Origin of the sequence: Sphingomonas sp., assembly GCF_039594485.1 — a bacterium.
Lineage (GTDB): Bacteria > Pseudomonadota > Alphaproteobacteria > Sphingomonadales > Sphingomonadaceae > Sphingomonas.
This window is the reverse complement of the sequence record NZ_JBCNNI010000018.1, coordinates 1-84,323: the sequence shown is the minus strand read 5'-3', so window position 1 is coordinate 84,323 and position 84,323 is coordinate 1. Positions and strand designations below refer to the sequence as shown.

The 84,323-nt window shown below is 67.5% G+C and carries 89 protein-coding genes and 1 tRNA gene; 49 read left to right on the top strand and 41 right to left on the bottom strand.

All coding sequences use genetic code 11. The annotated features are described in order from the left end of the window. A partial coding sequence (locus ABDV78_RS11000) for an aspartate kinase (RefSeq protein ID WP_343527458.1) occupies nucleotides 1–721 on the bottom strand: 721 nt, incomplete at its 3' end. Between the two features lie 54 nt (nucleotides 722–775). Here ABDV78_RS11000 and ubiG point away from each other — a divergent pair. The 3 genes from ubiG (at nucleotide 776) to ABDV78_RS10985 (ending at nucleotide 3,752) form a co-directional block, all read left to right on the top strand. Further along, entirely contained in the window at nucleotides 776–1,513 is a 738-nt protein-coding gene (gene ubiG / locus ABDV78_RS10995; protein ID WP_343527457.1) for a bifunctional 2-polyprenyl-6-hydroxyphenol methylase/3-demethylubiquinol 3-O-methyltransferase UbiG, read from the top strand. Between the two features lie 74 nt (nucleotides 1,514–1,587). After that, on the top strand, nucleotides 1,588–3,018 hold the full coding sequence (locus ABDV78_RS10990) for a hypothetical protein (RefSeq protein WP_343527456.1): 1,431 nt from the start codon (nucleotides 1,588–1,590) through the stop codon (nucleotides 3,016–3,018). Then, nucleotides 3,015–3,752, top strand: a complete 738-nt coding sequence (locus tag ABDV78_RS10985; protein WP_343527455.1) for a polysaccharide deacetylase family protein — start codon at nucleotides 3,015–3,017, stop codon at nucleotides 3,750–3,752. Before ABDV78_RS10990 ends, ABDV78_RS10985 begins: the two co-directional genes overlap by 4 nt. A 27-nt stretch (nucleotides 3,753–3,779) precedes the next feature. On the opposite strand, the gene ABDV78_RS10980 is transcribed toward ABDV78_RS10985, so the two are convergent. From ABDV78_RS10980 to ABDV78_RS10970, 3 genes are read right to left on the bottom strand one after another with little or no spacing between them, the layout of a single operon-like run. After that, the gene (locus ABDV78_RS10980) at nucleotides 3,780–4,964 is read right to left on the bottom strand and encodes a glycosyltransferase (protein WP_343527454.1); all 1,185 of its coding nucleotides are present in this window, start codon (nucleotides 4,962–4,964) and stop codon (nucleotides 3,780–3,782) included. 10 nt (nucleotides 4,965–4,974) lie between these two features. Beyond that, entirely contained in the window at nucleotides 4,975–5,517 is a 543-nt protein-coding gene (locus ABDV78_RS10975) for a DUF2141 domain-containing protein (protein ID WP_343527453.1), read from the bottom strand. Continuing rightward, the gene (locus ABDV78_RS10970; RefSeq protein WP_343527452.1) at nucleotides 5,514–6,449 is read right to left on the bottom strand and encodes a hypothetical protein; all 936 of its coding nucleotides are present in this window, start codon (nucleotides 6,447–6,449) and stop codon (nucleotides 5,514–5,516) included. The genes ABDV78_RS10975 and ABDV78_RS10970 overlap by 4 nt, the downstream gene beginning before the upstream one ends. A 209-nt stretch (nucleotides 6,450–6,658) precedes the next feature. Between ABDV78_RS10970 and ABDV78_RS10965 the strand changes: the two genes are divergently transcribed. Beyond that, entirely contained in the window at nucleotides 6,659–7,834 is a 1,176-nt protein-coding gene (locus tag ABDV78_RS10965) for a glycosyltransferase (protein ID WP_343527451.1), read from the top strand. On the opposite strand, the gene ABDV78_RS10960 is transcribed toward ABDV78_RS10965, so the two are convergent. From ABDV78_RS10960 to pyrE, 5 genes are all read right to left on the bottom strand, one after another. Continuing rightward, nucleotides 7,763–8,848, bottom strand: coding sequence for an AI-2E family transporter (locus ABDV78_RS10960; protein WP_343527450.1), 1,086 nt, complete (start codon nucleotides 8,846–8,848; stop codon nucleotides 7,763–7,765). The two genes, ABDV78_RS10965 and ABDV78_RS10960, sit on opposite strands and share 72 nt — an antisense overlap. After that, the gene (gene lepB, locus ABDV78_RS10955; RefSeq protein ID WP_343527449.1) at nucleotides 8,845–9,813 is read right to left on the bottom strand and encodes a signal peptidase I; all 969 of its coding nucleotides are present in this window, start codon (nucleotides 9,811–9,813) and stop codon (nucleotides 8,845–8,847) included. The genes ABDV78_RS10960 and lepB overlap by 4 nt, the downstream gene beginning before the upstream one ends. Next, nucleotides 9,810–10,220 (bottom strand): holo-ACP synthase, encoded by a 411-nt coding sequence (acpS, locus tag ABDV78_RS10950; RefSeq protein WP_343527448.1) that lies wholly within the window; start codon nucleotides 10,218–10,220, stop codon nucleotides 9,810–9,812. The genes lepB and acpS overlap by 4 nt, the downstream gene beginning before the upstream one ends. Nucleotides 10,221–10,344: 124 nt before the next feature. Further along, the gene (locus ABDV78_RS10945) at nucleotides 10,345–11,073 is read right to left on the bottom strand and encodes a pyridoxine 5'-phosphate synthase (RefSeq protein ID WP_343527447.1); all 729 of its coding nucleotides are present in this window, start codon (nucleotides 11,071–11,073) and stop codon (nucleotides 10,345–10,347) included. Continuing rightward, entirely contained in the window at nucleotides 11,070–11,654 is a 585-nt protein-coding gene (gene pyrE / locus ABDV78_RS10940) for an orotate phosphoribosyltransferase (protein ID WP_343527446.1), read from the bottom strand. Before pyrE ends, ABDV78_RS10945 begins: the two co-directional genes overlap by 4 nt. A 241-nt stretch (nucleotides 11,655–11,895) precedes the next feature. Between pyrE and coxB the strand changes: the two genes are divergently transcribed. The 13 genes from coxB (at nucleotide 11,896) to ABDV78_RS10875 (ending at nucleotide 25,229) form a co-directional block, all read left to right on the top strand. Then, on the top strand, nucleotides 11,896–13,023 hold the full coding sequence (gene coxB / locus ABDV78_RS10935; protein ID WP_343527445.1) for a cytochrome c oxidase subunit II: 1,128 nt from the start codon (nucleotides 11,896–11,898) through the stop codon (nucleotides 13,021–13,023). 3 nt (nucleotides 13,024–13,026) lie between these two features. Further along, nucleotides 13,027–14,700, top strand: coding sequence for a cytochrome c oxidase subunit I (gene ctaD, locus ABDV78_RS10930; protein WP_343527444.1), 1,674 nt, complete (start codon nucleotides 13,027–13,029; stop codon nucleotides 14,698–14,700). A gap of 199 nt (nucleotides 14,701–14,899) precedes the next feature. Then, nucleotides 14,900–16,699 (top strand): DUF1800 domain-containing protein, encoded by a 1,800-nt coding sequence (locus tag ABDV78_RS10925; RefSeq protein WP_343527443.1) that lies wholly within the window; start codon nucleotides 14,900–14,902, stop codon nucleotides 16,697–16,699. Further along, a complete protein-coding gene (locus ABDV78_RS10920; RefSeq protein ID WP_343527442.1) occupies nucleotides 16,699–18,087 on the top strand; it encodes a DUF1501 domain-containing protein in 1,389 nt (462 codons plus the stop codon). The genes ABDV78_RS10925 and ABDV78_RS10920 overlap by 1 nt, the downstream gene beginning before the upstream one ends. Before the next feature lie 162 nt (nucleotides 18,088–18,249). Then, nucleotides 18,250–19,311, top strand: a complete 1,062-nt coding sequence (locus ABDV78_RS10915; RefSeq protein ID WP_343527441.1) for an NAD(P)-dependent alcohol dehydrogenase — start codon at nucleotides 18,250–18,252, stop codon at nucleotides 19,309–19,311. 90 nt (nucleotides 19,312–19,401) lie between these two features. After that, complete coding sequence (locus ABDV78_RS10910; RefSeq protein ID WP_343527440.1) at nucleotides 19,402–20,301, top strand: heme o synthase; 900 nt, start codon at nucleotides 19,402–19,404, stop codon at nucleotides 20,299–20,301. Further along, complete coding sequence (locus ABDV78_RS10905; protein WP_257575300.1) at nucleotides 20,298–20,432, top strand: hypothetical protein; 135 nt, start codon at nucleotides 20,298–20,300, stop codon at nucleotides 20,430–20,432. Before ABDV78_RS10910 ends, ABDV78_RS10905 begins: the two co-directional genes overlap by 4 nt. Next, nucleotides 20,432–20,971, top strand: a complete 540-nt coding sequence (locus tag ABDV78_RS10900) for a cytochrome c oxidase assembly protein (protein WP_343527439.1) — start codon at nucleotides 20,432–20,434, stop codon at nucleotides 20,969–20,971. The genes ABDV78_RS10905 and ABDV78_RS10900 overlap by 1 nt, the downstream gene beginning before the upstream one ends. Before the next feature lie 38 nt (nucleotides 20,972–21,009). Beyond that, nucleotides 21,010–21,921 (top strand): cytochrome c oxidase subunit 3, encoded by a 912-nt coding sequence (locus ABDV78_RS10895; protein ID WP_343527438.1) that lies wholly within the window; start codon nucleotides 21,010–21,012, stop codon nucleotides 21,919–21,921. Continuing rightward, entirely contained in the window at nucleotides 21,914–22,330 is a 417-nt protein-coding gene (locus ABDV78_RS10890; RefSeq protein ID WP_343527437.1) for a DUF983 domain-containing protein, read from the top strand. Before ABDV78_RS10895 ends, ABDV78_RS10890 begins: the two co-directional genes overlap by 8 nt. Beyond that, nucleotides 22,327–22,947 carry an SURF1 family cytochrome oxidase biogenesis protein gene (locus ABDV78_RS10885; protein WP_343527436.1) on the top strand — a complete coding sequence of 207 codons (621 nt, stop codon included), beginning with the start codon at nucleotides 22,327–22,329 and terminating at the stop codon, nucleotides 22,945–22,947. The genes ABDV78_RS10890 and ABDV78_RS10885 overlap by 4 nt, the downstream gene beginning before the upstream one ends. 13 nt (nucleotides 22,948–22,960) lie before the next feature. Continuing rightward, entirely contained in the window at nucleotides 22,961–24,349 is a 1,389-nt protein-coding gene (thrC, locus tag ABDV78_RS10880; RefSeq protein WP_343527435.1) for a threonine synthase, read from the top strand. A 10-nt stretch (nucleotides 24,350–24,359) separates the two neighbouring features. Further along, nucleotides 24,360–25,229, top strand: coding sequence for a class I SAM-dependent methyltransferase (locus tag ABDV78_RS10875; protein WP_343527434.1), 870 nt, complete (start codon nucleotides 24,360–24,362; stop codon nucleotides 25,227–25,229). Nucleotides 25,230–25,267: 38 nt separating this feature from the next. Here ABDV78_RS10875 and ABDV78_RS10870 read toward each other — a convergent pair whose 3' ends face one another. From ABDV78_RS10870 to ABDV78_RS10855, 4 genes are read right to left on the bottom strand one after another with little or no spacing between them, the layout of a single operon-like run. Then, complete coding sequence (locus tag ABDV78_RS10870) at nucleotides 25,268–26,020, bottom strand: methyltransferase (protein WP_343527433.1); 753 nt, start codon at nucleotides 26,018–26,020, stop codon at nucleotides 25,268–25,270. A gap of 14 nt (nucleotides 26,021–26,034) precedes the next feature. Beyond that, a complete protein-coding gene (locus ABDV78_RS10865) occupies nucleotides 26,035–26,673 on the bottom strand; it encodes a heme exporter protein CcmB (RefSeq protein WP_343527432.1) in 639 nt (212 codons plus the stop codon). Beyond that, complete coding sequence (gene ccmA, locus ABDV78_RS10860; RefSeq protein WP_343527431.1) at nucleotides 26,670–27,260, bottom strand: heme ABC exporter ATP-binding protein CcmA; 591 nt, start codon at nucleotides 27,258–27,260, stop codon at nucleotides 26,670–26,672. The genes ABDV78_RS10865 and ccmA overlap by 4 nt, the downstream gene beginning before the upstream one ends. Beyond that, the gene (locus tag ABDV78_RS10855; RefSeq protein ID WP_343527430.1) at nucleotides 27,257–27,676 is read right to left on the bottom strand and encodes a metallopeptidase family protein; all 420 of its coding nucleotides are present in this window, start codon (nucleotides 27,674–27,676) and stop codon (nucleotides 27,257–27,259) included. The genes ccmA and ABDV78_RS10855 overlap by 4 nt, the downstream gene beginning before the upstream one ends. On the opposite strand from ABDV78_RS10855, the gene ABDV78_RS10850 reads away from it, so the two are divergent. Then, the gene (locus ABDV78_RS10850; protein ID WP_343527429.1) at nucleotides 27,646–28,023 is read left to right on the top strand and encodes a 4a-hydroxytetrahydrobiopterin dehydratase; all 378 of its coding nucleotides are present in this window, start codon (nucleotides 27,646–27,648) and stop codon (nucleotides 28,021–28,023) included. The genes ABDV78_RS10855 and ABDV78_RS10850 overlap by 31 nt on opposite strands. A gap of 57 nt (nucleotides 28,024–28,080) precedes the next feature. Here ABDV78_RS10850 and ABDV78_RS10845 read toward each other — a convergent pair whose 3' ends face one another. Further along, nucleotides 28,081–29,097 carry a fumarylacetoacetate hydrolase family protein gene (locus ABDV78_RS10845; RefSeq protein WP_343527428.1) on the bottom strand — a complete coding sequence of 339 codons (1,017 nt, stop codon included), beginning with the start codon at nucleotides 29,095–29,097 and terminating at the stop codon, nucleotides 28,081–28,083. Nucleotides 29,098–29,377: 280 nt separating this feature from the next. On the opposite strand from ABDV78_RS10845, the gene ABDV78_RS10840 reads away from it, so the two are divergent. Both ABDV78_RS10840 and ABDV78_RS10835 read left to right on the top strand, forming a co-directional pair. After that, nucleotides 29,378–30,751 (top strand): DEAD/DEAH box helicase, encoded by a 1,374-nt coding sequence (locus ABDV78_RS10840; protein ID WP_343527427.1) that lies wholly within the window; start codon nucleotides 29,378–29,380, stop codon nucleotides 30,749–30,751. A 114-nt stretch (nucleotides 30,752–30,865) separates the two neighbouring features. Next, the gene (locus ABDV78_RS10835) at nucleotides 30,866–31,132 is read left to right on the top strand and encodes a hypothetical protein (protein ID WP_343527426.1); all 267 of its coding nucleotides are present in this window, start codon (nucleotides 30,866–30,868) and stop codon (nucleotides 31,130–31,132) included. 36 nt (nucleotides 31,133–31,168) lie between these two features. Here the strand turns inward: ABDV78_RS10835 and ABDV78_RS10830 are convergent, their stop codons facing one another. After that, nucleotides 31,169–33,154, bottom strand: coding sequence for a potassium transporter Kup (locus tag ABDV78_RS10830; protein WP_343527425.1), 1,986 nt, complete (start codon nucleotides 33,152–33,154; stop codon nucleotides 31,169–31,171). Between the two features lie 125 nt (nucleotides 33,155–33,279). Here ABDV78_RS10830 and pdeM point away from each other — a divergent pair, with 125 nt between their 5' ends. After that, nucleotides 33,280–33,942 carry a ligase-associated DNA damage response endonuclease PdeM gene (pdeM, locus tag ABDV78_RS10825; RefSeq protein ID WP_343527424.1) on the top strand — a complete coding sequence of 221 codons (663 nt, stop codon included), beginning with the start codon at nucleotides 33,280–33,282 and terminating at the stop codon, nucleotides 33,940–33,942. Nucleotides 33,943–33,945: 3 nt separating this feature from the next. On the opposite strand, the gene msrA is transcribed toward pdeM, so the two are convergent. The 3 genes from msrA to pabB all read right to left on the bottom strand — a co-directional run bounded on the left by msrA (nucleotide 33,946) and on the right by pabB (nucleotide 38,069). Next, nucleotides 33,946–34,620, bottom strand: a complete 675-nt coding sequence (gene msrA / locus ABDV78_RS10820; RefSeq protein ID WP_343527423.1) for a peptide-methionine (S)-S-oxide reductase MsrA — start codon at nucleotides 34,618–34,620, stop codon at nucleotides 33,946–33,948. A 447-nt stretch (nucleotides 34,621–35,067) separates the two neighbouring features. Beyond that, nucleotides 35,068–36,267: a pyridoxal phosphate-dependent aminotransferase gene (locus ABDV78_RS10815; protein WP_343527422.1), complete on the bottom strand. Its 1,200-nt coding sequence runs from the start codon at nucleotides 36,265–36,267 to the stop codon at nucleotides 35,068–35,070. Between the two features lie 38 nt (nucleotides 36,268–36,305). Next, entirely contained in the window at nucleotides 36,306–38,069 is a 1,764-nt protein-coding gene (pabB, locus tag ABDV78_RS10810) for an aminodeoxychorismate synthase component I (protein ID WP_343527421.1), read from the bottom strand. 82 nt (nucleotides 38,070–38,151) lie between these two features. Here pabB and ABDV78_RS10805 point away from each other — a divergent pair, with 82 nt between their 5' ends. Further along, a complete protein-coding gene (locus ABDV78_RS10805; RefSeq protein WP_343527420.1) occupies nucleotides 38,152–38,826 on the top strand; it encodes an MBL fold metallo-hydrolase in 675 nt (224 codons plus the stop codon). A gap of 48 nt (nucleotides 38,827–38,874) precedes the next feature. Here the strand turns inward: ABDV78_RS10805 and ABDV78_RS10800 are convergent, their stop codons facing one another. Together ABDV78_RS10800 and ABDV78_RS10795 are read right to left on the bottom strand one after the other, a co-directional pair. Further along, a complete protein-coding gene (locus ABDV78_RS10800; RefSeq protein ID WP_343527419.1) occupies nucleotides 38,875–40,503 on the bottom strand; it encodes a M28 family metallopeptidase in 1,629 nt (542 codons plus the stop codon). Then, nucleotides 40,503–40,937: an MAPEG family protein gene (locus ABDV78_RS10795; RefSeq protein ID WP_343527463.1), complete on the bottom strand. Its 435-nt coding sequence runs from the start codon at nucleotides 40,935–40,937 to the stop codon at nucleotides 40,503–40,505. Before ABDV78_RS10795 ends, ABDV78_RS10800 begins: the two co-directional genes overlap by 1 nt. Before the next feature lie 205 nt (nucleotides 40,938–41,142). Here ABDV78_RS10795 and rpmF point away from each other — a divergent pair, with 205 nt between their 5' ends. From rpmF to ABDV78_RS10770, 5 genes are all read left to right on the top strand, one after another. Then, on the top strand, nucleotides 41,143–41,322 hold the full coding sequence (gene rpmF, locus ABDV78_RS10790; RefSeq protein WP_042488281.1) for a 50S ribosomal protein L32: 180 nt from the start codon (nucleotides 41,143–41,145) through the stop codon (nucleotides 41,320–41,322). A gap of 42 nt (nucleotides 41,323–41,364) precedes the next feature. Further along, complete coding sequence (gene plsX, locus ABDV78_RS10785; RefSeq protein WP_343527418.1) at nucleotides 41,365–42,393, top strand: phosphate acyltransferase PlsX; 1,029 nt, start codon at nucleotides 41,365–41,367, stop codon at nucleotides 42,391–42,393. Beyond that, the gene (locus ABDV78_RS10780) at nucleotides 42,390–43,358 is read left to right on the top strand and encodes a beta-ketoacyl-ACP synthase III (RefSeq protein ID WP_343527417.1); all 969 of its coding nucleotides are present in this window, start codon (nucleotides 42,390–42,392) and stop codon (nucleotides 43,356–43,358) included. The genes plsX and ABDV78_RS10780 overlap by 4 nt, the downstream gene beginning before the upstream one ends. Nucleotides 43,359–43,448: 90 nt before the next feature. Continuing rightward, nucleotides 43,449–43,748, top strand: a complete 300-nt coding sequence (locus ABDV78_RS10775) for an integration host factor subunit alpha (protein WP_343527416.1) — start codon at nucleotides 43,449–43,451, stop codon at nucleotides 43,746–43,748. Next, entirely contained in the window at nucleotides 43,732–44,100 is a 369-nt protein-coding gene (locus tag ABDV78_RS10770) for a MerR family transcriptional regulator (RefSeq protein ID WP_343527415.1), read from the top strand. The genes ABDV78_RS10775 and ABDV78_RS10770 overlap by 17 nt, the downstream gene beginning before the upstream one ends. Nucleotides 44,101–44,182: 82 nt before the next feature. Here ABDV78_RS10770 and ABDV78_RS10765 read toward each other — a convergent pair whose 3' ends face one another. The 6 genes from ABDV78_RS10765 to ABDV78_RS10740 all read right to left on the bottom strand — a co-directional run bounded on the left by ABDV78_RS10765 (nucleotide 44,183) and on the right by ABDV78_RS10740 (nucleotide 52,226). Then, nucleotides 44,183–44,725 (bottom strand): hypothetical protein, encoded by a 543-nt coding sequence (locus ABDV78_RS10765; RefSeq protein ID WP_343527414.1) that lies wholly within the window; start codon nucleotides 44,723–44,725, stop codon nucleotides 44,183–44,185. Nucleotides 44,726–44,774: 49 nt separating this feature from the next. After that, nucleotides 44,775–46,301 carry a peptide chain release factor 3 gene (locus ABDV78_RS10760; RefSeq protein WP_343527413.1) on the bottom strand — a complete coding sequence of 509 codons (1,527 nt, stop codon included), beginning with the start codon at nucleotides 46,299–46,301 and terminating at the stop codon, nucleotides 44,775–44,777. Between the two features lie 132 nt (nucleotides 46,302–46,433). Continuing rightward, nucleotides 46,434–47,315 carry an aldose 1-epimerase family protein gene (locus ABDV78_RS10755; protein WP_343527412.1) on the bottom strand — a complete coding sequence of 294 codons (882 nt, stop codon included), beginning with the start codon at nucleotides 47,313–47,315 and terminating at the stop codon, nucleotides 46,434–46,436. Further along, nucleotides 47,308–49,671 (bottom strand): phenylalanine--tRNA ligase subunit beta, encoded by a 2,364-nt coding sequence (gene pheT, locus ABDV78_RS10750; RefSeq protein WP_343527411.1) that lies wholly within the window; start codon nucleotides 49,669–49,671, stop codon nucleotides 47,308–47,310. Before pheT ends, ABDV78_RS10755 begins: the two co-directional genes overlap by 8 nt. Beyond that, nucleotides 49,668–50,744, bottom strand: coding sequence for a phenylalanine--tRNA ligase subunit alpha (pheS, locus tag ABDV78_RS10745; protein WP_343527462.1), 1,077 nt, complete (start codon nucleotides 50,742–50,744; stop codon nucleotides 49,668–49,670). The genes pheT and pheS overlap by 4 nt, the downstream gene beginning before the upstream one ends. Nucleotides 50,745–51,014: 270 nt before the next feature. Continuing rightward, nucleotides 51,015–52,226 carry an LL-diaminopimelate aminotransferase gene (locus ABDV78_RS10740; protein ID WP_343527410.1) on the bottom strand — a complete coding sequence of 404 codons (1,212 nt, stop codon included), beginning with the start codon at nucleotides 52,224–52,226 and terminating at the stop codon, nucleotides 51,015–51,017. Nucleotides 52,227–52,344: 118 nt separating this feature from the next. Between ABDV78_RS10740 and phaC the strand changes: the two genes are divergently transcribed. The 9 genes from phaC (at nucleotide 52,345) to ABDV78_RS10695 (ending at nucleotide 59,678) form a co-directional block, all read left to right on the top strand. Further along, on the top strand, nucleotides 52,345–54,060 hold the full coding sequence (gene phaC / locus ABDV78_RS10735; RefSeq protein ID WP_343527409.1) for a class I poly(R)-hydroxyalkanoic acid synthase: 1,716 nt from the start codon (nucleotides 52,345–52,347) through the stop codon (nucleotides 54,058–54,060). Between the two features lie 84 nt (nucleotides 54,061–54,144). Further along, nucleotides 54,145–55,083, top strand: a complete 939-nt coding sequence (gene phaP / locus ABDV78_RS10730; RefSeq protein ID WP_343527408.1) for a TIGR01841 family phasin — start codon at nucleotides 54,145–54,147, stop codon at nucleotides 55,081–55,083. Between the two features lie 163 nt (nucleotides 55,084–55,246). Beyond that, nucleotides 55,247–55,594 (top strand): hypothetical protein, encoded by a 348-nt coding sequence (locus tag ABDV78_RS10725; RefSeq protein ID WP_343527407.1) that lies wholly within the window; start codon nucleotides 55,247–55,249, stop codon nucleotides 55,592–55,594. 14 nt (nucleotides 55,595–55,608) lie between these two features. Continuing rightward, the gene (ribD, locus tag ABDV78_RS10720; RefSeq protein ID WP_343527461.1) at nucleotides 55,609–56,550 is read left to right on the top strand and encodes a bifunctional diaminohydroxyphosphoribosylaminopyrimidine deaminase/5-amino-6-(5-phosphoribosylamino)uracil reductase RibD; all 942 of its coding nucleotides are present in this window, start codon (nucleotides 55,609–55,611) and stop codon (nucleotides 56,548–56,550) included. A 1-nt stretch (nucleotide 56,551) separates the two neighbouring features. Continuing rightward, nucleotides 56,552–57,154, top strand: coding sequence for a riboflavin synthase (locus ABDV78_RS10715; protein ID WP_343527406.1), 603 nt, complete (start codon nucleotides 56,552–56,554; stop codon nucleotides 57,152–57,154). Next, entirely contained in the window at nucleotides 57,144–58,295 is a 1,152-nt protein-coding gene (gene ribB, locus ABDV78_RS10710; protein ID WP_343527405.1) for a 3,4-dihydroxy-2-butanone-4-phosphate synthase, read from the top strand. The genes ABDV78_RS10715 and ribB overlap by 11 nt, the downstream gene beginning before the upstream one ends. Then, nucleotides 58,295–58,714 (top strand): 6,7-dimethyl-8-ribityllumazine synthase, encoded by a 420-nt coding sequence (gene ribH, locus ABDV78_RS10705; RefSeq protein ID WP_343527404.1) that lies wholly within the window; start codon nucleotides 58,295–58,297, stop codon nucleotides 58,712–58,714. The genes ribB and ribH overlap by 1 nt, the downstream gene beginning before the upstream one ends. After that, a complete protein-coding gene (locus ABDV78_RS10700) occupies nucleotides 58,711–59,259 on the top strand; it encodes a GNAT family N-acetyltransferase (protein WP_343527403.1) in 549 nt (182 codons plus the stop codon). Before ribH ends, ABDV78_RS10700 begins: the two co-directional genes overlap by 4 nt. Next, a complete protein-coding gene (locus ABDV78_RS10695; RefSeq protein ID WP_343527402.1) occupies nucleotides 59,256–59,678 on the top strand; it encodes a hypothetical protein in 423 nt (140 codons plus the stop codon). Before ABDV78_RS10700 ends, ABDV78_RS10695 begins: the two co-directional genes overlap by 4 nt. A 123-nt stretch (nucleotides 59,679–59,801) precedes the next feature. On the opposite strand, the gene ABDV78_RS10690 is transcribed toward ABDV78_RS10695, so the two are convergent. Further along, on the bottom strand, nucleotides 59,802–60,896 hold the full coding sequence (locus tag ABDV78_RS10690; RefSeq protein WP_343527401.1) for an alkene reductase: 1,095 nt from the start codon (nucleotides 60,894–60,896) through the stop codon (nucleotides 59,802–59,804). 66 nt (nucleotides 60,897–60,962) lie between these two features. Between ABDV78_RS10690 and ABDV78_RS10685 the strand changes: the two genes are divergently transcribed. The 6 genes from ABDV78_RS10685 to ABDV78_RS10660 all read left to right on the top strand — a co-directional run bounded on the left by ABDV78_RS10685 (nucleotide 60,963) and on the right by ABDV78_RS10660 (nucleotide 67,109). Further along, nucleotides 60,963–61,958, top strand: a complete 996-nt coding sequence (locus ABDV78_RS10685) for a DMT family transporter (protein ID WP_343527400.1) — start codon at nucleotides 60,963–60,965, stop codon at nucleotides 61,956–61,958. Further along, entirely contained in the window at nucleotides 61,955–62,632 is a 678-nt protein-coding gene (locus ABDV78_RS10680; protein WP_343527399.1) for a COQ9 family protein, read from the top strand. Before ABDV78_RS10685 ends, ABDV78_RS10680 begins: the two co-directional genes overlap by 4 nt. A gap of 108 nt (nucleotides 62,633–62,740) precedes the next feature. Then, the gene (locus ABDV78_RS10675) at nucleotides 62,741–62,986 is read left to right on the top strand and encodes a FeoA family protein (protein ID WP_343527460.1); all 246 of its coding nucleotides are present in this window, start codon (nucleotides 62,741–62,743) and stop codon (nucleotides 62,984–62,986) included. A 16-nt stretch (nucleotides 62,987–63,002) separates the two neighbouring features. Further along, on the top strand, nucleotides 63,003–64,862 hold the full coding sequence (locus ABDV78_RS10670; RefSeq protein ID WP_343527398.1) for a ferrous iron transporter B: 1,860 nt from the start codon (nucleotides 63,003–63,005) through the stop codon (nucleotides 64,860–64,862). A 20-nt stretch (nucleotides 64,863–64,882) separates the two neighbouring features. After that, the gene (gene ssb / locus ABDV78_RS10665) at nucleotides 64,883–65,473 is read left to right on the top strand and encodes a single-stranded DNA-binding protein (RefSeq protein ID WP_343527397.1); all 591 of its coding nucleotides are present in this window, start codon (nucleotides 64,883–64,885) and stop codon (nucleotides 65,471–65,473) included. Between the two features lie 28 nt (nucleotides 65,474–65,501). Continuing rightward, complete coding sequence (locus tag ABDV78_RS10660) at nucleotides 65,502–67,109, top strand: PAS domain-containing protein (RefSeq protein ID WP_343527396.1); 1,608 nt, start codon at nucleotides 65,502–65,504, stop codon at nucleotides 67,107–67,109. A 63-nt stretch (nucleotides 67,110–67,172) separates the two neighbouring features. On the opposite strand, the gene ABDV78_RS10655 is transcribed toward ABDV78_RS10660, so the two are convergent. From ABDV78_RS10655 to ABDV78_RS10645, 3 genes are all read right to left on the bottom strand, one after another. Then, on the bottom strand, nucleotides 67,173–67,595 hold the full coding sequence (locus ABDV78_RS10655; RefSeq protein ID WP_343527395.1) for a response regulator: 423 nt from the start codon (nucleotides 67,593–67,595) through the stop codon (nucleotides 67,173–67,175). A 72-nt stretch (nucleotides 67,596–67,667) separates the two neighbouring features. Beyond that, entirely contained in the window at nucleotides 67,668–68,264 is a 597-nt protein-coding gene (gene metW, locus ABDV78_RS10650; RefSeq protein WP_343527394.1) for a methionine biosynthesis protein MetW, read from the bottom strand. Continuing rightward, nucleotides 68,261–69,421, bottom strand: coding sequence for a homoserine O-acetyltransferase (locus ABDV78_RS10645; RefSeq protein WP_343527393.1), 1,161 nt, complete (start codon nucleotides 69,419–69,421; stop codon nucleotides 68,261–68,263). The genes metW and ABDV78_RS10645 overlap by 4 nt, the downstream gene beginning before the upstream one ends. A gap of 64 nt (nucleotides 69,422–69,485) precedes the next feature. On the opposite strand from ABDV78_RS10645, the gene hisC reads away from it, so the two are divergent. Together hisC and ABDV78_RS10635 are read left to right on the top strand one after the other, a co-directional pair. Next, nucleotides 69,486–70,619 carry a histidinol-phosphate transaminase gene (gene hisC, locus ABDV78_RS10640; protein ID WP_343527392.1) on the top strand — a complete coding sequence of 378 codons (1,134 nt, stop codon included), beginning with the start codon at nucleotides 69,486–69,488 and terminating at the stop codon, nucleotides 70,617–70,619. Continuing rightward, nucleotides 70,619–71,530, top strand: a complete 912-nt coding sequence (locus ABDV78_RS10635) for a prephenate/arogenate dehydrogenase family protein (protein ID WP_343527391.1) — start codon at nucleotides 70,619–70,621, stop codon at nucleotides 71,528–71,530. Before hisC ends, ABDV78_RS10635 begins: the two co-directional genes overlap by 1 nt. 26 nt (nucleotides 71,531–71,556) lie before the next feature. On the opposite strand, the gene ABDV78_RS10630 is transcribed toward ABDV78_RS10635, so the two are convergent. Genes ABDV78_RS10630 through ftsE form a run of 4 tightly spaced genes read right to left on the bottom strand, consistent with a single transcriptional unit; the run spans nucleotide 71,557 to nucleotide 74,469 of the window. Continuing rightward, complete coding sequence (locus ABDV78_RS10630; protein WP_343527390.1) at nucleotides 71,557–72,279, bottom strand: lysophospholipid acyltransferase family protein; 723 nt, start codon at nucleotides 72,277–72,279, stop codon at nucleotides 71,557–71,559. Further along, entirely contained in the window at nucleotides 72,276–72,812 is a 537-nt protein-coding gene (locus ABDV78_RS10625) for a YdcF family protein (protein ID WP_343527459.1), read from the bottom strand. The genes ABDV78_RS10630 and ABDV78_RS10625 overlap by 4 nt, the downstream gene beginning before the upstream one ends. Next, nucleotides 72,809–73,708 carry an FtsX-like permease family protein gene (locus ABDV78_RS10620; protein WP_343527389.1) on the bottom strand — a complete coding sequence of 300 codons (900 nt, stop codon included), beginning with the start codon at nucleotides 73,706–73,708 and terminating at the stop codon, nucleotides 72,809–72,811. The genes ABDV78_RS10625 and ABDV78_RS10620 overlap by 4 nt, the downstream gene beginning before the upstream one ends. Then, entirely contained in the window at nucleotides 73,705–74,469 is a 765-nt protein-coding gene (ftsE, locus tag ABDV78_RS10615; protein ID WP_343527388.1) for a cell division ATP-binding protein FtsE, read from the bottom strand. Before ftsE ends, ABDV78_RS10620 begins: the two co-directional genes overlap by 4 nt. A gap of 143 nt (nucleotides 74,470–74,612) precedes the next feature. Between ftsE and ABDV78_RS10610 the strand changes: the two genes are divergently transcribed. Continuing rightward, entirely contained in the window at nucleotides 74,613–75,362 is a 750-nt protein-coding gene (locus ABDV78_RS10610) for a zinc-ribbon domain-containing protein (protein ID WP_343527387.1), read from the top strand. Here the strand turns inward: ABDV78_RS10610 and ABDV78_RS10605 are convergent, their stop codons facing one another. After that, a complete protein-coding gene (locus tag ABDV78_RS10605; RefSeq protein WP_343527386.1) occupies nucleotides 75,363–76,721 on the bottom strand; it encodes an MATE family efflux transporter in 1,359 nt (452 codons plus the stop codon). Nucleotides 76,722–76,858: 137 nt separating this feature from the next. Here ABDV78_RS10605 and ABDV78_RS10600 point away from each other — a divergent pair. Then, nucleotides 76,859–76,945, top strand: a tRNA-Leu gene (locus ABDV78_RS10600). A gap of 148 nt (nucleotides 76,946–77,093) precedes the next feature. Here ABDV78_RS10600 and ABDV78_RS10595 read toward each other — a convergent pair. Further along, entirely contained in the window at nucleotides 77,094–77,702 is a 609-nt protein-coding gene (locus ABDV78_RS10595; protein ID WP_343527385.1) for a PilZ domain-containing protein, read from the bottom strand. A gap of 203 nt (nucleotides 77,703–77,905) precedes the next feature. Here ABDV78_RS10595 and ABDV78_RS10590 point away from each other — a divergent pair, with 203 nt between their 5' ends. Beyond that, entirely contained in the window at nucleotides 77,906–80,104 is a 2,199-nt protein-coding gene (locus ABDV78_RS10590; protein ID WP_343527384.1) for a PBP1A family penicillin-binding protein, read from the top strand. Here the strand turns inward: ABDV78_RS10590 and ABDV78_RS10585 are convergent. The 3 genes from ABDV78_RS10585 to ABDV78_RS10575 are packed head-to-tail and all read right to left on the bottom strand — an operon-like array spanning nucleotide 80,080 to nucleotide 81,777. Beyond that, the gene (locus ABDV78_RS10585) at nucleotides 80,080–80,748 is read right to left on the bottom strand and encodes a SprT family zinc-dependent metalloprotease (protein ID WP_343527383.1); all 669 of its coding nucleotides are present in this window, start codon (nucleotides 80,746–80,748) and stop codon (nucleotides 80,080–80,082) included. The two genes, ABDV78_RS10590 and ABDV78_RS10585, sit on opposite strands and share 25 nt — an antisense overlap. Continuing rightward, on the bottom strand, nucleotides 80,745–81,173 hold the full coding sequence (locus tag ABDV78_RS10580) for a YcgN family cysteine cluster protein (protein WP_343527382.1): 429 nt from the start codon (nucleotides 81,171–81,173) through the stop codon (nucleotides 80,745–80,747). Before ABDV78_RS10580 ends, ABDV78_RS10585 begins: the two co-directional genes overlap by 4 nt. 13 nt (nucleotides 81,174–81,186) lie before the next feature. Next, the gene (locus ABDV78_RS10575) at nucleotides 81,187–81,777 is read right to left on the bottom strand and encodes an SCO family protein (RefSeq protein ID WP_343527381.1); all 591 of its coding nucleotides are present in this window, start codon (nucleotides 81,775–81,777) and stop codon (nucleotides 81,187–81,189) included. 69 nt (nucleotides 81,778–81,846) lie between these two features. Between ABDV78_RS10575 and ABDV78_RS10570 the strand changes: the two genes are divergently transcribed. Then, nucleotides 81,847–82,458 (top strand): ankyrin repeat domain-containing protein, encoded by a 612-nt coding sequence (locus ABDV78_RS10570; RefSeq protein WP_343527380.1) that lies wholly within the window; start codon nucleotides 81,847–81,849, stop codon nucleotides 82,456–82,458. A gap of 33 nt (nucleotides 82,459–82,491) precedes the next feature. Here ABDV78_RS10570 and ABDV78_RS10565 read toward each other — a convergent pair whose 3' ends face one another. Then, nucleotides 82,492–82,896 carry a DUF1489 domain-containing protein gene (locus tag ABDV78_RS10565; protein WP_343527379.1) on the bottom strand — a complete coding sequence of 135 codons (405 nt, stop codon included), beginning with the start codon at nucleotides 82,894–82,896 and terminating at the stop codon, nucleotides 82,492–82,494. 285 nt (nucleotides 82,897–83,181) lie between these two features. On the opposite strand from ABDV78_RS10565, the gene ABDV78_RS10560 reads away from it, so the two are divergent. Beyond that, the gene (locus ABDV78_RS10560; RefSeq protein ID WP_343527378.1) at nucleotides 83,182–83,844 is read left to right on the top strand and encodes a Crp/Fnr family transcriptional regulator; all 663 of its coding nucleotides are present in this window, start codon (nucleotides 83,182–83,184) and stop codon (nucleotides 83,842–83,844) included. Nucleotides 83,845–83,931: 87 nt separating this feature from the next. Here the strand turns inward: ABDV78_RS10560 and rplT are convergent, their stop codons facing one another. Next, the gene (gene rplT / locus ABDV78_RS10555) at nucleotides 83,932–84,297 is read right to left on the bottom strand and encodes a 50S ribosomal protein L20 (RefSeq protein ID WP_343527377.1); all 366 of its coding nucleotides are present in this window, start codon (nucleotides 84,295–84,297) and stop codon (nucleotides 83,932–83,934) included. Nucleotides 84,298–84,323 lie beyond the last annotated feature (26 nt).

Here is an 84,323-nt window from a genome sequence, read left to right as displayed (position 1 = left end):
GTCCGTCTTCGTCCCGTGCGTCGTCGAACGAGCTGAGCACCCGCACGCGCACCTGTTCCTTCATCGCCAGACCCACCGAGCGGGTCTGGAGCACCTTGGCGCCGACGCTGGCGAGTTCCAGCATCTCCTCATAGGTGACCTTAGAGAGTTTGCGCGCGCGGGGCACGATGCGCGGGTCGGTCGTGTAGACGCCGTCGACATCGGTATAGATGTCGCACCGCTCCGCCTTCATCGCCGCCGCGACCGCAACCGCGCTGGTGTCCGATCCGCCGCGTCCCAGCGTCGTCACCCGGTTGCCCTCGGCCACGCCCTGGAAGCCGGGGATCACTGCGACCACGCCCGCCGCCAGGCTCTCGTCGAGCGCGGTGGTGTCGATCTCGCCGATACGCGCCTTGGCAAAGGCGGTGTCGGTATGGATAGGCAACTGCCAGCCCAGCCACGAGCGGGCGGGGACGCCCATCGCCTGGAGCGTGATCGCCAGCAGCCCGCTGGTGATCTGTTCGCCCGCCGAGACGACAACGTCATATTCCTGGGGATCGTAAAGCGACGAGGCCTCGCGACAGAAACCGACCAGCCGGTCGGTCTCGCCCGCCATCGCGGAGACGACGACCGCGACCTGATGCCCAGCCTCCACCTCGCGTTTGACCCGCGCCGCCACGTTGCGGATGCGCTCGATTCCGGCCATCGAGGTGCCGCCGAACTTCATCACGATACGGGCCATGCGGTTTTTGCCAATCTCCTTGGGGTAAAACGGCGGCCCTGATAGGTAGCCGCCATGACGAACGCAAGCCATTTGAACGATTCTACCATTATTGGGGCCGAAGCCGCACATTTCGGAAAGATGGCTGCCGATTGGTGGGACCCCAAGGGGTCGAGCGCGATGCTGCACCGCCTGAATCCGCCGCGACTCACCTATATCCGCGAGCAGATCGACCTGCATTGGGATGCCGATGGACAGGGCTTCACCCCGCTCAAGGGCAAGCGCGCGCTCGACGTAGGCTGCGGCGCGGGGCTGCTGTGCGAACCGCTGGCCCGATTGGGGGCCGAGGTGACGGGACTGGACGCCGCGCCGGAGAATGTCGCGGTCGCCGCCGCCCATGCCGCCCAGTCGGGGCTGGAGATCCGCTATCGCGCGGGCAGCGTCGAGGGGCTGGCGGGGGAGCGTTTCGACCTCGTCACCTCGCTGGAGGTGATCGAGCATGTCGCCGATCCGGCGCGATTCGTGCGCGGGCTGGCCGATGCGCTGGCGGACGACGGGCTGATGATCCTGTCGACGCCCAATCGCACGCCGCTGTCCAGGCTCGCCCTCATCACGCTGGCGGAGGGAACGGGCGCGATCCCCAAGGGCACGCATGACTGGTCCAAATTCCTGACGCCGGACGAACTGTCCGCGCTGCTCACGGACGCCGGATTGAAGGTCCGCGACATACGGGGCCTGAGCTTCTCCCCGACCAAGGGCTTCATGGTCGGCGACTCGACCGCGCTCGACTATTTCGTGACCGCGACGCGCTGACGAGTCCGCCTTTCTCGCCTCCCCTGAATGGGGAGGGGCTCACTCGGAACGACCCCATGCCATCAGTTTACCCGATGTCGATCGACCGTCCCGCGCCAGGGTCACGGCTCATCCTGATTCTCCTCGCCGTCGCGATCCTCGCCCGGGCGCTGACCTTCGGCAATCCGGTGGTCCATGTGGACGAGGAGTTCTACTTCTTCACCGGCCATGCGATGTGGCAGGGCGCATGGCCGTTCGTCGATGTGTGGGATCGCAAGCCGATCGGGCTGTTCCTGCTCTATGCCGTCCCTGCCGCATTCGGCTTTCCGGCGGGCATATGGGCCTATCAGGCGATGGCGCTGGCCAGTGTCGTCGCGACCGGATGGCTGATCGCGCGCATGGCCCAGCGGCTGGGATGGGCCTCGGGCGCGACGGCGGCGGGGATCGCCTATATCCTCTGGCTGAACCTGCTCGGTGGGCAAGGCGGGCAGGCGCCGGTCTTCTACAATCTGCTGATGATGGGGGCGGCGTGGCTGATCCTCGAATCGGACCGGCGGCGGGCGCGCAGCATGGGCCTCGCCGCGATGGCGCTGGTCGGGGTGGTGCTCCAGATCAAATATTCGGCGGTGTTCGAGGGGATGGTGTTCGGCGTCTGGCTGCTCGGCAGCGAGTGGCGGCGGAGCCGGTCGCCGGTCGCGCTGATCCTGTACGGGGCGGGCCTGGTCGTCGTGTCGCTGATCCCGACCGCGCTGGCGGCCGGAGTCTATGCCGCGATCGGCCAGTGGGACGCGTTCCTCTACGCCAATTTCCTGTCGATCTTTCATCGCAACCCCGATCCGCTGCCCGAACTGGCGGGCAATCTGGGGCAGATGATCCTGATCCTCTCGCCGATCGTCACGCTAGCGGTGCTGGGTCTCAAGCGGACAGGACGGGAGGCTCCCGAGCGGGCCTTCCTCGCCGTCTGGCTGGGGGGGGCGATCATCGGGGTCTCGCTGTTCCGGCCCTGGTTCGACCATTACGGGCTACCGATCCTTCTCCCCGCCTGCATCGCGGCGGCGGCGATGCTGGGACGCGAGGGTTGGCGACGGCGCTATAGCCCGGCGCTGCTGCTGGTCGTCGCGCTGGCAGGACAGATCGTGCTGCTTTCCCTGCGCCATGAGCGGGGCGACGGGGCCGAGTTCGCCGCGCTGTCCCAGGCGGTCGGCAGGGGGCCGGGTTGCCTCTATGTCTATTCGGGCAGCACCATGCTCTATGTCGCGACCCAGCGTTGCACCCTGTCGCGCTATATCGTGCCCGCCCATCTCAGCCGCGCGCGCGAAGCCGGCGCCACCGGCGTCGACCAGGATGCCGAGATCACCCGCATCCTGGCGCAGCGGCCCGCCGTCGTCGTGATGCGCCCGCCCTATAATGGCGAGCGGCCCGCCGCCCATGCGCGCATCATGGCGGCCATGGCGGATGGCTATCGCCTGACCGCGAAACTGCCGATGGGCAATGAGATGATCAGCGTCTATAAATCCGCACGATGAAACGCCTTCTCGCCTCGATCCATGACGTGTCCCCCCGGTTCGAGGGGGCGGTCGATGCGCTGTTCGACCGGCTGTCTGGGCATCTTGGCGGGCCGCGCCTGGCGATGCTGGTCATCCCCGACCATTGGAACAGCGCGCCGATCTCGGCCGGAACGCCTTTTGCCACGCGCCTGCGCGACTGGGCGGACATGGGGATCGAGATGTTCGTCCATGGCTGGTCGCACAAGGACGATATGGTCCACACCGACCCGAAGACCGCGCTGAAGGCCAGGCATATGACGGCAGGCGAAGGCGAGTTCGTCGGCCTGGACCGCGCCGAGGCCCTGCGCCGTATGCGGCGCGGCACCGCGCTGATCGAGGATATCATCGGCCGCCGCGCGACCGGCTTCATCGCGCCCGCCTGGCTCTATTCGGACGAGGCGCGGGCGGCGCTGGGCGAGGCGGGCTTCGGGCTGGCGGAGGATCATTTCCGCGTCTGGACCCCGACCGACGGCAAGATCATCGCGCGCGGCCCGGTCGTCACCTGGGCCAGCCGTTCGCGCGGGCGGCAGTTGAGCTCGCTCGCCGCCGCCGCCGTGCTGCGTCACGGCCTGCGCCCGACTTCGGTGGCGCGCGTCGCGGTGCATCCGGGCGACAATGGCGTGCCCGCACTGCTCGACAGCATCGACAAGACCTATGCGCGGCTGGCAAAGACTCACACGCCCTCGCGTTACGCGGATCTGCTGGCCGCCTGACGTCCCGGCGGGCCGTCGCGTGTCGGATCAGGCCGCCGCCCGCTTGACCGCCCCGCCGTCGATCAGCGCCTGATAGCGCGCGACCAGCGCCTCGGCATGATCGCGGTCGCTGAACACCTTGCCCGCCGCGATCCGCGCGGCGTTGCGCAGCATCCGCTGGTCGCGTGACAGCAGCCGCTCGATCGCCTCGGCACAGGCCGCCCCGTCGCGCGCGCGGAAGGTCTCGGCGAAGAGCGGGTGCGCGACCTCGGCACAACCGCCATAATCCGGCACCACCAACGGCAGGCCCGAGGCCAGCGCCTCGGAAGCGACCAGCCCGAACGTCTCGGTCTCGCATCCGTGCACCAGCGCGTCGCAGCTCGCCATGATGCGGGCCAGGCGCGGACGGTCATAGACCGGGCGGAACAGGCGAATATGGGGGCTGCCCGCGATCCGCTTCTCCAGCGTCCGGCTGGCGATGCCGCCGCCGATCAGGATCAGGCCGATCGGCCGGGTGGCCGCGACCCGCTCGACCGCGTCGATGACCATCGGCCAGCGTTTTTCGGGGTGATGACGCCCCAGCCCCAGCAGCAGATGCGCGTCCTCGGGCAGCGCGCACTGCGCCAGCAGCGCGGCGCGCAGCCGTTCGTCGCGGTGGTCGGGCGAAAAGAAATGCCGCTCGATGCCCAGCGGAATCCCCTCGTCCACCCGCACCCCGCGCTTGCCCAGCCGCTTGACCAGCGCCGGGCCGTTGGACAGCACCAGGTCGTAATGGTCGAGGAAGCGGTTCATGTAGCGGCTGTACCAGCTGAACCAGTCCTCCACCCGCTCCTGCGCGACGATGCCGTCCAGCCAGCGGACCGGATAGGTGCCGACATTGTCGTTGTGCATGAAGAACACCTTCTTCGCCCGCCCCTGCCAGCTGGCGACGAACCAGGCGGGCTTGGCGGGCGAGGACACCTCGACGATGTCGGGGTCCAGCTCGTCGAGCAGGCGGCATACTGGCGCCGCGTCCCAGAACATGCCGTAATTGGTGTCCAGGATCAGGCGCGGCGCCTTGATATAGATGATCCTGCCGCCGCCTGGGCGTTCCTCGACCCGGTCCTCGGTGCCCGGCGCAAGGACGATCAACTCATGGCCCATCTCGGCCAGGATCGCCATCTTGCGGTCGATATAGGTCCGCACGCCCCCACCCGTGGGGGAGTAGAACTCATTGACGTCGACGATGCGCATCGGCTTCCTCTCAGTCCGCGTCGACCGGGCCGAAACCGCCCAGCCCCCGCAGATATTGGGCGCGAATCGTGACAGTCGCCACCCCGTTGGGCACGTCGATCAGCGCGGAGGAGAGCGGCGGCTTGCGACGGCCCAGCCTGGTATTGGCCGGGAAGCCCGCGCCATCGCTCCAGAAATTGAACTTGTTCTTGCCGTCGCGGTCATGGGTGAAGAGCAGCGCATAGCGACCCGGACGCGGCACGCGGATGCACATCTCCACCCGGTTGCCGCCGGTGGGCGTCGGCACCTGGACACGGCGGAACGTCTTGCCCGCGCGCACCAGCACGCCGTCGTCCTGAAGGAAATCCTCCTCATTGGCGGGATAGAGTTCCAGCTTCAGATTGCCCTTGCGGTCCTTCAGCCCCTCGATCCGCGCCAGGATTGCAGGGCCGCCGCTCGTGCAGGCCGCCGCGTCGCTGCCCAGGATCTGCGCGCCCGCGACCTGCGGCGTCGCGACGATGCCCAGCATCGCCGCCGCCAGAACACCCGTCCGTTTCGTCATCATCCGGGTCATGCCCGTATTCTCCGCACCAAAGCCGCCACACCGAACGCTGCGATCAGCACGACATGGACCAACAGGGTCAGCGCCGCGGTGAACGCGATCAGCTCGCTCAATTCCTGATCCTGCCCGATCAACAGGATCGCAAAATTGGCGAAAAGAAGGTCTTTGTTCGGCACCAGCGGCAAGCGCGAGACCAGCAGCCGCGCCGCCGACAGGAACAGCCACATGCCCAGCGACACCTCGGGCATCCCGTAATGCCAGGCCAGCGCGACCAGGAACGAATTGGCCAACAGGCGCACACAATGGACCGTGAAGATCCACCAGAGCGTGCGCCGGTCGAGCGAGAAGACCCGCCGCGAAAAGATCAGGAAGGGCAGCGAGGTCGCCATGACGATCGCGATCGATCCCCAGACCAGCCGCAATTGCTCATGGGTCAGCAACTCGCGCCCGACCGGCAAGGCCAGCCCGATCATCAACAGCGTGATCGCATTGCCCGCGATCGCCGACAGGATGCCGACATCCTTCACCGCGCCGAAGGGGGCCGCGACCATCTTCGCATGCGCGCGGGCCCAGGCGTAGAAATAGGCCTCGCCCGAATAGCTGAACGCCACTTCATTGGCGATCCGCTTGCGGATCAGCGCGGCCAGCCCGCTGATGGGAATACCCCACAGGCGACGGAAGATGATGTAATCGCCGATCGGCAGCGCCATGTAGAGCGCGACGAACACGACGTAGAAAAGCGGGTTGGCCGGCACCGAGTGGCTGAGGCCCACCAGGCCCCGACCGAGGAGTTCATGGCCCAGCCCGACCACCATGGCGAGCGTCAGCAGCCCGCCGATGATGGCGGGCCAGCGCCGCTTGACGGTTTCCAGCGGCTCGAGCGCGGCCATGTCGCGCGCCACCGGTGCGCCCGTCGTGGCCGGTATCGCCTGTTGCGGGGTCATGGGATCTTTTTCTTCATTCTGCACGTTCGGGAGATTCCTCGGCGGCGAACGCCGGCGGCGCCCGCTAACCTCAACACTGCTTTCTCGCACCTGAATAAGAATTCATCTCTGTCCCGTGATTGTGTCCACCTTAGGGCTGATACTGACATAATTGAGCGACAAGCCTCGATTAGCGGTTCATTCGATCCTTTCGTCAGCCCTGGGAGCCTATGCCTGCCGATCATATCCTGACTTACGCGCTGGCCATGCGCGGCGGCGTCGAAGCCGCCCTGGGCCGGATGCTGCAGGGCTGGCTCGACCGGGGACGGCGCGTCACCCTGATCCTCGGCGAGGAGAGCGGCCAGTTCCAGGGCGGCGTGCCGCGCGGTGTGGATATGGTGACGCTGGGCCATCAACGCTATGGCGGGCTGTGCACCGCGCTGCCCGGACTGATCGCGCGGGCGCGGCCCGATGTCCTGTTCTGCCCCGGCAACCACTATACCGCGATGGCGGCGTGGACCCGGCTGAGGCTGGGGGGCGCCTGTCCGCCGATCGTTGCCAAAATGTCCAATGCGGTCGATCGCGGCGATCAGGCCGCGATGCTCGCCTGGGGCCAGCGGCGCTGGCTGGCGGGGCATCGGACCTTTCTCGACGCCCTGGTCGCGATGACCCCGGCGACCGCGCGCGCCGCGCAGGATGCGACCGGCCTGTCGGTCGCGGTCATTCCCAACCCGCCCACCGCACTGCCGGGCAAGACCGGCGACCGGCCCCGTTCCTCCGGCCGTCGCATCCTGGGCGTCGGGCGGCTGGAGCCGCAAAAGCGCTGGGACCGGCTGATCACCGCGATGACCAAGCTGCCCGAGGATATCGGGCTGACCATCCTGGGCGAGGGCAGCCTGCGCCCCGCGCTGACCGCGCAGATCGCGGCATTGGGGCTGACGGACCGGGTGTCGCTCCCCGGCCATAGCGCCAATGCCCCCGCCGCCATGGCGGCCGCGCATGTGCTGGCGCTGACCTCCGATTATGAAGGGGTGCCGGGGGTGCTGCGCGAGGCGCTGGCGGTCGGTACGCCCGTCGTCACCACCGATTCGAGCCCGGCGGTGCACGAGATCGTGTCCGACCCGAAGTTCGGCACCATCATCGCCCGCGAGGATGTCGGGGCGCTGGCGACGGCGCTGCGCCACTGGCTCGATCCCGTCGCGCCGCGCCCCGATCCCGTGCCGCAGCCGGGACAGGATTCGGCCGATCGGTATCTGGCGCTGTTCGATTCGATCGTCGTTGCCCGGGCGCGCCGGGAAGCGGGGGTGGCGGGCCCCCGCGAACCCACGCTGGATTCAGCCGCAATCGGCCTCGGCGCGCGCGCTGTCGCCATCGCGCGCCGCCTCACGCTCCGACCGGCGCTGTAGCGCGGACTTGGCCATCGCGGTCATCGGGTCGGCAAGGGCCAGCCCGAGGATACCGAACAGCGCGCTCGCCATGATCTGGGTCGACAGGGTCAGCGCGGGCGGCAGGTCGACGGTGCGCTTGGCCACCATCGGCACCACGACGTAACCATCGAAGGTCTGCACGATCAGATAGGTGCCGATCGCCCAGAAACCCGCATCGCTTCCCGCCGAAAAGCCGACCGCGATCATCAGCGTGCCGGTGATGATCGCCCCGATATTGGGAATGAAGGCCAGGATCCCGGCGATGATCCCCAGCAGCAGCGCCATCGGCACCCCGCCGATCATCAGCGCGATCCCGGTCAGCACGCCCTCCACCGCCATGCCGAGCAGCCGCCCGGCGAGCAGCCGGCGCAGCGTGTCCATGACGCGGCCTTGCGTGATCGCGAATTCGGCCCGGGCGGCGCGCGGCACGATCCATTGCAACCCGCGCGCATAGCCTTCCGGGTCCATCGCCAGGAACAGGCCGATGACGAGGATCATGAACAGCGACGTCACCGCGCCCACGGCGGTCCCGACCCAGGAGGTCAGCTTCCCGATCGAACCCATGGATTGTTTCAGCAACCCGTTGATGTCCGACGTCTTGGGCATCAGCCCCTGTTCGGCCAGCCAGCCGGTCAGCCGCCCCGCCTGGGTCTCCAGGGTCGCGCGAAGCTGCGTCACCTGCTGCGTCACCTCCACCCCGGTCAGGTAGAAGGTGCCGAGCAGGAACGCCGCCACCGCCAGCACGACGATCAGCAGACGCCAGCCGCGCCCGATCGGCAGCACCCGCCCGAGCAGCCGCACCCCGCCATCGAGCAGCGTCGCGAAAACCAGCCCGGCAAAGATCACCAGCAGCGGCTGGACCAGCAACACCGCCACCGCCATCCCTGCGATCAGGCCCAGCCAGATCGCCGCGCGGGTCAGCTCTCGCCGGACGAACCCCTCGCGAAACTCGATCGGCGCGGGATCGTCGGTCAGCGGGGCGGGATCGCTCATGATCCGGGCTTCACGGTCGTCGGGTGGAGCGACGTGCCCGCCCGGCCGGAGCGGAGCGACCCCCACCAGGTCAGCGGGTTCAGCGTCGCGTCGCCGTCCAGGCTGAACGTCACGAACTCGGCGCGGCCGCCGATATTCTCATAGGGCACCGCCCCGCCCAGCCCCAGTTCGGCCAGCGAGAATCGGCTGTCGGCCGAACGGTCGCGATTGTCGCCCATCAGGAAGACATGATTCGCCGGAATGGTGATCGGCCGGTAATTGTCGCCCGGGCTCCAGCCCAGCTCGACCGTGTCATAGCGACGGTTGTTGGGCAGCGTCTCGGTCACGATCGGCAGGTGGCAGACCCACTGACCGCCGGGCAGGCGCACCTTCGCCTCCTCGCCATAGTCGGAGGCCTTGCACGGGCTGTTGGTGTCGACCGGAATGTCGACATAATGGAGCGGCCCGCGCCGCACCGGCTTTCCGTTCAGGATGACGACGCCGTCGCGCACTTCCAGCCGGTCGCCCGGCAGGCCGATGACGCGCTTGATATAGTCGTTATGGGTGCCGGGCGGGGTTACGATCACCACATCGCCTCGCGTCGGCAGCGATCCGAACAGGCGGCCGTGGATGAAGGGCAACTGCGCGCTCCAGCTATCGGTCGGCTGGCGCAGGACCAGCGACTTGAAGATCGCGATCGGGTTCGGAATGGTCGGCGAGACATAGGACCAGCCATAGGCGAACTTGCTCACGACCAGCCGGTCGCCGACCTGAAGGCCCGGCAGCATCGATTCGGAGGGGATATAGAAGGGCTTGGCGATGAAGCTGTGAAAGCCCAGCACGATCAGCAGCAGCCAGAACAGCCCCTTGACCTCGGCCCACCAGTCGGTGCCCTTCTTCTTGGCGGGTGGCGTGGATTCCAGCGGCTGGGCCGCCGGCTGATCCGCGGGCGATCCCTGGTTCGTGTCCAACACCGCGTCCTTCATGCGGAAACTTCCGGTAACGCCTCGATCACGACAAAGGCCTGGGCCCAGGGGTGATCATCGGTCATGGTCAAATGGATATGGGCGACGTGGCCCGGCGGGGTCATCGCGTCAAGTCGTTCACGCGCGCCGCCGGTCAGCATCAGCGTCGGCGCACCGCCTGGTTTGTTGACGACCCCGATGTCGCGCATGAACACGCCCTGCGCAAAGCCGGTGCCGACCGCCTTGGAAAAGGCCTCCTTGGCGGCGAAACGCTTGGCATAGGTGCCCGCCCGGGTGAAGGGGCGCCTGGCCGCCTTGGCCTGCTCCACCTCGGTAAAGCACCGCGCCTCGAACCGGCCGCCATGCCGGTCGAGCGCGGCCTGGATCCGCTCGATATTGCAGAGGTCGGAGCCCAGGCCGATGATCACAGGCGTTCCCCCCAGACAAGGCGAGATGTCTGACGGAGGGGCGTCACGGCCAGCGGGCATCCCCCTCCACCGCGGCGATACCGTGGTCCCCCTCCCCTCGCAGGAGAGGAAGGAAGGAAGCCCGTCACCGCGCCACGTCCATCGCGGCGCGCATCTTTCGCACAACGTCGGGCAAGCCGACGAACACCGCATCGGCGATCAGGAAATGACCGATGTTCAGTTCGCGCACCTGCGGGATCGCCGCGATCGGGGCGACATTGTCATAGGTCAGGCCATGGCCGGCATGAACCTCGATCCCGTTCTTGGCGGCGAGCGCGGCGGCGTCGGACAGGCGGCGCAGTTCCTCGGTCCGGGCGGGGCCGTCCAGTTCGGCATAGCGGCCGGTATGCAGTTCGACCACCGGCGCGCCCAGGTGCAGCGCCGCCTCGATCTGGCGGGGATCGGGTTCGATGAACAGCGAGACGCGGATGCCCGCCGCGCCCAGCTTCGCGACCATGGGGGCCAGCCATTCGCGCTGCCCGGCGGCGTCGAGCCCGCCCTCGGTCGTCCGCTCCTCGCGCTTTTCGGGCACGATGCAGGCGGCATGGGGACGATGCTTCAGCGCGATGGCGAGCATCTCCTCGGTCGCGGCCATCTCCAGGTTGAGCGGTACGGTCAGTTCCGCCGACAGCCGCGCGATATCCTCGTCGGTGATGTGCCGCCGGTCCTCGCGCAGATGCGCGGTGATGCCGTCCGCCCCCGCTTCCGCCGCGACCAGCGCAGCGCGCACCGGATCGGGATAGCCCGACCCGCGCGCGTTCCGCACGGTCGCGACATGGTCGATATTGACCCCCAGCCGCAGGTGATCGGTCATGCCGCCGCGCGGCTCCCCGGCTTGATCGCGGGGATCGCCGCCAGTTCGGGCGGCAGATCATCGGGGCTGTAGGTCGGCACGTCGAGCCGGATCAGCGGGAAGAAGGGCACACCCAGATCGGCCGTCCCGTTGGAGCGATCGACCAGCGACGCCGCCGCGATCGTCTCGCCCCCCTCGCGCGCGATGGCCGCGATCGCCTCCCGGCTGGACAGCCCGGTGGTGACCACATCCTCCATCATCAGCACTTTCTGACCTGCATCGAGCCGGAAGCCGCGACGCAGGTGGAAGGTTCCCTCGGGCCGTTCGAGGAACATGCCCGGCACGCCCAGCGCCCGCGCCATTTCATGGCCGACGATGACGCCGCCCATGGCGGGGGCGACGACCGCGCTGATCTGCGCCCGGATTTCGGCGGGAATCGTGGCCGCCACCGCCTCGCACAGCCGCGCGGCGCGGCGCGGGTCCATCAGCACGCGCGCGCATTGCAGATAGCGCGGGCTGCGCAGGCCGGAGGAGAGGATGAAATGCCCCTCGAGCAACGCCTCGGCGGCGCGGAACTCGGCGAGGACGTCTTCATCGGTCATGCGGGGCAACTCCGGCAGGTCATGAGGGTGATGACCCGGCCTCATAGGATCGCCCCCGCCCGCACGCAATCGCGCATAAGACAGCTATGGGTTGAGGGGGCGCGGTCCCGTGCTATAGTCCGGCCAACAAGAACGACATGACGCCCCGTCCGTAATCCGTCGGACCACCGACGGACAGACGAGGGAGATGGGAGACGAGAGCGGGATGAGCGAGGTCAAGCGCATGTCCGGACCCCGGAGGATGAGGATGCCGAAACGGATGAAGGCGATGGCGATCGCCGCCGGATTGGGCTGCGCCGCGCTGTCGGGAGTCGCGCTGGCGACTCCGGCCGCTCCCCCCGCCCCTCAAGCCGCCGCACCCGCCACCACCGCCCCGGCCAGTCCGCTGCTGGCGCAGGATGGTGCGCCGGCCACGACGATCGATCCCAAGGTCGGCCTGCCGATCGATGGCCGGATAGGGCTCCAGCCGCAGGTGACGCGGAACGGCGAATTCGCGCACTGGATGCACAACGGCGTGCTGATGCCGGTCATCACCGCGATCTGCGTTCTTGTCCTGCTGCTCCTCGCCTGGGTGGTGTTCCGCTATCGCCGCGCGGCCAATCCGGTGCCGTCCAAGACCAGTCACAACACGCTAGTCGAGGTGTTGTGGACGCTGGGGCCGGTGGTCGTCCTGGTCCTGATCGCCATCCCCTCGATCGGCCTGCTCCAGGCGCAGTTCAAGCCCGCGCCCGCCGGGGCCGTGACGCTGAAGGCGATCGGCAACCAATGGTACTGGACCTATCAGTACCCGGATCATGGCGGGATCGAGATCACCGCCAACATGTTGAAGGAAAAGGATCAGGTTTCGCCAGGTGAGCGCGCCCGCACCGATGCCGACGGCCCGCGCCTGCTGGCGGTGGACAATCGCATCGTCCTGCCCGTCGGCGTGCCGATCCGCCTGATCACCACCTCCAACGACGTCATCCATAGCTGGGCGATCCCGGCCTTCTGGATGAAGCTGGACGCGGTGCCCGGTCGGTTGAACGAGACGAGCTTCACCATCGAGAAGCCGGGCCTGTATTTCGGGCAATGCTCCGAACTGTGCGGCGCGCGCCATGCCTTCATGCCGATCGCGGTGCAGGCGGTGCCCCCGGCGCAGTTCGCCGCCTGGGTCGCGGCCAAGGGCGGCAAGATGCCGGGTTCGGTCGCCCCCTCCTCCTCGGTCATCCCGCAGCCGGGAGCCGAAGGATCCGCGTCCGAGGCGGCGCAGGCCAATGCCGCGGAGGCCGTCACCGGCCCCGCCGACAATCAGGCCGTCCCCGCCGCCACCACCCCCTCCGCGCAGGGCGCCACCGGCAATCCGGCGGGCCCCGGCAACGCTGGACAATAAGCCATGACCGACACCGCACTTCACCCCGGATCGGCTTTTGTCGGTCATGAGGATCACCACCATGCGCACCATGACGCCGATCACAAGCCCGGCTTCTTTGCGCGCTGGTTCCTGTCGACCAACCACAAGGACATCGGCACCCTCTATCTGATCTTCGCGATCGTCGCAGGCATCATCGGCGGCGCGATCTCAGGCCTGATGCGCGCCGAACTGCGTGAGCCGGGCATCCAGTATCTGGGTATCTGGGCGGGGATGCTGCACGGCGGGGCGCAGAGCCTCGACCAGTCGCTGCATCTGTGGAACGTCCTCATCACCGCGCACGGCCTGATCATGGTGTTCTTCATGGTCATGCCCGCGATGATCGGCGGGTTCGGCAACTGGTTCGTGCCGATCATGATCGGCGCGCCCGACATGGCGTTCCCGCGCATGAACAACGTGTCCTTCTGGCTGCTGATCCCGGCCTTCACGCTGTTGCTCGCCTCGCCCTTTTTCGGGGCGGGCGCGGGCGTCGGCTGGACGGCCTATGCCCCGCTATCGACCTTTGGCGAGCCGGGGCCGAGCGTCGACATGGCCATCCTGGCGCTCCATCTGGCGGGTGCGTCGTCGATCCTGGGGGCGATCAACTTCATCACCACCATCTTTAACATGCGCGCGCCGGGCATGACGCTGCACAAGATGCCGCTGTTCGTCTGGTCGGTGCTGGTCACCGCCTTCCTGCTGCTGTTCTCGCTGCCGGTGCTGGCCGCCGCGATCACCATGTTGCTGACCGATCGCAACTTCGGCACGACTTTCTTCGATCCGGCGGGCGGCGGCGACCCGATCCTGTACCAGCATCTCTTCTGGTTCTTCGGCCACCCCGAAGTCTACATCATGATCCTGCCGGGCTTCGGCATCGTCAGCCAGATCATCGCGACGTTCAGCCGCAAGCCCGTCTTCGGCTATCTGGGCATGGCCTATGCCATGGTCGCGATCGGTGTGGTCGGCTTCGTCGTGTGGGCGCACCACATGTTCGCCACCGGCCTGAGCGTGAACACCAAGATGTATTTCACCGCCGCGACGATGATCATCGCGGTGCCGACCGGCATCAAGATCTTCTCCTGGATCGCGACGATGTGGGGCGGCTCGCTCAGCTTCAAGACGCCGATGGTATGGGCGATCGGCTTCATCTTCATGTTCACGGTCGGCGGCGTGACGGGCGTGGTGCTGGCCAATGGCGGTATCGACGATTACATGCACGACACCTATTATGTCGTCGCGCACTTCCATTACGTCCTGTCGCTGGGCGCGGTGTTCGCACTCTTTGCGGGCTTCTATTACTGGTTCCCCAAGATGTCGGGGAAGATGTATAGCGAGCTTCTGGGCCAGCTCCATTTCTGGGTATTCTTCGTCGGCGTGAACCTGTTGTTCTTCCCGATGCACTTCCTGGGCCTGCAGGGGATGCCGCGCCGCTATCCCGATTACCCGGACGCGTTCGAGATGTGGAACCGGGTGGCCACCCATGGCTATGAGATCATGGCACTGGGGATGCTGATCTTCTTCATCAACCTGATCTGGTCGCTGGCGGCGGGCAAGCCCGCGGGCGACAATCCATGGGGCGAAGGCGCGACGACGCTGGAATGGACGCTGTCCAGCCCACCCCCCTATCACCAGTTCGAGACGCTGCCGCGTATCGACTGATCGGATCGACCCCCGTCGATCGTCAGGGCTCCGAAGCTGGCTTCGGAGCCCCTTTTTGTTACACAACGGCAACAATATGGCCGGAACGGCCAAATGCCTCGCAGATGCGATGAAGCGCGAAGGCCTTCACCTTTTGTTAGCCACATTCGCCCCATGACATGGAGGCCGCAAAAGGGCGGCGACAAGCGGGATTGCGACGATGGGGCGGGACGAGCGCGTGATGGCGCGATCGGTGGTGGCGGCTGCCTGCGCGACGGAGCCGTCGATGGTCAGGGGCCAGACGGGGCACGGATCGGCCAATGCCACGCATCCCGATCCCGATATGACTGGCCATGGACCGGCACGTGCCGCGGGCATCGGGGCCGCGATGGCACCGCTTTTCGCGCTGGCCGCCTGTGGGGACGGCGGCGGCGGTGGCAAGGCCACATCCGGCGGGGGCGGCGGCTCCTCGGAATCCGCCCCGACCACGCCGATCGTGGTCGTCACGCCCGCGCCCACCACCACCGAGGCCAGCCGCTTCCTGGCGCAGGCGACGATGGGCGCGACCCGCACCGATATCGATACCGTCGTCTCGCGCGGCTATGATGGCTGGCTGACCGACCAGTTCGCCATGGCCCGGGCGATCAGCCATTGGGACTGGTTGACCGCCAACGGCTATGACGCCGCCGCGAACCGCAACACGCTGGCCGGGCTCGACGCGACGCTCTGGCGGCAGATGATCGTCGAACCCGATCAGCTTCGCCAGCGTATCGGCATGGCGCTGCTCGACATCCTGGTCGTGGGTGTCGACGGCCTGACCGACCAATGGCGCGCGTTCGAAATCGGCGCCTATATCGACGTCCTGCTCGACAATGCGTTCGGCAATTATCGCGACCTGCTCGGCGCGATCACGACCAATTACGCGATGGGCAGCTATCTGAGCTTCCTCAACAACCGCAAGGCGAACGCCAGCACAGGATCGGAGCCCGACGAGAATTACGCGCGCGAGCTGATCCAGTTGTTCACATTGGGGCTGTACCAGCTGAACATGGACGGCACGCCCAAGACAAGCGGCGGGCAGCCGGTCGAAACCTATCAACAGGCCGACGTGTCGGGGCTGGCCCGCGTCATGACCGGCCTGTCCCCCGCCTCGACCGACACCTCGACGCCCGCGCGCTATCGCATGCCGCTGGTGATGAACGCCGCGTTGAACGAGACGGGGGCAGCAAGCTTCCTGGGGACCACCGTGACCGGCGGGGGCATGGCGGGGATCAAGGCGGCGCTGGACGCCATCTTCGCCCATCCCAACGTACCGCCCTTCATCTCCCGGCAGTTGATCCAGCGCCTGGTGAGCAGCAACCCGTCGCCCGCCTATGTCAATCGCGTCGCCACCAAGTTCGCCGACAACGGCCAGGGCGTGCGCGGCGACATGAAGGCGGTGATCCGCGCGATCCTGCTCGACAGCGAGGCCCGCAACATCCCCACCGGCACGGACTCGGGCAAGCTGCGCGAGCCGGTGCTGCGGCTGACCGGCTGGGCGCGCGCATTCGGCGTCACCTCGCCCTCCAACGCCTGGGCGATCGGCGACACGAGCAATGCGTCGAACCGGCTGGGCCAGGCCAAGGGGCACAGCCCGTCGGTCTTCAACTTCTATCGGCCGGGCTATAGTCCGCCCGGCACCGCGCTCGCCAGCCAGGGGCTCGTCGCCCCGGAATTCCAGATCACCAACGAACAGAGCGTCATCGGCTATGTGAACTTCATGTACGGGCTGATCGCGAACGGGATCGGCGACGTGAAGGCCGATTACACCGCGATCCTGACCAAGGCCGCCGACACCCAGGCGCTGGTCGACGAGGTCAACCTCGTCCTCGCCGCCGGGCAATTGTCCAGCGCCACCCAGGCCGCGATCCGCAGTGCGGTGGACAGCGTGTCGGCGACCGCGACGAACGGCCCGATCAACCGGGTCGGCATCGCCATCCTGCTGGCCATGGCCTCCCCCGATTACCTGAACCTGCGGTGATGAGCATGACCCAAGACCAATCCCGTCGCGCGTTCCTCAAGCGCAGCACGCTGCTCGGCCTGGCCGGGACCGCCGCCCCGTTCGTCACCAGCCTTGCCGCGATCGGCGAGGCGGCGGCGGCCACCGCGTCAGACTATAAGGCGATGGTCTGCGTGTTCCTGCATGGCGGCAACGACTATGCCAACACGCTGGTCCCCTATGATGAAAGCAGCTTCGCCGCCTATACCGCCGCGCGCGCCAATATCGGCTATCAGCGCGACGCGCTGGCCGCATCGGTGCTGCGTCCCGCCGAGGCGCTGCCGGGCGGGCGCGTCTATGCCCTGTCGCCGTCGATGCCGGAGATGAACCAGTTGTTCGCGGCGGGCAAGATGGCCGTGGCGCTGAACCTGGGTACGCTGGTCGAACCGACGACCAAGGCACAGTATAACAACCACAGCGTCCGCCTTCCCCCGAAACTGTTCAGCCACAATGACCAGCAGAGCTTCTTCCAGGCGTCGAGCCCGGAGGGTGCGACCAGCGGCTGGGGCGGGCGGATCGGCGACGTGTTCCAGAGCGGCAACGGCACCGCCGCGCTGACCTGCATCAACACCAGCGGCAATGCGGTCTATCTGACCGGGCGGACCGCGATCCAATATTCGGTGGGCACGGGCGGCCCGGTCCCGCTGATCAACAACAGCCGGACGCTTTACGGATCCTCCTCCGCGCTCGACACGCTGCGCAGCCTGATGACGACCGAATCGCGCTTTGCAATGGCGAGCGAACATGCCCGCATCACCAAGCGCGCGCTCGACATCCAGGCCCAGCTCAGCGGCGCGCTCGCCGGGGCGCCCGCGACCAATTTCCCGCTGTTTCCATCGAACAACATCCTGGCCGACCAGTTGAAGATGGTCGCGCGCATGATCTCGATCAGCCAGACCCTGGGATTGAAGCGGCAGGTGTTCTTCGTGTCGATGGGCGGGTTCGACCTGCACGACAATCTGGTCGCCCAGCATCCCGGCCTTCTCGCCAAGATATCCTCGGCGCTGAAGGCCTTTTACGACACCACCGTCGCGATGGGGGTCGCCAACCAGGTCACCAGCTTCACCGCCTCGGACTTCGGGCGGACGTTGCAGTCGAACGATGACGGCTCGGATCATGGCTGGGGCGGCATGCACTTCATCGTCGGCGGCGCGGTGCGCGGGCAGCGCTTCTATGGCAAGGCCCCGGTGGTCGGTAACGGGACCAGTGACGATGTCGGCCAGGGCCGGTTGATACCGACCATGTCGGTCGACCAATATGCCGCAACGCTGGCCGGCTGGTTCGGCATCGACGCGAACGGCCTGCGCACTGTCCTGCCCAATATCGGCAATTACGATGCCTCGACCTGGAATCAGGGCTTTATGGGATGATTCCCGCCAAGTAATGTTACAACATATTGAACTTTGGCAATAATCCGATCATCGGCAATCGGAAAAACTTGTCCTGACTGCCGTCTGGCACAGCGGATCGGGGGGACCCATCTGGACGCCGCGATCGTTCGGTCGCGCCCGTGATTTCCCAAAGGAGCTTCCATGCCCACTCCCGCCAAGGGTTATGCCGCCCAGTCGGCCGAGACCCCGCTCGCGCCCTTTTCGTTCGAGCGGCGCGATCCGCAGGGCGACGATGTCGCGATCGATATTCTCTATTGCGGCGTCTGCCATTCCGACCTGCACACCGCGCGCGGCGAGTGGGATGGTACGCTCTATCCGTGTGTCCCCGGCCATGAGATCGTCGGCCGCGTGACCGCCATCGGCGATGCGGTCACCCGCTATCAGGTCGGCGATCTGGTCGGTGTCGGCTGCATGGTCGACAGTTGCGGCCACTGCCCCTCCTGCCATGATGGCGAGGAGCAATATTGCGAGACGACCGGTTTCGTCGGCACCTATAACGGCCCCGACCCCGTGCTCGGCGGCCACACCTTTGGCGGCTATTCGGACCATATCGTGGTCAAGGAAGGCTTCGTCCTCAAGATCAACCATGACGAGGGCGATCTGGCCGCCGTCGCGCCGCTGCTCTGCGCAGGCATCACCACCTATTCGCCGCTGCGCCATTGGAAGGTCGGTCCTGGCCAGAAGGTCGGCATCGTCGGCCTGGGCGGCCTGGGCCATATGGGGGTGAAGATCGCCGCCGCGATGGGCGCGGAGGTCCATGTCTTCTCGACCTCGCCCAACAAGGCGGAGGATGCCAAACGGCTCGGCGCCAAGAGCCTGATCGTGTCGAAGGATGCGGATCAGATGGCCGAACATGCGAACAGCTTCGACTTCATCCTGAATACGGTCGCCGCGCCGCATGACCTCGACGCGTTCCTGATGCTCCTGAAGCGCGACGGGACGATGACGCTGGTCGGCGTGCCCGATTCGCCGCACCCGTCGCCCTCGGTCGGCAACCTCGTCTTCCGCCGCCGGTCGCTGGCCGGCTCGCTGATCGGGGGCATAGCGGAGACGCAGGAGATGCTCGACTTCTGCCACAGCCATGGCCTGACCGCCGATATCGAGATGATTGCGATGGACGAGGTCAACACCGCCTATGACCGGATGCAGAAGAGCGATGTGAAATATCGCTTCGTCATCGACATGGCGACGCTGAAGGGTTGAGCCGCTCCTATTCCTCCCCCGCAAGGGGGAGGAAATTAGATGGGGTTGAATTTGCCCCCCTCCCCGCCAATCCCTATATGCGGGGCTCCCATGTCCAGCATTCCCTCCTCCGTCTTCGTTCCCGCCGACTGGCGCGACTTCCTCGCCCTGACCAAGCCGCGGGTGATGACGCTGGTGGTGTTCACGGGATTGTGCGGGATGCTGGCCGCGCCGGTCGGCATCGATCCGGTCATCGGCTTCACCGCGATCCTGTGCATCGCGCTGGGCGCGGGCGCGGCGGGGGCGCTCAACCAATGGTATGAGGCGGACCTCGACGCGCTGATGAAGCGCACCGCCAAGCGCCCGCTGCCCGCGGGCCGGATGACCCGCGAGTCGGCGCTGCATTTCGGCGTCGGCCTCGCCTGTTTCTCGGTCCTTCTGATGGGGCTGGCGGTCAACTATGTCGCCGCCGCCATCCTGACCGTTTCGATCCTGTTCTATGTGCTGATCTATACGGTCTGGCTGAAGCGTCGAACGCCGCAGAATATCGTGATCGGCGGCGCGGCGGGCGCCTTTCCGCCGCTGATCGGCTGGGCGGCGGCGACGGGGCAGATCGCGCTGCTCCCCTTCCTGCTGTTCAGCCTGGTCTTTTTGTGGACGCCGCCGCATTTCTGGGCGCTCGCGCTGTTCGTGAAGACCGATTACGCCAATGCGGGGGTGCCGATGCTGCCCGTCGTCGCGGGCGAGCGGGTGACGCGCGCCCAGATCGGGCTCTATACCATCCCCATGGCGATCGCCGCCGTTGCGCCCTGGCCACTGGGGCTGACGGGGGCGATCTATGGCATCATCGCCAGTGCGGGCACTGCGCTGTTCGGGCTCTATGCCGCCATCGTCTCCTTTCGGCATACCCGGCCCGACGATGCGATGAAGCCCGAGAAGCGGCTGTTCAAATATTCGATCCTGTATCTTTTCCTTCTCTTCGGCGCGCTGGTGGTGGATCGTTGGGCATGACACCCGATGATTCGAACCGGATTCGCGCCAAGCAGCGCGCCCGCGCCACCGCGATGGCGCTTCTGCTCGGCTTCCTGGTGGTGCTGATCTTCTTCATCACCCTGTCGAAGATCCGGTCGGGGATGCACTGATGCGGCTCACGCGCCAGGCCAGGACGGTGGCGTTCGCGCTGTTCGGCGTGGTGTTCATGACCGGCCTCGCCTTTGCCAGCGTGCCGCTCTACCGCATGTTCTGCCAGGTGACGGGCTATCAGGGCACGACGCAGCGCGGGGCGGCCGCGCCGGGCAGCGTCCACAAGCAGATCCGCGTCGATTTCGACGCCAATGTCTCGTCGCGGCTGGCCTGGACCTTCAAGCCCGAGAACCCGTACGAGACGGTCGATATCGGCGCGCGCGACATGGTGTTCTTCACCGCGACCAACAATGCGAAGGTGCCGGTCACCGGCACCGCGACCTTCAACGTGACGCCGGACCAGGCGGGCCGCTATTTCACCAAGATCCAGTGTTTCTGCTTCACCCAGCAGACGCTGCAACCCGGTGAGACGGCGCGGATGCCGGTGATCTTCTTCATCGACCCCAAGATCCTGAACGACCCCGACGCGCGCGACATCGAGACCATCACCCTGTCCTACACATTTTACCCGGTGGATTCGGCGAAGAAAGCGGGTTAGCCTGTCCCCAAAATAGCAAAAACTTGAGGGACGGGATCATGGCTGGCGCGAAGAACCACGACTATCATATCCTGCCGCCGAGCCCCTGGCCGCTGGCCAGTTCGATGTCGGCGCTGCTGATGGCCTCGGGCGCGATCATGTGGATGCATAGCGTCCAGGGCGGCGGCTGGGCGTTCCTGGCGGGCCTCGCGGCGGTGCTGTTCTGCATGGGAAGCTGGTGGGCCGATGTGGTGCGCGAGGCGCATCACGGCGACCATACCCCCGTCGTCCAGCTTCATTTCCGATACGGCATGATCCTGTTCATCGCGTCGGAGGTGATGTTCTTCGTCGGCTGGTTCTGGGCCTTTTTCGACTTTGCGCTGTTCCCGACCGCGATGAGCGTCGTCGACGGACAGGTGGAGCGCGCGGCCGAGGGCGCCGCCGCCATCGCCGCGACCTGGCCGCCCAAGGGGCTGGAGGTGATCGACGCCTTCAAGCTGCCGCTGCTCAACACGCTGATCCTGCTGACCAGCGGCACCACCGTCACCTGGGCGCACCATGCCCTGATCCACAACCAGCGCGGCGGCGAGAAGCGCGGGCTGTGGGGCGCGCTGGGCGTTGGCGACCGGGACGGGGTGCTGAAGGGCCTGTGGCTGACGGTCGTGCTCGGCCTGATCTTCAGCTCGATCCAGGCCTATGAATATGTCCACGCGCCCTTCCCCTTCAAGGGGATCAACTATGGCGCGTCCTTCTTCATGGCGACCGGCTTCCACGGCTTCCACGTCATTGTCGGCACCATCTTCCTGATCGTCTGCCTGATCCGCGCCTATCGCGGCGACTTCACCCCGCGCCAGCATTTCGGGTTCGAGGCGGCGGCCTGGTACTGGCATTTCGTCGACGTGGTGTGGCTGTTCCTGTTCGTCACCATCTATGTCTGGGGTGGCTGGGGCGCGCCGGTTCATAGTGGCTGAACCGACGACACCCACGATCGCGCCCACCATCGCGCAGGCGGCATTTCGGGGGCTGTGTCCGCGTTGCGGCCAGCCCCATTTGTTTGCCGGGCCGCTCCTGTCGAAGCACATGGCGACCTTTGCCGATCGCTGTGCGGCGTGCGGGTTGGACTTCACCCGGTTCAACGTCGGTGACGGCCCGGCGGCGTTCCTGACGCTGATCCTGGGCACGGTCATCACCATCGCGGCGATCATCGTCGAACTGACGCTGCATCCGCCGCTCTGGCTGCATATGCTGATCTGGCTGCCGCTGACGGCGGTGGGCGTGGTCTATAGCTTGCGCGTCGCCAAGGGCGCGCTGATGGCGGCCGAGTATCGCAACGAAGCGCGCGAGGGGGCGATCGCGCGTCCCGAGGACGAGGACGCTTGAGGCGCACGCCCATCCTGCCCACGCTGATCGTCGGCCTGGCGGTGGCGGCGATGATCGCTCTGGGTCTGTGGCAGTTGCTCGACCGCCTGCCGCGCAAGGAAGCCTATCTGGCGCAGCTCGCCGCCAATCCGGCCCGACCGGCCATCGCCTTTCCGCTCTTCCCCGACGACCATCTGCTCTTCCGCCGCACGGTCGCCGAATGCCCGCCGCCGGTCACGATCCGGCGCGCAGGGGCAGGCGCGGCGGGGTTCCGGCTGATCGCCACCTGTACGGTCCCGAGAGGCGCGATGCAGGTGCAACTGGGCACGACGCATGACCCGCGCGCCGAAAGCGACTGGCCGGGTGGTCGCGTCACCGGCTATGTCTCCCATGCGCCCGACAGCCGCTCGCTGATCGAGTCGGCCTTCGATCACCGGCCCCAGGCCATGCTGCTGGTCGCCGACACGCCCGCCGCCGGGCTGGAGGCCAATCCCAGGCCCGATATCGGCGGCGTGCCCAATAACCACCTGGCCTATGCCATCCAATGGTTCCTGTTCGCCGCCATTGCCGCAATTATCTATGCTTTGGCGGTCGTTCGGCGCAATCGAATGGTTGTGGTGAGGGACACAGGCCGTTAAGCCCCGGCGCATCATGCGCTATCTCAGTACCCGTGGCTCCGCTCCCGTCCTCGATTTCCAGGGCGCGACCCTGGCCGGTCTCGCCAGCGATGGCGGGCTCTATGTTCCCGAAGCCTGGCCGACCCTGACCCCCGAGGAGATCGAAGCGCTGGCGGGCCTGTCCTATGCGCAGACCGCCGCGCGGATCATGGCGCCGTTCGTCGGCGGCAGCCTGAGCGCGGAGGAACTGCAGGGGCTGTGCGATGCCGCCTATGGCCGCTTCTCGCACGCCGCGGTGACGCCGCTGGTGCAGCTCGACCATGACCAGTGGCTGCTGGAGCTGTTCCATGGTCCCACGCTCGCCTTCAAGGACGTGGCGCTCCAGATGCTGGGGCTGTTGTTCGAGCGGTTCCTGCGCGGGACCGACACGCGCCTCACCATCGTCGGCGCGACCAGCGGCGACACCGGATCGGCGGCGATCGACGCGGTGGCGGGGCGCGCCAATATCGACATCTTCATGCTCCACCCGGCGGGCCGCGTGACCGAGATCCAGCGCCGCCAGATGACCACGGTCCTCGCCCCCAATGTCCACAACATCGCGGTCGAGGGCAATTTCGACGACGCGCAAGCACTGGTGAAGGCGATGTTCAACGACCGCGCCTTTGCCGATCGTCACACCCTGTCGGCGGTCAACTCGATCAACTGGGCGCGGTTGATGGCGCAGGTCGTCTATTATTTCTATGCCGCCGTCCGGTTGGGCGCGCCGGGGAAGCGCATCGCCTTCTCGGTGCCGACCGGCAATTTCGGCGACGTGTTCGCCGGCTATGTCGCGGCGCGCATGGGCCTGCCCGTCGCGCGGCTGATCGTCGCGACCAACGTCAACGACATCCTCCACCGCGCTTTGTCGTCGGGCGATTATTCCAAGGGCGAGGTCCAGGCGACCGCGACCCCTTCGATGGACATCCAGGTCAGCTCCAATTTCGAGCGGCTGCTGTTCGATGCGAATGGCCGCGACGGCGCGGCGCTGGCGGCGCAGATGAAGGGGTTCGAGGGCACGGGCGCGATGCGGCTGACCAATGCGCAGAGCCAGAATATCGCCCCGCTCTTCACCAGCGCGCGCGTCGATGCCGACGACATGAGCCGTGCGATGCGCTGGGCCGCCGATGAAGCGGGGCAGATCCTCGACCCGCACACCGCCATCGCGCTCTCCGCCGCCAGGGCGAGCGACGTGGCCGTCCCGGTCGTCACCCTCGCCACCGCACACCCGGCCAAGTTCACCGACGCGGTCGAGCGCGCGACCGGCACCCGGCCTGCGCTGCCCCCCCGCGTCGGCGACCTGTTCGAGCGCGAGGAACGCTTCACCACCCTGCCCGCCACCTTTGACGCGGTGACGGCCTTTATCGACGGGCATGGTTTGCGCTAACGCGCTTTCCATGAAACTCGATACGTTGATCGGCGAGCCCTGGGCGGATTACGGGCTGGTCGATTCCGGCCATGGCCGCAAGCTGGAACGCTATGGCCGGTTCCGCTTCATCCGCCCCGAACCACAGGCGATGTGGGCCCCCGCGAGCGATGACTGGCGCGCGGCGGCCGAGTTCGTCCCCGGTTCGGACGAGGATGGCGGCGGCCGCTGGAACTATGCCGAGCCGGTCCCGCGCGAGGGCTGGCCGCTCAAGTGGAACGAGGTCCGCTTCACCGCGCAGACCACGCCCTTCCGCCATCTGGGCTTCTTCCCCGACATGGCCCCCGTCTGGGGCTGGATGCGCGAGCAGGTCGACGGGATGGTCGAGCCGGAGTGCATGAACCTGTTCGGCTATACCGGCGTCGGCACGCTGGCGATGGCGAGCATGGGGGCCAAGATGGTCCATGTCGACGCCTCCAAGAAATCGGTCGAGGCGGCGCGCGGCAATGCGATGCTGTCGGGGCTGGGCGATGCGCCGGTTCGCTGGATCATCGACGATGCCGCCAAGTTCGTCGCGCGCGAGGTGCGGCGCGGACGGCGCTATGACGGGATCCTGCTCGACCCGCCCAAATATGGGCGCGGCCCGGAGGGCGAGGTGTGGCGGCTGGAGGAGGATCTGCCCGGCCTGATCGCCAATTGCCGCCAGTTGCTCGACGGCGATTCGCGCTTCCTGTTCCTGACCGTCTATGCGGTGCGCATGTCGGCGCTGGCGATCGGCGAGATGATGCGCCAGGTCATGGCCGACCTGCCCGGCAAGGTCGAATGCGGCGAACTGGGCGTGCGCGAGGAAGCGCGCGGGCTGGTCCTGCCCACCGCCATCTGGGCGCGGTGGAGCCGGTAGGGCCGTTGCAGCGCTGGTCCAGCCTTGCTGGACCAGATTCAGGGCGAAACCACCTCGATCAGCGCGGCCTCATAGGTCGCCACCGCCCCGTCCGCCTCGAACCGCCGCGCGATCCTTCGCATCGCGCCGGGCGGGATCGGGCGATGGCCTTCTCGCGGCGTGCCCGCCCCGATCGCGCGCAATGCACGCATGAAATCCGCCGCCGAGCCGTGCCGCTGTTCGAACCGCCGGGTCGTCACCTTTAGTCCGGGCAGCGCCATCGTCGCCAGCGCCGGGGCGGTCGGATAGGCCGGGCTTCCGGCCGCGACCCCCTCCGCCGCGTGCGCCGCGTGCCACGACGCGAATGTTCCATCGACCAGCGTCGTCACCAGCATCCGCCCACCCGGCACAAGCAAGGCGGCCAGCCGCCGCAACCCGCTTTCGAGATCGCCGAACCACTGCACCGCCAGGCTGCTGACGATGACGTCGAAGGGCGCTTCACCCGTCAGTTCGGGATACTCGCCATCCATCACCCGTCCCCGCACGCCCGGCCGCCCCGCCATGCCCCGTTCCAGCATCGCGGGGGCGATATCCGTCATCAGCCAGTCGGGACGGTCCAGCCGGGGCAGCGTCGCGCCGGTCAGGAACCCCGTTCCGCATCCCACCTCCAGAACGCGGGCGCGGCGCGGCGCGGCGCCGACGATCGCCTCGGCCAGCCAGTCGGCCACCGCCCGCTGGATCACGGCATGGTGATCATAGGCCACCGCCGCGTCAAAGGCGCGCGCGATCCGGGGCAAGGCCTGGTTCTTCACCACCACCGCCTGTTTCAGTCACGCACCGAACGGATCGCCGCCGCCGAAAGCCAGGGCGATCCCGCCACCAGCATCAACGACACCGCCGCCAGCAGCTTGAGCGCCCCCACATCCTCGCCCCCCGCTCCGAAGATCAACAGCGGCAAGGCGAGCGGCAACAGCAGCAGCCCTGCGATCCCGCCGGCCCCGCGCAGCCCCGCCGTCAGCGACGCCGTCGCCACCGCCAGCGCGGCAAGTCCCGGCGTGCCCAGCAACAGCGCCAACTCGACGCGCCCCAGGGCCATGGCATCGAGCCCGAACAGCCCCCCGGCCAGCAGGGCGGCGAGCAGCAACGGCGGCGCGAAGGCCAGCCAATGCGCCGCGATCCGCAAGGCCATCACCAGCGGCAGCGAGAGGCCATGGACCCGGATCTGGTCAAACCATCCCGATTCGGAATCGGGGGCCACCAGCCTTTCGACGGGCAGCAACGCCGCGAGCAGCGCCGCGACCCAGATCGCGCCGGGCCCGATCCGCGCCAGCATCGCCCGGTCGGGTCCGATGGCGAAGGGGAACAGCACCACCGCGAGCAGGAAAAAGCCGCAGACCAGCGCCGCCCCGCTCCCGGCATAGCCCCGCCGCACGTCGCGCGCGATCAGCGTCAGCGCCGCGCTCATGCCGGAACCAGCGTGTCGAGCGCCATGGCCCGGGCTCCGGGCAGGGCCAGCATCTGGTGCGTCGCCAGCATCACCGCGCCGCCGCCCGCGCGGTGACGGGCCATCGCCTGTTCCAGTATCGCCAGACCGGCGGCATCCAGGCCATTGCCCGGTTCGTCGAGCAGCCAGAGCGCCGCCCCTGACGCCAGCACGCGCGCCAGCGCGGCGCGCCGCCGCTGGCCGGTGGACAGCAGCCGCACCGGAATGCCCGCCAGCGCCGCCAGGCCGACCTGCGCCAGCGCCGCGGCGACCCGCGCCCGGGCATCGCCCCGGCCGTCCAGCTCCGCCCAGAAAAGCAGCGCCCTGGCGAGGCCTTGATCGGTGTCCAGCGCCACGTCCTCGGCCATCAGGGCGATGCCTCCGTGATGCTCCACCCGCCCCTCGAACGGCGGGACCAGCCCGGCGGCGAGGCGCAACAGGCTGGACTTGCCGATGCCGTTGGGGCCGGTGACGATCGCCGCTTCCCCCGCCGCCAGCGTCAGCGACAGACCCGCGAACAACAGCCGCCCGCCCCGCGCACAGGCCACATCGGACAGCGACAGGATCATGGGGCGGACCCGTCCACCGCGTCTTCCAAGCCATGCATGTCATCGTCGGACAGGCCGAAATGATGACCGATCTCATGGATCGTCACATGCACCACCAGATCGTCGAGCCGCACCCCCGTCTCGATCCATTCGTCCAGGATGGCGCGCCGATACAGATGGATGCGATCGGGGAGCTGGCCCGAATCCATCGCGCTTTTCTCCCCCACCGGGCGGCCATGATACAGGCCGGTCAGGTCGAGCGGATGCGCGATGCCCAGCGCGGCCAATGTCTCGTCATCGGCAAATTCCTCGACGATCAGCACCACATCGCCCAGATGCGCGGCGAACGCGGCGGGCAGGCGCGCGATCGCGGCCCGCGCGATCCGTTCGATCACCTCGGCGCCTGGTGGCTCGCCGATCCCGTCTTGCCCGCTCATGCGGGTCGTCATACCGCTGTGCCTGCCGAAAGAACAAGAGAAGCAAGGGGACAGCGATGGTGGAGCGGCTGAACGATCTGGACCGGGACGAGGCGCTCGACGGTCTGCCCGAATGGGACTGGGACGAGGCGCGCGATGCGATCAGCCGCCGCTTCGTCTTCGCCGATTTCAACGAAGCGTTCGGCTTCATGACCCGCGTCGCCCTGCTGGCCGAAAAGGCAGACCACCATCCCGAATGGTCCAATGTGTGGAACCGGGTCGATATCATGCTGACCACCCATGACGCGGGCGGCCTGTCGGCGCGCGACATCGACATGGCCGAGGCGATCGACGCGCTGGTGGGATGACCACCGAATCTTCCTCGCCCCAGGCATGGCTTTTGGGCGCCTGGGGCGAGGACGGGATTACGCCACCGTCTGTTCGATCGCCCCGAAAATGGGATGGTGGCGATCATCCTCCATCCAGATCCGCACCGTGTCGCCCTTCTTGAGGAAGGGCGTCGAGGCGGCTCCGTCGCGGATCGTCTCGATCATCCGCAGCTCGGCGATGCAGCTATAGCCCACACCACCCTCGGCGACAGGCTTGCCCGGCCCGCCATCGGCATCGCGGTTGGACACAGTCCCCGACCCGATGATCGTCCCGGCCCCCAGCGCGCGGGTCTTCGCCGCATGGGCGATCAGCGTGCCGAAGTCGAAGGTCATATCCTCCCCCGCCGAAGCGCGGCCAAAGGGTCGCCCGTTCAGATCGACCTTGAGCACCCGGTGCAGCTTGCCGTCGCGCCACCACTCGCCCAGCGATTCGGGCGTGACGAAGACCGGGGAAAAGGCCGAGGCGGGCTTGGACTGGAAAAAGCCGAATCCCTTGGCCAGTTCGCCCGGGATCAGCCCGCGCAGCGACACGTCGTTGGTCAGCCCGACCAGTCGGATCGCCGCCAGCGCCTCCTCACGGCTCGCCCCCATGGCCACGTCGCCGGTCACGACGACGACCTCGCCCTCCAGGTCGCAGCCCCAGTCTTCGTCCGCCAGCGGGATCGGATCGCGCGGCGCCAGAAACCCGTCCGAGCCGCCCTGATACATCAGCGGATCATGCCAGAAGCTCTCGGGCAGTTCGGCACCCCGCGCCTGCCGCACGAGCGCGACGTGGTTCACATAGGCCGATCCGTCCGCCCATTGATAGGCACGCGGCAGGGGCGATGCGGCGTCATGCTCGTGAAAGCGCTCACGCGGAATGGCTTCATGGTCGAGGTCGGTCGCCAGATTGGCCAGCGCGGGCGCCACGGCGTCCCAGTCATCCAGCGCGGCCTGCAAGGTCGGCGCGATATGCCCGGCATCGGCATACCAGGCCAGATCGTTCGATACGACGACCAGCTTGCCGTCGCGCCCTTTTCCGGGACCGGCACCCTTGAGACTGGCGAGTTTCATGCAGGACTCCTCTTCGCAATTTGGTATCGGATGTAACCATCCGTCCCCGGTTGTCACGCCCGGTCGCACATGATCCTGCCCGAAACTTGACTTTTGACAAGGCGGGGCGCACATGAGGGGCCGTCGAAGGCGTCCACATGCAGCGTGAACGGACCCGAAAAGGTCCCGGCTCCGCCCCGACCCTGTCTCCAGGCTTCCCTTGTCACGCGGGGCGTCATCAACCCCGGCGCCGCTCCTCGCGGCCCACCGTGACCCGTGCGCCATGATCGAAAGCAATTCCATGTCCTTTTCCGAACTCGGCCTCGCCGAGCCGCTCGTCCGCGCGCTCGAAGCCAAGGGCTATTCCGAACCCACCCCGATCCAGCGCGATTCGATCCCGACGCTGCTGGAAGGCCGCGACCTGCTGGGCATCGCGCAGACCGGCACCGGCAAGACCGCCGCATTCGTGCTTCCGTCGATCCAACGTCTGGTCGAGGCGAACAAGCGCGTCCTACCGACCCATTGCCGCATGCTGGTGCTCGCCCCGACGCGCGAACTGGCCAGCCAGATCGCCGAGAATGCGCGCGGCTATGCCAAATTCTCCAAGCTCGCGGTCGCGACCGTCTTCGGCGGCACCAGCATCAACAAGAACCGTCAGGACCTGTCGCGCGGCGTCGACATCCTGGTCGCGACGCCCGGCCGGTTGATCGATCTGGTCGAGCAGGGCTTCCTGAACCTGTCGATGATCGAGATCCTGGTGCTGGACGAGGCCGACCAGATGCTCGACCTGGGCTTCATCCATGCGCTGCGCCGGATCGTGAAGATGCTGCCGCGCAAGCGCCAGACCCTGTTCTTCTCGGCCACCATGCCCGCCGCGATCCGCGATCTGGCCGACAAGTTCCTCGACAATCCCGCGACCGTCACGGTCACCCCGGTCGCCACCACCGCCGAGCGTGTCGACCAGTCGGTGACCTTCGTGACGCAACAGGAAAAGCAGGCGCTGCTGACCATCCTGCTCGCCGATCCCGCGATCGAGCTGGCACTGGTCTTCACCCGCACCAAGCATGGCGCGGACCGCGTCGTGAAGCTGCTGGCCGGCAACGGCATCGCCGCCAACGCGATCCATGGCAACAAGAGCCAGGGCCAGCGCGAACGGGCGCTGGGCGAGTTCCGCTCGGGCCAGACCCGCGTGCTGGTGGCGACCGACATCGCCGCGCGCGGCATCGACATTCCGGGCGTCAGCCACGTCTTCAACTTCGAGCTGCCCAATGTCGCCGAACAATATGTCCACCGCATCGGCCGGACCGCGCGGGCGGGCCGTTCGGGCCTGGCCATCGCCTTCTGCGCCGAGGACGAGCGTCCTTACCTGAAGGATATCGAGAAGCTGACGCGGCAGAAGATCCAGGTCGTGCCGCTGCCCGCCGACTTCGTGAAGCGCGCCGAGACCATCAAGTCGCAGCGGGTCAAGGCGATCGGCGCCGATCCCGCACCGCGTGTCGACCGGCCGCGTGATCCGGCGCGCCCGCGTGCGACCCATCATCCGCGCGCGACCGACGCACGGGCGCCGCAGGGTCGCCAGCCGCGTCGCCGGAGCGGCGGCGGTGGCCGCGGCCGTGGCGGCCAGGGTCGTCCCGCGGGCGGCGGCGGCGGTGCCGGTCGCGGCGCACAGGGCTGACGCACGACAAAGGCCGTCCCTCGCAAAAGCGATGGACGGCCTTTCCATGTCTGAACCCCAACCCTCTCCCGATGCGTTGACCCCGTAACGATCCACGCATCAGGAGAGTTTGCCATGGATATTGCCCATACTCCCGCCGCCGAACGCATCGCGCGTGTGCTGTGCGGACAGCGGCTGAGCGCCAATGCCGGCGGCGATTCGGAATCCGCCGCGCGTCTGGTCGACGATCATTGGCGCGAGCATATGGCGGATGCGCTGGCGGTCCTGCGGACGCTGCGCGAACCCGATGGGGCGATGGCCGATGCGGGCGATCCCGCCATCTGGGAAAAGATGGTGCTGGTCGCGGTCGAGGCCGCCAAGCCGCCCAAGGTCGTATTGTGACCAGGCCCTGATCCTCCCCGACAGGGGAGGATGTGGTCAGACCGTCACCTGCTCGCCCAGTTCGACCACCTTGCCCGGCGGAATCCGCAGGAAGTCGGTCGGGTCGCTGGCATTGCGTTGCAGGAACATGAACACGCGGTCCTGCCAGGGGGGCATGCCCTTTTCCGCTTCGGGTTTCAGGGTATTGCGGCCGATGAAGAAACTGGTCTTCATCGGGTCCAGCCCCCGGCCGTTCGTCTCCACCCCCAGATCGCGTGGCAGGTCGCGCGGCACGTCGGGGGTTTCCATGAAGCCATAGGTCAGGACGACGGTAGCGAAATTGTCGTCCAGCCGTTCGACATGCGCACGCTTTTCGGGCGGCACCACGGGGCGATCGGCGGTGCGGATCGTGACGATCAGATTCTGCGCATGCAGGATCTTGTTATGCTTCAGATTGTGGAGCAGTGCGCCGGGTGCCGAGGCGGGATTGGCGGTCAGGAACACCGCCGTCCCCGCCACCCGCTCGGGCGGACGCTTGGCGAGTGCGGCGGCAAGATCGGCGAGCGGGATCGCCTGACGCTTCTCGAACGCCGAGACGATGCCGCGCCCGCGCACCCAGGTATGGATGATCAGGCCTACGCACGCCCCGACCAGCAGCGGCACCCAGCCACCCTCGATCACGCGCAGGATATTGGCGCCGAAGAAGACCAGGTCGAGCGCGAGGAATGGCAGGATCGCCGCCAGCGCCAGCGCGCGCGACCAGCCCCAGCGATGCCGCACCACCAGATAGGCTAGACAGGTGGTGACCACCATCGTCCCCGTCACCGCGATGCCATAGGCGGCGGCCATCGCCGAGGAGGTCTTGAACTGCACGACCAGAACCAGCACCCCGGCCAGCAACAGCCAGTTGATCGCGGGGAGATAAATCTGCCCCTGGAAATCGGCCGAGGTCTGGCGGACGCGCAGGCGCGGCAGGAGGCCGAGCTGGATCGCCTGCTGGGTCAGCGAGAAGGCGCCCGTGATCACCGCCTGCGCCGCGATCACGGTGGCAAGGCCCGCGAGCACGATCAGCGCGGGGCGCAAGGGCTCTGGCGCCATCAGGAAGAACCAGTCCTGATTGGTGAAGGGCGCGCCCCGCGCCGTGGCCTTCTCCAGTGCGGACAGGGCGAAGGCCCCCTGCCCCAGATAGTTGAGCGCCAGCGCCGGGAGCACCAGCGAGAACCAGCCGATGCGGATCGGCAACCGCCCGAAATGCCCCATATCGGCGGTCAGCGCCTCTGCCCCGGTGACGGTCAGGAACACCGCGCCCAGCACGAACAGCCCGACAATGCCGTGGCTGGCCAGGAAGCTGACCCCGTAACCCGGCCAGATCACCCGCGCGATCGAGGGTTCGTCGGCGATATGCCACAGCCCCAGCCCGCCGATGACGAGGAACCACAGAATACAGATCGGGCCGAACAGCTTCGACACCTGCGCGGTCCCGCGCGACTGGATGAAGAACAGCGCGACGAGGATGACGATGGTGCAGAGGCGGATGACATTCTCGTCGAAGATCGGCGCGGCGGCGGGAATGGTGTGCAATCCCTCCATCGCCGACAGCACCGACAAGGCGGGCGTGATGATCGCATCACCATAGAAGAGCGACGCCCCCGCCGCCCCCAGGACCAGCGCGATACGCGGCCGGAACCCGCCGGACCGTCGGGCCAGCGCGGCCAGCGCCAGCACGCCGCCCTCGCCCTGATTGTCGGCGCGCATCAGGAAGACGACATATTTGATCGTCACCACCAGGATCAGCGACCAGAGCGCCAGGCTCAGCACGCCCAGGATCTCACCCGGATCGATACCGTCGCCCGCCGTCTGGGTCAGCGCCTCGCGAAAGGCATAAAGCGGGCTGGTGCCGATATCGCCGAAGACGACCCCGATCGCGCCGATGGTCAGCGCGGCAAGCGCGGGATGGGCCGATCCGCCGCGGTGCGCATGGTCCCCGGATGTCGATGCGGATTCGGTCTGGATCGCCACGATGTCGGTCGCTTTCGCCGTCATGTCCGCCGGAACCCCCTGTACCAAAAGGACGGCGCGCTTTACGCCTATCCACCCCGGAAGCAAGGGCTTTCCAACACCCTTTGCAAACGCTTGATATTGCAGAGCGTCAAGCGCATGGAATGGAAATGGTTCCCTTTTCGTTCGGCGGCCACGACTTCACGGCCTTGTCCGCAGGCGCGCTGTTCTGGCCCGCGCGGGCCGCATTGCTGGTCGCGGACCTGCATCTGGAAAAGGCGAGCTGGTATGCCGGCGGCGGACAGATGCTGCCGCCCTATGACTCGCTGGCGACGCTGACCGAGCTGACCGCGCTGGTCGCCGCCACCGGCGCGCAAGAGGTCTGGTGCCTGGGGGACAGCTTTCACGATGCGGAAGGGTGCGACCGGCTGCTGCCCGACGCCCGCGCCATGCTGCTGGCGCTGACGGGCCGGACGCGCTGGACCTGGATCACCGGCAATCATGATCCCGTGCTGCGCGATCGCTGCGGCGGAATGGTCACGCAGGAAGCGGCGGTCGACGGGCTGGTCCTGCGGCATGAGGCCGATCCGGCGGAAACGCGACCCGAACTGTCGGGGCATTTCCATCCCAAGCTGCGGGTGCGGGTACGCGGCAAGATGGTGGCGCGGCGCTGTTTCGTCGCGACCCGCGCCAAGCTGGTTCTGCCCGCCTTCGGTGCGCTCACCGGGGGGCTGGATGTCGATCATCCCGCGCTGATCCAGGCGGTCGGACGCTCTGCCGAGGCGCTGGTGCCGGTGCGCGACCGGATGCTGCGCTTTCCGGTCGCGGCCTGAGCCTTATCCGGCGCGCGCCAGATCGGGAAAGCCCGCGCGAAAGCCCGCGACCTTGGGCTTGTCCCACCGCATGATATAGGGGTGCGCGGGGTTGCGGTCGTAGAAATTCTGATGCTCCGCCTCGGCCGGGAAGAAGCCGCCCCGTTCGATTCGCGTCGTGATCGGCCGCACAAAGACATGGGCGCGGGTCAGTTGCGCGATATAGTCGCGTGCCACCCGCGACTGATCAGGCGACTGGGCGAAGATCGCGGAGCGATAGCTGGGACCGCGATCGGGGCCTTGGCCGCCGACCTGGGTCGGATCATGCGCGATCGCGAAATAGATGCGGAGCAGCGTGGCGTAGGACACCCGTGACGGGTCGTAGACGATCCGCACCGCCTCGGCATGACCGGTCCGCTCGGTCGAGACGGCGGCGTAGTTGGCGTCCTCGCGCCGTCCACCGGCATAACCCGCCGTGACCGAGCGCACGCCCTTCACCCGCTCGAACACCGCCTCCATGCCCCAGAAACAGCCACCCGCGAGGACCGCGATCTGGGGGCGCGGCGCGGCGGGAAGGTCGACGGCAGCCTTGGGCAGCGGCACCGCGCGCTCGGCCTCGGCCGCCTGGGGGAGGGAAGACAGGGCGACCGCTCCGAACGCGATCGCGCCAAGGGCGAGGCAGAGGGTGTTGCGCATCACCCGGATATGGGGTGGGTCGTAAGGCTCGGCTAGAGGCTGACGTCGATGCCGGACGAGGGGTTGTCGCCCTTAGCGAACCGCCTCAACCGGGGCCGAGGCATAACGGCTCGGCGCTTCGGCAGGGTGCAGAACCACGAGACCCAAGGCGCCCAGCACAAATCCGCCGGCGAACTGCCATACGAAGCTGGACTTGAGGAGGGCACGCATTCGTCTTCACCTGTCTAAAACGGGTCGCCCCCGAATGGGCGGCGATCTTCCGGGCGTCCTCTGATCGATCGACGCCGTTCCGACAATGACATTTATAGAAACACAGCATTAACGGCACGTGACCGTGTCGTTCACGCCACAGTTAAGCCATATTGGCCGTTCGCGGGACCCGACAAAAAAAGCCAGCCGCTCCAGCCACTTGACCGGAACGACTGGCCCAAGGGGCATATGCCCTGAAAATTATTTCAGCGCGGCGCAGGCCGTCTGGATGCGGGTGCACGCCTCGCGCAGCAGCGCATCAGAGGTCGCATAGCTGATTCGCATCGCGGGCGAGAGGCCGAACGCCGCGCCCTGCACCGCCGCGACCTTCGCATCGTCGAGCAGATAGCCGACAAACGCCTCGTCGCTGTCGATCAGGCGGCCCGAGGGCGTGGTCTTGCCGATCAGCGGCGCAAAGGACGGATAGACGTAGAAGGCGCCCTCCGGCGTCGGGCAGGTCATGCCCTCGATCTCGTTGAGCATCGCGACGACCATGTCGCGACGCCCCTGGAACGCGGTGTTGCGTTCGGCAAGGAAGCTCTGGTCGCCGTTCAGCGCCGCCGTCGCCGCCGCCTGCGCGATCGAGCAGGGGTTGGAGGTCGACTGCGACTGCAACTTGGCCATCGCCTTGATCAGCCAGGCCGCGCCGCCCGCATAGCCGATGCGCCAGCCGGTCATCGCATAGGCCTTGGAACAGCCATTGACGGTCAGCGTGCGCTCGTACAGCTCGGGGCAGACCTGCGCGATCGTGGCGAAGCGGAAACCGTCATAGACGATATGCTCGTACATATCGTCGGCGAAGACCCAGACATGCGGGTGCTTGAGGATGACGTCACCCAGCGCCTTCAGCTCGTCGGCGGTATAGCCCGCACCCGTCGGGTTGGACGGCGAGTTCAGGATGACCCACTTGGTCTTCGGCGTGATCGCCGCGTCGAGCGCTTCGGGCGTCAGCTTATAGCCCTGTTCCGGCCCGGCCTTCACGATCACCGGCACGCCGCCCGCGAACTGGACGACGTCTGGATAGCTGACCCAATAGGGCGCGGGGATCACCACCTCGTCGCCCGCATCGATCGTCGCGACCATGGCGTTGAACAGGGTGTGCTTGCCGCCGACATTCACGCTGATCTGATCGGCCTTGTAGGTCAGGCCGTTGTCGCGCGCGAACTTCGCCGCGATCGCGGCCTTCAGCTCGGCCGTGCCGTCGACATTGGTATATTTGGTCTTGCCGTCGCGGATCGCCTGGATGGCGGCCTCCTTGACGAAATCGGGCGTGTCGAAATCGGGTTCGCCCGCACCCAGGCCGATCACGTCGACACCGGCGCGCTTCAGCTCCAGCACGCGGCTGGTGATGGCGAGCGTGGGGGATGGGCTGATACGACCGAGCGCGGCGGAGGGCTGCATAAAACGGAACCTTTGCGACAGGGATTTGCGGCTGCGCCTTAGCCCGCCATCCCCTCATCCGCAACCATCCGTGCACGAAACAATCCGCGAAGCGCGTTGCCGAGCAAGAATCCGTCCTGGATGTCGGTACGGCACACCCGGCCCTCGACCGCACGGCCCGTCTCGATCAGGTGCGCGCGCAGCACGCCGGGCAGCAGCCCCTGCGCCAGCGGCGGGGTGACCAGCATGTCGCCGCGCTCGACGAACAGCGAGGTGAAGCTGCCTTCGGTCAGGCTGCCGTCGGGCGCCTCGAACACCACCTCCGGCGTGCCGGCGGCGATCCGCGCCGCATCGTAAAAGCCGCGCGCGCTGGTCTTGTGACGCAGGCGCAGGTCCTGGGGCGAGACGGGCAGCGGCACGACCTGCACCGGCACGACGCCATCGAAGGGCGCGGGGCCGGGTCCGACCTCGATCGCCAGGGCGCCGCCGCGTGCCAGCAGCATCCGTACACGCCGCGGCTCCCGCAGGCGGAAGGTCGCCGCCTGCAACTCGTTGCGCGCATCATGCCGGTTGAAGACGAAGCCCAGCGCCGCCGCACTCGCCTTCATCCGGGCAAGATGGGCCTCCAGATGCTGGATGCCCTCGACGGGATCGAAGGCCATGGTCTCGATCAGGTCGAAATCGCTCACGGCCCCGGTCAGGAAGGCGGCCTTGGCAAGGCATTCGTCCCACTCGTCCGCCGCGACCGAATCCGCGACGATCCCCGATCCCAGCCCCAGCACGGCCCGGTCGCGGCCACTCGGCAAGGTCAGCGTGCGGATCGCGACGTTGAACATCGCGTCGCCATTCGCATCCAGCCGCCCGATCGCCCCGGTATAGAGGCCGCGCGGCGAATCCTCGATCTCGCCGATCGCCTGCATCGCACGGATCTTGGGCGCGCCGGTGATCGAGCCGCAGGGGAAGAGCGCGGCCAGCACATCCACCGCATCATATCGCTCGGCCAGGTCGGCGGTGACGGTCGACACCATCTGGTGCACGGTCGGATAGGGCTCGACGGCGAACAGCTCGGGCACCGCGACACTGCCCGGCCGGGCGACGCGCGACAGGTCGTTGCGCATCAGGTCGACGATCATCAGATTCTCGGCGCGCTGCTTGGGATCCTCGCGCAGCGCCTGCGCCACCCGCGCATCGGTGGCGGGATCGCCGTGGCGCCGCGCGGTGCCCTTCATCGGCCGGGCGGTCAGGCGGCCATCCTCCAGCGCGAAGAACAATTCCGGCGACAGCGACAGGATCGTCGCCTCCCCGGTTTCGACCACCGCGCCCCACCCGGCGCGCGACCGCGCGCGAAGCCCCGCATAAAGCGCCAGCGGATCGCCCGAAACCGGCACCTCGGCCCGGAAGGTCAGATTGACCTGATAGAGATCGCCCGCCGCGATCAGCGCCTGGGCCTGGGCGAACTGCTCGGCATGGCGCGCCGGGCCACCCTCCGGCACCAGCGCGCCGACACAGGCCCCGGCCGGGTCGGGCAGCAGCGCGAGGGGGTCGACCGTGTCATAGCCCTGGAACAGGCCGAACCACAGCAGCGGCCCTTCGGGGGTCCGCACGGGCACGCCGGGCTCGAACGCCGCCCCCGCCTCATAGGCGAGGAAGCCGACCGCGTGCAGCCCGCGCGCCCGCGCCTGGCGCAGCGTCGACAGCGCGGATGCGACCTCGCCATGGGCATGGGCCGTCACGATCTCGACCGGCCGCGTATAGAGACGCGCCGCCGCGCCGCCGACGCGGGCATCGTCTAGCAGGACAAAGGGAGGCGTGGGGCGCGGCATGGACCATGATCCATGCACGGCGCGCGGGGACACATGCAAGTATCGATTGGCCGACACCGTCCCAGCCCCTATCTTCGGACGCATGACCGACCCGACCCAGAACCCGCCCCTCCGCGCCGCGATCGTCCCCGTCACCCCGCTCCAGCAGAATTGCTCGATCGTCTGGTGCACCGCGACGATGAAGGCGGCGGTGGTCGATCCCGGCGGGGACCTGCCGCGCATCCACGACGCGATCGCCAAGACCGGGGTGACGGTGGAGAAGATCCTGCTCACCCACGGTCATATCGACCATGCGGGCGGGGCCCGGGCCTTGTCGGACGCGCTCGGCGTGCCCGTCGAAGGACCGCAGGAGGAGGATCGCTTCTGGCTCGCGCGGCTGGTCGAGGACGGACAGGCCTATGGCATCCCCGCCCAGGTGCTGGAGCCGACGCGCTGGCTGAACGACGGCGACACGGTGACGATCGGCGACCTGACGCTCGATGTGTACGAGACGCCGGGCCATACGCGCGGGCATGTCATCTTCCACCATGCGCCGTCACGCTTCGCGCTGGTCGGCGACGTGCTGTTCCAGGGTTCGATCGGACGGACGGACCTGGCCGGGGGGGATCATGAGCAACTGATCCGCACGATCGTCGAGAAGCTCTGGCCGCTGGGCAACGACACCGCGTTCATTCCGGGTCATGGCCAGCCCAGCACCTTCGGCCATGAGCGTCAGAGCAATGCCTTCGTGGCGGATCGGGTGCTGGGATTGGTTTGAGAGTCGGGTTGGCCCTCGACAGCGCGGTCGAAGGCCAAGGGGGACGCGTTACCGCCGCTCCCCCGCCGTCTCGGCCCGAATCGCCTTGAATTCCGAACCCGCGCGCCATTCCGGCCAGTCGCGCCCATCGGCCAGATCGCGTCCGATCCGGTAGAACAATCCGACATCGGCCGCCGCACCGCGCAGATCCCAGCGCGCATCCCAGGCATCGCAGGTCTGGTGATAGCAGCGCATATAATCCTCCAGCCATGTCTGACCCGCCGGGCGTCCCCCCGCGACCAGATCGGGCGCACCGCTGATCGCCATCAGCAGCAGCGTCGGCACGCCGCGGCGCGCGACCGAGAAATGGTCGGCACGGTAGAACAGGCCACGCTCGGGCAGCGCCTCGGGTGTCACCACCCGCCCCTGCGTCGCCGCGGCGGCACGGAGGCGATCCTCCAGATCATTCTGCCCGTCGCCGACCAGCATGACATCCTTCGCCGGTCCCGCCGTCTGAAGGATATCCAGCGTCAGGTTGGCGACCGTCTTGGCCAGCGGATAGACCGGATTGACCGCATAGGTCTCCGACCCCAGCAGCCCCCGCTCCTCGCCGGTCCACAGCGCGAAGACCAGGCTGCGGTCGGTGCGTGGCGCGGCCTTGAAGGCGCGCGCGAGTTCCAGCACGCCCGCCACGCCCAGCCCGTCGTCATTGGCCCCCGGGCGGATCACCCGGCCCTGCGCATCCGCCGCGCCCTTGCCATAGGCATCCCAATGCGCGCCGAACATCACGACCTCGTCGGGACGCGTCTTGCCGGACAGTTTCGCCAGGACGTTGCGGCTTTCCGCGCGCACCGTGGTCACGGGCAGGTCGGCGGAGAAATCCTGGCCCTTCAGTTCCACGGGACGGAAATCCGCCCGCCGCGCAAGCGCGCGCTGCTGCGCCAGGTCCAGTCCGGCGGCGGCGAACAGCCGGGTCGCCGACTCGCCCGACAGCCAGCCCTGTAGCAGCACGCGCGAGGTCGGATCGCTGCGGACGATGTCGTAATTCTCACCCGCCGGCGCGGTGACCGTCGCCCAGCCATAGCCCGCGCCCGGCGTGTCATGCACGATCAGCGCGCCGACCGCGCCCTGCCGCGCGGCCTCCTCATATTTGTAGGTCCAGCGGCCATAATAGGTCATGCGCCGATCGCCGAACTTGCCCTTGGCATCGTCGCCCGCGACCGCCTCGAAATCGGGATCGTTGACCAGGAAGACCGCGATCTTGCCCTTCAGGTCGACGCCCTTGAAATCGTCCCAGCCGCGCTCGGGCGCATGGACGCCATAACCGACAAAGACCATCGGCACGTCCTGGATCGCCACCCGGTCGACGGGGCGGACGGTCGAGACATAGACGCCCTGCCCCTGCACCAGCGGCAGCGCGCCGGCGCGCATCGTCCCCTGGCCGATCTGGGTGCGGATCAACGGCACGGCTTGCGTCCACTGCCCGTTCGGCCCGCCGGGCTGGAGCCCCATGGCCTTGAACTGCGCGACCAGCCAGTCGACCGTCTTCGTCTCGCCGGGGGTTCCGGGCGCGCGCCCCTCAAAGGCATCGGAAGCCAGCACCTTTACATCCGCCGACATCCGTGCGGGCGAAATGGGGTCCGGCGCGGCGGCGGTCAGTGCGACGGCGGCGAGGCCGATCAGGGGCAAACGAATCATCACTGGTCGATCCTTATGATAGTGGGCCCGGTCACGGGCGCGGCATTGGCGACATAGACGATCCCGAGCGCCCAGCCCGCCAGCAACGCGGTGATCGCCCAGGTGCCGATCGCGCCCCCGGCCCGCCCGATATTGGGTGCCGGCCGCGCCATGCCCCAGCCATGGCCGATCCGCGCCAGGATGAACGCCACGCCCAGCACCCACAGCCAGAAGCGCGCGCCGCCCGACAGTTCGACCAACCCCATCAGGATCAGGACGAAGGGCGCATATTCGACGAAATTGGCCTGGGCCCGCATGCCTGCGGCGAGTCGCGAATCGCCACCATCGCCGAGCATCACCTTGCCACGAAGCCGCCCGACCACGATTCGCAGGGCGAGCCACAAATTGACGATCGCGGCCGCCGCCGCGATGCTGAGCGTAACCGGCAGGACCATAAGTGCCGTCATTCCCGTAAATTGCACGATGTCGGGGAGTGCCATCTCGCGGCCGCGCTTGCAACATCGGCAAAACTCGCTATAGGCGCGGGGCTTCGCGATGCGTCCGGCTGGGTGCTCACGCGGCCGGGTCCTTCGATCCGGGCGCGCAATGGGTGCTGACCGTGGCGTATCCACCCATTGTTCGAATTGATAAGGTGCCGCAATGGCCGTCCCCAAGAGAAAGACTTCGCCCTCCAAGCGCGGCATGCGCCGTGGCCACGACTCGCTCACGGTCGCTGCGTTCCAGGAATGCCCGAACTGCGGCGAACTGAAGCGCCCGCACAATCTGTGCACTGCTTGCGGCCATTATAACGGCCGTGAGGTCGTGTCGGTCGAGGGCTGATCCCTCTACCTTACCAGATTGAACGACCGTTAGAGGACACGCATGGCCGATAACGCCTGGATCGCCGTCGATGCGATGGGCGGCGACGACGGGCTGGCCGTGATGCTCGCCGGCGTCGCCAGAGCGCGTCGCCGCTTCGAGGGCATGCGCTTCTTCCTGGTCGGCGACGAGGTGAAGATCGCGGAGGGACTCTTGTCCCATCCCAATCTTTCCGCCGCGTCTGAAATCGTCCACGCGCCCGAGATCGTCGGTTCGAGCGAAAAGCCGAGCCAGGCGATCCGACGCGCGCGCACGACATCGATGGGCATCGCCATCGATCTGGTGAAGCGCGGCCGCGCCGCCGCCGCCGTCTCGTCGGGCAATACCGGCGCGCTGATGGCGATGGCCAAGCTGAGCCTGCGCACCCTGCCCGGCATCGACCGGCCCGCACTGGCCGCGCCCCTGCCGACGCTGGGCGACAATGACGTCGTCATGCTCGACCTGGGCGCGAACACCGAATGCGACGCGCGCAACCTCGTCCAGTTCGCGGTGATGGGCGCGGCCTATGCCCGCACGCTGCTCGAACTCGACAATCCGCGCGTCGCGCTTCTGAACATCGGGTCCGAGGATCAGAAGGGCACCGACGAGATTCGCGATGCCGCCGCGGTCCTGCGCGGGCAGAATCACCTGCCGCTCAACTTCACCGGCTTCGTCGAGGGCAATCAGATCGCCCGGGGCCATGTCGATGTGATCGTTTGCGACGGTTTCGCGGGCAATATCGCGCTCAAGACCGCCGAGGGGACCGCCCGCTTCGTCGGCGACCTGCTGAAGCGCGCCTTCCGCTCCTCGGTGCGGTCGAAGGTCGGTTTCCTGATCTCGCGCCCCGCGACCGAGCTGCTGCGCGATCACCTGGACCCGAACAACCATAATGGCGCGGTCTTCCTTGGCCTGAACGGGCTGGTGGTCAAAAGCCATGGCAGCGCCAACGAACTGGGCGTCGCCACCGCGATCGGCAACGCGGCCAAGATGGTGCGCGCCGACCTGACCCGGCGGATCGCCGAGGATCTCCTGAATTTCGAGGCAGCGGCATGATTCGATCGATCGTCACCGGTACGGGCTCGGCCCTTCCAACCCGGCGGGTGTCGAACGAGGAACTGGCGCAAGAGGTGGACACCTCCGACGCGTGGATCGTCGAGCGGACCGGCATCCGCTTCCGCCATATCGCAGGCCCCGAAGAGACGACCGCGACGCTGGCCGCCGACGCCGCCAAGGCCGCGATTGCCGCCGCCGGCCTGTCGGCACAGGATATCGACCTGATCGTGCTGGCGACCGCAACGCCGGACCAGACCTTTCCCGCGACCGCGACCAAGGTTCAGGCGATGCTGGGCATCAACGACTGCGTCGCGTTCGACGTGGCGGCGGTCTGTTCGGGCTTCCTCTATGCCGTGCAGGTGGCGGACGCGATGCTGCGTTCGGGCGTGCAGCGGCGGGCGCTGGTGATCGGCGCGGAGACCTTCAGCCGTATCCTCGACTGGGAGGACCGCGCCACCTGCGTCCTGTTCGGCGACGGGGCGGGCGCGATCGTGCTGGAAGCACGCGAGAGCGAGCAGGCCGATGGTCGTGGCATCCTGGCGACCAAGCTTCATGCCGATGGCCGTCACAACGGCCTTCTCTATGTCGATGGCGGTCCGTCGACGACGGGCACGGTCGGCAAGTTGCGGATGAAGGGGCGCGAAGTGTTCCGCCATGCCGTCGTCAACCTCGCCCAGGTCATGGAAGAAGCTCTGGGCCTGGCGGATCTGACCGCTGCGGATGTCGACTGGGTCGTGCCGCATCAGGCCAATGCCCGCATCCTGGACGCCACGGCGCGGAAATTGAACCTGGCCGCCGAGAAGGTGATCGTCACGGTCGACCAGCATGCGAACACGTCGGCGGCCTCGGTTCCGCTGGCGCTCGACACGGCGGTGCGCGACGGACGCATCCGTACGAACGACCTGATCGTCCTGGAAGCGATGGGCGGCGGCTTCACCTGGGGCGCCGCGGTCATCCGATTTTAAGCAATCGATTGAGATTAACCAAGATAAATCCCTTTCGGACCCATAATCGGGTGTGATACCTGATCCCCTCACACCATTGGGGGGATGGCCATGAGGAATGCTGGAACTTTGACACGGGCGGATCTCGCCGAATCGCTCCACCAGGAGGTCGGCCTGTCGCGGTCCGATTCGGCAGAGGTCGTCGAGCAGATCCTCGTCGAGATGTGCGACGCGCTGTCTCGCGGGGAAAATGTCAAGATTTCAGGATTCGGTACCTTCGTGCTGCGCGACAAGGGAGAGCGGATCGGCCGCAATCCGAAGACCGGCGTGGAGGTGCCCATCGCACCCCGCCGTGTCCTGACCTTCCGCGCCAGCCAGATGATGCGCGATCGCATTGTCGCCGCGGGATAGACCGACACGCCCGTCGGACGGTGGAAAGACCGATGGTGCCCTGCGCACCATCGGCGAGGCTTCGCGTGAAACGGGGGTGGCGCAGCATGTCCTGCGCTATTGGGAAGGCCGTTTCCCGCAGCTTCGTCCGGTGCAACGCGCCGGCAATCGCCGCTATTACCGCCCGGAAGACCTGGCGCTGATCCGTCGGATCGACGGACTGCTCAACCAGCAGGGCTATACCGTGCGCGGAGTTCAGCAGTTTCTCGAAGGCGAGACGCGCAAGAAGGACGATCCCGCAACCATGCTGCGCCAAATCCGCGATTCGCTGGCCGAGGGGCTGGCGTGGGACGATCGGGCAGCCGGGCGGTAGGAGATTTCTCCGGGAATGGGGCCTCGCCTCGGTCCAGACACCGTGCAGGCTGCGCGGAAAGCACGCAGCGACCTGCACCGGATCAGGCGGGGAGCACCACCCCGCCCTGTTCACCCAGCAGCAGATCCCGGCAGGCCCGGTTATAGGCATGCGCCCGCCACCAGAACCAGCCGCCATTGCCGACGCCCCAGGCCGCCACGCCCAGCGCGGCCCAGGGCACCGCGCGCGCCACACGTCCGCCGCGCGCCGCGACCCGTCCGGCCGCCAGTCCGCCCTTGCCGATCTTGCGCGCGGTCTTGGCCAGCCGCCCGGCGGCACGCGCCTGCGACAGCAGCCCCGATCCGCCGCGCAGGTCGCCCAGGATCGCGGCCGGGCCGACAAAGCCCTTGAGCTTGCCGACGATCTCCTGCGCCTCGATCGCCATGCCGGGTTCCAGCTGGCGCCGCTGCGCCCCCGTCAGGCCGTAAGCATCGGCGATCGCATCGATCGTGTCCGCCAGGCTTTCGGTGCCGATGGTCAGCGCCTTGGCCCCGGCCTTCAGCGCGCGGCGGCGGATCAGCTTTTCATTGGCCTCGAAGGTCGCTTCGATCGCGGTGCGGTCCATGGTGGGTCCCTGTTCGTTCATCGTCGTTGAAGCCGCGAAACGGCCTTCCGGTTCCGCCCCCGGGACCGGATCAGCGCTCGCGCGTGGCGAGGAAGCGAACCTTGGGGTAGCGATCGGCGACATAGCCGACTTCCCAGGCGCTCTTGGCGAGGAAGACGGGATTGTCGTCGCGGTCCTTGGCCATGGCCGAGCGGTTCAGGTCCATGAAGGCCTTGAGGTCCGCCGGATCGTCCGCCGTGATCCAGCGCGCGGTGTCGAACGGCGCGGGCTCCAGCCCCGCCGCCACCTTATATTCCGCATCGAGCCGCGACAGCAGCACGTCGAGCTGGAGCTGCCCGACCACACCGATGATCCAGTTCGACCCGATCTCGGGATAGAAGACCTGGGTCACCCCCTCCTCGGCCATGTCGTCCAGCGCCTTGCGAAGCTGCTTGGTCTTGGTCGGGTCTTTCAGCGCGACGCGGCGCAGGATTTCGGGCGCGAAATTGGGCAGGCCGGTGAAACGGACATCCGCCCGCTCGGACAGCGTGTCCCCCACCCGCAAAGTGCCATGATTGGGGATGCCGATGATGTCGCCCGGAAACGCCTCGTCCGCGACTTCGCGATTCTGCGCGAAGAACAGGATGGGCGAGTGGACCGCGATCGGCTTTCCGTGCCCCGTCGGGGTCAGCTTCATGCCGCGCTTGAAGGTGCCCGAGCACAGTCGCATGAACGCGATCCGGTCGCGGTGCTGCGGGTCCATGTTCGCCTGCACCTTGAACACGAAGCCGGTGACTTCCTTGTTATCGGGCGACACCGGGGCGGGCTCGGCCGGCTGCGGCCGGGGCGGCGGCGCATGGCGGCTGAGCGCGTCGATCAGTTCGGCGACGCCGAAATCCTTCAGCGCCGATCCGAAATAGACCGGCGTCAGATCGCCGTTGCGATAGGCCTCGCCATCGAACGCGGCATAGCCGGCCTGCGCCAGTTCCACCTCTTCGGCGACCTCGGGCGGAAGGGTCGGCGCATCATCCACCTTGCCCAGAAAGGCGCGGCTGTCGCCCTCGGGACGGCTGACCTTGCCGGTGGTCAGGTCGAGAATGCCCTCGAACAGCCCGCCCATGCCGACCGGCCAGCTCATCGGCGCGACGTCGAGCGCCAATATGTCGGCGATCTCGTCGAGCAGCTCGAAGGGCGGACGGCCCTCACGATCGACCTTGTTGACGAAGGTGATGATCGGCACCGAGCGCAAACGGCACACCTCGAACAATTTCCGCGTCTGCGCCTCGATACCGCGCGCCGCGTCGATGACCATCACCGCCGAGTCGACTGCGGTCAGGGTGCGATAGGTGTCTTCGGAAAAGTCCTCGTGGCCCGGCGTGTCGAGCAGGTTGAAGGTCACACCGTCCTTCTCGAACGTCATGACCGACGACGTGACCGAGATGCCGCGCTGCTGCTCGATCTTCATCCAGTCGGAACGCGCACGCCGGTTTGCCCCGCGCGCCTTGACCTCGCCCGCCAGATGGATCGCGCCGCCGAAATAGAGCAGCTTTTCGGTCAGCGTCGTCTTGCCGGCGTCAGGGTGCGAGATGATCGCGAAGGTACGGCGGGGGGAAGTCATGGGCGGCTCTGTCAGATAAGGAGCGGGCATCGATCGGCCCGCAATGCTTGCGCCTGTTACAGCAAATTGTGGCACAAGACAGGCCCTGCTTCGCCTGATCTCCCCTCCCCTGAAGGGGAGGGGCTAGAAAGCTTACCCCGCCAGAGTCACCGTCATCTGCATGACCTTCTCGCCGCCGACCGGCACGACGAAGACGCCGGGCTTGTCGACGAACTCACCGTCGAATCCCTCGGGGTCGGCGATGCCGTGCCAGGGCTCGACACAGACATAGGCCGCGCCAGGCTTGGTCCAGATGCCGAGCTTGTCGGTATCCGGGAAGGCGATCCGCAATTGCGGCGCGCCGTCCGCGCCATAGCTCAGCGAATCGCTCTGGACGGGATCCCAGACCAATGCATCGTCGGTGAACAGATCGTCCGCCAGATGCAGAACGCGGCCGTCCAGCGGGCTGTCGCGGCGATCCTCGGCGATCAGGCCATCGGGCGTGATCCTGCGCAGCCGGGCCGGCTCTTCCCGCTCGAAGACGATCCGGTGGTCGGCCCGCGCTTGGCCATAAGGCAGCGGCCAGGCGAAGGCGGGGTGGAAGCCGAAACTGGCGGGCATCGCCACCTCGCCCCGGTTGAGGATGCGAACCTCGGTCACCAGCGTCGCCGCCTCCAGCCGGAACTCCGCCTCCAACCGGAAGGCAAAGGGGTAGGAGGTCCGCGTCTCCTCGCTGTCACCCAGCGAGAAGACGGCCCGGCTCGGCTCCTGCGTCACCAGCTCGAACATCGAATGGCGGGCGAAACCGTGCTTGGCCATCGGATAATGCTGGCCGTTCAGGCGGATGCCGTCGCGGGTCACGCCGATCACCGGGAAGAGCAAGGGGGCACGGCCGGTCCAGAAAGCCGGGTCCGCATTCGTCATCAGCTCGCGGCCGTCGGCGTCCTGCAACGACGACAGCTCCGCACCGAACGGATTGATCGCCGCCGACAGATGGTCATTGGCGATGCGGACCCAGTTTTCCTCGTTAGCCACGCAGCTGCGCTCCTTGCTTGGCGGCCGCCGCGACGATCTTGTCGGCGATGGCCTTGAGTTCCTCCTCGGTGAAGCTCTTCTGCTGGGGTTGCAGCAGAACCTCGACCGCGACCGACTTGTGCCCCTCGGGCACGCCCTGTCCGGCGAACACGTCGAAGACGCGCGCGGCGGTGATCGCCGCCTTGTCCGCGCCGCGCACCGCACGGATCAGCGAGTCGGCGGCGAGATCGGCGGGGACGAGGAAGGCGAAATCGCGCTTCACCGACTGCAAGGCGGGCGGGCTATAGGCGGGTCGCATGAAGCCGGTCGCGCGCTTCGGCGGGATCGCATCGAGGTAGATTTCCACCCCCGCCACCGCGCCATCGATGTCGAACGCCTTCAACACCGAGGGGTGGACCATGCCGAACGCCGCCAGCACCGTCTTCGGCCCCAGTCGCAGCGTGCCCGACTGGCCGGGATGCCAGGCGTCGCCCGCCTCGCCCATCACCTGCAAGTTATCCACAGGGGCCCCTGCCTGCGCGAGCAGCGCGATCGCTTCCGCCTTGGCGTCATAGGCGTCGAAGCCTTGCGCCTTGCCCGAGCGCCAGTTGCGGGGCGTCTTGTCGCCCGCCAGCACCACGCCCAAAGTCGGCCGTTCGGCCTCTTCCAGATAGCGGCGGCCGATTTCGAACAGGCGGACACTGGTCGCGCCGCGCTTGATGTTGCGCTCGGTCGCGGCGAGCAGGCCGGGGAGGAGCGAGGGCCGCATGACCTTCAGGTCTTCGCTGATCGGGTTGGCGAGGATGAAGGCCCCGCCACCGAAGGGCGCGGCCTGCACCTCGCTGATGAAGCTCCACGTCACCGCTTCGTCCAGCCCGCGTGCGGCGGCGGCGCGACGAGCGCGGCGCTCCAGCTTCTGCTGCGGGGTGGCGGTGGGACGCGCGACGCCGGGGGTGCGGGGCAGCGCGACCGGGGGAACATGATCGATCCCCTCGATGCGGATGACTTCCTCGACCAGATCGGCGGGGCCGTCAATGTCGCGGCGCCAGCTCGGCGCAGTGACCTGCCAGTCGGCGGTGACAGTGAAGCCCAGCGACTCGAGGATCGCCTTCTGCCGCACGGGTTCGACGGCGAGGCCGCCGAGCGTTTCCGCCAGATTCGGGTCATAGGCAATGGTCTTGCCCACGACCGGCGGCTGGCCCGCGCGCGTCACGCTGCTCGCCTTGCCTCCGCAGATGTGCAGGACCAGCGAGGTCGCGATGGCGAGGCCATCATCCAGGAACGCCGGGTCCACCCCGCGCTCGAACCGCTGGCGCGCGTCGGAGGTCAGGCCCAGCTTCTGCCCGGTCCGCGCGATCGCCTCGGGCGCGAAATAGGCGCATTCGATGATGACGTCGGTGGTCGTCTCCGACACGCCCGAATGCTCGCCGCCCATGATACCGCCAATGTCGTGGACGCCCGCATCGTCGGCGATGACGGTCATCCCTTCGGAAAGGGTATAGGTCTTGCCGTTGAGCGCCTCGACCGTCTCGCCGTCGCTAGCCTTGCGCGCGACCAGACCGCCCGACAGCTTGGCCTTGTCATAGACGTGCAGCGGGCGACCGAGATCGACCGTCATGTAATTGGTGATATCGACCAGCGCCGAGATCGGCTTCTGCCCGATCGCGGTCAGCCGCTGGCGCATCCATTCGGGGGCCTCGCCATTGGTCAGGCCCGACACCGCTTGCGCGTAGAAGGCGGGGCAGCCCTCGGCGTCCTCGATGCGGACGTCGGGACCGGGACCTTCGCCCGGAACTTGCGGAACGGTCGGCGCGATCAGCATGCCAAGACCTGCGGCGGCAAGGTCGCGCGCGATGCCATGCACGCCCATGCAATCCTGCCGGTTGGGCGTGATCGACACGTCGATGACCGGATCGTTCAGGCCCGCATAATCGGGGAAGGACGTGCCCACCACCGCATCCTCGGGCAGTTCGATGATGCCGTCATGGCCCTCGCCGATCTGCAACTCGCGCGCCGAGCACATCATGCCGTTCGATTCGACGCCGCGGATCGCCGCAACCTTCAGCGTCACGTCAAGCCCGGGGACATAGGCCCCCGGCGCACCGAACACACCGACCAGCCCTGCGCGCGCATTGGGCGCGCCGCACACGACCTGCATCGGGCCGTCGCCCGCATCGACCGACAGCACCTGAAGTTTGTCGGCCTGCGGATGCCGCTCCGCCGACAGGATGCGCGCGACGCGGAAGGACGACAGCGCCTCGCCCGGATTGTGCACGCCCTCGACCTCCAGGCCGATACGGGTCAGCCCCTCGACGATGGCGTCGAGCGAGGCGTCGGTGTCCAGATGGCTCTTGAGCCAGCCCAGGGTGAACTTCATGCGCCGACTCCTCCCGACAGCGTGGGTACGTCGAGGCTCGCGAACCCGTAATGCTTCAACCAGCGGATATCGCCGTCGAAAAAGGCGCGCAGATCGTCCATCCCGTATTTCAGCATGGCGAGGCGATCGATGCCGCAGCCGAAGGCGAAGCCCTGCCACTCGTTCGGGTCGAGCCCGCACGCCTCGATGACCTTGGGATGGACCATGCCGGAGCCCAGCACTTCCATCCAGCCGCCGCCGGACCCGCCGATGACGCGCTTGCCCTTCTCGATGGTGTAGCCGACATCGACCTCGGCCGAGGGTTCGGTGAAGGGGAAATAGCTGGGGCGCAGGCGCAGGACGATGTCGTCACGCTCGAAAAAGGCCTTGAGGAAGGTTTCCAGCGTCCATTTCAGGTGGCCGAGCGTGATCCCCTTGTCGATCACCAGCCCTTCGACCTGATGGAACATCGGCGTGTGGGTCGCGTCCGAGTCGGAGCGATAGGTGCGGCCCGGCGCGATGATGCGGATCGGCGGCTTCTGGTCGAGCATGGTGCGGATCTGCACCGGCGAGGTGTGGGTGCGCAGCACGCGGCGCACCGTGCGTTCGTCGCCGCCCGCCTCGACACCCGCCAGATAGAAGGTGTCGTGCATCGCGCGCGCCGGATGCGTCTCCGGGATGTTGAGCGCGGTGAAATTGTGCCAGTCCGTCTCGACCTCCGGGCCTGTTGCGACCGCGAAGCCGAGGTCGGCGAAGATCTCGGCCAGTTCGTCCATCACCTGGGAAACCGGATGGACCGTGCCGAAGCGCCCCCCCTCCACCGGCAGGGTCATATCCAGCCGCTCGGACGACAGCCGCGCGTCGAGCGCTGCCTGTTCCAGCGTGGCCCTGGCGCTTGCCAGCGCCTCGGTAACGGTTTCGCGCAGGGAATGGATACGCGGCCCTTCGACCTGACGTTCCTCGGGGCTCATCTTGCCCAGCGTTTTGAGCAGTTGGGTAATCCGCCCCTGCTTGCCCAGCGCGTCGACGCGGACCGCCTCCAGCGCATCCAGCGCGGGCGCATCCGCAATCGCGGCGAGCAGATGCTCACGCATTTGATCGAGTTCGTTGCTCACTCTTCACTCCGTCGGCCCATTCGGCCGCGCTGACGGGGCACGCTCGGCCCGTTTGCGATATCGCGCCCGCCGTAGCGGCTGGGGGCGGCCGGGATCAATCCTTCCTGATGCATCGCATGCATTCGATCGGAGGACCGTCTTCGGATCTGGCACCGGGTCCGGCCCGTCGGACCGGAAGCCGGCTCATTTCCCCTTCGCCAGGCCGCGCCCGATCCGACGGGCGTCGACCTGGCAAAGAGGCGGGAGGAATCACACCGCCTTGGCCGATCCCGGGGTGTTGACGCCCATCGACTGGAGATAGCGCTTGATGTTGCGCGCCGCCTGGCGGAGCCGCTGTTCGTTCTCGACCAGCGCGATGCGGACAAAGCCTTCGCCATTCTCGCCGTAACCGACGCCGGGAGCCACTGCGACCTTGGCCTCGGTCAGGAGTTGCTTGGAAAACTCCAGGCTTCCCAGATGCGCCAGCGCCGGCGGCAGCGGCGCCCAGGCGAACATCGAGGCGCGGGGGGACGGAATATCCCACCCCGCCCGGCCGAAGCTCTCGACCAGCACGTCGCGGCGCTTGTGGTAAAGCTGGCGGTTCTTCTCGACGATATCCTGCGGCCCGTTCAGCGCGGCACAGGCCGCCGCCTGGATCGGCGTGAAGGCGCCGTAATCCAGATACGACTTCACCCGCGTCATCGCCGCGATCAGCTTCCGGTTGCCGACCGCGAAGCCGATCCGCCAGCCCGCCATCGAATAGGTCTTGGACAGCGAGGTGAACTCGACCGCGACATCCTTGCCGCCCTTGACCTGAAGGATCGAAGGGGTCGGATTGCCGTCATAATAAAGCTCGGAATAGGCCAGGTCGCTCAGCACCCACAGCTCATGCTTCTTCGCGAAGGCGACGAGTCGCTCGTAAAAGGCCAGGTCCACCGTCTCGGCGGTCGGGTTGGACGGATAATTGACCACCAGCACCGAGGGGCGCGGCACGGTGAAGTGCATCGCGCGTTCCAGGCTCTCGAAATAGGCCTCGTCCGGCGTGGTCGGCACCGCGCGGATCGTCGCGCCCGCGATGATGAAGCCGAAGGTGTGGATCGGATAGGAGGGGTTGGGCGCGAGGATCACGTCGCCCGGCGCGGTGATCGCGGTGGCGAGGCTGGCGAGCCCTTCCTTCGACCCCATGGTCACGACGACCTCGGTTTCGGGATCGAGATCGACACCGAAGCGGCGGCCATAATAATTGGCCTGGGCACGGCGCAGGCCCGGTATTCCCTTGGACTGGGAATAACCGTGCGCGTCGGGCTTCTTGGCCACCTCGACCAGCTTGTCGAGCACATGATCGGGGGGCGGCAGGTCGGGATTGCCCATGCCCAGATCGATGATGTCCTCGCCGCCCGCGCGCGCCGCCGCCCGCATCGCATTGACTTCGGCGATGACATAGGGCGGCAGGCGCTTGATGCGGTAGAACTCTTCGGACATGGGTCCCTCGGTTGATAAATGGGACCCGATGCTTAGCGCCTTTCGTTGAACAACGCGACCCGACATGACGGCGCAATATCCTGACGCTAGGATGGGCCCAGACGAACGAGAGGATGCGATGACGGCCGCCCCCGCGACAGCCCCTGCCCTTCCCACGCTGGAAGAGTTGCAACACTGGACCTGGGTGATGGGTCGGGCGCAGCAGATGATGATGGAGGCCGCGCTGTCCCCCCCGCCCGAGGGCGTGCCGGTGGTGCCGGGTTTCAACGATCCGGCGACCGTCGAGCGGGTCCGCGACTTCTGGTCCGACTCGATGGCGCTGTGGCAACGCTTCGTCGATCCGGTCGCCGAGCCGAGCCAGCCCCCCAGGCCCGACCGCCGTTTCAAGGCGGAGCAGTGGCAGTCGCCGCTCTTCGACTGGATCCGGCAGAGCTATCAGGTGATCTCCGACCATATGCTGCGCGGGGTCGACGCGCTGGAGGGGATGGACCCCCGGCAGAAGGAACAGATCCGCTTCGCCGCCCAGGGCTTTGTCGATGCGATGAGCCCGGCCAACTTCCCCGCGACCAATCCCGAGGTCCTTGACAAGATCGTCGAGACGCGCGGCGAGAATCTGCTGAAGGGCCTGCAGAACATGCTCGCCGACCTGGGGCGCGGGCAGCTGACGCACAGCGACTCGACCGCGTTCGAGGTCGGGCGCAATCTCGCCGCGACGCCGGGCAAGGTGGTCAAGCGCACCGACCTGTACGAGTTGATCCACTATACCCCGACCACCGAACAGGTGGCGGCGGTGCCGGTCGTGATCTTCCCGCCCTGGATCAACCGCTTCTACATCCTCGACCTCGCGCCCGAGAAAAGCCTGATCAAATGGCTGGTCGACCAGGGGTTCAGCGTCTTCATGGTGTCGTGGAAGTCCGCCGACGCCACGATGAAGGATGTGATCTGGGACGATTACGTCACGGCGCAGGTGGATGCGATCGATACGGTGCGCGGGCTTCTCGCGGTCGAGGCGGTGCACAGCGTCGGCTATTGCGTGGCGGGCACCACGCTGGCCGCGACGCTGGCCTATCTCGCGGCCAGGGGCGAGGCGGACAAGGTCGCCAGCGCCACCTTCTTCACCGCACAGGTCGATTTCTCCAAGGCGGGCGAGCTGCTCCACTTCGTCGATGACGAGCAACTGGCGCTGATCGGCACGCTGTCGCCCGAGGGGTATCTCGACGGTCGCTATCTGGCGGCGACGTTCAACCTGCTGCGCGGACGCGACCTGATCTGGAATTACGTCACCAACAACTATCTGCTGGGGCGCGACTATATGCCGTTCGACCTGCTCCACTGGAACGGCGACGTCACCAACCTGCCCGCCAAATGGCATCTGAGCTATCTGACCGATCTCTACCGCGACAATCTGTTGATGAAGCCGGGGGCGATGGCGGTCGCGGACGTGCCGCTCGACCTGACCAGGGTGGCGACGCCCGCCTATGTCCAGGCGGGGCGCGAGGATCATATCGCGCCGCCCGAAAGCGTGTGGAAGATCACCGAGGCCTTTGCCGGCCCCTTGCGCTTCGTGCTCGCCGGATCCGGGCATATCGCGGGCGTGGTCAATCCGCCCGCATCGGGCAAATATCAATATTGGACCAATGACGCCCCCGCCGCGACGCTGGCCGAGTTCGTCGCAGGCGCCAGCGAGACGAAGGGAAGCTGGTGGCCCGACTGGGCGGCATGGCTGCACAACCACGACTCCGCCACGGTGGAGGCGGCGGGTGCGCGGATACCCGGCCAGGGCAGCCTCCCCGCGCTCGACGAAGCGCCCGGACGCTACGTCAAGCTGCGTTGAACCGGCTTTGCTGCATTGCACAATAGACTTGATTTCCATCACGCGAATCGCTATTGTGCAGCGCAACAAATCGGGAGAGCGCTCTTGGATCCGAAGAAGCAGACCGTTCCTGTCGGCAAGGCAGCGGCCAAGCCACGACGCGCGACCAAATCCGCTACCGCCAAGACCTTGCCCGGCCTTCCCTCCGATCCCAAGCCTGCTCCGCAGCCGGTGCCCGCTTCGGTGGTCGCCAAGGCCGATCCGGCTCCGTCGGTCGGCGCGAGCCGGCCCCTTGATCCGCCCGAGGCCAAGCCCGTGCCGGTCGCCGAAAAGCCCGTCGCCCCGGCGGCCAAGGCGGCAGACCCCGCTCCGGCCCCCAAGGTCGAAGCGCCCAAGGCAAAGCCCGTCGCCGCGACACCGGCCCCAGCGGTGAAGCCCGAGGCGCCCGAACCAAAGGCCCTGGAACCCAAGGCCGTCAAAGCGGCAAAGCCCGCCCCGGCCCCCAAGCCCGCCCAGGCCCCCAAGCCCGCGGTGCCTGCCGCAACGCTTTCTTCCCCGACCGCCGCGGTTTCGGCGGACTCAAAGCCCAAGGACATTATCATGGAAGCCACGAGCACCATCGAGAACGCGACCGCCAAGGCCCAGGCCTTTTTCGGCGACGCCCAGGCCCGCACCCAGGCCGCCATGGAAAAGAGCAGCAAGCTGTTCGAAGACCTGATCGCCTTCAACAAGGACAATCTGGAAGCGGTCGTCGAATCGTCGAAGATCGCCGCCAAGGGCGCCGAGTCGCTGGGCCAGGGCGCGGCGGACTATGCCAAGCGCTCGTTCGAGACCGCGACCCAGACGCTGCAGACCCTGTCGTCGGTCAAGTCGCCGACCGAGTTCCTGAAGCTCCAGTCGGACTTCGCCCGCTCGGCCTTCGACTCGATGGTCAGCGAAACCTCGCGTTCGACCGAAACCGTGATCAAGCTGGCCGGCGAGATCGCCCAGCCGCTGAGCAACCGCTTCGCGGTCGCCGCCGAGAAGATCAAGACCGTCGCGTAACGCGCACGCGGTCTCCTTCGCGGATCAGGGAAAGGGCGGTCGCGATGCGGCCGCCCTTTTTCATGCGCCGCCCCAACCATCCTTCCGGCGGGGAAGGATCAGAGTTCGCCGCCGTCCGCATCCCCACTGGCGTCCGACGCCCCCAAGCCCTATCTTCTCCCCCATGTCGTTTTTCGGACGCTTCTCGCCCGTGCGTGCAATTCGCGACCTGCGAATCTTCCTGTCGCACAGGCACCCCTATGAACTGGTGTTCCTGATGATCGCGATCGGGATCACCGGGTTCTTCATCTATGCCTTTGCCCGCGACGATTATGTGCCGGTGCCGTACAAGCCCGACATCGTCTATGTCGAACAATGGCCCGCCGACCGGACCGATGTGCAGATCCGGGCGCAGCAGAAGATCGATTATGTGAAGAAGAAGGAACGGCTGGCCGAGGAAAAGGCCGCCAAGGACCAGCGCCAGGCCGAATTCAAGAAGGTCGATGATGCGCTGACCAAGTGGGGCCTCTGACCGATCACCGCTGGATGGGTGTCGCGCTGGGGCTGGCAGGCCGCGGCGTCGGGCGGACTGCGCCCAATCCCAATGTCGGCTGCATGCTGGTGCGAGACGGCCGTGTGGTCGGACGCGGCTGGACGCAACCGGGCGGTCGTCCCCATGCCGAGGCGATGGCGCTCGCGGAAGCGGGCGAAGGCGCGCGCGGCGCCACCGCCTATGTCACGCTGGAGCCTTGCGCGCATGTCTCGACCCGCGGTCCGGCCTGTACCGACCTGCTGATCGCGGCCGGGGTCGCGCGCATCGTCGCCGCGATGGGCGACCCCGATCCCCGCACCAATGGCGAGGGCTTCGCGCGCGCGCGCGCCGCCGGGATTGCGGTCACGACCGGCGTACGGGAAACGGAGGCGGGTGCGATGATCGCGGGCTTCCTGACCCGCCGCGCCAAGGGCCGCCCCTTCGTCACGCTGAAGCTCGCCAGCTCGCTGGATGGAAAGATCGCCCGCCCCGATGGGGAAAGCCGCTGGATCACTGGCCCCCAGGCGCGCGCCCATACCCATCTGGAACGCAGCCGCCATGAGGCGATTCTGATCGGGCGCGGCACGCTGGAAGCCGATTCGCCCCGACTCGATGTCCGCCTGCCGGGCCTTGAATCGCGCAGCCCCCGCCGCATCCTGCTGTCCCACACGGCCGAGCCGGGTTGGCAGACGATCTCCTCCCCCCATGCCATCGCCGAACTGGCGGGCGTAGACCGGCTGATGGTCGAGGGCGGGGCACAGACCGCCTCCGCCTTCCTCGCCGGTGATCTGGTCGACCGGCTGCTTCTCTACCGCGCGCCCATCCTGATCGGCGAGGGGCGCGCGGCATTGGGCGATATCGGGCTTATGCGGCTGGCCGAGGCGCATGGCCGCTGGCGGTTCACCGACTCGCGGATGCTTGGCAGCGACCGGTTGGAGGTCTACGAGCGCGACTGATATGTTTACCGGGATCGTCACCGACATCGGCTCCGTCACCGCCGTCGAGGCGCGCGGCGACACGCGAGTCGTCATCGCCACCGCCTATGATATGGCGACCATCGACCTGGGCGCGTCGATCGCCTGTTCGGGCGTCTGCCTGACCGTCGTCGAAAAGGGCCCCGACTGGTTCGCGGTCGATGTATCCGCCGAGACGATCGGGCGCACCGCCGACCAGTGGACCAGCGGCCAGCGCCTGAACCTCGAACGCGCGATGAAGCTGGGCGACGAACTGGGCGGGCATATCGTCACCGGCCATGTCGATGGCGTCGGCACCGTGGTCTTGGTCGCGGAGGAAGGCGGATCGCACCGCGTCTTCGTGACCGTGCCCACCGACCTTGCCCCCTTCATGGCGACCAAGGGTTCGGTGACGGTCGACGGCGTCTCGCTGACCGTCAACAGCGTCGAGGATCGCCCCGACGGAACGGTCATCGGCCTGAACATCATCCCCCACACCGCCGCCGTCACCACATTGGGCGGCATTGCACAGGGCCAGCGCGTCAATATCGAGATCGACGTGCTCGCCCGGTACCTCCAACGCATGGAACATTATCGTGGCCGCTAATCCCGACGCGCTTTCCGGTCTGCGGCGCGGTTTCCTGTCCAGCCCCGAAGAAATCATCGACGAGGCGCGCAACGGCCGCATGTTCATCCTGGTCGATGACGAGGACCGGGAGAATGAGGGCGACCTCGTCATCCCCGCACAGATGGCGACGCCGGAGAAGGTCAACTTCATGGCGCGGCACGGGCGCGGGCTGATCTGCCTCGCCATGACGCGCGAGCGGGTCGATACGCTCGGCCTGCCGCTGATGAGCCCGAAGAACGGGACGCGGCACGAAACCGCCTTCACCATCTCGATCGAGGCGCGCGAGGGCGTGACCACCGGCATCTCCGCCGCCGACCGCGCGCGGACCATCGCGGTGGCGATCGACGCCGCGCAAGGTCCCGACTCGCTGGTGACGCCGGGCCATGTCTTCCCGCTGGTCGCGCGCGACGGCGGCGTCCTGGTCCGCGCCGGCCATACCGAGGCGGCGGTCGACGTCGCCCGCCTCGCCGGGCTCAACCCCTCGGGCGTGATCTGCGAGATCATGAACGAGGACGGGACGATGGCGCGGATGGACGACCTCGTCTCCTTCGCGCAGCTCCACAATCTCAAGATCGGCACGATCCGCGACCTGATCGCCTATCGCCGCCGCTACGACCATCTGGTCGAATTGCAGTCGGAAGCCAATTTCGAGAGCGAATGGGGCGGCACCTGGACCGCGCGCGCCTATCGCAACAAGGCGACCGGGACCGAGCAGGTCGCGCTGGTCAAGGGCAAGCTCGACACCGACCGGCCGGTGCTGGTGCGGATGCACGCGCTGTCGCCCTTTGCCGATGTGTTCGGCGAAGCGGGGTCGCGTGGCCATCTGCTCGCCAAGTCGATGCAGATGATCGCGGACGAAGGATCGGGCGTCATCGTCGTCATCAACCGCCCGCGCACCGACGCCTTCACTACCGCCGTCCGGCTGAAGGCGGGCGAGGAGGTGCGGATCGATATGGAGGAACTGCGCGATTACGGCGTCGGCGCGATGATCCTGGCCGAAATGGGCGTGCAGGACATGGTGCTGCTGACCAACACCCATCACACGCTGATCGGGCTCGACGGCTATGGCCTGTCGATCGTCGGCGAACGTCGTATCGCAAATTTTGAGGGAGACGCCTGATGGCGCATGTGTTGATCGTCGAGGCGCGCTTCTACGAGCATCTGAACGACCTGCTCCTGTCGGGCGCGCGCACCGCGATCGAGGAGGCGGGCCATAGCCATGAGACGATCACCGTCCCCGGCGCGCTGGAGATTCCCGGCGCGGTGGCGATGGCGGCGGACACCGGCCGTTACGACGCCTTCGTCGCCATCGGCGTGGTGATCCGCGGCGAAACCTATCATTTCGAGATCGTCTCGAACGAGAGCGCGCGCGGACTGATGGCGCTGACCATGGACGGTCTGCCCATCGGCAACGGCATCATCACCACCGAGAACGAGGCGCAGGCGCTGACCCGCGCCAAGCCGACCGAGAAGGACAAGGGTGGCGAGGCGGCCAAGGCGGCGCTCGCCATGCTGGCGCTGAAAGGTCGGTTCGGGTGACATCGCCCGTCCTCCAGACCGAGCGGCTGACCTTAAGGCTCCCCTCGGCGGAGGATTTCGAGGCCTGGGCGGCCTTTCATGCCGAGGAGGATACGATGCGCTTCCTGGGCGGGGTCCAGGCGCGCGGGGCGGCGTGGCGCTCCCTGTGCACCATGGTCGGCGCGTGGAGCGTGCGCGGCTTCGCCATGTTCTCGGTGATCGAGCGCGACACCGGCCGCTGGGTCGGGCGGATCGGGCCGTGGCAGCCCGAAGGCTGGCCGGGGCGCGAAGTGGCCTGGGGCGTGGCGCGCGAATTCGCCGGGCGCAGCTATGCGCACGAGGCGGCGGTCGCGGCGATCGACTATGCGGTCGATGTGCTGGGCTGGGACCATGTGATCCACACCATCGACCCGGACAATGCGGGCTCGATCCGGCTGGCGAAACGACTGGGCGCGGCGAATGAGGGGCCGGTCCGCCTGCCCGCGCCGCTCGAAAGTTTCCGTGTCGACGCCTGGGGGCAGAGTGCCGACCAGTGGCGCGCGCGGCGGGGCACCGCCACCACATGACCGACATGCCGCCCACCCGCTTTCGCGTCGTGGAGCGCGGGCGGCGGCTGGAGGTGATCGATACCCAGGCGGATAAGTCGGTGCCTGTACGACGGGCCGAGCCGCCGCGTCCGGTCAGTGGCAATATGCCACGGCTCAAGCTGCCGGAGAAAATGCGCTTCGATGGCGGCGGTTCTTGGGCGACCGACCGTTTTTACGATGCAAAAGGGCCGCGCACCCTCACCTTGGACGCCGGTGCGATGCAGAAGCTGCGTTATGCCGGGGCGGGATTGGTCGCGCTGGTGATCATATGGGCGCTGCTGGCGGCGAACGTGCCCGCCCTGTGGGGCGCGCCGCTGCTGCTGATCAATCCCAAGGTGCGCCAGACGATGCGCAGTCAGATGACGCGCTTCATCGACGGGTTGGACGCCAAGCAATAGCCCGTACCTCCGTTCACGCTGAACGGAGGTGGGATGGGCTGAGCTGTCCTTTAGCCACCACCACGGCGGCGGCCGAGGTGGCGAGGGCGGCAGGAGTCCGCCCCCGCCCCCGTCCCCGCATCGTCACGCCGCGCGGGTCTGCTCGTCAAGCGTGGGGTAGTCGATATAGCCCTCCGGCCCCTGGCTGTACCAGGTCTTCATGTCGCTCGGGGTCAGCGGGGCACCGGTGCGCAGCCGCTCGGGCAGATCGGGATTGGCCAGGAAGGTCCGGCCGAACGCGATCGCATCCGCCACGCCCGAATCAAGCGCCGCCTGCGCCTTTTCCCGGCTGTCGAAATCGCTGTTGAGGACCAGCGGGCCCTTGAAAACTTCCCGAATCCGCGGCGACAGCTTGGGCACATCGGTGCTGCCATAGGTGCCGTCCGGCCCGATCTCGCGCAGTTCCAGGAAGGCGATGCCGAGGTCCGACAGCATCTTCGCGGCAGGCACGAAGACCGAGGCCGGATCGCTGTCGTCCACGCCCTGGCTGTCGCCATTGGGCGACAGGCGGACGCCGACGCGATCCTTGCCGGCCACCGATATCACCCGCTCGGTGATCTCGCGGAGCAGGCGGATGCGATTCTCGGGGCTGCCGCCATATTCATCCTCGCGGAAATTGGCGTTGTCGCGCAGGAACTCGTCGATCAGATAGCCATTGGCGGCATGAATCTGCACCCCGTCGAACCCGGCGGCCAGCGCATTGCGGGTGGCACGCTCATAATCGTCGAGCAGACGCGGGATTTCCGACAGTTCGAGCGGCCGCGCCGTCTCGAAATCCTGCTTGCCCTCGAAGGTATGCGCCTGCCCCTCGGTGCGGGTGGCGGAGGAGGACACCGGCTGCACCCCGGTGATCGAGCTGTGCACCTGACGCCCCATGTGCCAGAGCTGCGCGACGATCCGGCCGCCCGCCTTGTGCACGGCGTCGGTCACCGGCTTCCAGTGCGCGACCTGTTCGTCGGTCCACAGCCCCGGCGCATAGGGCCAGCCCAGCCCTTCGCGGCTGATGCCGGTGGCTTCCGAGATGATAAGCCCCGCACTCGCGCGCTGGGCATAATATTGTGCCATGATCGGCGTCGGCACCGCGTCGCGCGTCGCCCGCGCGCGAGTGAGCGGGGCCATGAGGATACGGTTGGGGGCATGAATGGCGCCAAGTTCGATGGGATCGAAGAGCGTGGGCATCAAAATGGAATCCTTGCAGTGGCCTTTCTGGCCTGACGCAACGCAGATAGGACGTTAAGGGAGCCCATGCCCGTGTCCCCGCCCCCAAGAAAAAGTGAGTTGTCTGAAAGAGATCGTCTTTCGGACCGGACCGGAACCAATGCCACGCCGCCGCTGGCCTTCGCGGCGGTCATCCTGGCCAATGTCGCCCTGGCCTTCGGGCCGCTCCTGGTGCGGATGGCCGATACCGGGCCGGTCGCCTCGGCCTTCTGGCGGATCACGCTGGCCGCGCCCGTGCTGGTGCTGGTCGCCTTGGTCGCGCCCGCCCGTCCCCGGATGCCGGACAAGCGACAGATGGGGTTGTGGGCGCTGCTGCTGGTCGGCGGCGTCGCCTTTGCGGGCGATCTCGGCGCCTGGCATCTTGGCATCCGCCAGACGACGATGGCCAATGCCACGCTGTTCGGAAATTCGGCGACCTTCATCTTCCCGCTCTATGGCTTCCTCGTCGCGCGAAGCTGGCCTTCACGGATGCAGGGGATCGCGCTGATCCTGGCGGCGGTCGGGGCCGGGCTGTTGATGGGGCGCAGCTATCAGGTCGATCCGCGCCATCTGGTCGGCGATCTGCTCTGCGTGCTCGCGGGGGTGCTCTACGCGGTCTATTTCATCCTGATGTCGCGGGTGCGCTTCGCCATGCCGCCCATCCCGGCGCTCGCCTGGTCGACCCTGGCCAGCATCGTGCCGCTGCTCCTCTTCGCCGCGGCGCTGGGCGAGCGGGTGTGGCCGGACCATTGGGCTCCGCTCATCCTGCTCGCGCTGGGGAGCCAGATCATCGGCCAGGGGTTGATGATGTACGCGCTGGGACTGCTCAGTCCGCTGATCGTCGGCATTGCCTTGCTGGTGCAGCCGATGGTGGCGACCGCAATCGGCTGGCTGGTCTATGGCGAGACGCTGGCACCGCCCGACTGGGTGGGGGTGGCGATGGTCGCCGTCGCGCTGGTCCTGGTGCGACGCGGATCGCCCCAGCGGGCTACCCAGCCGGTTGCCAATCCAGACGACATGGACGACGAGAGACGCATCAAATGACCGAGGCTGCTGCCATGACCGATGTTCAGGACCTGACGCTCGACGAGGTGCGCGTGGCGCTGGCCGAAGGAATCGCATCCAATGCCGCGTTCGACGGCTGGGGCGATGCCGCACGCGACATGGCGGCGGACGCGATCGGCATCGACCGCGACATTGCGCGACTCGCCTTCAAGGACGGCCCCGTCGCGATGATCGACGCCTGGTTCGCGCGGATCGATCAGGCGATGGTCCAGGCGGTTCCCGTGGAACGCGCCGCCGCCATGAAGATCCGCCAGCGCATCACCGCGCTGGTCGAGGCGCGGCTGGCCGCGGTCGCCCCCAATCGCGAGGCGCTGCGCCGCGCGCTGACCATCCTGGCGATGCCACAGAATGCCGCGAGCGGGGCGCGACTCGGCTGGCGGACGGTCGATACGATCTGGGCGCAGGCGGGCGACACCGCGACCGACTATAATCACTATACCAAGCGCGCGACGCTGTTCGCGGTCTATGGCTCGACCATCGCGGTGTTCCTCAATGACGAGAGCGAGGATCATGCCGATACCCGCGCTTTCCTCGCGCGGCGGATCGACGGGATCATGCGGTTCGAGACGTGGAAGGCCGGCATGGTCAAGCGGGGCGAGACTATGCCCAGCCTGTCGCGCTTTATCGGGCGGCTGCGCTATCCGGCGGTGTGATCGGGATTGGCAGGGCGTGTGTCGGGCACGCTCCGCCAATCCTCTCATCCATTTCACCAGCAGGTAATTGATAATCACTCGCACCGGCGTTATGTATCCGCCATGGCGATGCTGAGCAGTCTCGAAACCCTTCCCCGTCGGCAACCGGCGACCGTGGCCGCGATCGACTGGACTCAGCTGGCTCTGCCCGAGGCGCGACGTCTGCGCGAACTGGGGTTCGATGAAGGCGTGGGCGTCGAGGTGCTGCACCGCGCGACGCTGGGCGGCGGGCCGATCGCCTGCCGGATCGGCCGGATGACCGTGGCGCTGCGTCGCCGGGTCGCCGCTTCGATCCGTGTCGCGCTGGACGCTTGAGGCCCGGCCGGACATAATGAACGCCGCACCGCTGGTTGCACTCGTCGGCAATCCCAATGCCGGCAAAAGTGCCCTGTTCAACGCGCTCACCGGCGCGCGTCAGAAGGTTGGCAATTATCCCGGCGTCACGGTCGAGCGCCATTCGGGCCGACTCGTGCTCGAGGATGGCCGCCCGGTCGAGCTGGTCGACCTGCCCGGTGCCTATAGCCTGGACCCCGGCAGCCTGGACGAACAGGTCACGCGCAACGTCGTGATGGGATCGCAGTCGGGCGAGCGCCGCCCCGATGCGTTGGTCGTCGTGCTCGACGCCGCCAATCTCGACAATCACCTGCGCTTCGCGCTGCAACTGATCGCGCTCGGCCTGCCGGTCGTGGTCGCGCTCAACATGGTCGACCTGGCCGAACGCGACGGGCTGACGCTCGACGCCGATATCCTGTCGCGCGAGCTGGGGGTGACGGTCATCCCCACCGTGGCGGTGCGCCGTCGCGGCCTCGACGCGCTGAAGGCCGAGGTCGACCGGCTGGTCACGCAGGAGCGCGCGCATCCCGTCGCGACCGCCGACCGGATCGACGACATCGTCACGCTGCAACGCCGTGCGCGCCAGATCGCCGCGGCCGCAACCGTGGCCGAGACGCCCACCCGCCGCTGGACGCACATGCTCGACTCGGTCGCGCTGCACCCCATTGTCGGGCCGATCCTGCTGGTCGCGCTGCTCTTCATCATGTTCCAGGCGGTCTTCGCCTGGTCCGAGACGCCCGTCAGCTGGATCGAGCAGGGCTTTGTCTGGCTGGAGGCACAGGTCGGCGCCGCCTTGCCGGAAGGCTGGGTCCGCAGCCTGATCACCGACGGCCTGATCGCCGGAGTCGGCGCAGTCATCGTCTTCCTGCCGCTGATCCTGATCCTGTTCCTGTTCATCCTGGTCCTCGAGGCGACGGGCTATATGGTTCGTGCGGCCTTCCTGATGGACCGGTTGATGGCGCAGGTCGGGCTGTCGGGCCGCGCCTTCATCCCACTCCTGTCCTCCTTCGCCTGCGCGGTGCCGGGCATCATGGCGACGCGGACGATCGATGACGAAAAGGACCGGCTGACCACCATCCTGATCGCGCCGCTGATGACCTGCTCGGCGCGGCTCCCGGTCTATACCATCATCATCGGCGCCTTCATCCCGGACCGGCAGGTGCTGCCGTTCGTCGGGCTCCAGGGGCTGGTGCTGCTCGGCCTCTATCTGATGGGCATCGTCGGTGCGTTCGTCGCCGCGCTGCTGCTGCGGCGGACGGTCACCAAGGGCGCGTCGTCGGGCTTCATGATGGAAATGCCCAAATATCAATGGCCGCAAGTCCGCGACGTGCTGCTGGGCCTGTGGAGCCGCGCGCTGATCTTCCTGAAGCGCGCGGGCACCACCATCGCGCTGACCACCGTGATCCTGTGGGCGCTGCTGTCCTTCCCCAAGCCGCCGGAGGGGTCGGGCATCTCGCCGGTCGATTATTCGATCGCCGGGCGCATCGCCAACGGGATCGAGGTCGTCGTCCGCCCGATCGGCTTCAACCGCGATATCGCGCTGGCCCTCGTCCCCGCCATGGCGGCGCGCGAGGTGGCGGTGGCCGCCATCGGCACCGTCTATGCCATCGACGATACCGAGCATGAGGGCGGGCAAAAGGCGATGACCGACAAGCTGAAGCGCAACTGGTCGATACCCACCGCGCTCGCCTTCCTGATGTGGTTCGTCTTCGCGCCGCAGTGCATTTCCACCATCGCGGTCACCCGACGCGAAACCAATGGCTGGAAATGGCCCGCCTTCATGGTGGCGTACTTGTTCATCACGGCCTATGTGATGGCAGGCATCACATATTGGCTGGCCGTTTTCGCCGGCCTTTAGAACACATACGGGACTGATACATGGCGGGCAGCGTCAACAAGGTGATTCTCGTCGGCAATCTGGGACGCGATCCCGAGAGCCGCTCCTTCCAGAATGGCGGCAAGGTGGTCGAGCTGCGCATCGCCACGTCCGAATCGTGGAAGGACCGCAACAGCGGCGAGCGCAAGGAAAAGACCGAGTGGCATACGGTCAAGATCTTCAACGAAGGCCTCGCCAATGTCGCCGAACGTTTCCTGCGCAAGGGCTCGAAGGTCTATATCGAGGGCGCGCTGACCACCCGCAAGTGGCAGGACCAGCAGGGCAATGATCGTTACTCGACCGAAGTGACGCTGCAGGGCTTCAACTCGGTGCTGACCATGCTCGACGGCCCCGGCGGCGGTCAGGGCGGCGGCGGTAGCCGTGGTGGCGGCGATTTTGGCGGCGGCGATGATTTCGGCGGCGGCGACTTTGGTGGCGGGTCGAGCGGGTTCGGCGGTGGTTCGGCGGGCGGCGGCTTTGGCGGCGGCAACCGCGGCGGTTCTTCGTCTTCGGGCGGGAACAGCGGCAATCGTGGCGGGTTCGGACAGGGCGGCGGGTTCGCCGACGACCTGGATGACGACGTACCCTTCTGATCGGGAGGATTTTTCCCAAGGGGTGGAGATGACGAACACGCTGGATGACGATGCGACGACCTGTCACAGCGCGAGTGTAGCGGAAACCCCTGCCCCCTCGTCCGTGACCGAGGAGCAACGCGCCGCCATCATCCGTGCCTATGACCTGGTGGGATATCGCGACAGCGGCGAACTGGACGATCTCGCCGCCTTCGCCGCCGAGCTTTGCGATACCCCGGTCGCGCTGGTCAGCGTGGTCGAGGAGGAAAGCCAGCAATTCCTGGCCACGGTCGGCGTCGATGTGGACCGGACGCCCCGCGACACCTCGTTCTGCGCGCATGTGATGGTCGGCCGGGACGAGACGATGATCGTCCCCGACGCCAGTGCCGATCCCCGCTTCGCCGATTTCTCGCTGGTGACGGGGCCGCCCCATATCCGCTTCTATGCCGGGGCGCGCCTGTTGTCGCGCGAGGGGGTTCCGCTCGGCGCGATCTGCGTCATCTCGCCTGAACCGCGTCCCGACGGGCTGACCCCGTTCCAGCGCCGCGGGCTGGAGGTGCTGGCCACCGCCGTCATGGGCCGGTTGCAGGATCGCCGCGCCCGGCTGGAGCATCGGCAGACGGTCGAGCGGTCCGAGGCGCGCGTCGCCGACAGCGAGCAGCGGTTCCGCACCCTGGCCGACACCATGCCGCAAATGGTCTGGTCGACCCAGCCTGACGGCTATCACGATTATTACAATGCCCGCTGGTATGAATTCACCGGCATGCCCGACGGATCGACCGATGGCCAGGCGTGGAACGGCATGTTCCATGTCGACGACCAGGAACGGGCCTGGGCGCGCTGGCGCCACAGCCTGGCGACCGGCGAGCCCTATCAGATCGAATATCGGCTGCGTCACCGCGACGGCGTGTATCGCTGGGTGCTGGGGCGCGCGCTGCCGATCCGGGATGCCGAGGGGCGGATCACCCGCTGGTTCGGCACCTGCACCGACATCCATGAGCAGAAGCTGGCGCTGGAAGAGCGCGAGATCGTCAGCCAGGAACTGAGCCACCGGATCAAGAACATCTTCGCGGTGATCTCCGGCCTGATCGCCTTTGCCGCGCGCAGCCATCCGGGCTTTGCCGCGATCGCCAGCGATCTGCGCGACCGGATCACCGCGCTGGGCCGCGCGCACGACTTCGTGCGTCCGCACAGCCCGCAATCGCAACCCAAGGCGCGGCAGGATTCGCTCCACGGCCTGCTGAACGATCTGTTCGAGCCCTATCGCGCCGACGACGCACCCCGCATCCGCCTGTCGGGGGACGATGTTCCGGTCGACGACCGCTCGGCGACGCCGCTGGCCCTGCTGTTCCATGAACTGGCGACCAACGCCGCCAAATATGGCGCGCTGTCGGTCATGACCGGCGCGGTCGAACTGGCGATCCGGCACCAGGGCGACATGGTCCAGCTCTGCTGGTGCGAGGAAGGCGGCCCGGCGCTGACGTCACCACCGGACCATGCCGGGTTTGGATCGCAACTGGTCGAATTGTCGGCGGTCCGCCAATTGGGCGGCCAGGTCAGCCGCGACTGGAAGCCGGAGGGGCTGGTCGTCACGATCGATGTGCCGCTGACCTCCTTCAGCCGCGCGCCCGGACTGGGTTCCGGTGCCGGAGCCTAACGCTGATACAAAAACGCCACCGGCCTTGCGGCCCGGTGGCGATCTTTCGGCGGTGCGCGAGGATCAGCTCGACATGCCCAGCGGGATGACGCCCTCACGCGCATCGCCCAACGCGCCATTGGCCGTCACGCCGTTGATCTCCGCGCCGGTCGCCAGCGCCGCCGCCGCCAGGATGGCATGCTCGCTGAATGGCTTGCGGATATAGCCGAGCGCCTGGATGTCGGCGGCGATCTGCGCGGGGTTGGCGGTGACGAAGACGATCTTCACCCCGTAATCCGCAGCAATACGGCGCGCGATCTCGGGGCCGGTCGGACCATCGCGAAGATTGACGTCGACAAAGGCAAAGGAGCAACCGGGAGCAGTTTCGATGGCGGTGCGGCTATCTGCCGCTATGCCCGCTACGGTGTAGCCAGCATCGGTCAGAATGCGCTCCAGATCGAGGGCCACGAATATCTCGTCTTCCACGATCAGGGCGGTTTGGCTCATGTCAAATTCCCGTCACTTTGCGCATGAACAATCTTGATACAGATAAAGTTCCACAAATTTTTCATAATGCTGTTAACGCCGTAAAAGGAAGACAGCATGCTCCGCGCGGAAGTTGGCGGCGGCCGCACTGGTGGGACGACCGCCGGACAGGAACCAGCTCCCCTCGACGGTGATCCGCCGCTCCCGGACGAAGGCGCGGAAGTCGTCGATCGTCACATGGTGGATGTTGGGCGTGTCATACCATTGTTCGGGAAGCAGCCCGGTCACCGGCATCCGCCCGCCCCACAGCAGCGACAGACGCACCCGCCAATGCGCGAAATTCGGAAAGGAGACGAAGGCGCGACCGCCGATGCGCAGCAGATGGTCGAGCACCCGGTCGGGCGCACGCGCAGTCTGCAACGTCTGGCTGAGGATCGCATAGTCGAAGCCCTTGTCGGGATAGCCCGCCAGGTCGGTATCGGCATCGCCCTGCACCACCGCCAGCCCGCGTGCGACCGCGGCGGCGACATTGGCGGGATCGATCTCCAGCCCGCGCGCATCGACCCCCGCTTCGTCACGCAACGCCGCCATCAACTGTCCGTCGCCGCATCCGACATCGAGGATGCGCGCGCCGCGCGCGACATGCGCGGCGATGATCGCCAGATCGGGGCGCAGGCGGGTGTCGCTCATGGCTCGGCCTTCAGGAAGCCGTCGATCACGCGGTTCATCTCGGGCGCCTCCAGCAGGAAGGCGTCATGGCCGTAAGGACTGGACAGCTCGACGAAGCTCGCCGCCGCCCCCGCCGCATTCAGCGCCTGCACCACGGTACGCGACTCGGAAGTGGGATAGAGCCAGTCGGTGTCGAAGCTGACCAGGCAGAAGCGCGTCCTGGTGCCCCGGAAGGCATTGGCGAGCAGCCCGCCATGCTCCTCGGCCAGATCGAAATAATCGAGCGCGCGGGTGATGTAGAGATAGGAATTGGCGTCGAAGCGGTCGACGAAGCTCAAACCCTGGTGCCGCAAATAGCTTTCGACCTGGAAATCCGCGTCGAAGCCGAAGCTCTTGGCGCCGTCCGGCCGATCGGGCCGCGCCTGGAGCCGACGCCCGAATTTCTCGGTCAGCCCCGCCTCGGACAGATAGGTGATGTGCGCCGCCATCCGCGCCACCGCCAGCCCGGCGGCGGGGGGATCGTTCGACTCGTAATAGGCACCGCCGCGCCATTTGGGGTCGGCCATGATCGCCTGCCGCCCGACCTCGTGAAAGGCGATGTTCTGCGCCGAATGCCGCGCGGTGGAGGCGACCATGACGCAGGCGCGGACGCGTTCCGGGAAGGTCGCGGCCCAGCTGATCGCCTGCATCCCCCCCATCGATCCGCCGACGATCGCCTTCAACTGTCCGACGCCCAGATGGTCGAGCAGCATCGCCTGCGCGCGCACCATGTCGCGGATGGTGATGACCGGGAACCGCATCCCCCAGGGCTCGCCCGTGGAAGGATCGATCGTCGCAGGGCCGGACGATCCCATGCAGCTCCCGATGACGTTCGAGCAGATGATGAAATGCCGCGTCGGGTCGATCGGCTTGCCCTCGCCCACCAGACGCGTCCACCAACCCGGCTTGCCGGTGCGTGGATGGGGCGAGGCGACATGCTGGTCGCCGGTCAGCGCGTGGCAGATCAGGATCGCGTTGGAGCCGTCCGCGTTCAGCGCGCCATAGGTCTCATAGCCGATCTCGACCGGCGACAGCAGGCCGCCGCCGTCCAGCCGCAATGGCCCGGGGAGTACGACATGCCGCGACAGACCGAAACGCTGGTCGTCGCTGGGGGGAGAGGCGAAAACGGAAGCGGCCATGGAGCGATATCCGCTAGGCCGCGATGCTTGGCAACGCAAGGGCGAGGCCGCTATGGCGGGTCGCATGACCGACCTTCAAGCTCCCGAACCGATCTCCTGGGTCAAGGCCATCGCGCCCTATGTTCCCGGCCGCGCGACGACCGATGACGGGCGCAAGGTCGTCAAACTCTCGTCCAACGAGAATCCGCTGGGCACCAGCGAGAAGGCGCGCGCCGCCTTCGCCGCCGCCGCGAACCATCTGGAGCGCTACCCGGATGCGAGCGCGACCGCATTGCGCGAGGCGATCGGGGCAGTGCACGGGCTCGATCCGGCGCGGATCATCTACGGCACCGGATCGGACGAGATCCTGCACCTTGCGGCGGGCGCGTTCGCCGGGCCGGGGGACGAGATCATCCACGTCCGCTACGGTTTCTCGGTCTATGAGATCGCGACCCGGCGGGTCGGCGCGGAGCCGGTGGTGGTCGCCGACCATGACTATGCCACCGATGTCGACGCGATCCTGGCGGCGGTGACGGACCGGACCAGGGTGGTCTTCGTCGCCAATCCCAACAATCCGACCGGCACCTATGCGGGGGCCCGCGAGATCGCGCGGCTGCACGCCGGATTGCCACGCCATGTCCTGCTGGTCCTCGACCAGGCCTATGCCGAATATCTGGGCGAGGGCGAGGATGATGGCGGGCTGGCGCTGGCCGGGTCGGCGCCCAACGTGCTGGTGTCGCGCACCTTCTCCAAGATCCACGGCCTGGCCGCCGAGCGGATCGGCTGGGGCTATGCCGCGGCGCCGATCATCGACGCGCTGCACCGCATCCGCGCGCCGTTCAACGTGACCATCGCCGGGCAGAACGCCGCGATCGAAGCGATCCGCGACCGTGATTTCGTGGCGGCGTCGCGAACGCACAATGCGACATGGCTGGCCTGGTTCGAGGCGCAGATCGCCGCGCTCGGCAATGCGGGGCTGCGCTGCGTGCCGTCCAAGGCCAATTTCTCGCTGGTCCTGTTCGAGGGCAAGCTGACCGCCGAGCGCGCCTATCATGGGCTGATGGATGCCGGCTTTATCGTCCGCTGGCTCCCCGGACAGGGACTGGGCCATGCCCTTCGCATCACCATCGGCACGGAGGATGAGATCAAGGGCGTCGTCGCCGCGCTCCGCGCGATGGTGGATCAGGTGGCCGTGGATCAGGTGGACAGGGCCAACTGATGCTGCCCTTCGCCCGGATCACCATCATCGGGCTCGGCCTGATCGGTTCGTCCATCGCGCGTGCGGTGCGCGCGACGATGCCCACGGTACGGCTAACCGGCTATGACGCCGATCCCGGCGTGCGCGAGACGGCACGGCGGATCGACCTGTGCGACGATGTCGCCGACAGCGCGGGCGCGGCGGTGATCGATGCCGATCTGGTGATGCTGTGCGTGCCCGTCGGCGCCATGGCGGCGGTCGCGGCCGCCTTCGCCGACGACCTGCCGGCCGACGCGATCGTCAGCGATGTCGGCGGGTCGAAGGGCAGCGTGATTGCGGCGCTGCGCTCCGTCCTGCCCGACGCCATCCTGGTGCCGGGCCATCCGGTGGCAGGGACGGAGAATAGCGGCCCGGAAAGCGGCTTTGCGACCTTGTTCCGGGGCCGCTGGTGCATCCTCACCCCGGAGGAAAGCTGCGCCGAGGCCCCGGTCGCCCGGCTGCGGGCCTTCTGGGAGGCGCTGGGCGCGAATGTCGAGTTGATGACGCCGCGCCATCACGACCTCGTCCTGGCGGTGACCAGCCATGTGCCGCATCTGATCGCCTATTCGATCGTGGGTACCGCTTCGGACCTGGAGGATGTGACGCAAAGCGAGGTCATCAAATTCTCCGCGGGCGGTTTCCGCGACTTCACGCGAATCGCCGCCTCCGACCCGACGATGTGGCGTGACGTCTTCCTCAACAATCGCGAAGCGGTGCTGGAGATCCTGCAACGCCTGACGGAGGATGTGACGATGCTCCAGCGCGCGATCCGCTGGGGCGACGGCGACGCCTTGTTCGACCTGTTCAGCCGCACCCGCGCCATCCGCCGCTCGATCATCGACCAGGGCCAGGACGATGCCCGCGAGGATTTCGGCCGGCGCCACGCGGAATAGGTCCAACCCTGGAGGTGGCCTCTTCGTCAGGCCTGACTGCCCGCCACCTCCGCGGACCGGACAGGACGGGATTCCAGCGCATTGATCGCCGCGTGCACCCGCGCCTCGGCCTCGGCGCGTGGCAGGCCAGGCGGGATCGTCTCGCCGAAGCGCAGCGTCACCACCCCCGGTCGCTTCAGCCCCTTTCTCGGCCAGACCCGCCCCGAATCGGTGGCGACCGGCACCACCGGCAGGTTCAGCATCCGGTAGAGCCCGGCGAATCCGGGTTTCAACGGCGGCGTCTCGCCCGGCTTCACGCGCGTCCCCTCGGGAAAGATCATGATCGCCCGCCCCTCGCCCACCGCGACCTTCGCGTCGCGCATCATGCCGCGCATCGCGCGGGCGGAGGCGTTGCGGTCGACGACGATCGCGCCATATTTGCGCACCGCCCAGCCCCAGAGCGGGATGTTCGCCAGCTCGCGCTTCAGCACCATGGCGGGCGCGCCCAGCATCCGCTGCAACTCCATCGTCTCGAACATCGCCTGATGCTTGGCGGGGTAGAGGACCGGGGTCGTCGGTATATCCCCCTCCACCACGACGCGGATGCCCAGGATCCAGCGGGTGCAGAGCCGGTGGAACCGCGTCCAGCTCGTCGCCCAGTGGATCACCGCCTGCCGCCCGCCCAGCGCGATCACCGGGGCGAGCAGCGCCATCACCGTCGAAACCGGGTAGAAGACGGCCACGAAGGCGATGTTGCGAAGAAGAATCACGCGCCAAACCCCGTCCAAAGCGCGATCCTGCGCAGGATCAGCTTGTTATATTCATTGACCAGCGTGCCCAGTCGCGGATCGGACGGCACGCCATCGCCCAGCACCAGCACCTCGCGGCCCAGCGCGGCGGTCAATTCCATCCGCGCGCGCGGCAGATGCCAGTCCGAGGTGACGAGCCGCACCGTGCGATAGCGATGCGCGCGCACCCAGTTCGCCGTCTCCTCGGCATTGGAACGGGTATCGACCGCCTCGCCGCCCAGATCGATGCAGCAGGCGAACAGCGCGGGCGAGGTGCGATAGGTGCGCGCCAGATCGATCGGCCGCACGCCCGGCGCGACCCCGGTGACCAGCATCCGCTTCGCCTGATGCGCCTTCAACAGCGCGATGCCCCGGTCGATCCGCCCCGCGCCGCCGGTCGGCACCACGATCGCATCGGTGGTGTTATGCTCCAGCGGGTGCGGCAGGGTCAGCATGAAGGCGACGAACCCCAGACACCAACCAAGCGCCACGAGACCGAACAGCCGCAGCATCAGAGCATCCGCCGCATCTGGCGCAGCACCGCCAGCCGCGCCGCCAGCACCGCCAGCCCGACAAAGCCGAAGGGCAGGACGACCAGCGCGGCCACATCGCCGACGCCCAGCCGAAGCCCGTCGAGCAGATCCGATTCGAGCGCCCCCACCTGTCGCGCGATCAGCAGGATCGCGGCCGCCGCCACGACGCTGCCCAGGGTCGCGCCGATCCCGGCGTCGAGTGCGATCCGCCGCTGGAACAGCCGCGCCACCTGCCGATCGGTCGCGCCCAGCATGTGGATGACCTCGATCGTGCCGCGATGCGCCTCCAGGCCCGCCCGCGCCGCCAGCATGACGACCGCGGCCGTCGCGCTCAGCATCAACAGGATGATCGCCCCGGCCAGCCAGGCCGCGGTGTCGAGCAACCGTCCGACCGGCCCCAGCCATGTCGCATGCGCATCGGCCCGCGCCGCCGGGCTGGCACGGCGCACCGCCGCGGCGACCCGCCGGATCGCCGCCCCATCGTCGCTGTTCAGGTCGACATCGATCAGCGCGGGCACCGGCAACCCGGCGGCTTCGGCATCATTGCCCAGCCAGGGCTGGAGCATCCGCGCCAGATCGGCCTGGGGCACCGGCACCGCGCGCGCGACATCGGGCAAGGCGCGCAGGGCCGCCAGCACGCGCGCGGCGGCGGCATCGCGCCGCTGCGGCTCGCCATCCACCACCTGCACGGTCAGCCGCCCCGCCATCTGCCGGTCGAGCGCCCCCGCCGCGCGGGCCGTCGCCAGACCGGCCGCCCCCGACAACAGGGTCAGGAACAACATGATCGCGATGACCCAGCTCATGACATGGGCGCCCCCGCCATCGTCGAGCGCCCGCTGCTCCGCCCCGGTGGCGCGGTCCCCGGCGACGCGCGTCACAAGCCGCTCCGCACGACGGTCGAGCGTCGCGATTCCGGCCGGGGGGCGGGGCCGATCGGGGGTGGCGGAGGCACGACCTGGTCCGTCGGCGGCTCGGGATCGACCAGCCGACCGCGCTCCAGATGCATGTGGTGCGCACCCGCCACCCGGTCGATCAGGTGCCAGTCATGCGTCGCCATCACGACCGTCGTGCCCAGCCGGTGGAGCGAATTGAACAGATGCAGCAGCCGCTCGGCCATCACCGGATCGACATTGCCGGTCGGTTCGTCGGCGACCAGCAGTTCGGGCCGTGCGATGACCGCGCGCGCGATCGCCACCCGCTGCTGCTCGCCGCCCGACAGGGTGGCGGGACGCGCGCCCGCCCGCTCGGACAGGCCGATCCAGGACAGCATCTCGCGCACCGCCCGCCCGATCTCCGATTCGGCCATGCCCGCGACACGCAGGGGCAGCGCGATATTGTCCGCCGCCGAGAGATGCGGGATCAGTCGGAAGTCCTGGAACACCACCCCGATCCGCCGCCGGAATCCGGGCAGACGGACGCGCGGCAGGATCACCGCATCCTCACCGAACAGCCGGATGATGCCCCGGCTGGGCCGCTGCGAAAGATAGAGAAGCCGCAACAGTGACGTCTTGCCCGCGCCGCTGGCCCCGGTCAGGAAATAGAATTGCCCCGACCGCAAGGTGAAACTGATATCGCACAGGCTTTCCTCGCCCGCGCCATAGCGAAGGCCGACATTCTCGAACTGGACGATGTTCGCCATGCTTGCATGGCCTTGGCATGGCCGGCTCCTCTCTTCAAGTTCCGCGCTTCAAGCTTGCCACGCCTATGGGCGGCGTGCTTACTGGACGTTCATGGGGGCCAGATCCGAATGGCCCCGTTCCATCCGCTGAAGTGCCGTTCCGCATGATCCTCGAATGCCCTGAGTGCCGCACCCGCTATCTGGTGCCCGACAGTGCGATCGGGCCGGAGGGGCGCACCGTGCGCTGCGCCAATTGCCGTCATAGCTGGTTCCAGTCGCCGCCCGATCCAGAGGAAATGGCGATCCCGGCCATGCCGCCGACGCAGGGCGAGGAAGCCGGGGAGAGGAGCATCGAGGCGGTCGACGCCGATCCTCCCGCTCCGCCACCGCCGCCAGCCATCGTGCCGCCGCCCGCCCCGCCGATCCTGGCGGCCGAAGAGCCCGGCTTCGACGCGTTCGCGCATCGCCCGCCTTTCCGCGCGCGGCGCAATCCGGTGCGGCGCTGGACGATCGGCGCGGTGGCCGCCGGCCTGCTGATGCTGGTGGCGACGGCGGCGATCCTGTGGACGGGGATGCCGGGCATCGGCGGCTGGCTGGGCCTGGGAAGTTCGGAATCGGCGCTGGAATTGCGCTCCAACCCGATCGAGCGGCGCGAACTGGAGAACGGGTCCGAACTCTTCGCCATTTCGGGGCAGATTCTCAATCCGTCCTCGACCCAGCAGCGCGTGCCCGATCTGCGCGCCGAGTTGAAGGATGCGCAGGGCCGCGTCGTCTTTTCCTGGGCGATCGCGCCGCAGCAGCGGACGCTCGGTCCCGGCGCGTCGATGGACTTCAACTCCGCCAAGCTCGACGTGCCCCCCAGTTCCAAGCGACTGGACCTGAGCTTCGCGGGCGAGGGGAATCCCGCGAACTGATCAGCCCGGCCGGAGACGCCGGGCGATCCACGCGAACCGACCGCCATGGAGCAACGCGGCGACCAGCATTCCCGCGCCCGACGCCCAGGCGAGCGCCGCCGCGCCCCACCCCGCGCCGACCAGCCACCAGCCGACGCCGCCGGTCACGACGAAATAGGCGAGGATGCTGTTGATCCCCGCCGCGACCTGATCGCCCAGCGACCGCAGCGCATAGACCAGCACCACCTGCACCCCGTCGAACAGGATGAAGGGCGCCCAGATCGCCAGCATCGCGATGGCCGCGCTCCGCGCCTCGGGGCTCGCGGGGAAGAGGCCGACCACGCCCTGCGGCCATAGCAACAGGCCCAGGCCGCACGCCCCCATCGCCAGCGCGACCAGCCCCACCGCGAGCAGGGTGCGCGACACCGCGGCGAAGGTCGCCCCCTCCCCCACGGCGTTGCCCGCGCGAACCCCGGCCGCCGATCCCAGTCCGATCGCCAGCGCGAAGGTGACATTGTGGACCGAGAACACGATCTGGAACCCGTGCGCGGTCGCCTCGCCCAGCCGGGTGGACAGCGCGATCAGGACGGCGAAGCCCGCCAGTTCCAGGCCAGAGGCGATGGCGGGGACCAGCCCGAATCGCGCCAGGCCGATCGCACCTGCCGGGGTCGTCGCCCAGGCGGCCCGGTCGATCCGACGCACGCCGCGCAATTCCCCGCGCGGCAGGCGGACGGCCGCCGCCACCATCGCCACGGCCCCGATGGCAGAGGCGATCACCGTCGCCAGCGCCGCCCCGACCGCACCCAGCACCGGTAACCCGGCCTGTCCGCTCGCCAATGCCCAGGCGAGCAGGGCATTGATCGGCAGGATCGAAAGATTGACCACCGTCACCCGGCGCGGGCGACTGATCCCCTCCAGAAAGAAGCTGGCCGCGATCAGCACCATCTGGAACGGATAGCCCAGCGCCATGACCGCCACGACCCGCGCGCCCGGCGCGACCAAAGCGGGCGCGACCCCGATCCCGCGCAACAGCGCCGCTCCGCCGAGCCCGAGGGTCAGCATCGCCGCGACGCCCAGCACCAGCCCCAGCACCAACCCGTCACGCAGCGCCTGTCCGGTGGCGGGCAGATCCCCCGCCCCGTCTGCGCGCGACGCCCGGACCAGCACGCCCGACAGCCAGGCGAGCCCGGTGACGATCGCCATATAGGTCAGCGACCGGCTGGCCGACAGCGCCGCCACCTCATGCTCGCCGACCATGCCGACGACGATGACATCGGTAACATGCAGGATCGTCCAGTTCAGGCTGGTCAGCATGACCGGCCATGCCAACCCCAGCAGGCGGCGCAGCTCGGCGCGATCGGGACGAAGGCTTCGGGACATGACTTTTCCCCTATTCGCAATGCGGGATGGGGAACAAGCCGACGAATCCGCATCAAAGCCCATTGCGCCCGCCGTATCGCTTTGCTAGGGGCACCCGCCTACCAGCCCTCCGGCTTGCCCGGTGGTGACTATCGAGTGCGGTCGTGGCGGAATTGGTAGACGCGCAACGTTGAGGTCGTTGTGGCCGAAAGGCCGTGGAAGTTCGAGTCTTCTCGACCGCACCAGATTTTCCAGAAATTCAGTAGATGGCGACGGATCGTCATCCTGGCGCCGGGTCAGCCCGGCAAAACCCGGGATCGCCCGTGGATTGTCGCTATCGCTCTTGCAGCGTGGTGGCGGCGACGCCCCATCCTGGCCGCCGGTCCCGCCGCTTCACCGCCGCGCGATGATCGTCGCCAGCGTGTCGATCGGCAGGGGCGAGACGAAGCGGAAGCCGAAGCGGCCGCCCTTGACCCAGCAGATCGTGCCGAAGATCGCCGTCCCCATCGGACGCACGGTGATATGGCCCGCCTGTCCTGCCTGGACCCCCTCGACCGCGGTCAACTTGGCACCGCCCGCCGAGATATCGATCATCTCGGCGGCGAACTTGCAATCGCCCAGCCGGACATCGGCCCCCAAGGTCACCGCGAATCGCGGCGGGCGCGGGATGGTGCCATCCTCGTTCTCGGTCGAGAAGATCCGTTCATAGGGCTGAGACGAATCGAACTGGATACCCGCCTTCTGCCCCCGCACCCAGCGGACCGTGCCGCGCGCTGGCGCCAGGCCACGGACCTCGACACAGACCGAATCACCCACTGCCGGCACATCGACGAAGCGCGCCATCAGGCCGTGTTCGGAAATATTATGGACCAAACATACGCCGGGGACATCGCCGCACAGCTTGCCCAGCAGCAGGACGGCCGAATGCCGCTTGCCCGACCGACGTTCGGCAGGCGCGCTCTGCTGCTGCTCGACCTGTTCCATTGCCGTCCTTTCCACCACGATCGCCCCCTTTCGCGGATCACGGTCTCCGGGCTGTAATAACCGATCGCGTATAAAAAATTAATATACTCGCGCGCACGCCGCGATGGCCCCGATAGGCGCGGTGGTCATGCGCGATCCGTCGGTTCAGGCGGTGGCAAGGCACGCTGCGGCATCGCCCGCTTGTGGTCATGTTCAAAGCCCTGTAATTCGCGAGCCGTCCCATGCCTCGCGCGTCGTCTTCCCGGTCATCCCGGCCCCGCTCTTCCAAGCCCCGCTCTCCCTGGCGGCGCCGGATCGTCGTAACCTTGCAGATCCTGATCGCGCTCGCCGTGCTGGCGGTCGGCGCGCTGGCGATCGCGGTCTATGTCGCGCGCTCGCAATTGCCGAGTTTCGAGGAGCTGAAATCCTCACCCAACGGCCAGATGATCCGCGTCCATGCCGCCGACGGGACGGTGATCGTCTCGCTCGGGCCGAGCTATGGCGAATGGCTGCCCTATGACAGGATTCCGGTCGTCATGCGCGACGCGACGATCGCGGTCGAGGATCGCCGGTTCCGCGAGCATCCCGGCGTCGATCCGATCGGGATTGCCCGCTCGGTTGAGGTCCGTCTGGAAAAGGGCCGCTGGAAACAGGGTGGCTCGACCATCACCCAGCAGATCACGCGCACTATCTTCCTGAACAATCAGAAGAAATTCGGTCGCAAGTTCCGCGAGGCGATCCTGGCGCTGGCTATGGAACTGAAGTTCTCGAAGGACCAGATCCTCGAGCTTTATCTGAACAAGGTCTATTATGGCGGCGGCGCATACGGCATCGACGCGGCGAGCCGGAAGTTCTTCGGCCATGGCGCGGATCATCTGAGCCTGTCGGAAGCCGCCGTGATCGCGGGGTTGGTGAAGGCGCCGTCCAACTATTCCCCGACCGCCGATGCCGAGGCCGCCGTGGGCCGTGCCGGCGTCGTCATCGACCAGATGAAGCGCAACGGCTTCATCACCGCCGACCAGGCGGCGAATGCCAACCCACAGACGCTGAAACTGGCGCCCGAGCCGAAGCAGAATTCGGTCCGCTACTTCACCGACTGGGCGTTGCCGCAGCTCGACATGCTGATCGACGAGCAGACCGCGCCGCTCGACGTGTGGACCACGCTCGACCTCAACATGCAGCGGGCGGCCGATGCCGCGATCCGCGCCGACGCGCCGCCGGAGACGCAGGGCGCGCTGGTCAGCCTGGACCGCGATGGCGCGGTGCGCGCGATGGTGGGGGGCAAGGATTATGTCTCCACCAACTATAATCGCGCGGTGACGGCGGTCCGCCAGCCGGGTTCCGCCTTCAAGCTGTTCGTCTATCTCGCCGCGCTGGAGGCGGGCCACAAGCCCGAGGACCAGGTGGTCGACGAACCCGTCACCATCGACGGCTGGTCCCCACGCAACGATTCGCGCCGCAATTCGGGCAGCGTCTCACTTCGCACCGCCTTCGCCTATTCACTGAACACGGTGGCCGCCAAGCTGGGCCAGGAAGTGGGTTTCCAGACGGTCGCCGACATGGCGCGTCGGTTCGGGATCAGCACGCCGGTCAACACCCATCCCTCGATGGTGCTGGGCACGTCGGAAGTGCGGGTGATCGACATGGTCAGCGCCTTTGCCAGCGTCGCGAACAAGGGTGTGAAGGTCACCCCCTATGGCATCACAAAGGTGACCGCCAACGGCCAGACCATCTACACGCATGAGGTGGACCGCAGCGTCGTGCTGGTCGCGCCCTATGTCGCCGCCGAGATGACCGACCTGCTCCAGACCGCGGTCAACACCGGCACGGGTCGCGCCGCGCAGATCGGGCGGCCGGTCGCGGGCAAGACGGGGACGACGACCAGCCTGAAGGACGGCTGGTTCCTGGGCTTCTCCAGCGGGATCACGACCGGCGTCTGGATGGGTCGCGACAATGCCAAGCCGGTCCCTGGCCTGCATGGCGGCAGCGCGCCCGCCAAGGCCTTTGCCGATTATATGCGCATCGCCACCGCCAACCGTCCGATCGAACAGTTCGATACGCAGGTGACACTGCCCGAATGGCAGCTCGAACCCGATGAGGAGAGCTATTTCGGCCAGCCCGACAATGGCGTGTCGGCGGTCGACGCCGACGGCAATCCGCTGCCCTCGCCGGTACCGGGCGAGACGGAGGGGGACCAGACGATGGAGATTCCTACCCATCGCGATCCCGCCGCCCCGGCACCGATCCAGCAGCCGCAGCCCGGCACGCCCGCGACGCCGCCGCCCGCCGCTCCGGCCCCACAGCAACGGCTGGACCAGGCGTGGATCGACCGGGTGACCGGACGCGGCACCGGCCCGGCGGCCAATCGTGACCCGCGCGCGCCCGTCAGCCCGGCCCGCCCGTCACCCCGCGAGCGTCAGGACGACCGCCCGAACCAGTGAAGCCCCGCGCCATGCTGCCGCAACCAGGCGGTGGCGGGCGCCGGATCCTCGCCCAGCAGTTCCGCGACGAGCGCGTGGAAGGCCGGGGCGTGATTCATATGGACCCGGTGCGCCACCTCATGCGCGACGGTGGCGCGGCGCACAAAAGCGGGGGCCAGGATCAGCCGCCAGCTATAGCGGATCGCGCCCGTCGAGGCGCAGCTTCCCCAGCGCGCCTTGGGATCGGCGACGCTGACCTTCGACACCGACACGCCCGCCGTGCGCGCGATCTCCGCCGTCTCGCGCGCCAGCACCTCCAGCGCCTGTCGCTTCAGCCACGCCTCCACCCGGCGGCCAAGCGTCTCGATCGGGCCGGAGGCGGACAACCGATCCTCCTCCAACTGGATCACCCGGCGGCTGCCGGCTTCCCATTCCAGCGTCAGCACCATGTCGCCGAACGGAATCAGCGCGCCGGGTTCGAACGGACGCGGACGGGGCAGCGCCGCGCGCTGCTCGGCAATCCAGTCCTTCTTGTCCTCGGCCCAGGCCAGCGCAGTCTTCAAGGGCGCGCGCTTGGGCACGACCAGCCGCGCGGTGCCGGTGGCGGGATCGATGCTCAGGCGGATGCGCTTGGCGGTCGGATGGCGGACGATCTCGTCGATCACAATTCGCGGTCCACGATATGGTTTTCGAAATCCCCGGCATCATCCTCGCTGATCGTCCAGCCGCGCACCGACTGCCCGGCGCGGTGCACCGCCTCACGGTCGCCGCAGATCAGGTAATGCCATTCGGGCAAGGGCTCGTTCGCCGCGCGCAGGCGATAGGCGCAGGTGGTGGGCAACCAGTCGATCGACCGGACATTGCCCAGGGTCAGCCGCACGCATTCGGAGACATAGGCGCGGCGATGACGGTAATTGGAGCATTGGCCGCTGCGCCGGTCGAGCAGGCGGCAGGCGACGTTGGTCGCGACCAGCTCGCCCGTCTCCTCATCCTCCAGCTTGTGGATGCAGCATTTGCCACAGCCATCGCACAGCGCCTCCCACTGCGCGCGGTCGAGGCTTTCGATCGGCTTTTCCCAGAAATGCTCCATCGTCAACGCTCCATCACCGGACCCATTGGTCCAGCGTCCGCGCCACTGCCTGCGGCCCTTCGTCCGAGGGGACGAGCGCCAGCGGCTTGCCCTCCGGGTCCATCAGATAGGTCTGGTTGCTGTGGTTGACGAGATAACCGCCCCCCGCCGAACGCTCGCCCTTCTGCGACCAGATGGCATAGGCCTTCTTCACCGCCTCGATCTGCGCCGGGGTGCCGGTCAGCCCGACGAAGCGCGGATGGAAGGCTGCGGCGAAGCGGGCGACCACCGGCACGGTATCGCGCTCGGGATCGACGGTGATGAACATCGGCACGATCCGGGCCACCTTGGCGGGCGCACTTTTTTCCAGGAGCGTCAGTCCCGCGCCGATCGCCTGCATGTCGGTGGGACAGACATCGGGGCAGAAGGTATAGCCGAAATAGACCACCCGGTAGCGCCCGGCGAAGTCGCGCTGGGTGACGCTGCGACCCTGTCCGTCGGTCAGCCGGAAGGGCCCGCCGATCTTCGCGCCCGCCAAAGGTGGCGACGCCTGCTGGTCGGAGGCGCCGCAACCGGCCAGCGCGAACGCCAGCGGGGCCAGAAAAGACAGGAACAATCGGGTCATGACGCCGACAGCCTTGCTGTGATAAATCGCCGGTTGCAAGCCATGCCCTATTGCTCAGGATCGATCCCCATGTCCCTTCGCCCCCTGTTCGCCGCCGCGCTTCTGGGTGTTTCCGCCCTCACCGTCATGGGGCCGGCAGGCGCGCAGATGATGCAGTCGGAAAGCTACAAGTTCCTCCAGGCGGTGCGCGAAGCCAAGGGCAACGACGTCACCAACATGCTCGATCGGCCGGGCGCCAGCATCATCAACACCCGTGACGTGACGACCGGCGAGGGCGCGCTGCACATCGTCATCAAGCGCGGCGACGAGACCTATCTGCGCTTCCTGCTGCAAAAGGGTGCCGATCCGAACCTGCGCGACGGGCGCGGCAACACGCCGTTGCTGCTGGCGGTGGCGGGCGGGCAGACCGACCTGATCCGCGTCCTGACCGCGGCCAAGGCCAATCCCAATATCGGCAATGCCAGCGGCGAGACCCCGTTGATCCGCGCGGTCCAGCGCCATGACATCGCCATGGTTCGCGAGCTTCTGACCGCCGGGGCCGATCCCGACCAGGCGGACAATGTCGCCGGCCTGACTGCACGCGACTATGCCACGCAGGACAGCCGCAACGCCGCCATCGCCAAGCTGTTCGCCGAAACGCCCAAAAAGACCCGGGCGGCGGTGGCCGGTCCCAAATTCTGATCCCGGCCGTCCTCCCCATGGCGGGGAGGACGGTCAGATCAAGCCCAGTTCGACCAGCTTGCCGACCAGGACGGGGGGCATCCCCTCGATCCCGGTCGCCGCGCCGCTGAGGTCTGGGGGTGCGTCCCCCGCCTCCAGGTAGCGCCAGCCCTGATGCGCGCGGCGGGGCAGCGCCTGGACCAGCACCAGCGCGGGGTCGATATGGATCGCGCAGCGCCCGCCCTCCGCCTCGCCGAAGGACAGGATCGGCGAGCGCGCGACAAGCTGATGCTTGAGGATCCAGTAGAGCGAACCCTGGCCCGCCACCTCCTCATGCCGCTTGGGCAGATAGCGGGTGGTGAGGAAGACGGGCCCGTCCTGTGCCCGCAAGGCCAGCCGTTCGGCGAGATGATCGATACTGGCCGCCCCGAATGCGACCTTGGTCAGATGAAGCGCCATGTCGCGCGGTGATGTGGGGTGGCCCGCGCGGAATCGCCAGTGGCCAAGAGACAGGGGAGCGAAGCGAGGCCGGTCCTCCCGGCCTGCCCGAACCACGCCATGATCCTTGACGATCCGCCGGACAAGGCGTTGCATTCCGCCGGGAACGGGCAACACAGATCAAGGCCCCATATGGTACAATGTGGAAAGACGGCGTGCAAAGGTTGACGGAGATAGGCCATAGCATACCCGATTCACCGATTCAGGGCGATCGCCACGCTGTCACCCGATGAAGAACATACCCTCATGGCGCTGGGCGATGCCGAGGTCACCCGGCGACGCGGCGAAGTCTTCCAGCGGGAAGGCGAGATGGCGAGCGGCTTTCACCTGCACATCAAGGGGTGGGTGACCTCGTCGATCGTGATGCGCAGCGGCCATCGCCTGATCCAGAAGGTGCATCTGCCCGGCGACATGCTGGGCACCCCCAGCATGGTCCTGCCCGAGGCCGCCGACACGCTGACCGCGGTGACCGAGGCGGTGACCGCATTCGTCCCCTATGAACGCGTGGGAACGCTGTTCGAGACTGCGCCCCGGCTCGCCGCGATGTTCACCGTGGCGGCGCAGATGGAGCGGCTGGCGCTGATCGACATGCTCGCGGCCACCGGCAACACCTCGGCGCGGGAACAGCTCGCCCGCCTGCTGCTCGACTTCCATGCCAGGCTGAGCCCGATCGGCGCGGTCGTCGAGGACAGTTTCAACCTGCCGCTGACCCAGGAGATACTGGGCGACCTGCTCGGCCTGACCGCGGTGCATGTGAACCGCACGATCCGCGGGCTGGAGACGGAGGGGCTGATCGCCCGTCAGGGGCACCGGATACGGCTGCTCAATCCGGCGGCGTTGCAGCGGCTCGCCGCGCTGCCGGTACGACGGCCCAAATTCGAACCCGACTGGCTGCCCGCCGCCCGGTAAGGACCGCGCGGACACAGGAAAAAGGGCGCCGGTGGAACCCCACCGACGCCCTTTCCTGATTTCCGGCGCTTGTCCGTCAGTCGCGAATTACGCGGCCTGCGGCAGAGCGGCCTTCGCCTGGGCGATGATCGCCGAGAAGGCTTCGCCCTCGTGCATCGCGATGTCGGCCAGGACCTTCCGGTCCAGTTCGACGCCCGCCAGCTTCAGGCCGTGCATGAACTGCGAATAGGTCAGGCCCTCGGCCCGGACGCCGGCGTTGATGCGCTGGATCCACAGACCACGGAAGGTCCGCTTCTTAACCTTGCGGTCGCGATACGCATACTGACCGGCCTTTTCGACGGCCTGGCGCGCAATGCGGATGGTGTTCTTGCGACGGCCATAATAGCCCTTCGCCTGATCCAAAATCCGCTTATGCTTCGCCTTGGTGGTCGTGCCCCGCTTGACGCGTGCCATATCTCTCTATCCTTCCAGAAATCAGT

What these genes read in the sequence shown, in the direction of transcription:
- ubiG (WP_343527457.1), top strand. Translation starts at nt 776, where the DNA reads ATGACGAACGCAAGCCATTTGAACGATTCTACCATTATTGGGGCCGAA.
- ABDV78_RS10990 (WP_343527456.1), top strand. Translation starts at nt 1,588, where the DNA reads ATGTCGATCGACCGTCCCGCGCCAGGGTCACGGCTCATCCTGATTCTC.
- ABDV78_RS10985 (WP_343527455.1), top strand. Translation starts at nt 3,015, where the DNA reads ATGAAACGCCTTCTCGCCTCGATCCATGACGTGTCCCCCCGGTTCGAG.
- ABDV78_RS10980 (WP_343527454.1), bottom strand. Translation starts at nt 4,964, where the DNA reads ATGCGCATCGTCGACGTCAATGAGTTCTACTCCCCCACGGGTGGGGGC.
- ABDV78_RS10975 (WP_343527453.1), bottom strand. Translation starts at nt 5,517, where the DNA reads ATGACCCGGATGATGACGAAACGGACGGGTGTTCTGGCGGCGGCGATG.
- ABDV78_RS10970 (WP_343527452.1), bottom strand. Translation starts at nt 6,449, where the DNA reads ATGACCCCGCAACAGGCGATACCGGCCACGACGGGCGCACCGGTGGCG.
- ABDV78_RS10965 (WP_343527451.1), top strand. Translation starts at nt 6,659, where the DNA reads ATGCCTGCCGATCATATCCTGACTTACGCGCTGGCCATGCGCGGCGGC.
- ABDV78_RS10960 (WP_343527450.1), bottom strand. Translation starts at nt 8,848, where the DNA reads ATGAGCGATCCCGCCCCGCTGACCGACGATCCCGCGCCGATCGAGTTT.
- lepB (WP_343527449.1), bottom strand. Translation starts at nt 9,813, where the DNA reads ATGAAGGACGCGGTGTTGGACACGAACCAGGGATCGCCCGCGGATCAG.
- ABDV78_RS10945 (WP_343527447.1), bottom strand. Translation starts at nt 11,073, where the DNA reads ATGACCGATCACCTGCGGCTGGGGGTCAATATCGACCATGTCGCGACC.
- pyrE (WP_343527446.1), bottom strand. Translation starts at nt 11,654, where the DNA reads ATGACCGATGAAGACGTCCTCGCCGAGTTCCGCGCCGCCGAGGCGTTG.
- coxB (WP_343527445.1), top strand. Translation starts at nt 11,896, where the DNA reads ATGAGGATGCCGAAACGGATGAAGGCGATGGCGATCGCCGCCGGATTG.
- ctaD (WP_343527444.1), top strand. Translation starts at nt 13,027, where the DNA reads ATGACCGACACCGCACTTCACCCCGGATCGGCTTTTGTCGGTCATGAG.
- ABDV78_RS10925 (WP_343527443.1), top strand. Translation starts at nt 14,900, where the DNA reads ATGGGGCGGGACGAGCGCGTGATGGCGCGATCGGTGGTGGCGGCTGCC.
- ABDV78_RS10920 (WP_343527442.1), top strand. Translation starts at nt 16,699, where the DNA reads ATGAGCATGACCCAAGACCAATCCCGTCGCGCGTTCCTCAAGCGCAGC.
- ABDV78_RS10915 (WP_343527441.1), top strand. Translation starts at nt 18,250, where the DNA reads ATGCCCACTCCCGCCAAGGGTTATGCCGCCCAGTCGGCCGAGACCCCG.
- ABDV78_RS10910 (WP_343527440.1), top strand. Translation starts at nt 19,402, where the DNA reads ATGTCCAGCATTCCCTCCTCCGTCTTCGTTCCCGCCGACTGGCGCGAC.
- ABDV78_RS10905 (WP_257575300.1), top strand. Translation starts at nt 20,298, where the DNA reads ATGACACCCGATGATTCGAACCGGATTCGCGCCAAGCAGCGCGCCCGC.
- ABDV78_RS10900 (WP_343527439.1), top strand. Translation starts at nt 20,432, where the DNA reads ATGCGGCTCACGCGCCAGGCCAGGACGGTGGCGTTCGCGCTGTTCGGC.
- ABDV78_RS10895 (WP_343527438.1), top strand. Translation starts at nt 21,010, where the DNA reads ATGGCTGGCGCGAAGAACCACGACTATCATATCCTGCCGCCGAGCCCC.
- thrC (WP_343527435.1), top strand. Translation starts at nt 22,961, where the DNA reads ATGCGCTATCTCAGTACCCGTGGCTCCGCTCCCGTCCTCGATTTCCAG.
- ABDV78_RS10875 (WP_343527434.1), top strand. Translation starts at nt 24,360, where the DNA reads ATGAAACTCGATACGTTGATCGGCGAGCCCTGGGCGGATTACGGGCTG.
- ABDV78_RS10865 (WP_343527432.1), bottom strand. Translation starts at nt 26,673, where the DNA reads ATGAGCGCGGCGCTGACGCTGATCGCGCGCGACGTGCGGCGGGGCTAT.
- ccmA (WP_343527431.1), bottom strand. Translation starts at nt 27,260, where the DNA reads ATGATCCTGTCGCTGTCCGATGTGGCCTGTGCGCGGGGCGGGCGGCTG.
- ABDV78_RS10855 (WP_343527430.1), bottom strand. Translation starts at nt 27,676, where the DNA reads ATGAGCGGGCAAGACGGGATCGGCGAGCCACCAGGCGCCGAGGTGATC.
- ABDV78_RS10845 (WP_343527428.1), bottom strand. Translation starts at nt 29,097, where the DNA reads ATGAAACTCGCCAGTCTCAAGGGTGCCGGTCCCGGAAAAGGGCGCGAC.
- ABDV78_RS10840 (WP_343527427.1), top strand. Translation starts at nt 29,378, where the DNA reads ATGTCCTTTTCCGAACTCGGCCTCGCCGAGCCGCTCGTCCGCGCGCTC.
- ABDV78_RS10835 (WP_343527426.1), top strand. Translation starts at nt 30,866, where the DNA reads ATGGATATTGCCCATACTCCCGCCGCCGAACGCATCGCGCGTGTGCTG.
- ABDV78_RS10830 (WP_343527425.1), bottom strand. Translation starts at nt 33,154, where the DNA reads ATGACGGCGAAAGCGACCGACATCGTGGCGATCCAGACCGAATCCGCA.
- pdeM (WP_343527424.1), top strand. Translation starts at nt 33,280, where the DNA reads ATGGTTCCCTTTTCGTTCGGCGGCCACGACTTCACGGCCTTGTCCGCA.
- ABDV78_RS10815 (WP_343527422.1), bottom strand. Translation starts at nt 36,267, where the DNA reads ATGCAGCCCTCCGCCGCGCTCGGTCGTATCAGCCCATCCCCCACGCTC.
- pabB (WP_343527421.1), bottom strand. Translation starts at nt 38,069, where the DNA reads ATGCCGCGCCCCACGCCTCCCTTTGTCCTGCTAGACGATGCCCGCGTC.
- ABDV78_RS10805 (WP_343527420.1), top strand. Translation starts at nt 38,152, where the DNA reads ATGACCGACCCGACCCAGAACCCGCCCCTCCGCGCCGCGATCGTCCCC.
- ABDV78_RS10800 (WP_343527419.1), bottom strand. Translation starts at nt 40,503, where the DNA reads ATGATTCGTTTGCCCCTGATCGGCCTCGCCGCCGTCGCACTGACCGCC.
- ABDV78_RS10795 (WP_343527463.1), bottom strand. Translation starts at nt 40,937, where the DNA reads ATGGTCCTGCCGGTTACGCTCAGCATCGCGGCGGCGGCCGCGATCGTC.
- rpmF (WP_042488281.1), top strand. Translation starts at nt 41,143, where the DNA reads ATGGCCGTCCCCAAGAGAAAGACTTCGCCCTCCAAGCGCGGCATGCGC.
- plsX (WP_343527418.1), top strand. Translation starts at nt 41,365, where the DNA reads ATGGCCGATAACGCCTGGATCGCCGTCGATGCGATGGGCGGCGACGAC.
- ABDV78_RS10780 (WP_343527417.1), top strand. Translation starts at nt 42,390, where the DNA reads ATGATTCGATCGATCGTCACCGGTACGGGCTCGGCCCTTCCAACCCGG.
- ABDV78_RS10775 (WP_343527416.1), top strand. Translation starts at nt 43,449, where the DNA reads ATGAGGAATGCTGGAACTTTGACACGGGCGGATCTCGCCGAATCGCTC.
- ABDV78_RS10765 (WP_343527414.1), bottom strand. Translation starts at nt 44,725, where the DNA reads ATGAACGAACAGGGACCCACCATGGACCGCACCGCGATCGAAGCGACC.
- ABDV78_RS10760 (WP_343527413.1), bottom strand. Translation starts at nt 46,301, where the DNA reads ATGACTTCCCCCCGCCGTACCTTCGCGATCATCTCGCACCCTGACGCC.
- pheT (WP_343527411.1), bottom strand. Translation starts at nt 49,671, where the DNA reads ATGAAGTTCACCCTGGGCTGGCTCAAGAGCCATCTGGACACCGACGCC.
- pheS (WP_343527462.1), bottom strand. Translation starts at nt 50,744, where the DNA reads ATGCGTGAGCATCTGCTCGCCGCGATTGCGGATGCGCCCGCGCTGGAT.
- ABDV78_RS10740 (WP_343527410.1), bottom strand. Translation starts at nt 52,226, where the DNA reads ATGTCCGAAGAGTTCTACCGCATCAAGCGCCTGCCGCCCTATGTCATC.
- phaC (WP_343527409.1), top strand. Translation starts at nt 52,345, where the DNA reads ATGACGGCCGCCCCCGCGACAGCCCCTGCCCTTCCCACGCTGGAAGAG.
- ABDV78_RS10725 (WP_343527407.1), top strand. Translation starts at nt 55,247, where the DNA reads ATGTCGTTTTTCGGACGCTTCTCGCCCGTGCGTGCAATTCGCGACCTG.
- ribD (WP_343527461.1), top strand. Translation starts at nt 55,609, where the DNA reads ATGGGTGTCGCGCTGGGGCTGGCAGGCCGCGGCGTCGGGCGGACTGCG.
- ABDV78_RS10715 (WP_343527406.1), top strand. Translation starts at nt 56,552, where the DNA reads ATGTTTACCGGGATCGTCACCGACATCGGCTCCGTCACCGCCGTCGAG.
- ribH (WP_343527404.1), top strand. Translation starts at nt 58,295, where the DNA reads ATGGCGCATGTGTTGATCGTCGAGGCGCGCTTCTACGAGCATCTGAAC.
- ABDV78_RS10695 (WP_343527402.1), top strand. Translation starts at nt 59,256, where the DNA reads ATGACCGACATGCCGCCCACCCGCTTTCGCGTCGTGGAGCGCGGGCGG.
- ABDV78_RS10690 (WP_343527401.1), bottom strand. Translation starts at nt 60,896, where the DNA reads ATGCCCACGCTCTTCGATCCCATCGAACTTGGCGCCATTCATGCCCCC.
- ABDV78_RS10685 (WP_343527400.1), top strand. Translation starts at nt 60,963, where the DNA reads ATGCCCGTGTCCCCGCCCCCAAGAAAAAGTGAGTTGTCTGAAAGAGAT.
- ABDV78_RS10680 (WP_343527399.1), top strand. Translation starts at nt 61,955, where the DNA reads ATGACCGAGGCTGCTGCCATGACCGATGTTCAGGACCTGACGCTCGAC.
- ABDV78_RS10675 (WP_343527460.1), top strand. Translation starts at nt 62,741, where the DNA reads ATGCTGAGCAGTCTCGAAACCCTTCCCCGTCGGCAACCGGCGACCGTG.
- ABDV78_RS10670 (WP_343527398.1), top strand. Translation starts at nt 63,003, where the DNA reads ATGAACGCCGCACCGCTGGTTGCACTCGTCGGCAATCCCAATGCCGGC.
- ssb (WP_343527397.1), top strand. Translation starts at nt 64,883, where the DNA reads ATGGCGGGCAGCGTCAACAAGGTGATTCTCGTCGGCAATCTGGGACGC.
- ABDV78_RS10660 (WP_343527396.1), top strand. Translation starts at nt 65,502, where the DNA reads ATGACGAACACGCTGGATGACGATGCGACGACCTGTCACAGCGCGAGT.
- ABDV78_RS10655 (WP_343527395.1), bottom strand. Translation starts at nt 67,595, where the DNA reads ATGAGCCAAACCGCCCTGATCGTGGAAGACGAGATATTCGTGGCCCTC.
- metW (WP_343527394.1), bottom strand. Translation starts at nt 68,264, where the DNA reads ATGAGCGACACCCGCCTGCGCCCCGATCTGGCGATCATCGCCGCGCAT.
- ABDV78_RS10645 (WP_343527393.1), bottom strand. Translation starts at nt 69,421, where the DNA reads ATGGCCGCTTCCGTTTTCGCCTCTCCCCCCAGCGACGACCAGCGTTTC.
- hisC (WP_343527392.1), top strand. Translation starts at nt 69,486, where the DNA reads ATGACCGACCTTCAAGCTCCCGAACCGATCTCCTGGGTCAAGGCCATC.
- ABDV78_RS10635 (WP_343527391.1), top strand. Translation starts at nt 70,619, where the DNA reads ATGCTGCCCTTCGCCCGGATCACCATCATCGGGCTCGGCCTGATCGGT.
- ftsE (WP_343527388.1), bottom strand. Translation starts at nt 74,469, where the DNA reads ATGGCGAACATCGTCCAGTTCGAGAATGTCGGCCTTCGCTATGGCGCG.
- ABDV78_RS10610 (WP_343527387.1), top strand. Translation starts at nt 74,613, where the DNA reads ATGATCCTCGAATGCCCTGAGTGCCGCACCCGCTATCTGGTGCCCGAC.
- ABDV78_RS10605 (WP_343527386.1), bottom strand. Translation starts at nt 76,721, where the DNA reads ATGTCCCGAAGCCTTCGTCCCGATCGCGCCGAGCTGCGCCGCCTGCTG.
- ABDV78_RS10590 (WP_343527384.1), top strand. Translation starts at nt 77,906, where the DNA reads ATGCCTCGCGCGTCGTCTTCCCGGTCATCCCGGCCCCGCTCTTCCAAG.
- ABDV78_RS10580 (WP_343527382.1), bottom strand. Translation starts at nt 81,173, where the DNA reads ATGGAGCATTTCTGGGAAAAGCCGATCGAAAGCCTCGACCGCGCGCAG.
- ABDV78_RS10575 (WP_343527381.1), bottom strand. Translation starts at nt 81,777, where the DNA reads ATGACCCGATTGTTCCTGTCTTTTCTGGCCCCGCTGGCGTTCGCGCTG.
- ABDV78_RS10570 (WP_343527380.1), top strand. Translation starts at nt 81,847, where the DNA reads ATGTCCCTTCGCCCCCTGTTCGCCGCCGCGCTTCTGGGTGTTTCCGCC.
- ABDV78_RS10565 (WP_343527379.1), bottom strand. Translation starts at nt 82,896, where the DNA reads ATGGCGCTTCATCTGACCAAGGTCGCATTCGGGGCGGCCAGTATCGAT.
- ABDV78_RS10560 (WP_343527378.1), top strand. Translation starts at nt 83,182, where the DNA reads ATGGCGCTGGGCGATGCCGAGGTCACCCGGCGACGCGGCGAAGTCTTC.
- rplT (WP_343527377.1), bottom strand. Translation starts at nt 84,297, where the DNA reads ATGGCACGCGTCAAGCGGGGCACGACCACCAAGGCGAAGCATAAGCGG.